Origin of the sequence: Desulfovibrio sp. 86, assembly GCF_902702915.1 — a bacterium.
Taxonomy (GTDB): Bacteria; Desulfobacterota; Desulfovibrionia; order Desulfovibrionales; family Desulfovibrionaceae; genus Desulfovibrio.
Genome location: NZ_LR738849.1, coordinates 173,015 through 288,357 on the forward strand (window position 1 = coordinate 173,015; position 115,343 = coordinate 288,357).

Sequence of the window (115,343 nt, forward strand, 5' to 3'; positions counted from 1 at the left end):
TACTCCGGGCTTTTGCCCAAGGTCATGACCCTGTCCGATGCCGTGGCCTCATGGCGCGCCTTTGACAGTTCCGCACCGCTGCATACGGCCAACACGCTGGATCGTGTGGCATTGCTGCACCAATGCATCAACGCCCTCGCCCGTGAAGACAGCAGCCTGGCGGCCCGCTTTGCCCGTATGGACATGGCGCTCTTTCTGCCCTGGGGGCTGCGCCTGGCGGCCTTGCTGGAGGAAATGTACGGGCAACTGGTGGAAATAACGGACATCAGTCATCTGGAAAATGAAGTGGCCGCTCCGGCGGCGGCCCTGCTGGGCGCGCTGGGCCGTATCAGCAAGGCCTATGAGGCTGCCCTGCTGAGCAACAGCTGGACAACGCCGGGGCTGGACATCTTCACTCTGGCCCGCAGCAACCCGCCAGTTCCGCCCCTGTTTGCTCCTCGCCCGGATCGTCCCGTGCTCATAGCGGGTTTTTCGCTGCTCACAGGCGGAGAAGACCAACTTTTGAAGCGGCTTTGGCAGGATGGAGCCGAAATCTGCCTGCACGGCGATCCGGCCCTTGCTGCAAACACGGGGAACGTCCATTGGGCCTGCGAGGAGCAGGCGGCATGGCTGCGCCGCTGGAACGCGCGGGCAATGGCGGCCATGGCCCTTACCGAGCAGGAAAAAACCCACCAGCCTCGCTACCGTTTTTTTGCCGGCTATGACTGCCATTCCCAGCTTGCCGCCTTGCGCCGCGACCTGGGGCCTGCAGCCGACACCCGCCAGCCCGGCGTTGACCCCGCAGAGGCCGCCTCCACCGCCGTGGTGCTCACGGACAGTTCGCTGCTCATGCCGGTGCTGCACCATTTGCCGGACAAGGACGTCAACATTTCCATGGGCTATCCCCTGGATCGTTCACCGTTGAACCGCCTGCTGGACGGCATGTTGCGGCTTCAGGCGACCAGAAGCGACGACGGGCGCTATTATTGGCGGCAGGTGCTGCAATGCCTGCGACATCCCTATGTGAACATGCTGCGCACCCAGGATAAGGACGGCAATCCCCTGCTCCTGCGCGACGCGCTGCGCTTGCTTGAAACGCACATTCGCGAGGGTGCGCGGTTCGTGGATATGGACGAGGCCATGCGTTCCTGCCGGTCACAGCTTCCGGAAGCTCTGGCCCTGCTGCTGGAGGAAGCGCTGGACGTTCTGCTGCATGCGCCATCCGCAGCCAGCACCACAAAGCACATGGCCGACGTTCTTCAGAACCTGTGCGCCTTTTTACGCAGTCGCGGCGGCGAGATGTGGAAGCACTTTCCCCTGGACGCGGAAGCCATGTACCGCCTTACGCGGCAGGCCGTGCCCGTTCTGCGTGAAAACCTTCTGTCGCAAACAGACTTTCCGCTCATCACGCTTCAGGGCATGGTGCGGGAAGCCCTCGGGCAGGAGCGTATTCCCTTTGAGGCAGAGCCCCTCACGGGCTTGCAGGTGCTTGGCATGCTTGAAACACGCCTGCTGCATTTCGACCGGGTGTTCATTATGGACGCCACCGACGACAAACTGCCCGGCAATCCCGCCCAGGACCCGCTCCTGCCCGACTCTTTGCGGCAAACCCTCGGGCTGCCGGACTCACGTCGTCGTGAACGAGCCGCTGCGCACACCTTGTACCGGCTTTGCGCCGGAGCACATGAGGTGGCCTTTTTCTGGCAGGAGGGCATCAGCCGTTCGGCGCTTTTTGACGGCAAAAAAAACCGCAGCCGTTTTGTGGAGCAACTGCTCTGGCAGGAAGAACAAAGGCGCGGCGCATTGCTCGCCCCCGGCGAAGCGCCTCTTGAAACCGCAAGCTGCGCGGTACAGGCCGCCGCCACTGAAACAAAAATTCTCACGCGCGGGGCTGAACTCAACGCCGCCCTGGAGCGTCTGCTCCGCAAACCGCTCTCCGCCACCCGGCTGGACGTCTACCTTCAGTGCCCCCTGCGCTTTGCCTGGCAGTATCTGTGCGGACTGCACCCGCCGCAGGAAATTAATGAAGGTGATGACCCGGCTGCAGTGGGCACCTGCATTCACAATACGCTCAAGGCCCTTTACGAACCCTATCTTCACAGGCTTGTCCGCTCTGGCGACATCTCTGCGCAAACAGTGCGCGCCCGTTTTTTCGAGCAGCTGGAAGCCGCGGATCTGCGCCGTCTGCTGCCAGCCGACAGTTGCCTGATGCTTGAAGAAGCGGCCCCCATGCGGCTCATGCGTTTTCTGGCAGGCCAGCCGGACAACGTGCTTATCATGGCTCTGGAAAAGGAACTTAAAGCAAGTCTGCACCTTGCCGGGCGCGACTACGACTTTGTCGGCACCGTGGACCGCGTCGATCGCCGGGACGGCCTGCTGTACATCCTTGATTATAAAACCGGCGCCATCAAAAAGCATGACGGCAGCCTGTGGACTGACCTTTCCTACTTTGCCCGTGCCGAAAGCCTTTGCGATTCGCTGATAGCGGACGCCACAGTAGATCCCGCCCGGCTGGAACAGCTTGAAGAGCTTTTTGACGAACTGCGCACCCGTCTGCCCAGCCTGCAGCTACCGTGCTATCTGTCCATGGCGGGAGCCTGCGGCATGGCCCAATTGGGCGACGCTGCCCTGGTTGAACTGCGTGACTCGGGCAAGGAGCACCCCCTGTTCGGCGGTCTTGTGGACGATGACCTGAACGCGGCCCTGGGATTCTGCCGTTCCGCCCTGACCCTGACCCTGATGCATATGGAACACGCCTCCAGTTTTTCGGCCCGACCTGACAAGCATTGCCAGTGGTGCCCGTATTCTGGCCTTTGTTCCATATAGATACCGGGCTGTTGGCGCTGCGTATAAAAGTGTTCACAGGGTTATTGCATCTTGTGAAAATTGCAGCTATTGTCGCCCTAATTTATATATGGGGGATATCTTGACTAGCGCCCGAAATGGTGTTGGACAAGTTCCATACAAGTCAGGACGGAGGTCTTGCAATGTCTTTTCCAGCATTGAAAATAGGACATCTCACCGCCAAAATTCCTGTGGTACAGGGCGGCATGGGTGTTGGCATATCGCTTTCCGGTTTGGCTTCTGCTGTGGCCAATCAGGGCGGCATCGGCGTTATCGCCGGAGCCATGATCGGCATGAAGGAGCCTGACGTAGCCAAGGACCCTCTTACTGCCAACCTGCGCGCCCTACGCACTGAAATTGAAAAAGCCCGCCAGATGACCAACGGCATTGTGGGCGTCAACCTCATGGTTGCGCTGACCACGTTCAGTCAGATGGTGCGCACCACCATAGAAAGCAAGGCCGATATCATCTTTTCCGGCGCGGGCCTGCCGCTGGACATGCCCAAGCATCTCCTCCAGGCGTGCGAAGAAAAAAAAGAAGAATTCAAAACCAAGCTGGTGCCCATCGTCTCCTCGGCGCGCGCGGCTTCCGTCATTGCCAAAAAATGGATTTCCCGCTTCAACTACGTGCCTGACGCCTTTGTGGTCGAAGGCCCCAAGGCTGGCGGCCACCTCGGCTTCAAGCCCGAAGAACTGCAGGATCCCGCGCACGCGCTGGAAGTGCTTGTGCCTCAGGTTGTTGAAACCGTGAAGCCCCTGGAAGACAAGTACGGCAAGGCTGTACCCATCATTGCCGCCGGTGGCGTATACTCCGGCGAAGACATCAAAAAATTCCTCGATCTTGGCGCTTCCGGCGTGCAGATGGGCACCCGTTTTGTGGCCACCCACGAGTGCGACGCCGATGAGCGCTTCAAGCTGTCGTACCTTGCCGCCACGGATGAAGACGTCACCATTATCAAAAGCCCCGTGGGCATGCCCGGGCGCGCCCTGATCAACAGCTTCATCCGGGCCTCGCGCGAAGGCAACAAAAAGCCTTTCAAATGCGTCTTCCACTGTGTGCACACGTGTGAACAGGAAAAGACGCCGTATTGCATCGCCCAGGCGCTCATCAACGCCATGAAGGGCAATCTTGAACGCGGTTTCGCCTTCTGCGGCGCCAACGTGTCGCGGGTAAACAAGATTATCTCTGTCCGGGAACTTATGGACAGCCTACAGCACGAATTCGATGATGCCATGGCCTCATTGAGCAAGAGCGTACAAAATATGTTCAACGGCAAAAACTGATTTGCCATGGACGCGTGATACGAAAAAAGCCGGGCACATGCCCGGCTTTTTTGTTATCCATTGCTGCAATTTCAGTTGCCGAAATCTTCGGTTGCCGAAATTTTCAGTTGTCGAAATTTATTGGCCGCGCAGATAGCGCACGGCATTGACGAAGAGCAGCGTTCCCGGAGGGTCCAGCTCGCCGCGCGTCCAGGCGGGATGATTGGTCACGTGATGGAAGGCTTCGGGGTGCGGCATAAGCCCGAGCACCCTGCCAGTGGGGTCGGTAAGCCCGGCGATGGCCAGGGCCGCGCCGTTGGGATTGAGAGGATATTCCTGCGTTGGCTGCTTTGTTTCGGGATCGGCATACTGCAGCGCAATAAGATTTTCCGATTCAAGGCGGCGCAGGCACTCCGCATCGCGCGGCACAAGTTTGCCTTCGCCGTGGCGCACAGGCATGCACAGCATGGGCATATCCTTGGTGAAGACACAGGGGCTTTTCGCATTGGGCAACAAATGTACCCAGCGGTCTTCATAGCGGGCCGAATCATTGTGCCCAAGCGAAACCTGGCGTTCAAAGCGCATGCCCCCAAGGGCCGGCAGAACGCCAAGCTTGACCAGCAACTGAAAACCATTGCAAATGCCCAAAATGAGCTTGCCCTGCTCCAGAAAGTCGCGCAAGCTTTGCAGCAGTGGAACGCCTTGCGCGTCCTTGAGGTAACGCCAGCGCATTACAGCGGCCTGGGCTGCGCCCAGGTCATCGCCATCGAGGAATCCACCGGGAAAAACCAGCAAGTGATAATCAGCCAGACGAACCTTGGCTGCCACAATGTCTGAAAAGTGAACCACATCGGCTCTGTCTGCACCGGCCAGGCGGGCTGCATGGGCCGTTTCAAGATGAGAATTTGTTCCGTAGCCGGTGATGACCAGTGTATTGACCATGCCCATGCGGGTAAAGCCTCCTTGGCTTGCTAGCAGATCTTCATGCGCAGCGCCTGTGCTGACCAGACGCATAATGCGCGGCCTGTGGGCCGAAAACAGCCCGCACTCCACGAGCCGCAGGCAAAGCCAGGCTTACCGATGCGGGCTGAAGAGGGAATAACACACTACGTACCTTGTTTTCGATAGTCAATGCTAGCCAAAAAATTCATTTTAGGCTAAGGATACAGGGTTGTGCGGAAAAGCGATCACGATATCAAGGTGGAAGGCATGAAAACGAAATTTATCTTTGTGACGGGCGGAGTTCTGTCATCTCTGGGCAAGGGGCTTGCGGCCTCCTCACTGGGCGCGCTGCTGAAAACCCGTGGCCTTACGGTAACCATACAGAAGCTTGATCCCTATATTAACGTTGACCCCGGCACCATGAACCCCTTCCAGCACGGCGAGGTTTTCGTCACTGACGACGGCGCTGAAACCGACCTGGATCTGGGGCATTACGAACGCTACCTCAACGTGCCCATGTCGCGGAAAAACAATACCACCTCAGGGGCCATCTACAATCAGGTCATCGCCAAGGAACGTCGCGGCGACTATCTGGGCGCCACGGTACAGGTTATTCCCCACATTACCGACGAGATCAAAAACGTGGTTCTGTCCCTGGCTGAAGGGGAGGATGCCCCGGATGTGGCCATCATTGAAATCGGCGGCACCGTCGGCGACATTGAAGGACTGCCCTTCCTTGAGGCCATACGTCAGCTGCGTTCCGATCTTGGCCGTGACAACTGCCTCAACATCCATCTTACCCTTGTGCCCTATCTGCGCTCCGCTGGCGAGCACAAGACCAAGCCTACCCAACACAGCGTAAAAGAGCTTCTTTCTATCGGCATTCAACCCGATATCATCCTTTGCCGCTGTGAGCAGAGCATCTCCGAAGAACTGCGCCGCAAGATCGCCCTCTTCTGTAACGTCGATCAGGACGCCGTGTTCTCCTCGGTGGATGTGAACAATATTTACGAAGTGCCCCTGAAGTTTTATGAGGAAGGCTTTGACCAGAAAGTGGCAATCATGCTGCGCCTACCAGCGCGCAACGCCCATCTTGAAGCCTGGAAAAAGCTCGTCAGCGACTGCGCCGACCCCAAGGGCACGGTTACCATCGCCATTGTGGGCAAGTACGTGGACCTGAAAGAAGCGTACAAAAGCCTGCATGAAGCCCTGATCCACGGCGGCGTGGCCAACCGTGTTCAGGTGAACCTGCGCTACGTGAATTCCGAAAACATCGACGCCAGCAATGTGGCGGAACATCTGAAAGGCTGCAACGGCATTCTGGTTCCCGGCGGTTTTGGCTACCGTGGCGTCGAAGGCAAGATTGTGGCCATCCGGTACGCACGTGAAAAAAAGGTGCCCTTCTTTGGCATCTGCCTTGGCATGCAGTGCGCCGTCATCGAATTTGCCCGCCATGTGGCGGAAATGGCTGACGCAAACTCCGAAGAATTCGATCACCGCTCCAAGCACAAGGTCATCTACCTCATGACCGAATGGTACGACTTCCGTACCAAGAATGTTGAAAAACGCGATGCGGGCAGCGACAAGGGCGGCACCATGCGCCTTGGAGCATACCCGTGCAAGGTTCTGCCCAACTCCCGCGCGTTTGAGGCGTACAAGAAAGAACTGGTTGAAGAACGCCACCGCCACCGCTATGAATTCAATAATGAATTCAAGGAAGCTCTGGCGGAAAAGGGCATGGTTTTCAGCGGCACCTCGCCTGACGGAAACCTTGTGGAGATCGTGGAACTGCCCGACCACCCCTGGTTTTTGGGCTGCCAGTTCCACCCCGAATTCAAATCCAGGCCCATGGACGCGCATCCGCTTTTCCGTGAATTTATCACGGCAGCCAAAAAGCACGCCAAGGTGTAAGGCTTGCACGATCACATCATCTTTTGATGACAGGAAGAAGGGAGGGCGACCTCCCTTCTTCCGTTTCAGGGCCAGAAGCCGTTCCTGAAGCCAACACCTTGAAAATAATGGTGCAAAGCTCGCGTCAGTACACGGGTCCCGTTGTTTTTGGTCGCGCAACCTCTGGCTATTGCATAATTTTTGCCACTATGGCACACTACTTGTAAATAAGATATTTTCTGCTGACCTTTCAAGACGGAACAGGCTCATGGCACTGGAACTTCGACAGCAACTAAAACTGACTCAGCAGCTCGTGATGACCCCGCAATTGCAGCAGGCCATCAAGCTGCTCCAGCTCTCACGCATGGAGCTTCTTGAGACTGTGCAGCAGGAAATGCTGGACAATCCTTTTCTTGAAGAATCCCAGGGCGATGACATTTCGACAGATCCTGGGGAAGACAGGCGGGAAAAAGCCGCCGAAGAGGTGTACGACCAAGACCTGGCCAAGGATGCCGACTGGGAGGATTATCTGGGAGAGTTCGCCAGCACTCCCCGCCTTGTACAGCCACGTGAGTACGAGGTTGCCGAAGATATTTCTCCCCTCGAAGCGCGCTATTCGGCCAAGCCCACCCTTGAAGGGCACCTGATGTGGCAATTGCGTCTTTCCTCACTCACCGAAGCGCAAAAAGACATAGGCGAAGTCATCATCGGCAACCTTTCTTCAGCGGGCTATCTGCATGCCAGCCTGGAAGAAATCGCGCAGATGACGGAATCGGAACCGGCAGACGTTCAGACAGTGCTTGAAAAGATACAACTGTTTGATCCCGTTGGCGTAGCCGCCCGCGATGCCCGTGAATGCCTGATCGTACAGATAAAAAGCCTGAAGTATGACCGCGACCCCATATTGCTTGAACTGGTGCGCTCGCACCTGGAGGACCTTGAGGCCAAGCGCTACAAGCCCCTGCTGCGCAAATTCAAGCTGGATATGGAGGAACTGAAAGAATATCTGGACATCATCCAGAGCCTTGATCCCCTGCCTGGGGCCAGTTTTGGCGGTGGCGAGCCGACCTATGTGAGCCCTGATGTTTTTGTGTACAAAATGGGTGATGAGTTCGTCATTCTGCTCAATGAGGACGGCTTGCCGCAGTTGCAGCTTTCCAACATGAGCCAGATGGACTTGAAGGGATCCTCGGATAAGGAAAAGGAATACTGTACAGAAAAAATGCGTTCGGCCAGCTGGCTCATCAAGAGCCTCTATCAGCGCCAGCGCACCCTGTACAAGGTGATGGAGAGCATTGTTCGTCACCAGCAGCCTTTTTTCGAGGATGGCGTGACGCGCCTGGCTCCGCTTATTCTCAAGGACATTGCTGACGACATCAGTATGCATGAATCCACGGTAAGCCGCATCACGACAAACAAGTATGTGGCGACGCCGCACGGAATTTTTGAACTGAAATTTTTCTTCAACAGCGGCCTGGAGCTTGATGACGGCAGCCAGGTCGGCTCCGAGAGCGTCAAGGCTCTCATCAAGAAATTCATTTCTGACGAAGATGCCAGGTCTCCCCTGAGCGATGAGCGCATCGGCGAGATGCTGAAAGAGCACCTCAAGGTCAACATTGCACGGCGCACTGTGGCCAAATACCGCACCGCTCTTGATATTCCGTCATCTTCAAGACGCAAGGAACATTTCTAATCCTGCCCCCGGCGCGGCAGACGCTGCGCTTCGCGTGAGGCGATACATATAAAAAAGATGGTTCATCAAATTTCCACCGTCGCTCAAAAGGCGGGTTCCACAGTTCTCCATGCCGGGAACTGACATCATAAGGAGGATTATATGAACATCTCTTTTGCCTTCAAAAACTTTGAAGCCTCCGACCATCTTAAAAAGTATGCCCGACGCCGCATGGAAAAGCTGGGGCGTTTTTTTGGCAAGTCTTCCGGTCTTGAGGTAAGCGTTGTGCTTACCGTTGACAAATTTCGCCACCGCTGCGAAGTGACAGTTGTCGGCGAAGGATTGCATATAAACGCAACGGAACAGACTTCAGATATGTACGCCGCCATCGACCTTGTGACAGACAAGGTCGAGGCGCAGATCAAGCGCCAGGTTTCACGGGTCAAGACGCAGCGCCGCAAGGCACGCTCCGACGATGTTGACGTCTTTACCTATAACCTCGACGCAGACGCTGAAGTGGCGCAACCGGTTGAAGGCACTGACCGCCTCGCCACCAAGCCGCTGCACCTTGACGAGGCGCTTATGCAGCTTGACTCCATTGGCAGTGAGTTTCTGGTGTTTTTCAACGCCGAAAACGGCCGCATCAACGTGGTGTACCGCACCCGCACGAGCAGCTACGCGCTGATTGACCCCGTCTTATAATTACGCCTGTTTCCGGCCGTCTGCTATCAGGCGGCCGGAAATATAGCAGGGGGAATCATGACTGCCACCACAAAGCAGCCACAAAAAACACCGGCTGCGCACCCCGCAGCCGAACTGCCGGTGGCCGTGTGCATTGTCACCGGCCTTTCCGGCGCGGGCAAAAGTACGGCCCTGAAAGTATTTGAGGATATGGGGCACTTTGTGGTGGACGGGTTGCCGGCAAGCCTGGCCCCCGAAATGGTAAGCATGATGTCTCGCCCTTCCATGAGCCATTTCAAGGGAATAGCCCTTGGCATGGACCTGCGCCAGAGCAACTTTCTGGATGAGATCAATGAAGCGCTGTCAGATCTCACCGCCCAGAACATTCGCCCCATGCTCCTGTTTCTGGAATGCAACGTGCAGGAACTGCTGCGGCGCTATGCCACCACGCGCCGCCCCCACCCTCTTGAACGCGAGGGCATGGGGCTTGAAACAGCGCTGCTTTCCGAGCGCAACAGCCTGCGCCCTTTACGGGAAATGGCTGACCTTGTTGTAGACACTTCCCGCTTCTCCATTCATGATCTGCGCCGGGCCATTCAAAAGCGCTGGAGCGACAGCAAAAGCAAGCTGCGGGCCATCAAGGTCAACATCATCTCCTTTGGCTTCAAATATGGCGTCCCGCGTGAGGCCGACTTCGTGTTTGACCTGCGCTTTCTCAGCAATCCATACTTTGTTGAAGAACTGCGCCCTCTGAGCGGCAAAGACAAGGCCGTGGCGCAATATGTTTTTGACAAGCCCAATGCACGCGAATTTCGGGCAAAACTTATGGACCTGCTGCTGTTCATGCTGCCGCTTATGGAAGCTGAAGGCCGCTACCGCGTCACCATTGCCGTTGGCTGCACCGGCGGCCGCCACCGCTCCGTGGCCATGGCCGAAGAAATCACGCAGGCCCTGAAGCAGGCAGACTACCCCACGACCCTGGAACACCGACATCTTGAACTTGGCTAGAAAAGCTGGCAGGCTCTGAGCCGAGAGGAATGCCATGACGGAAGAAAGCAAGAAGACACAGGTAGGGATTATTATTGTCTCGCATGCCGACTATGGTTCGGCCATGCTGCGCACGGCCGAATTCATCCTTGGCCCGCAAAGCGACTGTAGCTCCATCAGTGTGGACGTTGCCCATGAAGTTTCTGAAACGGTACGCCGCCTTACCGATGCCGCGCAACGGCTGGACAAGGGCGCGGGGGTCATTATTCTTACCGATATGTTTGGCGGCACGCCCACAAACCTCGCCCTCGCGCTGCTGGCCACCCACAAGGTGGAAGTGGTGACGGGCGCAAATCTGCCCATGCTGCTCAAGGTTTTTTCCTCGCGTGAAAAAAGCCTGGAAGAGCTGGCCCAGCTTGCCGGTGAGGCTGGCTCCAAAGGCATCGTTGTCGCAGGAAATATGCTGCGCAATAAAGCACGGGCCAAAAACGACGGCTAACATATGTGGTTTCGTGTGGATAATCGCCTGGTGCATGGCCAAGTCATTGAAGCGTGGTTGCCCTATACGGGCGCCAAGCATCTGATTGTCGCCAATGATGAACTGGCGGCAGACTCATTGCGTCAGCAGATAATCGAGCTCGCCGTGCCACAGCGCATCCTCACGCACTTCATCCCTGTACACGACCTGGCCATAACGCTGGACGCGTGTGGCGAAGACTGTTTTGTGCTCTTTGGCAATTGCCAGGACGCGCGTCGCGCGAGCAATGCGGGCATCATTATGGAAACTCTCAATATCGGCAACCTGCATTACGGCCCTGAAAAAATGCAAATCCTTCCTCATGTGGCGCTATCCGCCGAAGACAGGGAAGACCTGCGTTCCATCCAGCAGCATCTGGTGCTTCTTGATTTTCGCAGCGTCCCCACAGAAACCGTAAGGGGTCCCCATGAGCAGCTTATATGAGATGATGGCAACCGGGGCGCCTTACGCTTTTTTTTTGCCCTGGCTGGCGCGGCCCGCTCATCCTGCATTATCGGCATTGTTGACCGGCCCATCTGCCTTGCGCTCATAGCCGGAGCCGTCACTTCCGACTGGAGCCTGGCCCTGCCCCTGGGCATTATTTTTGAACTTCTGTGGCTGGATGCCCTTGAACTGGGCAGTGTCGTGCCACCCTACGGCAGCCTGAGCTTTTTACTGCTTTTTCCCATCTGCAGGCACTTTGACCTTGTGGAACCGGGCCGCCTGCTCATCCCCCTCATTCTTTGCATGCTGGCTGCTTACGCGGCGGCCTATGGCGAGCATCGCCAACGCATCAGCCAAAATCCCATGGTTGACAGGGTGGAAGCCTGGTGCGCGGGCAAGCCCAAGGGGGTCGCCCCCGGCACGGCACTACTGCTGTCTTCACTGTACAGGGGCCTGTGGCAGATAGTCCTTTACTGCCTCTGCTTCATCCTGATCTTCAGTCTCGTTGACACCCTGCACAACAGGCAAGCCCTGCCCGCCCTGCGCGCGGTGACGTGGTCAGCCCTTTACGTGGCCGCCCTTATGGGAGCGGTGCTTTCCCTGCGCACACGCCAGGCCTATGCGGTTCTTACGGGCAGCTTGGGCGTGTTGGCCATGCTTCTCTGGATCGACAGCTAACGCACTGCAACTTTGAAATGCCTTGTGGGGGAGGGACCCTTTTGCAAAAGGGTCCCTCCCCCACCCCCTAAAACTCCTAAAGCAAAAACCCCGGCGCGCGGGCACCGGGGTTTTTATTTGCTACAGAGAGTCAGTGCTTACTTGAAAGCCTTTTCAAAGTTGGGCACAACCTGCTTTTTGCGGCTCATGACGCCGGGCAGCCACACGGTGGAACCTTCGGCCTTGACGCCGAAAGCTTTTTCCACCACTGAGGGATCATCGGAAACGATGAGCATTTCCGAGCCTTCTTTCATGATGTCGGTCAGCAGCAGGAAGACGCTGTGGCGGCCTTCAGCCTTGACCTTTTCAATTTCGGCCTGCAGACCAGCCTTCACAGGCTCGAGGATGGAGAGGTCAACCACTTCAAGCTGGCCAATGCCAACCTTGTTGCCGTTCATGTCGAAATCTTTGTAGTCACGGAAGACAAGGTCTTTCATGGGGGTACCGTCAACGGCGCTCTTGACCTTGAACATTTCCATGCCCAGAGCCACCACATCGCTCACGCCCGCGATCTTGGCCAGTTCTTCAACGGCCTTTTTATCAGCAGGGGTACAGGTGGGGGACTTGAAGATAACCGTGTCGGACAGGATGGCGCACAGCATCGCGCCAGCAAGGTTCTTGGGAATCGCGATGCCGTAGAAGTCATACATGTTCTTGAGAACAGTGTTGGTGCAGCCCACGGGCCAGATCCAGGCTTCCAGCGGCGAAGAAGTGGTCACGTCACCAAGCTTGTGGTGGTCGACTATGCCGAGCACAGTGGCGGAATCCATGCCCTTGGGGGCCTGGGCCAGATCGGAGTAGTCAACCAGATAGACATCCTTGCCAGCCACGTCGGCGACAACCTGAGGAGCAGCAATGCCGAACTTCTTCAGAACAAATTCGGTTTCGGGAGTGGGCGCGCCCTGGGCAACCGGGGTGACGTCCATACCGCGCTTGCTGTACAGGTCAGCGGCGACAATGGCGGAAACAATGCTATCGGTATCAGGATTCATGTGACCAAGAACTAATGCAGACATGACTGTCTCTCCTTCCGGTATGGTTCAGGTATGCGGTTCAATTTGACCGATTTGTACTCTTTAGCACAAAGTACTGCCCATGCCAAGCGCCTCATGGAAATTTTCCTGACTACGGCGCGCCATGAGGTGCAAAAACTTTTTTATAATATACTTAATTTACAGTTAAAAAATATGCTCGTGATTTTTTTATTTTTTTAAGGCCCTTGGGTGCGCATGGTCATAGGTCTGCATCAAGCTTTCCAGACTCACCTGCGTATAACGCTGCGTTGTCGTAAGGCGCTGATGCCCAAGCAATTCCTGAACACTGCGCATGTCTGCCCCAGCTTCCAGCAGATGGGTGGCAAAGGAGTGACGCAAACTGTGCGGCGACACGGTAAACGTCAGTCCCGCACGCTGGCACAGACGTTCCACAATGCGCGCGGCCTCCCTCCTGTTGAGACGGGCCCCCCGTGTGCCCACAAACAATGCCGGTTCTTCGGGCAGCGCCAGCAGTGGGCGCTCTTCAAGCCAGCGCTTCAGACTTTCGTGTGACGTGTCCGAAAGAGGCGAAAGCCTTTCCTTTGAGCCCTTGCCCATAACACGCAACACGCGCGAAGTGAGCTGCACGTCGTCCACATCCAGCCCCAGAGCTTCGGATATGCGCAACCCTGAGCCGTACAGCAGTTCAGCCAGAGCCAGATCGCGGCAAAGAATCCGCTCTTCCTCCGCACTTCCGGAAACAGGCCCGCTGCCGCCAGCCGGTCCCTTGGTGCTGTCCAGCAGGGCAAAGGTTTCATCCACATTGAGCGTGCGTGGGTGACGTTTTTCCTGGCGAGGATTACGCACCAGGGCGGCCACGTTTTCCGTGACTCTACCACCCCGTTGCTGAAACCGAAAGAAAGATCGCGCTGCCGCCAGTTTGCGCGCCATGGAACTTTTGGCGTCCCCTTTACGAAACAGCCAGGCCAGAAAAGACTGGATATGGCGGCGCGTCACGGTTTGTGGCTGCCCGAGGCTCACCCCCTGGCTGCGCAAAAACTCCGCCAGTTGTCCAAGGTCAACCGCGTAGGCTTTTTGCGTCGCCTCGGAGGCCCCTTTTTGCACAGCCATCCAGGTCAGAAATGCCTGGATAAAAAGTGGGCTGCGGTCAACCGCAGCGGCGTTTGCCCCACCTGCATCCACGCCAGACACATCCTTGCCAACCGCATCCACACCTGGCATCTCCTTGCCAGACACAGAGTTGCCTGAAACAGCCCCGCCTGACGATTCTGCTTTTTTCACTGTAGCTGCCGCGTTACGCGCAGTTCTCCCGGCGGGCCTGCCCTGCCCTGCCGCCAAAGTGCCCTCGGGCTGTCCTGTGGCTCCGTCTTCAACAGGGAGCGCCATTTGCCCCTGACCGGGCACAGAGCTGGCGCGGCGCGCGCCCGTGGTGTTTTTTGCGTTCTTTACCGTCATACTCCGGCCTCATACCGGGCCCCCGGCAGTCTGCGCACCTGCCCGAGCATCTCAAGCCCCACAAGCATGGCATTCATCTCGGACACTGGCATGGCAAGGGTGCAGGCCAAATCGTCGGCCTGCATGGGGCCTTTCTGGCGCAGGCAGTCCAACAGAAGCGCCCTGCGCTCTGAGGGCGCAAGCTGTTCGGCGGCGTCCAGTGACGGCATTTCCCGCTGCGAAGACTGGTCGTCAGCCTTTACGGCTTCGTCCTTTTGTGTACATGCGTCGGCGCGCACGCGTCTGCTGTCCGTGGCGGCCTCTCCCTTGATCACGGCTTGGTCAGCGCCATCATCCTGATCCTGCACGGATTTTTCCTCTTCACTCAGGCTTGCCTGACTGATGCCATACGGCCGCAACTGGTCCGCCAGATCGCGCAACACATCCTCGGCGCTGAACACAGGGCGCGCGCCCTGCCGCACCAGATCCTGACACCCCAGACAGTGTGAATCCAGTGCCGGGCCGGGCACGGCGTAAACCTCACGGTTTTGCTCCAGGGCCAGACGGGCTGTAATGAGGCTGCCAGAACGGCTGGCGGCTTCCACCACCAGAACGCCAAGGGCAAGGCCGCTGATAATCCGGTTGCGCACAGGGAAATGTTCGGGCAGGGGCAGCGCCCCTGGCATAAATTCCGAGATCAGCAGGCCATGCTCCCGCATGGCGTCAAAAACGCCCCTGTTTCCCCTTGGGTATATGACGTCGATGCCTGTGCCGAGCACGCCTATGCTGCGTCCGATGCGGGCCAGGGCTGCCTCATGGGCCACCCGGTCAATGCCCAATGCCATACCCGATACAATGGTCACCCCGCAGGACGACAGACACCGGGCCATATGGGCCGCCACCGTTCTGCCGTGTTCCGTGGATCGACGCGAGCCCACGATGGCAAAGGCCGGAGCCTGCAAGAGCGATATGTCTCCCTGGCAGTACAGCAATACGGGGGCGTCCGGCAGTTGCCGCAACGGGGCCGGGTATTGGGGGTCTGTCCATAACAGGATAGCGGCGTCAATGCCGCGCACGCTGTCCCACTCCTGCCGGGCCGTGACGCGCCATGAGCCGGTGGCCATTTCGGCCGCCTGTTTCTGGGTAAGCCCTGCCTCGCGCCAGCGCTGTCGGGACTGCACCGCAGCGTAGGCTGAACCGAACGTACGCAAAAGCCGCGCGCATGAGCGGGCCCCAAGCCCTGTGCAGTGCCGCAGAGCCAGGCTGGCCCAGTATTCGGTACGGGCCTCTTCACCCATCTCGGCCCAGGATAGCCCTCGGGACATGGCTAGCGGGCCAGTCCGCGTGACCGGGCGGTCCGGGCGGCCTCGGAATTGGGGAAGCGCGCCAGCAACTGTTTGTACGCCTCGGCGGCCGCAGCCTTGTCGCCAAGACGGCTCAGGCACATGCCGGTTTTGAGCAGGGCATCGGCATTCTTGTGGTGCTGCGGATAGGACGCGTCAACCTTGCGGAACTGGTTCAGTGCTTCCTGATATTTGCCCTGCGCATACAAGCCCTCGCCAATCCAGTATTCGGCATTGGCCGCATACACGCCCTGCGGGTATTCCTGAAGGAAACCTTCGAACCGGGTTATGCCCTCGGCAGAGCGCCCGGACGTCATGAATTTAAGGGCCGCGTCATAGGCGGCTTTTTCATTTTTCGCAGGTTTGGCGGCTTGCGGCGCGGCAGCGGCAGAAGGCGAAGGTTTTGCCGGGACCGTCGGGGCTGTGGAGGCCGTCGGAGCAGTCGCCCGTGCTGTGGGAGCAGGTGCGGGCGTTGGCGTGGCAGCACCTGGTGCTTCCACAGGGGGCAGGCCGGGATATTCCGGCGGCAAAGCCAGATCGGAAGGCGGCAAGGAGGGCACGGGCACAGCCGCATTGCCGTCCGCCGGAGCGCCCTTACCAGAGCTGGCGGGGCTGGCGGGGACAGTGGGCTGATTCGCACCTTGACTTGCAAAATTTGTCGGACTGACAGCAGGCGGCACCACGGGTTCCGGGGCTGCCACAGGCGGCAGGCCCACACTGGGCGTTCCCGCCCCGTTGGCAGGCTGAGAAGTTTTGTTTGATGTGCCGACCTGCCCATGGGGACCAGCCGTGGCGGCCTTACCCTGAGAAGGGTTGGCAGCGGCAGGACTGGCAGCGGCAGGACTGGCGGCGGCAGGCGTTGCGGCGACGGTTCCAGGTGCGGTTACCGAAGCAGAGGGGGAGTCCTGGGGAAAAGAACGTGGCGGAGCCGCAGGATCGATAACCCGCCCCTTGGGGGCACCGGCAGTTTCAGGCGCAACGGCGGCGGGCGGTGTTTCCTTGCCCTTGGCGGCGAGCGTTTTTTCACTCGTCTTTGCGGAAGAAGACGTTGGTTCTGCCGCCTGGGGGGCTGCGGCAGAAGATCCCGCCGAAGCTGCGGCAGGCAGGACTGCGGCTGGCGAAGCCGTTTGGGCTGCGACTGGCTGCGCAGTTACTGGCGGGGCGGTCACTGCCGAAGGCCCGTTGTGTCCCAGCGCCACATCAGGCGGGCGTTGGCCAGCCGGAACAGAGGCCGGGGCCGCGCCTGGGGACTCCGGCGACGCGCCCGCTGCCGCCAGCGGCACGGGCTTCGCCGGGGCAGGCGGCAAGATGGGAACGACAGTCATGCTGGTCTTCTGGCCGCCACGGGTGCGCACTTCAAATGTTCTGTTTTTGAGTTGGGCCACCTGGCTGTCCAGAGTGGCCACGCTCTGCTCCAGAGCATTCAAACGCTGATCGGTTTCGCGCAGGGTCTTCTGGTTGGCCGCTTCTTTACCTTCCACATGGCGCAGTTGCGTTGTTGAAGCGCAACCCGTGGACAAAAGCACGCAAGCCAGAGGTACAGCAAAAAATTTCTTCATAATGTCTCCCGCGATAATTTTGCCCCAAGCCCGGGCATATATCAAGAACCCTTGCGGCCCTGGCATTTTTAAGGCAAATACAGGCTTGAACACATTTTATCGACCATAGCGTACTTTCCCAAGCCAGTGCAAGATTATAAGGAGCAACCATGAGTGTTTCTGTTCTGAAGCCACGCCCAGCCACAGGCGGCGCCCGATGAACTTTCTTCAGGATGTCCTGGTTCAGCTATCCGCATGGATGGAGCTGCCGCGTCAATGGATGCAGACCTGCCCCTTTTTGCAGACAGGCATTGATTCCCTGTGCGTAACCCTGGCTCTGGCCGCCTTGCTGGCCTTTGCGGGGCTTGGCTTCATATCGGCCACGGCACGGATATTGTTCATAACCCGCAAGCGCTCCTCTTATGACAAATGCGCGCGCCAACTGGCCCATCTGGCAATGGTTCTGGGCTGGATTCTGCTGGTGGCAGGGCGCGTATGGCTGTTTTTCGCGCAGGGTTCCTACACGCCCGACTCCCTGCCCGACTTTATGGTGGAACTGAGCTGGATTATGCTGGGGATCGCCGTACTGGTCAGCAGCCTGTACTTCGCCTTGTGGAAGTTTCTTGTGAAGGTTCCCATTCTGCATGTGGTCATGGGCATGATCAGCAGCGTGCAAGGCTGCATCGCCGTGGTTGTCGCCCTGAGTTCCGCCCGCATGATAAATGCCTATACCAGCCCCGATGCCACCGCCATTACCTTGGGCGACATTTTCTTTCCCGGCTGGTTTTCGCCTTTCTGGCGCTCCTTATACTGGACCCTGCCCCTGATTCTGGCCATGGCGGCTGCCAGCGGCGCCCTGTGGCTGACCCTGCGCCGCCAGCGCGACGATTTCGGGCGCGACCATTACAATACCATGGTGCCCTGGTGCGCCGTATGGGCCCGCAATGCCTGGGCCGTCTTCTGGCTGATCTTTCTCGCTTCGACAGTGGCTGAAATACAGCAGGCATGGCAGGGCGGCGTTTTCACCACTGAAAATGCCCTGCGGGAAAGCGCCAAGGTGCTGGTGTGGCTTGTTCCCCTGATCCTGTGGACGGTTGTTGCCCGCAGCGCAGCGCCCATGCGCCACAAGTTCACCCTGCTGGTGGCCCTGATCATGGCCGTGGCCTTCATGCTGCCCTATTATTCCCAGGCGACCAGCCTGTCACTCCCGGCGTCCGGAACGATCCAGGAAATGATCATCGCCCCCCTGGAGGAAAGAGAATTGCCGCCTTCGCCGCAAATAGCACCACAAACTGCGCCCGAAGCGGACCAACAGGCAAAACCCCAAACCGCTCCGCAAAAAAGCCCCGAGTAGCTGACGCCTGTTGCCACGCCTGCGCGCAATTCTCTCCAGTTTCGGACGGCTCTGACCGATTCCGGCCGATAATCCCGGGACGTTTATTGCAGCACGTCGTGACACCAAACAGTCTTTTCTGCTTTTTCAAACAAAAACCCCGCATATCGCGGGGTTTTTGTTTGAAGGCCAGAGCAGCAACTTTTGAGTCAGATACCTCATACCAAGAGTTTTAGGGGGTGGGGGCGTGGGGGAGGAGACCCTTTTGCAAAAGGGTCCCTCCCCCACAGAGCATTTCTCCCCAACAAAGCATCCTTCCCCACAAAACATTTCAAACCATAATTACTTATTTTGCGTACTGCTTGCGCCATTCGTCCAAGAACAGCAGGCAGGTTTCCATTTCATCAAGCACGCCGGAGCGGGCCCTCAGCGCTGCGGCAACATGGTCAAAATCCGCATGGGGGCCAAGGCCCAGACGCTCCACGGTATAGGCCATGGCAGCGCTCAGTTCTGCCGACAGTTCCGGCGTCAATCCCTTAGGCAAAGGCCGCTCCGGGGAGCCGGACGTGGCATTTTGTCCGGCCGCGTTTTCGCGCGTTTGCGCTCCGTTCCCCCCATCGGCCCAGGGTCCAAGGCGATCGGCCATGAAGTCCAGCAGGCGCTGCATGCGCTGCTGATAGGTATGCTCACGCAACACCCGTTGCCGCGCCTTTGCGGCATATGCGCTCCGCGCTTCGGGATGCGCGAGAAAATAGTCAAGCTTGGCATAAAACTCTTCAATGGTGGAAAATGTCGCCAGTTCATCGGGGGCAAAAAGGTCAGCCAGCAAACTGCGGTGGTCCACAAGCTGAAAAGCGTTCATGGCTGCCAGTTCGAAGGTACGCGGATTGACAAAATCGCCCTGACTTACAAGTTCTGTCGTCTGCAGGCTGGAATGCAGATTGAGATTCACCTTGGTGGCATTATAGATCTTTACGCTTTCCTCTTCCCCAATGCGCGCGCCGCCACGCTGCACATGAGAGGCCAGCAGGTTTTCGCCTTCCCAGTCAGAACCCCAGATTTTGAAATTGCGGCCCAGCAAGGGCCTGAAGGCCAACCGGCGATTGGGATAGCCTGCACCCAAAAATCCGATATCCGCGCCATACTCCCGTTGTTCTTCAGGGCTGAGGGCCACTGGCTTATGAAAATCGGGCTGTGCGGCCATGGGCAGATAGAGCGCGTTGGCCTGACCTGCCTCAGCCAGCATATCCAGAAAAGGCTGCTTCTGGATAACGGCAAAAACATCGTACAAGGGGGCGTAGGCGCGCCAGTATTGAAAAATAGCATGGTCTTCAACAAACCACATGGCCGTGCGCACGCCGGCGCGCCGCAGTCGCTGAAGGAGGCTGCGCCCCATGGGAGCCTGGGCCATGGCCAGAACCAGATGCGGCTCCTGCGCCTGCACCTGCGCCCACACGGCCTGGGCCACAACCTGAAGAAAGGAATTTTCCAGTTGCGTGGTCTGGGCCGGAGGCAACCCAAGCCCCTGCAATCCCGTAAAGGCCGGATACATGAGCGGGGCTTCGAAAGTCCGCACGCTGTGCCCCATCTCTTCCAAGGCGCGCGCGCAGTACCTTCCTACGGGCAAGGAACCGCCATACATCGGCAAAATCACAAGAATTCTCAGAGAGGCAGGAGGCATGGGCATATTCTCCACATCAGCAGTATCTGCCGGGCGGCAGCATCCAATCCGTATCGCGGCACAACCATTCGTCAAACAGCCAGGCAAGGCCAGAATTGGCCTCCCCAGAAATAGTGATGCTCTCAGCCTCGTCCGCCGACGGCACAAAGGGCACATCCAGGTATGAGGCCAAAAATTCCCGCACCTGCGCACGTCTGGCCGCATGCCTGTCGGCCCCGGCCACGAGATGCAGCACGGCGCCAAGAGAATCCACGCAACTGCGCCATAGCTGCAAACCTTCGGGTAAAGCCGCCCGTTCCGTTCCTTCTGTCAGGGCCAGCGTCAATGAGCGCAGCAGGGCCTGACTGCAAAAAGGCTCAAGACAGGCCGTGTCGTAGGGGCATGGGGCCGACTCCAGGCACGGGACGCAATGCCGCTCGGCCTGCCAGACAAGATGCCCCTGTCCGTACGGCCCTGTTTCATGCGCGAAGGCTGAAGACAGAAAAAAGGCCAGAACAGGCACGCCAAGGTGCGCGGCCAGGTGCATGCTGCCCGTATCCGGCGTTATCAGGGCGTCCAGCCCGCTGACCGCGTCAACAAGGCCCGGCCAGTCGGTTTTGCCGCTGAGGTCTTCCACCCTGTCCAGCATCTTGGGCGGCAACAGCTTCTGCAGTTTGCGCGCCACGTTTTTTTCCGCACTGGAGCCGAGCAGGCGCACCCTGGGGCCGCCCATGGCGGAAAAAGCCGTACGCACCACTTCAGCCAGCAGTGGCACGGGCAGCGAACGGCGGGATTCACGTCCCGCCAGCACCACGCCTATCCCCTGCCCGCCAGGGGCGGCCACGGGATTAACTTCGGCTGGCGGAAGAGGATCATTGGTGAAATGGCCCCAAAAATCCACAAGATTCAGCGATGAAAGCACGCGCTGGCCGCTCAGCTGAAAGGCCATTCTGGCCCACGGGGAGCGCCATATGCCGTCGGCAGCAGGTCTGTAGCCCACAACAGTTTCTGGGGCGAACATACGGCACAGGGCCGCCGTCAGACCGGAAAAATTGCAGTTATATACGGTGGTGAATTCCGTGCTGCGCCAGCCTGACAGAACCCGGATATTTTTTTCCAGAACTTCCTGCTCCTGGCAGCCGTGCAAAGCAAGACCGTGTACTGTGGCAAACGGGTAGATCAGGCGCGCAAGGGCAGACAGGCCAGCATCAACAGCCAGATGCACCTGGCCACGCCGCTCAAGAGTGCGCAGCAAACGCCCGGTTTGCACCACATCGCCAAAGCGTGCTGCCTGAATGACCAAAAATGTCGCCATGCCCCTTCCTGATTTTGCGATTTGTCGCCCGATTTGTCGCCGGGCTGCCCCTGCACTGAACAGCGGCATTGCCGCGCCCGCAGCCAAAATCAATCAATATGGGGAAGGTACGGCAATAGACGAACGGAAGCAAGCGCGGGGGACTTTGCAAAAACCGCCAGCTTCTGTACAATACGGTATTCCGTATATTTGCAGCATGACGCACACCGGATCCCATATGGAAACTTTCGCGCCCAAAACTCCCATGTATCCGCTCTTTCTTAGCCTCAGCGGGCTGGATTGCCTGCTGGTCGGGTTGGGACAGGTCGGGCAGCGGAAACTGGCTGGCCTTCTGGCCTGCGATCCGGCATCGGTTCTGGTGCTGGAGCGCAACGATCCGCCAGCCCAGGACGCTTCCCTGCAAGATATGTTGCGGGATAACCGCGTACGCTTTGAGCGCCGAACCTGCACGACGGACGACATACGCGGTAAAACCCTGGTGTTTGCCGCTACGGGCGATGTGGATGAAAACCGTCGCATTGCAGCATTGTGCCGCAGCCTGGGCGTACTGTGCAATTGCGCCAGCACACCGGAAGAAGGAAATTTTCAGGTTCCGGCTGTGGCCCGGCGCGCTCCCCTTGCTGCGGCCCTGTCCACAGGCGGCGCAAGCCCCGCCCTGGCCAGGCGCTGGAAAGACGAACTGGCCCAATGGCTGGCCCCGCGTGCCCGCATGGCGACCCTCATGGGCAGGTTGCGTCCTCTGGTTCTTGCCTTGGGCGTCGAGACAGGGCAGAATACACAGTTGTTTCGAAGTTTGGCAGTCTCCCCGCTTCAGCAGTGGCTTGAAGCCGGCGATATTGAGAGCTGCCGACAGTGCCTGCTGGCCGAACTGCCGGCGGAATTGCACGTTCATATAGCGGAGTTACTTTATGATCTCCCCTGAGTTTTCCACCGGCGTCACCCTGCTGCTCTACGGGCTGGCAAGTGTGTCCGGCATTGCGGGAATGATGGCGCGCAGCCCTTTCTGGCGGCGTGCCTGCTGCTATTTTGCCGCTGCGGGCTTTATTTTTCAGACTATCGGCCTGGCCATGGGCTTTCACAAAGCCTTGCCTGACGGACTGAGTCTTGGAGCCTATCTGCAGCTCATGGCCTGGTTTGTGGTCTTGTGCGGCCTTGCCTCCTGGGGCAAGTTCAAGCAGGAGGCCTCGCTTATTTTTGCCTCGCCGCTGGGGCTCATGCTCTTTGCCATGTCCGCGCCCTATCTTCAGGCTGTGGTACAGGTGCCGCCCTACCTCAAAGCGCCCTTCTACGCCCTGCATATAGCCACGCTTTTTCTCAGTCTCGCCCTCATGGCCCTGGCTTTTGCGGCCGGATCCCTTTTTCTTTTTCTTGAGGGCCGCATCAAAAGCAAGCAGTACATGAAGGGCTTCTGGCAGGATATGCCCGCCCTTGCCATGCTTGATAAAATCAACGCCTTTGCCACCCTTGTGGCCTATCCCCTGTATACGCTCGGCATCGTTTCCGGCCTCATATGGGCCAAGCCCGTTTTTGGAGCCACGGTGACGGGCGATCCCAAAGAAGTCATCAGCATTGTCATCTGGCTGCTGTTTTCCGTGCTGTTCAACAACAGACTCACCAAGGGCTGGCGCGGCCGAAAACCCGCGCGGCTGGCTGTTTTTATATTTATACTGTGTCTTTTTTCAATCATTGTGGTGAATACCTTTATGGAAACGCACCACGCATTCATCCGGCGCTGACTCGGGCATAATTATGGACTGTGATATCTTTCTTGTGGGCCTGAATCACCGCACCGCCGGAGTGGACGTGCGCGAACGCTTCGCCCTGGCCAATCATTGCGATGAGGAACACTGGGCATTGCCATGTATCGGCGCGGTGAGCGAAAGCGTCATACTTTCTACCTGTAACCGCGTGGAAATCCTGGCCGCTGGCACAGGCGACATGGCCGAGCAGATACTGTGCAGCTGGGCCAGGGCAAGGGGAACTGACGTTGAGGACCTCAGGCCCTACGTCTATGTTCATAAAAACCTTGAAGCCGTCCGGCATCTGTTTTCAGTGGCGTCGAGTCTGGATTCGATGGTGCTGGGCGAGCCGCAGATTCTCGGCCAGTTGAAAACCGCCTACCGCAAGGCCGTCAAAAGCCGCGCCACCGGGGTCATACTCAACAGGCTGCTGCACAAGGCCTTTTCTGTGGCCAAGAGGGTACGCACAGAAACAGCGGTGGCTTCCAGTGCGGTTTCCATCAGCTACGCCGCCGTGGAGCTTGCCAAACGCATCTTTGGCGACATGCGGGAACACAAGGCCATGCTGGTGGGTGCGGGCGAAATGGCGGAGCTGGCGGCCATGCATCTGCTTCAGGCAGGCATCAACGATATCCTTGTGGCCAACCGCACCCATGCCCGCGGGCAGGAACTGGCCAAGCAATTCAATGGCCGCGCCATCCCCTTTGAGCAGATGCCCCACTACCTGCTTGATGTGGACATCATCATCACCTCGACGGGCTCGCAGGAGCCCATCATCCGCGCGCGCGACATCCGCGTCGCGCTCAAAGCCCGTAAAAACAGGCCCATGTTCTTCATCGACATCGCTGTCCCCCGCGACATCGACCCTGACGTCAACGGCCTGGACAACGTTTATCTTTACGACATCGACGATCTCAGGGAAGTGGTGGAAGAAAACCTGGCCACCCGCCGCGATGAAGCGGCCAAGGCTGCGGAAATCGTCAATGAGGAAGTGGCGTATTTTTCAAAATGGCTCGCCAGCCTGGACATGCAGCCCACCATTGTTGACCTTATCAAAAAAAGCCAGGCCATTGCCGAAGATGAGCTGGCCAAGACCCTCAAGCGTCTTGGCCCGGTGGACGACAACACCCGCGACGCGCTGGAGGCCATGGCCAGATCCCTGGTGCGCAAGCTTAATCACGACCCCATCATGTTTCTGAAACACGGCGGCATGTCGCAGGAAGGCAACGGCCCGCGCATCAGCGTTATGCGACGCATCTTCAACCTTGACAAAACAGGCTGTATTTATTCGGAGGAAAACTGATGCGCTGGTATGGCATTGATGACCTCACGCCCGAAGAAATTGCCAAGATAACCGCCACGCTCAAGGATATGGAGCTTGAATCCGGTATGGACGGCCTCTATTGGCTGCCAGCTCCTGTGGAAATGCTTTCCCCTGTTCAGAAAGAACATGTCAAAAGCTGCGGCCCGCACGTTTTTGGCCTTGAAGTTGAAGAAGACTCCCTGCGTATGGAACTGCTCGTAAGAGCCAAGAACCGCATGCGGTGCGATTGCGTGCATTATGCCGGCCCCGAACTGCGCGCCAGCATGATCGCCTGGTTGGAACAGATGCTGACCGACCTTGGCATCACCACCTGAGGAAACGCTGATTTATTCCGTTTGGCGGCCTTGCTTCACTTTTTTTGAAACAGTCGGGGACGGAAGAGTCCACTCCTGCCTTAAAAAAAGTTCGCGCCTTGTCAAACGAAACACCAGCGCGTTTCCAAGAGGCTCTTTAGTCAGTGCTTCCCTAATAACGGCTTGCGCGTCGTTCCAAACCGCCCACGCCGTACCGGGGGCCTGTGAATCCTCCCCGTGGCTTGCGCGCCGTGGGCTACGGCACCGTCGCGCCGCACCCTTCTTGTGAGCAGCCCCGCGCCGCTCGTGCTGACAGGGCAATGAGCCAGCCGCAGCACGCCGCGCACCCGCTCAGACCGTTGCAGCCCGCAACCGGGGCACAGCATGAACCAGATACCCAGTTTGCAAACCCTCCCCCGTGCCTCTGCGCTCCTTTGCCTTGAAGTCGAGCGCTTCTGCCTGCGCCAGTTAGCCCTGCAAAAGGGGGCAAGCCTTGTACTGGCCGTTTCAGGCGGGGCTGACTCCACAGCGCTGGCTCTTGTGCTCTCCCTTTTGGCTCCGCGCCTGGACCTGCGTCTTTCAGCACTGAGCGTCAACCACGGCCTGCGCCCTGAAGCCCATGCGGATGCTGCCCATGCGCACGCGGTCTGCCAGGCCCTTGGCATGCACTGCACCCTGCGCACGGTGGATGTGAAGGGCTTTGCCGCCAGCCGCCATATGGGCGAGGAAGAAGCGGGGCGCGCCCTGCGCTACGCGCTGCTGGAAGAAGAGCGCAAAAGCCGCAACGCGCATTTTATCGCCCTGGGGCATCACCGCCAGGATCTCAGTGAAGACATATTCCTGCGGCTTGTCCGTGGCGCGGGCTGGCCCTCGCTGGGCGGCATGCCCGCCAGAGATGACGCGCGCTGTCTGCTGCGGCCGCTGCTGACCTGCGACCCTGATGACCTCAGGCAACTTTTGCGGCACTGCGGCCTTGGTTGGTGTGAAGACGCCAGCAACCAAAGCATGGACTACCGGCGCAACAGGCTGCGCCTTCAGGTCCTGCCCCTGTTGCGGGCGGAAAACCCCGCCCTGGATCGCACCCTCGGCCACATGTGGCAACTGGCCAACTTGGACAGGGAGTACTGGGAAAAGACTCTGGGCGACGCCCTGGCCGCCCATCCCTGGCAGGAAACGACCACAGAGCGGCAAGACGGCCTCCCATCCCTCGCCACGTTGACGTTGCCCCGCGCTCTGTTACGCCCTCTGCACCCGGCAGCCCGCCTGCGGTTGTATATGCGGGCGCTGCAACACTTGCGCTCCGGCAGCAAGGCAATAAGCACCACAGACGCGCCCGCGCCGCCGCAATCAACGTCCGCCCAGGCCAGGTCAAGCACCCTGCTGGCTCTGGACGAAGCCCTCACGCAAGGGCGCGGCAACACACGCTTCCAGCTGCCCGGCGGCATAGAGGCGCACCTCAAAGGCGGCAGCGTTAGCTTCATTCGTGCGCTGTAACCGCTTTGTGGGGGATGGACCCTTCTGCAAAAGGGTCCTTCCCCCACGCCCCCACCCCCTAAAACCTTTACCACAAGTGCCGTGCGCGTAAAAAAGGGAAAAGAAGCCAGACTTCTTTTCCCTGTAATCCTGTGCATGCTCCGGAATTTTCAGCCAGAGTAATGGTAGGTCGAAATTGCCCTATTTCTGCTTTGACAGATCAATAATGGCCTGAGCAATATTCTTGGTGCGCAGCCCCACAAGCTCACGCAGGCGCAACTGACTGCCATGCTCGACAAAACTGTCGGGCAGCCCCAGCCGCTTGATCCGCTGGCCACGCATGAGCCCGTTGTCCACATAAAACTCCAGCACAGCCGATGCAAACCCACCGGCCAGCACGCCCTCCTCCACAAAAAGAATACGGTCAAAGCGGCCCGCAATGGTGGCAAGCTGTTCCTGCGGCAAGGGTTTGAGCCATATGGGGTCAAAAACCAGAGGCCGAAAGCCAAGAACCTCTTCAACCTGCGCCGCAGCCTCAAGGGCGGGATGGGCGCGGCTGCCCGCTGCAACGATGGCGATGCCTTCGCCGTCCTGCAGCACCTCTCCCCTGCCGGGGGGCAGCAGACGTGGCAGCCCGTCCAGGGGAACGCCAAAGCCCGCGCCTCTGGGATACCGCAAGGCACAGGGGCCGTCGTGGTTGAGCGATGTGAAAAGACAGTGGCGCAGCATATCTTCATCACGGGGCGCCAGCAGGCTTATTTGAGGAATATGCCGCAAATAGGCGATGTCAAAGGCTCCGTGGTGTGTGGCTCCGTCTTCGCCCACAAGACCGGCACGATCCACGCACAAGGTAACGGGCAGGTTCTGAATACAGACGTCGTGCACCACCTGATCATAAGAGCGCTGAAGAAAGGTGGAATAAATGGCCAGCGCCGGACGGTACCCCTGGCTGGCAAGACCAGCGGCAAAGGTTACAGCATGCTGCTCACAGATGCCCACATCCACAAAGCGATCGGGGAATCGCTCCCTGAAACTGTCCGTGCCGGTTCCTTCCGGCATGGCAGCCGTAATGGCGATGATTCTTTTATCCTTTTCAGCCAGCTCCACCAGCGTCTTGCTGAAGATTCCGGTAAAAGACGGCACCTTGGCCGTTGAGGGTATGGGCTGGCCTGTTTCAGGCGTAAACAGCCCGACGCCATGATAGAGAGTCGGATTTTTTTCCGCAGGGGCATAGCCCTTGCCCTTTTGTGTGCGCACATGCAGCAGTACGGGGCCGTCCTCCACAGCGGCCGCCATTTGCAGATGGCGGCGCAGGCTTGTGAGGTCATGGCCGTCAACCGGGCCTATGTAGTTGAAACGAAAAGCCTCAAACAGCATGCCGGGCGTAAAAAAAGACTTGAAACTCCCCTCGCCCCGAAGGGCATACAAGGCCAATTTCTGACCAATGCGCGGGATGGAGCGCAGGAAGTTGAGCACTTCCTTACGGGCCTGCCGCACCCAGCGCCGGGACATGGTACGGCTTAAAAACAGTGAAAGCGCGCCGACATTGGGTGAAATGGACATTTCATTGTCATTGAGCACCACAATGAGCCGCCGCCCCATATGCCCGGCCAGATTAAGCCCTTCAAAAGCTTCGCCCGCAGTCAGGGAACCGTCGCCGATAACGGCCAGCACGTGGTGCTTGAGGCCCGAAAGGTCGCGGGCCAAAGCCATGCCAAGGGCGGCGGAAACGGATGTTGAGGAATGCCCGACGCCAAAATGGTCATAGGGGCTTTCGGCCATGCGCGGAAAGCCCGAAATGCCGCCAAAGGTGCGCAGGGTGTCAAACTGATGCGCCCGCCCCGTGAGCAGTTTGTGCGCATAAGCCTGATGGCCCACATCCCACACGAGCTTGTCTTTTTCAATATTAAACGTGGAAAGGAGCGCAAGCGTCAGTTCCACAACCCCCAGCGAAGGGGCGAGGTGACCGCCGTTGCGCGAAACCACTTCAATAATGCGCTGCCGCACTTCTCCGGCCAACTGCTGCAGTTGGGCTTCGCTCATGCCCCCCAACTGCGAAGGGCGCTCAATACTGTCCAAAAGCGAACCGTGCGGTTCTGCCTGCGGCGATTTAAGAGAAAAATCCCGCCCGGCATGACCTGCTTCAGCCACATTTACCCCCTGCGTATTCCCAGAGAGGTCGATCGGCATTGCTGTTTTTTGCGCATCAAGCATATCAGGCCGCCCTGTTGACCGTGTATTCGGCCAAAGCACGTAAAAATTCCGCTTCCTGCCCGCTGAAGGCCGCCAGGGCGGCCTTGGCGGTCTCGGCTTGCTCCTGCGCAAGCGCCCGGCTTGTATCGAGTCCCAGCAAGGCGGGATAGGTTTTTTTGCCCTGGGCCACATCACTGCCAGCGGGCTTGCCCAGCGTGGCCGTGTCCGCCACCACATCAAGAATATCATCGGCTATCTGAAAGGCAACACCCAGAGACGCGCCATAGGTGCCAATGGCCGCAAGATCCCCGTCAGAAGCCCCGGCCAGCATGGCCCCGCACACACAGGAAGCCCGAAGCAGCGCTCCCGTCTTCATAGCGTGTATGCCGCGCAACTCATCAAGCGAGATCTCCGCCTTGCCGGTAAATATCATGTCCCATTCCTGCCCGCCCACCATGCCGGACGAGCCAGCGGCCAGGGCCAGTTCACCCACGGCGCGCAAAACTCGGGGAGGAGCCACGGGGCTGCGGCACATCAGCAAAAAGGCATCAGTAAGCAGGCCGTCACCGGCAAGAATGGCGGTGGGTTCGTCAAAAGCCTTGTGGTTTGAGGGCTTGCCGCGCCGTAAGTCATCATTGTCCATGGCTGGAAGGTCGTCATGCACGAGAGAATAGGTGTGCACCATCTCAATGGCCGAAGCAAAAGGCAGAGCATCCTGAATGGGCAGCCCGCACAGGGCCGCAGCGCTCAGACAAAGTACGGGACGCAGGCGTTTGCCCCCGGCCTGAAGGCTGTACTGCATCGAATCCTTGAGGCGTTGCGGTATGGGCCGACCATCAAAAGCGACCGCAAGGCAGGCCTCCACCATGTGCCCACGTTCGCGCAAAAGCTCCTTCATCCGGGATACTGGCATCATCACCTGTCAAGCCTCCTACGCTTCTTCGGCTTCTTCAGCTTCATCGTCAGAGTACGAACCGGGCCCTTCCCCTCCCTGGACGCCCTGACCTGTCATGGGCCGGGCCTGGCCGTCCTGCCAGACTTCCAGTTCGTGTCGCGCCTTGTCGAGCTGCTGCCGGCAATACCGCGCGCATCCGGCGCCTTCTTTATACAGGGCCATGCCTTTTTCCAGAGGCAAGTCTCCGGATTCCAGCGCGGCAACAATTTCCTGGAGACGGGCCAGTTTTTTTTCAAAAAGATTTTCGGTCTTGGCGCTCATACAGTCTACTTTCCCTTTTGAGGGGCTTGTGAGGGCTGGCTCACTGCATTGGGGCAAAATACCTTTCAAATGGCTCTGACGGCTGCGTAAGCAGACGTTCGCTACAGAGGCGTAAGCGCAGCTTGGCTGCGCGGGTAAACGCCGAAGTGAGCGCGCCTTAAACTTTGAGAATGTGTATTCTCAAAGTTACTCTGCTCTAGGGGCGGCCCCGCCATCGGCACGAGGGGCCTGAAGAAGCGGCTGCGGATCCACCGACACACCCTGCACCAGGAGCGAGAGGTGCAAATGCGGCCCTGTGACGCGGCCCGTGGCCCCCACAAGACCTATGACCTCGCCCTTGCGCACGGCCTGGTCCTTTGCGACCAGAATTTTGGACATATGCAGGTATGCCGTAAAGACCCCTTCGCCGTGATTGATGTACACCACATTGCCCGAGAAGTACAAATCACCCGTCAGGGCCACCCGCCCATCGGCGCAGGCCACAATGGGGGTTCCCTCTGTGCCGCGCAGGTCCAGACCACGGTGCAAACCGCGCGGCTGCCCGTTGAATACCCGCTTGAGCCCAAAAAGACTTGATACGTCACCGGGAACGGGCCGCTCAAAAGGCAGCGTCCAGAGACGTTCTGGCGTGTATGCAGCCAGGGTTTTGCGCACCAGCTCCCTGTCGGCCTTGATGCGCTCCATTTGCGCCGCTGGCGGATCCACAAACTTTTTGTCCACAGTGAGCTTCTGAACCGGACGGTCTTTATCGTACACGCCAATGCCCAGTGTAGCCGCCTGCTGGACAGCGGCAGGCTTTTTGCCGCCCACATGGCCTGCCATGGGGGTCACTGAGAGTGTGAAATCATTTTCCTTGGCATCAAGGGGCACTGGCAGCAGCATGACGGCCTGCCATTTTTGCGTTCCGTCCGGAGCCTGCGCAACGGCGACGGCCGTGGCGGCGTAACTCTTGCCCATCCACTTAAAGTTGAAGGCGGTTACGGGTTCATCACTGACAGCCAGAGCCACAAAAGCGTCACCCCTGGCCACTGTGGCGGGCGCTTCAAGCTTTACCTGAGGGGTGGCAAAAGCAGAAATGTTCCCAAAGGGAGACAAGAACAGCAATGAAAAAAACGCCAGAATCAACGGCCACATGAAGGTTGACCTCTGCACGGATTCTGCCGCACGTCTATCATGACGCCGTAGTATGGTACATAACCGTTGTATCATGATTCCTCCACCTTGCGACTTTGGCGGCGTCGCACACCGTTTACCACAGCAGACAGACTGCCGTCGGACAGACGCACTTCTATGCTGGTTCCGGAAGGAACCTGGTCAACCGAGCGCACAAGGCCCTCAGACGTGCTGACCAGGGCATAGCCGCGTGTAAGCGGCATGAGAGGGTCGCGCGCTTCAAGGGCCATGGTCAGGGTTTCAAGACGTCGCAACTGCTCTGTGACGTAGCCCCGTGCCGTGCTTTGCCAATGCTGGACGCCGTGCTGCAAGGCACGTTCCTTGTCGGCCACAAGTCGCGGCAAAGCCGCATGCAGCCGGGCGGCAAGCTGTTCCAGTCGCGCATCAAGGGTATCCAGTTTTTCTGTGCCAAGGGCGTTGCGCAGGGCACGCTCCAGAAAATCGGCTTTCCGCGCCTTGTCATCCAGCCAGTACCGGCCGGAGCGCACCAAGCCCGCCTCCAGGCTGGCAAGACGTTCATAAAGGCGTTCGTGGTGACGTTGCGGCGAAAACCAGGACAAGGCTTTTTCGCATTCGCGCAGGGCCTGTCCGGCTCCTTCGAGTCGCCGCTCCATGGCGCGGCGCAGGGCTGCCCAGGTTTCATCCACACGCTGGTGCAGTTCCATCCGCAAAGGCCAGAGCAACTGGGCGGCGTGGCTTGGCGTTGCCGCACGCATGTCGGCGGTCATGTCCGCCAGGGTAACGTCCACCTCATGCCCTATGCCAGCCAGCACGGGCAGGCGGGACGCAAATATGGCCTGTGCCACTGACTCTTCGTTGAAGGCCCACAGGTCTTCCAAAGAGCCGCCGCCGCGCACGAGCACGATGGCCTGCGCCCAATCCTGGGCATTGGCCTCGGCCAGAGCCCGCACAATGGCCGGAGCGGCCTCCGCCCCCTGCACCAGTGCCGGAAACAGGCGGATGCGCGAACCGCTGCCCCGCGTGCGCGCCAGTTCAAGAAAATCGTGAATGGCCGCCCCTGTGGGGGATGTGATGAGCGCGATGCGTTGCGGATCACGAGGGAGCGGGCGTTTGCGCTGGCTGCTGAAATACCCCAGGGCCGCCAGCTTGCGCTTGCTTTCTTCAAATGCCAGGGCCAGCAGCCCCTCTCCCGCAGGCTGCACCAGTTCCACGGCAAGCTGATATTGCCCGCGTGGAGCGTATACGCTGATGCGCCCCGCGCAAAGCACGTCCAGGCCATTACGCAAAAGTTCAAGGGGGGACGGCCTTGGTTTGTCGAAAACCTCGCCCGTAAGCGGATCAAAAGGCTGTTCAGCCTGCCGCTGCATGTGCCGGAACCAGACGCACTGCAATTGCGCATCCTGATCTTTAAGGCTGAAATAGACATGCCCGGAGCCGGGGCGGGAAAAATTGGTCACCTCGCCCCGCACCCAGACAAAGGGAAAGCGCCCCTCAAGGCTCTTGCGCAATTGCTCCGTAAGCTCGCGGACTGTCAGTATGGTTTCCTGCATGGTACCCCGTGGCCCCTTGCGCGGCGAAGAAAAGAAGGCGGCTCACTGACGAACTGCGCCATGAGCCGCCCGGACACTGCAATGTGGCTGCCCGGCACGGTTTCAGAAAAACCGAGTCTGGCAACCACATAAAGCGCAAATGCCTAGCGGCTGATCCAACCCTGCCGGACTTTTTCAATCCAGACGGCAAAATCCTGCTCAAGGTTGTCAACGGAAAGCTCGCCCTTTTCACCCGTGCGGCGGTCTTTGCATTCCACGATGCCACGGGCAAGCCCCTTACCGCCGACCACAAGCTGCGCTGGGATGCCAAGCAGGTCGGCGTCCTTGAACTTGACGCCGGGGCGCTCTTCGCGGTCGTCCATCAGCACTTCCACGCTCATGCCCTGCAACAAGGCATATATTTCTTCAACCTTTGCATTAACTTCTTCACTGCGGGGATCCAGGTTGAGCAACATGCACTCAAAAGGAGCCACCGGCGGGGGAAAGACAATGCCGTGTTCGTCATGATTCTGCTCAATGGCGGCAGCGGCCACGCGGGACACGCCGATGCCGTAGCAGCCCATAATCATGATCTGTTCCTTGCCGTTTTCATCCAGGAACACGGCGTGCATGGCTTCACTATACTTCAAGCCCAACATGAAGATGTGCCCCACCTCAATGCCCCTGGTAAGCTCCATGCGACCGCCGCAACGCGGGCACTGGTCTTCGGGGGTGATGGTGCGCAAATCGCCCCAGGCGGCCACAGTGGCATCCCGCTTGAGGTCCATATGCCTGATATGGGCATCGGCCGCGTTGGCTCCAACCACATAGTCCGTGCCGCCCTGAAGCTCTGCATCGGCATAAATGGGCACACCAAGCCCCACAGGGCCGGCAAAGCCGACGGGCGCTCCGGTTGCCGCCTGCACTGTGGCGGCGTCGGCCAATTCCACTTCCTGCGCCTTCATCAGGTTCTTGAGCTTGATATCATTCACTTCGCGGTCACCGCGCACAAGCACGGCCACGGTCTTGCCGTCAACCTTGAACAGCATGGTTTTGACAACGCTGCTCGCGGGCACGCCAAGCATGGCAGCCACTTCTTCCACGCTGTGGGCTCCGGGCGTGGCGACGGTTTCCATGGCTGGGCAGGCAGCCGTGGCAGGCTGGCCCTTCCAGACGACCTCCGCCCTTTCCACGTTGGCGGCGTATTCGCAGTCGTGGCAGAAAGCGATGGTGTCTTCGCCGGTATCGGCCAGCACCATGAATTCATGGGAAAAATTGCCGCCGATGGAGCCGGTGTCGGCCTCAACGGCACGAAAGCGCAAGCCGAGACGCTTGAAGACGCGCATATAGGCGTCGTACATGGCCTTGTAGCTTTTTTCCGCGCCCTCGGTGGTGGCGTCAAAGGAATAGCCATCCTTCATGACAAATTCGCGCCCGCGCATGAGGCCGAAGCGGGGGCGGATTTCGTCACGAAACTTGGTCTGTATCTGATACAGGCGCACAGGCAGCTGGCGGTAGGAGCGCACCTCGCCGCGCACAAGATCAGTAATGACTTCTTCATGCGTGGGGCCGAGGCAATACTCGCGCTCATTGCGGTCTTTGAAGCGCAGGAGCTCCTTGCCGTAATGCTCCCAGCGGCCAGTTTCTTTCCACAGGTCGGCGGGCTGCACCATGGGCATGAGCAATTCGCGAAAATCGGCCTTTTCCATTTCTTCACGCACGATGCGGCCGATTTTTTCGATGACCCGCAGGCCAAGGGGCAGGTAGATATACAGCCCCGATGTAAGCCGACGAACCATGCCCGCCCGCAGCAGAAGCTTGTGGCTGACCACTTCCGCATCGGCCGGGGATTCCTTGAGTGTGGGAATATAGCAGGAGCTGAAGCGCATTAGATGTTTTCCTTTTCGTTAAGCAGTGATTGCAGTTCTTCCATAAACGCAGCCAGCAGGGCTTCCTGCCCCTTGACGGAGCGAACGATCTCGCCCTTGCGGAAAATAATGCCCTTGTCACGCCCTCCGGCCACGCCCAGATCGGCTTCGCGGGCTTCACCGGGGCCATTGACCACGCAGCCCATAACCGCCACCTTTACATCGGCGGTGGAGGTTGCCAGCCGCTCTTCAACGGCGCGCGCCAGTGAAAAAAGGTCAATTTCCGTCCGTCCGCAGGTCGGGCAGGAAATGATTTCCGGCCCGCGCGAGCGCAGACCAAGGGCGCGCAGAATCTCCCAGGCCACGGTGACCTCTTCGGCGGGATCGGCCGTGAGGGATACGCGCAGCGTGTCGCCAATGCCTTCGTGCAGCAATATGCCCAGCCCCACGGCAGACTTGACCGTGCCGCGCATGAGGCCCCCGGCTTCGGTAATGCCGATGTGGACGGGATAATCACAGGCCTCGGCAAGCAGGCGGTAGGCCGTGATGGTGTCCATCACGGATGAGGACTTGAGGGAAATCTTGGTATCGTAAAATCCGCGCGCCTCCAGCAAACGCACGTGCCCAAGGGCGCTTTCCACCAGGGCTTGCGGGCAGGGCCCGCCGTATTTTCGCAGCAGGTCTTTTTCCACGGATCCGGAATTGACGCCAACGCGAATGACCGCGCCGTGCGCCTTGGCCGCATCAACCACACTGTCCACATGGGCCTTGGGGCCTATGTTGCCGGGGTTGATGCGCAGGCCCTCAAAGCCCGCCTCCAAAGCGCCCATGGCAAGACGGTGATCAAAATGGATGTCGGCAATGAGGGGCAGGGATGTGCCCGCGCGAATGGCAGGCAGCGCCGCCACTGCGGCTTCATCAGGCACAGCCAGACGCACCACCTCGCAGCCCCGTTCCGCCAGTCTGGCTATCTGCGCCAGCGTGGCCGCAGGGTCGCGGGTGTCTGTGTTGGTCATGCTTTGAACCACAACGGGCGCGCCCCCGCCCACAGTCACGCTGCCGAGGCGTATGGCCCTGGTGCTTTTGCGCATGCCTTTTCTCCAATAAAAAGCCTGGCGACGCTGCGCCGCCACATCCTGTTAAGGGCGTCTTGTAAGCTATTTCCGGCCGCAAGCCAAGCATGAAGCCAATTATGCCGCTGGAACATGTTTTGCATGTTTTTCGAAAAAAACAGGCTCGGCCTGACTTCTGTTTTATTCCGGCACTGAAGTTTATCGCGCAGGGGCCGATAAGTACAACAGAACACTATTGAGGTTGCCATGCACAACTTGTTACGCCTTATCCTTATTTGTTCCCTTGCGCTGTCCTTGATGCCGGGCTGCTCTAAAGCTCCGGCCACTGCCAATGATCCTGGCTACATAGATGCCGTTGAACTGAAACTGAAATTTCGCGAACTGACGGACCAGATGCTTGCCACCATGCCCAATGACGCCCTGCAAGGGGTCGTGGCCATGCCCACATCCTTTGTGGACGAAAACAATACGTCACGCAGTTCACCCCTGGGCAGACTCATGGGCGAAGCCATGTTTTACGAATTCAACCAGCGCGGCTTTCCCGCGCGCGAATATCGCCTGACCGGCAATATCGCCGTTGTGGGCGGCCGCGATGACCTGGCTCTCATCGAAAACGCCGTCATCCCGGCCGGGCAAAAATGGGCGGCCCTGGTCGTGGGCACCTATTATGTGGACAAAGACGCCACCTTCGTCAACGCGCGTCTGGTTCGCGCCACGGACGGCCTGGTCATGCGCACTGGGCAGCTTGTGCTTGTGAACACCCCCATTGTGGCCCGCATGGGCAAAACTGACCCCCCTGCCGTCAAACCCGCGCCCGCGCAGACCAGCAGTTCAAGTGTGGCCTCAGCGTCGAAATCCTCCGGCCAGCGTGGCGGTTTGTACCCTTCGCTCTATACCCCGGCCAGTTCCATCACCAGCGGCAGCATTAACATCAAACAGGGCAAATAATGCCGGAAGCAGCCATGCGCGTCATCCCACGCATCATAACAGTCATTTTTCTCGCTTTTGCGGCGGGACCGGTTCTGACCGTAAGTTCGGACGGCCCGCAGGCAACAGGTCAGAACCTTTCTGCCTATGAAGCGGGCCCGACCCAAACGGCACGCACTGGCGGGTCAGCGGGCCAGGGGCCGAACATCAGCGCCAAGTATCTCAAGCAGGCCCGGCAGTACCGGGACCAGGGCCGCTATGAACTGGCCCGTCAGTCATACACGCAAGCGCTTTCCACCTGCCGTTCCGCCGAGGATCTGGCCATTATCGAAAAAGAACTGGGCGGCATTGAACTTTTGCTGCGCACCATGCGTTGAGGATTATCATGAGCCGTTATATTGCCGTTATACTCCTGCTGGCGGCCCTGCTTCTGCCCCTCACGGCCGCAGCCGCAGGCAATGTGCCCGCCGCAGCCACCACCATAGCGCGCCAGTTGGATGAGCAACTGATGATGCGCTACGCGGGCTCCGACCCCGAGGTCAGCAAAAAAGAGCAGCAGGCCCTGGCGCGCGCCCATATCATTATCATGGGCACCACCCCTGCCAACCTCAATGACCTCAATGAGGCTTCGCCGTTGGCCCGCCAGATGATGGAAGAGGTCACACGCTGGCTCATGAACGCAGGATACCGCTTTCAGGAACTGCGCAAGGGGAGCGACATCTATTTTGACAAAAGAAAGGGCGAGTTCATCCTTACCCGCGACGTCAAGCGTCTGGCCAGCAGGGTTGGCACAAGCCAGGCCATCATGGCGGGAACCTACGTTGTCAGTGGGGAACAGGTGCGCTTCAACATCCGGCTGATCCACACCAACAGCAACGAAGTGCTGGCCATGGGTTCGGGCACGGTGCCCATTACCGACGACCTCATGCCGCTCCTGCGTGATCCTTCTCCGGGAGGCAAGGGGGGTGTTACGCCCACGGTGAATACGCGCTTGCAGTAAGTTTTCTTGCCTCCGCCACGCTTTCTGTCTATAACAGGCCCGGCCCAGTACATGTGCCGGGCCTTCAAACCTGAAAACTTTTCGCTGCGCGGGTCTGCAACAACCCGCGCGGCTTCGTTATTCCTTTCAATGCAAGAGCACTTGCCGCGATTCAGGAGAAAGCATGGCCCTCAGCATAGGTATCGTCGGTCTGCCCAACGTGGGCAAGTCTACCCTTTTCAACGCCCTTACCAAGGCCCAGAACGCCCAGGCCGCCAACTATCCCTTCTGCACCATTGAGCCCAACAAGGCCACTGTTGCCGTGCCTGACAAGCGCCTGCAGGAACTGACAAACAAGGCCAAGCCACAAAAAACCATCAACGCCAGCGTGGATTTTATCGACATTGCCGGTCTTGTGCGCGGCGCCAGCAAGGGTGAAGGGCTCGGCAACCAGTTTTTGGGCAACATCCGCGAATGCGCGGCCATTGTGCATGTGGTGCGCTGTTTTGAAGACGAAAACATCACGCACGTGGACGGCGGCGTAGACCCTTTGCGCGATGTGGACACCATTGAGACCGAACTGCTGCTGGCCGATCTGCAAGGCGTCGAAAAGCGCCTGGAACGTCTGCAAAAGATGGCCAAAACCAACAAGGACGCCAAGGCAGTGGCCGACATAATGCAGACATTGCTGGCCCACCTCAATGACGGCAAGTCCGCCCGCGATTTCCCCCTGCCCGAAACCAATGAAGCCTTCATGACTTCATGGCGCGAACTGGGCCTGCTAACGGCCAAACCCGTCATTTACTGCGCCAATGTGGACGAAGCCGCAGTGGCCGGGGGCAATGCCTTTGTGGAAACCCTCAAGGCTTTTGCCGTTGATCGCCAATCGGGCTTTGCCTGCATTTGCGCCAAACTGGAAGAAGAACTGCAAGGCCTGTCCGACGCGGAACAGGCAGAAATGCTGTCTTCATACGGCATTGATGAAAGCGGCCTCGTGCGCATCATTCGCACGGGCTACGAAACGCTCGGCCTGTGCAGCTACTTCACCGTAGGCCCCCAGGAAGTGCGCGCCTGGACCATACACAAGGGCTGGAAGGCCCCTCAGGCGGCCGGGGTCATACACACGGACTTTGAGCGCGGCTTTATCCGCGCCGAGGTCATTTCCTACAATGACTACATGAGCCATGACAATGAGGCGGCCTGCCGCGCCAGCGGCGTGCTGCGCGTGGAAGGCAAGGAATATGTGGTCAAGGACGGGGATGTGATGCATTTCCTGTTCAACGTATAACGTATTTTACTGTCATTCTGCCGGAAAAACGTATTTTCCCATCGAATCCACACCACGCCAAAAGGCCCTCCCGCTGAACCGGGAGGGCCTTTTTCGTGTTCAGGTCTTTATGGGAACTACGCTTTCTTCATGTGCTCTATGAGTTCAATAAGGCTATGGGCCTGCTTGCGCAGGGCTTCCAGCTCGCTCATGGCCACCTGCATGGATTCGGCTGTGGTGGCGGCAATATGGTTCACTTCAGCGATGGATTTGTTGATTTCTTCGCTGGTGGCCGACTGCTGCTCACTGGCCGTGGCAATGGCGCGCACTTCATCGGCTGTCTGATCCACCATCACCACGATTTCCTGCAGCGCTTCACCGGATTTGTTGGAAAAATCCGTCGCCGAGGCGATATTGCGCACAGCCATATCCACTTCCTGGATGCTCTGTGAGGCGCTCTGCTGGATGGCCTTAATGGCATTGCCCACGTCAGTGGTGGAGGTCATGGTTTTTTCGGCCAGCTTGCGCACCTCGTCGGCCACTACTGCAAAGCCGCGTCCAGCGTCGCCGGCCCTGGCGGCTTCAATGGCCGCGTTCAGCGCCAAGAGGTTGGTCTGGTCAGCAATGTCAGAAATGACGCCCATGATCTGGCTGATGGCCTTTGCATGCTCATCGAGCTTCGTCATGCCGTCCTTGAGGGCCATCGACTGCCGCTGCACTTCCTGAATGCCGCCCACAGCCTTGGACACGACCTCAGAACCAGCTTGGGCCTTCATTTTGGCAGAAGCGGAAACGTCCGCCGCTCCACCGGCATTTCGGGCCACCTCAAGCACTGTGGAGTTCATTTCTTCCATGGCTGTGGCGGTTTCGGACAGTCTGGACACCGCGTGGTTCAACGCGCCGCCGGTATTGTCCACCTGTTCGGCAATATCGTTGATGGAGGAATTAAGTTTTTCAACCACGCCCTCAATTTGGGCGGCGGCGCTTATCATGCCATCGCGCTTGGCGATTTCGGCCTGAGCCTGGGCCTGTTTGGCCTCTTCCATTGCGCGCTGCGCCTCTTCACCCATCAAGCGGGCCTGCTCGGCCTGCTTGCCTGCGTCTTGAACCAGCTTACGCAAATTCTCTTCCATATGCCGCAGCGCGTCGGCCAGTTGCCCCATGTCATCCTTGCTATAAACATCAAGCGTCAAATCCTGCTGCCCTTCAGCCACCCCAAGGGCGTACCGGGTGATTTTACCCACGGGCGCGCTGACGCGAAGCCCAATAATGACTGACATGGTAAGCTGCACAACCAACAGGGCAATGCCAACCATGACGGCCTTGTTAATAGCCTCACGCTCGAGCTGCTGCAGCACGTTTATGGGCATACCCACAAACCACATGCCGATAATTTTGTCGTTCACATCCCTGACGGGCCAGTACGCGGAGTTGTACTCCACGCCTAAAATATTGTTGTGGGTAAAACGTGTTTCACCTTTATTCAGCACTGCTTCAACGATCTCAGGAGATTGAAGTTTGGTACCCACAGCTCGCTGCCCATTGTTCATAATGGTGGTCATTATGCGCGTGTCGCCCCTGAAAATGGTGACATTCAGGCCGGACAGCTGCTTGAGCCAGTCAAGGTAGGCAGGCGTCACAAGGGACTTGCCAATGGAAACGGAACCCACCAGCCTGCCTTCATACAATATGGGCTGGCTTGCCCGAATGGTAAAGGGCACTATGGTGCCTTCAACCATAGCCGCAGCGGGTTGCCCCTTGAGGGCCAGCACCACGGTTTCCTGGTTGATGACGCTGTCGTTGTATTTGTCGGAATGGCCGCGGGCGATGACCTTGCCGGTTTCGTCCGTAATGGTCATGAAATCAGACTCAGCCATTTTCATGAGCTTTTGCCCGATTTCTCTGGATTGAACATGATCTTTTTCGGCAATGGCGCGGGCAAAGTTGCTATCCTCGGCAATCAGGGCTGCGCTATGGATAAACTGGCTGCGAGTTATCTCGGTAGCTTCCGTAATGACGTTCTGCATGCGGCGTATGCCCGTGTCCAGCTCAACTTCAATTGGCACCTTCATGAAGTAGATGGAAACAAAAAGCACTACTCCACAGCAGGTGATCAGCGCAGCAAAGAGCGAACCCACATATTTGTGTGTGAGCGTTATACGCATGCTCCCTCCTTAAAACAAAAAGTTACAGTCCCAACATATATTGCCAGTAGTAAATCTTACGCCGGAAGGTAGGTTACTGCCGCAGATATATGGCAAACGGCACAAAGGTCCCCGCCCTATGATCGCTCGTGTGTCTCCGATACCCTGTCGCCAGTCACCCGATGCCGACCAAAGCAGACAGAAGTTTGTGCTCTATAGTATTCTTCGGTGTAAACTTAAAAATAAATAGACTCGAATGCAAACCAAGTTTTCACAATTCTGAAACACTTGAGACATTAAAACCATGCTATCATAATAATTTCATAACGTTAAAATAAAAAAACAACTTCAGAAATATATTATTTTAAATTCCTTAGTTAAATCAGTAATGACAAACAATTACAAAGAGCTGTTTTGTCCCGATCGGGCTAACTGTTTAAATATTGTTGGAAAAACGGCATGTTGTGAGAATGGAATGCAGCGCAGCAACCGGTGTAAGGCCGCTGAAAACCCTTAATGAATATTATACGTAATATCAGTGTATTGCACAGTTCACTTTCACCTCACGCATCAAGGCGCAGCATTGATTGTGAATAAATTCTTAATCAACAAAAATGGCCTCTTGATCACTGCGCTATGAGGGTAACCCACGATTACGCCCTTGTGCGGTCATCGCCTATTGAGGCAGCCGCCAGAGCCTCTACACCATGCAGCTGTCCAGGCCCGAATCATTCACATCAGGCTCTGAATCATTTGCTTACTCGTCATAAAAAATGGGGAATCGCTCGCCAGGCTGCAAACCGCCGGCCGATGGCCTTGGACATCTCAAAGTCCGTTCCGGTACCTTGGATTCAGGGATGGCCTTGCGGATCAGGATAGAAAAGCAGCAGGGAATATACTGCAACAGGGCTGCCATGCAGCCTTTTGGGCGAAAACTCGCCCAAACTGGAGCATGTTAACGCTGAAAAAGCTCACATGTGCTAGCGCTGCACGCTGTTGTTTCTTAAAAAACGTACAGGAGATAGGATGACGCCTTTGGAATGTGCAGCATTCCAAAGGCAATCTGGTCTAGATCTGCATGGATTTAGGTCTGCAGGAATTTCATGTTGTGCCGGGCAAGACCGTACACGGGCCATTTTGCGGTGGGCAGTTCGCGCGGGCAGCTATGCGCAGGCTTTTTTACACGGGTCGCTTGCCGTAACTCAGCCCAATTTGTGGCGAACCTGCCTGCAAAGTCCCATCAGGGCATCATACTCATGCCTGCGCAGCCCGGCCCTGGTGAAAAGGCGTCGCCAGGGCATAAGAAAGTAGTCCGGGTTATCACCGTGCAGATAGTCGAGTCGCAACAGCATATCCTTCACGGATTCCATCAGGCGTTCCTGTTCCGCCGCTGTGACCAGTTTGCCCCCTCCACTCTCGCCCGGAGCACGTCCGCCTTCTTTCTTTTGGCAATTACGTACGGCATTGGCGCATTCATACAAAAGCAGCAAAACGGCCTGAGCCAGATTGAGCGAGCTTGCAGCCGGGTCTGTGGGTATGGTCGTCAGTTTATGACAATGGGTAATCTCTTCATTATTAAGCCCCCTGTCTTCAGGGCCAAAAACCAGAGCAACCCGTTCGCCCCGCGCCAGCACCTCGGCCACCGCTGCCGCAGCCTGCGTGGGAGCAAGCAATGACTGCCGCCAGCCGCCCACACGGGCGGTTGTGCCAACCACCAGAGCTGTGGGCGCCACGGCTTCCGACAAGTCGGGGCAGACTGTCACGCCGTCCAGCAAATCCTGCCCCTTGGGCGTGGCCAGCGGACGCGCTTTTTCCCTGTCCCAACGCTCAGGATCAACCAGACGCAGGGATGAACAGCCCATATTCACGCAAGCCCTTGCGGCCATACCAATGTTTTCGGGAAAACGGGTCTTGACCAGAACCACATCAAGACCATCAAGCAAAGAAGCCATGTCAGCACAATCCTCCGAACAGAGCCATAACCAGTTGAAGCGGTTCGTCAGGCGTCAGGCCACCCCCCGCAGGGGGCTTAGGCCAGATGCGGCTGGCAGCCAAAGCCAGCATGGCTCCGCCAATACCGCATTTGCAGACCGTTCCCAGAAAGCGCCCCACCATGGCTCCAAACGCGGCATCCAACGATTCCCGAAGTGGGCGGCCCTTGGCCATTTCCATCACAAAACAGCCTGTCCACGCGCCAGCCACCGCGCCGATAAGCGCGCCCAGACCGAAAAAAAGCGGCGCCAGCAAAATGGCTCCGGCGATGGCCCCAATCATGCCCGCGAAAGTTCCCGATGAACTTGACCCGTAGCGCTTGGCCTTGATGATCTGCATGCCCAGTTCCAGCGCCTCGCCCACAAGGGCCAGACCCACCATCATGACCCAGAACCAGGCCGTCATGGACTCCGAAGCAGGATGCGCCATCTTCCAAAGCGCCACCAGCCCCAGCATCACCCAGTTGGCGGGCAGGCCGAAAACGTTGAGCATGAGCACAAAGCACAGCAGTGTGATAAACGCGCCCGCCAACAGGCTCGCCAAGGGAAAGGGCAGAAAATCCATACAGCTCTCAACCTATTTTTTGGAGCGCAAATCCTGTAAGCGCACAGCCTTGCCCTCGGTGCGCGGCAGGCTGTTGCTCTGCACGATTTCTACCCTGGGGGTGATAAGAATTTCATCACGCAAGCGCTGGGCAATGTTTTTTTGCAGGTTTTGCAGCACGCGCATGTCTTCGACAAAGAACTCGTCACGTACTTCAATCTGCACGCGCATGACATCGCCAATGCCGTCATTTTCAAGCAGAATGAGGTAGCTCTGCCCTACTTCGGGGAAGGTCATGATAACCTGCTCCACCTGCATGGGGTAGATGTTTACGCCCTTGATGATAAACATGTCGTCCGAACGGCCAAGGATGCGATCCATACGGCGGTGCTTGCGGCCACAGCCGCATTCACCCGGTATGAAGCGTGTGAGATCGCGGGTGCGGTACCGCAGGATCGGCATGCCCTGGCGGCAAAGGCAGGTCATGACCAGTTCGCCCACTTCGCCGTCAGGCATGGGCTGGCCGGTTTCAGGATCGACAATTTCGGGAATATAGGCGTCCTCCCACAGATGCATGCCACTCTGTTCAAGACATTCAAAGGCCACCCCGGGGCCGTTCATTTCTGACAGCCCGTAGGAATTATAGGCCTTCATGTCGAAAAGGGCTTCGATACGGCGGCGGAATTCCTCGGTATACGGCTCAGCGCCCACAAGGGCAATGCGCAGAGGAAATTCGCGCGGATCTTCACCCATATTGCGCAGATGCTCACCAAGAATGAGCGCGTAGGATGGCAGGATGTGGGCCACCGTGGTGCGAAAATCTTTAGCCAGCTTGATTTGACGGCGGGAGTTGCCCGCGCCTGCGGGAATGGTCAGACAGCCCAGCCGTTCCGCGCCAAAGTGGATGCCAAGGCCGCCCGTGAACAGACCGTACCCGGACATGTTCTGAAACACATCTTCGCGGCGCACGCCGACCATGTGCATACACCGGGCCATAAGGTCAGCCCAGGAGTTGATGTCGTTCTGCGTATGGCAAATGGCCACCGGCGAACCTGTGGTTCCGCTGGAACAATGCATGCGGACAATTTCCGCCTGGGGCACGCAGAGCATACCCGTGGGATACTGTGTGCGCAGATCTTCCTTGGTGGTGAAAGGAATGCGACGCAAATCATCCAGGCTGTGCAATGAGTCCGGGCCGATCCCGGCTTCGTCCAGCCGCTGCCGGTAAAAGTCGCACTTGCGGGCCTGCCCTACCGTGTTTTTCAGCCTGACGAGCTGCGTTTCCTCAATGCGTTCCCGGCTCCACAATTCTGCGGGATCAAAAACTTCCATGCCTTTCCTCACCTTAGCAAGCATTAACATCGCCACACTGGGGGATCTCCAGCCAAATCAATCCGTAAAGCAGATTAAGGAAACACTGACTTATTCCGTTTGGCGGCGTTGCTTCACTTTTTTTGAAACAGTCGAGGACGGAAGAGTCCACTCCTGCTTCAAAAAAAGATCGCGCCTTCCCAAACGAAACAACTGCGCGTTTCCAAGAGGCTCTTTAATCAGTATTTTCTTAACGTTGAGAATGTACATCCTCAAAGTTTAAGATACGCTCGCTTCGGCCCTAAACCGCGCAAGTAAATAGCGATTGCGCCTTTGCGATGGGCGTCTGCTCGCGCAGTCACCAGAGCAATTTTAAAGTGAAATTGCTCCAGGCACCAGAATCAGTTAGTGTGCAGCCGTGCCCAGCCCCAGATCAGCCCCAGGCTGCCAGCCAGCATCATATCGCCATGCGGAGCCAAAAAGCGCCCGTGGCCCTGTAATATGGCCCGTTTGGGGCCAGTAATATAGGTAGGTTCGTAACCCCCGGCCTCTTCGCAATAAGGCCCGAAAGCGGTTCCGTGCCCCCCCGTGGACTGTACCTCTTCGGCAGGCAACCAGTGTTTACGGAATTGTTCCAGATCGTGCAACAACTGCTCCAGATCACGCATGCCCGTGTGGTGTTCGTAGATGCCGCGCACCTGCCCCCTGTAAACAAGGGCCGCCACAGTGTGTCCGTTGCCCACGTTTATCACGGTTATTCCCTCACGGAAACTGCGATCCATAACCTCACTGTCGCACAGCGCTCCTAGCAGTGCGCTGGTGCCTGTATCAGCCACGGGCCCGCCCGTTTTTTCGTGCAGTTGCGCCAGGCGTGTCTGGGCCGGAGGCGGCACGGAATATATCCACTCGGCCGGATCGGCGGAAGACGCCAAAAGCTGGCTCCACATGCGCATTCTGGCCTGACGGTTGCCCCCCACGTGATAGCCGTGATCCTGGGCTGCGGCCAGAACCATGTGGGGCTGCGGCAGACCGGCCATACGCAGCAGGCCAGCCCAAAAATCCGGCGCATAGTCTGCAAGAAAAATGGGCACGCTGCCTTCAGGGCAGTTGGCGAAAAATTCAACCCCCATGGCGCGCACCACGTCTTCACTGTCGTGAATTCCACGCGAAGCGGCGGGAGTTGACCCGACCTTAAAACCTGCGGCCAGGTGCTCCTTGATGGCCTGACTGAAACCACCACCCATATTCCCGCCATAAAGCCAGATGTCGCGGCGCAGCAACGTCAGTTCACGTATGCGCTGCGCCACCATGCGGGCGGGGGTGGGAAGCACGAAACGCGGCCAGTTTTCGCATTCAAGCCCTGGACGGGCCAAAAGGACATCCTGCGTACCGCTGCCGATATCAAGACACAAGACAGGCCCTGTACGCTTCAAAAACTTGTGTACAAATTCGTCCATTGGTTGTCTCCAGTAAGTGCCAGAAGTTACCCGCAACACCCAGCAAGCGCAAGTCCCGGGAATTTTATTTAAAAAAACACTTGCCAAGAGCAGGCCAATACGATAGTTCATTGCTTCGCGCCGAGGTGGTGGAACTGGTAGACACGCTATCTTGAGGGGGTAGTGAGAATTCTCGTGCGGGTTCGAGTCCCGCCCTCGGCACCACAAAAACATTAAGGATTACAGCTAGCTAGTTGTAATCCTTTTTTGCTTTCCCATAGCTTGAAATGCGCCTTTCCGGCCTTTTGACTCCCCGAATACACCCCCTCCCCCAAAGGGTCACAAACAGGGTCACAAGCGAGTCGATTTATGGTGCAGATTGCTTCCCCTAATGCTACCTGCCCAGGGAAATTGACCCTGCCCCCTAAAAGTATGCCATTGAAAAGTTAGTGTTCCTGACATAGGAGCACAAGAATGAAGCGTAGCCGATTCTCCGAGGAACAAATTATTGCGATCTTGCGGCAAGCCGAGGCTGGTGTGCGCGTTGTCGATCTGTGCCGCCAGCATGGCATTTCGGATGCGACCTTTTACAAATGGCGCAGCAAGTTCGGTGGGATGAACATTTCTGATGCAAGCGGCTGCGCCAGTCGGCGGATGAGAACGCCCGGCTGAAAAGACTCGTAGGCGAGCAGGCTCTTGATGTTGTCGTCCTGAAGGATGCGCTCTCAATAAACTTTTGAAGCCCGCAGCCAACAGGGAAGCCGTGCATTACATTCGTATTGGGCATGGCTACTCTGAGCGGCGGGCTTGCCAAGCGATTCAGTTTAATCGCTGTTCAGCCAGGCGGCCACCTTCTGAAGACCGAGATCTGCTTTTGCGGGCTCGGATGCTGGAACTGGCAGAAGATCGGCGGCGTTTCGGTTCTCCGCGTCTGCATGAACCATTGCGTGTGAAGGGTTGGTACAGAACCACAAGCGGACAGAAAAGGTTTATAAGGAAAAAAACCTTTCATTACGTACCCGCAAACGCGTGAAGCGTCCAAGCCATACCCATACTGTCCAGGCTGGCCCTGCTGGCCCAAATGAGCAATGGGCGATGGATTTTGTGAGCGATGCCCTTATGGGGAGACGGCGCATCCGGATCTTAACGATTGTCGATCTGTGGGATCGTTCAAGCCCGGCGCTCGAAGTAAATATGTCGTTGCCTGGATTTCGAGTTGTGCGCGTCCTTGAAAAACTACGCCTTCAAGGAAGATTGCCTCAGCGCATCAAGGTTGATAACGGTCCAGAATTCAGCGGAACGGCCTTGGATGCGTGGGCTTTTGAGCATAGTGTGCAGATAGTGTTTACTCGTCCGGGAAAGCCCACGGATAATGGGCACATTGAAAGCTTTAATGGGTAATTCCGGGATGAGTGTTTACATCAGAACGTGTTTCTGTCCCTGCATGATGCCCGAAAAACGGTTGAGACCTGGCGGAAGGATTACAACCAGCGGGACCGCACAGCGCATTGGGCTGGCTAACGCCGGAAGAGTTCCGTGAAAAAAATACAACCTGCAACCCATTGGGAATCGCCAACTTACAAATGGTATACACAGTGGGGTAAGGTCACAAATAACCTATTGGAACAGTACAACCAGGCCGGTTTGACGCCGGTGGCTTACCAATCGTTTTTATTTCAACATCAACCGGGGTTGGAAGAAAACTACTTTAACAGTGCAGTTTTGTTAATAATTAGTCTGCGGGTGATTGATACCAGGGATTTGTTGACTAACACTTGTCTTATTTATATTCTACTCAAATGCATAGAGATAGTAGCAAGACCAATCAAATCACTACCATCACGGATAGCGGATTTACCTGAATGCCTTTTCTGGGACTCAGGGAGACCTCTATGCGCTAAACTCGTTTGAAATATCGTCTGCATTATTGAGCAGACAACCTCAGACATAGCACTGTATTCCTGGTGTTCCATAAAGCGGAAAAGCGTAAGCTTTTCCGCTTTATTATTAACATGTACTCTTGTTTCTTGCCCACTATGCTGTCAGCCGACAAGCATCTGGTGATTTAGCTTGAAATAGTCGCTTGACAGCAAGCAACACTTGTCTGTTTTATTTTATGTCGATGATTTATAGGAAAATCCTTGCAGAAAAAATGAATCATTTCACCTGTTAATTTATTCAGCATGGCGTTCGTAAAATAACAATAAAGTGTTTTAGAGAATATTTTTGGAATATAAAACAGTAAAAATTTACTTTTTTCTGTTCAAACGTCGAAGACTATGGGCTCTGTACAAAGTATGCAGTGTGTAATTTTTTCTGTGATTGTAAATAATCATTTATAAACGTAACACTAGATATATTTACAAACAAATATAGAAATTTTCTCCAAAATTAACAATGCGTTGCTAGCATACCTACAGCGCAACAAACAAGGAGTCAGTATGAAAATGCGTAGCTTTTTTTTATCAACAATTTTTATTGCCCTGGTAATGTTTTCTGGTTGCAGCAAGGATAAGGAACCAGAATTTAACTATATTTCTGCAAACAACGTAGCAGATATTATCAATAAAGGAGACACTGGATACGTCTTCCTCGATATACAGGTACAGAGTGATTTCGATAAACACCATCTCAAGTCAGCTGTTTCAACATGCGCATATCCAGTCAAAACAGACGAAGAAAAGGCTCTTTTGAAAAAGCATCTTGCAGCAATTAAACCAGAGCAAAAAATCATCATAGTGTGCCCGCGAGGCAAAGGTGGAGCAGAAAATTCTGTAAAATATCTTAGAGAACAGGGTATCGACAACTCCCGCCTGCTGATTCTGGAGAATGGGCAGCAAGGTTGGCCGGGGAACCTGAACGACCTTATTGAAGGCAAATAATGCGTAAACTTATCGTTGTACTAGTCTGCCTGGGCATACTGGCTCTGCCGCCAGTATGGCGACTAGTCAAAGACGTTGCACTGCTGCTATCTTCCATGGATGTAGAAAGCGTTAAAGAATACATCCTTTCGTTTGGTTATTGGGCACCTGCAGTGTCCTTTCTCCTTATGCTATTCCAGGCGGTCCTCGCTCCACTGCCCGCTTTCCTTATCACCTTTGCCAATGCGGCATTATTCGGCTGGGTTTTCGGTGCGATTCTTTCATGGTCCAGCGCAATGGCAGGAGCTCTTTTGTGCTTTTGGATTGCCAAGTATCTGGGTAGAGATGCCGTTATGCGGCTCACGTCACGAACGGGCCTGGAGCAAATAGATGCGTTTTTTGCAAGGCACGGCAAATACGCCATTCTTATCGCTCGACTCCTGCCCTTTGTCTCTTTCGACATAGTCAGCTATGCCGCAGGGCTCACCTCTATGCGGCTCGTTCCTTTTCTTGTAGCAACCGGGATAGGACAACTTCCAGCGACTGTCATATATTCATATGTTGGCAGTATGCTCACAGGAAAAGCCCAATTGGTTGTTACTGGTCTTTTGTGCCTGTTCGCTCTCAGTGTACTCGCGTATGCTTTAAAACAATATTACAAGCGCAAAATCGCAGTAAAAAATGACCAGTAACACCCCAGAAGTTCCACAGGCAGTCTGCCTGGACTGCCACCGCTGTGAACGGGGGTGCCCAATGCTTATGGCAGAAGGGCGCTCCCCTCACAGTCTCCTGCAAGAACAAAGCACTCTTGATCCGCAGGCGGCGGTCGCCTGCACAGAGTGCGGGTATTGTGAAGCTGTCTGCCCGGCAGGTTTAAGTTTGCAAAAAGCTGTCCAGCAGCACGCCGGGAAAAAAACCACATCTCAACTGGCCAAGTTACGCATTTTCACCCATCAATGGCTGTCATTTTCATCACTGTTGCGGCTACAAAAAACTGGCAACGGCTCCTACAGTCATTACGCCTTCATGCCGGGGTGCAGTCTGGCCGGAGGATCTCCGCAAACTGTACAGGAAGTCTACAGGCAACTTGCAGAATTTTTCCCCGGCATCGGCCTTGTGATGGATTGCTGCGCCAGGCCATCGGCCTATCTTTTGAGCGAAAAGACAACGACTACTTTTTTGAGCAAACTGGAACAAGGGTTGAAAAACAGCAAGATACAAAAACTCATTGTGGCCTGCCCCAATTGCTTTTCGTTTTTGAGCAACAAATTTCCACAATTGGAAATTATTTCATTATATCCAATACTCGCATCAATGCCGTTGCCTGTATGCTCTTACAGCGAAAAGCTAGCGTTGCACGACCCCTGCCAGACAAGGAACGAGCCGGGCGTGCATTCTTCAGTGCGGCAGATACTTGCCGCATGCCATATTTCGTATGAAGAATTTGCTGACAACAGGCAAAATACACAATGCTGCGGGCATGGTAACATGCTGGCGGTTACGATGCCCAAACTTGCCCAGAAACAACGGCTGCACAGGGCTGGACAAACCAGCTGTCATAAAATTGTTACCTATTGTCGTAGCTGTAGCGAGGCTTTCGATTTGGCGGGGAAAAAGGGGATACACCTCCTGGATCTCATTTTCGATCCGCAATCTATAACTGAACCGCACGACTTTCAGAATCATAGCCAGAGCACACAGGAGGCGAATAAAACGTGGATGAACAAGAAGCAACCTTCTGCGAAACGCTTTAAATGGTACGCCAATTCCTGGATTAATCGTATATTGTTAAAATTGAGAAATTGCGCAAAGTAACAAAAACTCTTTGCCATACGGGGAGAAATGCTTATTTCTTGCTGTTTGCACGACTCAAACGAGAGCCACTGTGAAAAAAATCTTGCTGCTGCTTCTTTTACTTATCGCCACCGGGTACGCTTTTTGGCACCGGGACAGTATTCATCCACAACAGATTCAAACCATGATCCAGGCCACAGGGCCCTGGGCTCCATTATCTTTTTTGGCATTATTTTCACTGGCCCCTTTTGCGCCTTTTTTAAGCGGGGTGCTTGCTGTTGGCGGAGGCATGGCCTTTGGGTTGTGGTACGGCAGTTTGCTTGTGTTGCTTGGGGCAAGTTTGAGTGCAACAGTAGGATATTATCTGGGGCGCTTTCTGGGACATGGATTGGCGGAAAAAAAACGTTTCCTTTCTACTTGGTCTACGTTGCAGCAGACACTGTCACGCCATGATTTTTATTGTATTTTACTTTTGCGACTGTTACCACTGGTCCCTTTTGACGTAATAAGCTACGGTGCAGGGTTTTCACGTATCCCATACAAAAAATATATTGTGGCCACTATATTCGGGATGTCACCTGGAATAATTATTTTCACAAATATTGGCTCCAGTGCCCTGCACCCTGCTTCATGGGAATTTTTTTTCGCTCTGGCTATGCTGGTGCTGTTGTGCGTAGGAGCCTTTATGCTGAAAAAAAAGGTCGAGCGACGTCTTGGCGCAGGCACCTTCACAGATAAATAAGGAGGCAATGCCCTTAAACGGCGTTGCCTGGGAAGCCCTTGGGAGTGGAATTCTCCATAACCAGCTCTTGCGCCAAAGTTAATAAGGCAGGCGGCAAAAGTCCTTGTGTTGCGCAACGATGGATATCTTCCATCGTGTCCATATCATCTAGCCGAGGTAGCAACGCCACAGTATTGTGTTGCAAGCGAAGCATTGTTTCAAAAAAAACCGTGTCGGAGCTCCATTTGATATCCTGAAAACAGTCGATAAAACTTTCTTTTCGAAATCCAATGAGATAGTAGCCACCATCGGTACACGGACCAATTACGGCGTCAGATGTATCAAGAGCTTCAAAAGCCTTTTGCAGTAATGTCTGGGTAATACCTGGGATATCACTCCCAATAATCACAGCCCTGTCGTGGTTGATAAATGCCCTCTGCAGAGCATCATGCATACGGCGTCCCAAATCGGCGCCTTCTTGTACGTACACGGGAAGCTTTCCATATTTTGTAAAAAAGCTCCCCTCAGCAGGGGGAGCGAGAAAAAGTAAAACCTGAAAAGAGGATTGCCGTAGCCAGTCAAAAAGATGGTCGAGACAAGCCGTGTAAAAGCTCATGGCAAATTCCAGTGTGCTCTCGGCGGCAACACGAGTTTTGACACGACCAAGCTGTGGATCTTTGGCAAAGACTATCACGGCAGAGGTAGTATTCATGATTTCTGTAATCCTTCCCGTCTATAAGGAACAAAAACGTATAGTATCCGCCCTTGAGGATCTTCGCACCTTGGATTCCCAGCATCTGTTGCAGGAAATTTTAGTTGTACGGGCCGTGGGGGATATCTATCCCCTACCCACTCTTACGAGCCCAGAGCGTGGCAGAGCAGCGCAGATGAACTACGGGGCGTCACTAGCAACAGGAGACATTTTGGCCTTTGTGCATTGTGATACGCGTCTTCCGGCTTCTGCTTTAGAGGTTATCGCGGAAAATCAATGCGGAGCTTTTTCACTCCGATTTGACAGCCCTGCACTTGCGTACCGGGCTCTTGCCGCCATAACAACGTGGCGCTCAAAACTGCTGCACCTTCCCTACGGAGATCAGGTGCTTTTCTTGCCACGGGTTCTTTTTGAAAATATTGGGGGGTTTGCCAATGTGCCAATTCTTGAAGATGTATTATTGGCAGAACGGATACGGCCTGAGGTAGTACGGGAATGTGTAGTAACAAGCACACGCAAATACCAGAAATATGGCTTCTGGAGAACACTTTTGCTGCATAGAGCCATTATGCTTGGGTACATGGCTGGAGTAGGGATACCGCACCTCGCCCGACTGCAACGCAGGTTTTTGGCCCAATCCCTTAACCAACATTCAGATTGTTTTTAAAAAAATTGCCTCGGCGATCAAATGGCATAATGCCGTTTTGGAACGAGGCTTAGGAAACCATACAACTGCCGTTGTTTCAAAGTAAAAGTGATCTAATAAGTCTGATTCTATTTCACATACACCCCAATAGCAACAGGATGTACATATGAATGAAACATGCATTGGTATCATAGGAGGGTCTGGGCTGGAAAACCCGGACCTGTTTCAGATAGAACATGAATGGCAGCCACAAACAGCCTATGGCATGCCTTCAAGCTCCCTGCGCAGAGGAAAACTTCAGGGAAAAAATGTGGTCTTTCTCTCCCGGCATGGCAAAGACCACTCCATTTTGCCCAGTGCAGTCAATTACCGAGCCAACATTGCCGCCTTGCACGAAGCCGGATGCACTCATATCCTGGCCAGTGCTGCATGCGGCTCACTTAACCGCGCCTATGCTCCAGGTGATCTTGTTCTTATCAACCAATTCATTGACTGGACACGGCACCGCATCAGCACTTTTTACGGAATGCAGCAAGACAGCAATGCGCGTTTTTTTCACACTGCCATGCCCGACCCTTTTGATGCGACCCTGCAACAAATTCTTCGCGCAACAGCGGTTGAGCAAAACATTCGCCTGCATGACGGAGCGACTCTTATCACTATTGAGGGGCCACGGTTTTCCACTCGGGCAGAATCCCGCATGTTTCAGTCCTGGGGAGCCGATTTGGTCAATATGACTATTGCTACAGAAGCCGCACTGGCTGCCGAAAAGCACCTTCCCTATGCAGTCGTAGGCATAGTTACGGATTACGACAGCTGGAATGAAGAAGCCCCCCCCTTGCAAGTCGAGACTCTTTTAGCGACTTTTGTTGCAAACGCTGCCAAATTGACAGCCCTTTTTCTTGCTGCGATTTGTCACTTTTCTGCCAGGTCCGAAAGTTGCCCCTAGACAACCTTATGTGGCTTGTGATAAATTTTTAGTATTACCTTATTATAAACATGTCTTTTATTGAAAAGACACCGCTAATCAAAGAGTTTTTCCAATGGTTCGCGTTGTGGATATAGCATATCAACGAGTTGGTGCAGGGTCATGAAAGCCCTGCATCTTCCAGGTTGGAAGACTTACAGTTCACTGCACACCCCGCCTGCCTTAGCGGTTCAAGCTTATTGCAATGAAAAATCCTGCACTGACAGACCTTGCCAGTGCCTCTTTTTTTCACAGTTCATCACAATACTTCCTATCCTTCCCATCTGTCAGGTGCTGAAGGCGGCTTTTTTGCGCCTTTTTATTGCTGCTCGCCTTGTCTCGTTTTCCTCTACCTTTCACATGGATTAATCTCGGAGAGATTATGTCAGTATCGCACAAAGAATCACGACGGAAATTTCTTAAAGGTGTTGCCTGCGCCACTGCCGCAAGTAGCTTAACTATAGACTGCGCCTCTGCTCAGACAACCCAGCAAAAATGGACGTTAGTCATTGACCTGAATCGATGCATGGGGTGCCAGTCATGCACTATTGCCTGTAAAGCCGAACAAAACCCTATGCCAGGAACTTTTTTTTCACAGATGCGTATTGAAGAAACCTCCCCAACAGGGAGGTTGGAATTTTTGCCACAGATGTGCATGCACTGTGACGCCCCAGCGTGCCAATCCGCCTGCCCTACGAACGCCATAATAAAGCAGCCAGACGGCATTGTGCTTACCGACTGGAATGTCTGCATTGGGGATGGGGCATGCATAAATGCATGCCCGTATATGGCTCGCAGCCTTGACACCACACAGGGCAACAAGGCTGCCAGTTGTGACCTGTGCGCAGAACGCTTGGCCCGTGGCAGGATACCTGCTTGTGTTGAAAGCTGCGCATCAGGGGCCAGGATTTTCGGTGACGCGGCATCCCCATCGCAAGAGTTGGCAAACTATTTGCCTATAATCAAGACACTCCGTTCTCAGGAGCAAAAACTGCCTAAAGGACGTGTCGTTATTGTTCCTCTTTGTGACAGGAGAGCGTCATGAAAAATTTTTTCTTTCAAAAAAAAACCAAGCTTGACAGACGAAACCTCTTAAAGAGGGGTGCGTTTATATTGGCAGGATTAACGCTGGCACCCGTTACACGCACAGCATTTGCCAAAAAAAATAGTCCAGTGAAACGCAATGCCAAGGATCGATATACCCCCGGGCAGGCAGGGTATAAAGTCGTACATACAACCTGCCTCGGCTGCAACGCTCGTTGCGGCATGCGCGCTGTAGTACATGATAACCACCTGATAGAAGTCTCTGGCAACCCTTTTCATCCATACAACCATGCGTTTAATCCGGTACCATTCACAACTCCGGTATCCGACACAACGACCTTAAGTTCCCCTGTCTGTTGGCGCGCGTGCAAAAGTGACCCACCTGCGAGCATAATGAGCACGCAAAAGTGGCCCACCCTGGACAACGGTTTTCCGAAGAGGAAAAGTTCCCTTCGGAGGACGCCAGGAGATGTTGGGAATGGAGACAATCAGGAAGATTCGGTTGGCATTGAGCAAGGGCATGAGTATTCGGGAAGCATCCAGGAAGTTTAACAAATCACGTAAAACGATTCGCAAGATTATCCGGACGGAAGCAACGAGTTTTTCGTACCATCGGAAGAAAGAGCATTACCCCGCGCTTGAAGGGTATCGAGAGGCGCTTGAGGCGTTGTTGGAAGCGGAAACGGCTGTAGCGGCATCCAAGCGGCGAACAATTCTTTCGTTGTACGAGGAGTTGCAAGGCAAAGGGTATGCGGGAAGCTACAGTTCGGTGCGCCGCTATGCGCGTAAATGGCAGGGCAATCAAGCGCCTTTGTCTACAGTGTATATTCCGTTGAGTTTTGGTAAGGGTGAAGCCTTTCAATTCGACTGGAGCAGCGAAGAAGTTGCGATTGATGGAGTGGTTCTTCGTGCTGGCGTCGCCCATTTTCGCCTTTGCTACAGCCGGATGAGTTTCATCGTTGCCTATCCTTTGCAAAAGATGGAGATGGTTCTGGATGCGCATGTACGAGCGCATGATTTTTTTGGCGGTCTGTGTGGTCGGGGCATCTACGACAACCTCAAGACGGTTGTGACGAAAATCTTCAGAGGCAAAGAGCGCGAATTCAATGCGCGATTTCTGGAGTGCAGCTCTCATTATCTTTTTGATGTTGAAGCCTGCACGCCGGCAGCAGGATGGGAAAAAGGCCAGGTCGAGCGTCAGGTGCAGACGCTACGAAAGGGTTTTTTTCTTCCACGTCTGAGTTTTGAGTCTTTTGCCGCATTAAATGTGTATCTGCATGATCGTCTGATAGCGTACGCCAAAACGAAAATGCACCCTGAGAAGCGTGATTGCAGCATTTATGCTGTATTTGAAGAAGAGCGCGAATTTTTGAGGAAGACGGCTCTTCCTTTTGATGCATGCCTGGCGCAGGAAGTCCGTGTCAGCCCGCAATGCCTGGTCAGCTATGAGCGCAACCGCTACAGCGCCCCATGCGCCTATGCCAACAGGAGTGTGCAGTTGCGCGTCTATGCCGGGCATATACGTTTTTATGCGGACAGTCATTGCATTGCCGAACATACGCGTGTTTTCGGGCGGGACAAGACCATTTGCGATCCTCTGCATTATCTGCCTGTGCTGGAACGCAAACCCGGAGCCCTGCGCAATGGTCTGCCTTTCCGTGAATGGCGCCTTGCCCCGGGTCTGCAAACGCTTCGTGACACCCTTGAAAAGACGAAGGGCGGCGACAGGCAGCTTGCGGGTATCCTGGCGGCGATTCCGCAATACGGCGAGGACGCCGTCAATGTGGCTTGTGAACTGGCCCTGGAAGCGGGTCTGACCAGCAAGGACGCTGTCTTGAATATCCTGTGCCGGACAACGGAAGATATCCCTGCCCGTGATATGGCGCCCCCCGAGCATTTACGCCTGCGCCTTGCGCCACAGGCCAACTGCACGGGCTATGAGCGCCTCCTGGGGGGATACCATGCGTGAAATGATCTTCTCCCATCTGCGCGACCTTAAGCTGCCCGGGATGCTTGCCGTGTATGACGAAGTGCTGGAGGAAGGCCGCCGCACCCGCTGCACAACGGACAAAACCTTGCTTCGCCTCCTTACCGCCGAAGTTACGGAACGCCAAACCCGCACCCGCAATTACCGCCTCGGCCAGGCCCGGTTTCCTTCTGTCAAGGAACTGGATTCTTTCGACTTTGCCGATACCCCTCTTAACGAAGCGCAAATCCGTCATCTGCATGAAGGTGATTTTCTTGCGGATCACGGCAATGTCCTGCTCGTGGGCGGCTCGGGAACCGGCAAAACGCATCTGGCGCTCTCGCTGGGCATGGCCCTGATCCGTCTGGAAAAACGAGTCCGTTTTTACAATGTCGTGGATCTTGCCAACGCGCTTGAGCAAGAAAAGCAATCCGGAAAGACCGGCCGACTCGTCCGGCATCTGCTGCGTCACGACTGCCTCATCCTGGATGAATTAGGCTATCTTCCTTTCTCACGCAACGGCGGACAACTGCTGTTTCACGCAATATCCAAACTGTACGAACAGGTTTCGCTCATCATCACAACAAACTTGAGCTTTGGGGAATGGCCGCAGGTCTTTGGTGACGCTAAAATGACCACGGCTCTGCTGGATCGCGTGACACATCATTGTGAAATTATTGAAACAGGAAACGAAAGCCGCCGCTTACACAGCCGTCTTTCACAAAAGGCCGGGCACGAATAGTGGACGCGCGAGGGGGGGAAGAGAGGCTCCGCTACGCTACGCCTCTCTTCCCCCCCTCGTTAAAACCCCACTTTGTGTCCTTGCACATAACCCCCAGAGGTGGGTCACTTTTGCGTGCACATGGTGGGTCCCTTTGCAATGCGCATTGACACGCTTGAAAGCACTCGCCTTATGCTGAACTTTTTGACCAACCTTTTCGGTTGATCTTTTCACTTCACCTGTTCCTTGAGGACAGCCCCCTGCACGCACTCAGGGGCGTACGCATGATGCGCTCAAAGGCGAATAGATACCGCGACACCATGAGACAAAAACAGCATGATGTCCAAACGGCATGAGACAATCCTTCCTCCAAATAAACCCCTGCCCGCTTTTGGTCTGCACCCCGTCAAGTAGACAGTTAAAAAGGCCCCAGGGACGATAATTAAGCGGCCAGCTTTTCCAGGTACTCCACCGGGGAAAGCTGGCCGAGTCTTTTTTGAAATCGTTCGGTGTTGTAGAAACGTATGTACTCTTCAATCAGAGCGCTCGTTTCTTCTTTGCCTTGCACTGAATTTTTGAGAAAAACTTCTGTCTTCAAATGTGAAAAGAACGATTCAACGCATGCATTGCCCAAGCAATTGCCTTTGCGCGGATGACTTCCCTGAATTTGTAATTTTTCAAGCTGGTTACAATACAATTTGTGAGTGTATTGAAACCCTTGATCTGAATGCACTACCGCTCCTGGCATTGCCGGAAGTTTGTCGAATATGTCGAGCACAAGAGCAAGGTCATTTCGGGATGAGAGGGCGTGAGCGACGATTTCGTTGGTACACAAGTCTTGCACCACAGACAGATAAATGAAGCCACTAGTTGTGGGTAACTAGGTTATATCTGTCACAAGTTTCTTGTTGGGGAGTTAAACTTTGAAGTAACACCCAAGCAGATTAGGAAACACTGTGCTGCCAGATTTACCAAAGTAACGACGCTTTTTACGAATAACAGACTGGATGCCGAGCTTGCGCATAAGCCGATAAACACGTTTGTGGTTCACGGCAAAACCTTCACGGCGTAGCCACCGTTATGCGGCGATAACCATAAAATGGCCACATGGAGTGGAGAGCTTTAATATGGGTTGTAATGTCGGCCTCACTATTCATCTTGGAACTTGCCATTTTCCATTTGTAATAGCCGGATCTGGATAATCCAGAAAAGTGTAATAATGTTTCCAAAGATGAATGAGCACGCAGCGCATCGACTATTTTGAAAAAACTCTTTTGGGTGCGCTCCCCATTCGTGCCCGGATCGGGAGCGATACAACTTTTTTAAATAGTCTCGCTCTGCTTTTACATAAGCAAGTTCTTCTTCAACAGATGAAAAATTCGTTTTTAATCGTCCACGATGCTCCGCATGGCTACTTTTACCGCGGCCATCTTCCAACGATTCACCCGAGTTAATCTTGGCAACCCATTCGCGAAGAGTCTTTTTATCCTTGATTCCCAATTCATCACAAAGTTGTCGATAGCTACGTCCACCCTTAAGAAAAAGCTGTACGGCTTCTTCCTTGAACGAAGGTGAATATGTAGTCTTCCTACCGTCGGCCATAAAAGACCCCCATCATGTTTTCAAAGTTTAAGCCTAGTGGGGCTTTTTTACTTTGTCTACCTGATGGGTGTCATAGCAATAGCGGGTGGTGCTGATTTCAGTCTATCTCCTCCTAAACGCCCGCCGCGCTGGGCCGGAACATACGTACTTTCCGTTCGTGGCATAAACTGATATCTGCTGCCTGGTGTAAAAGCCATTTCCCGTTGAAATTGTTCTGGCGGCTCCACGAGCAAACGTTTGCCGTGACGACGCAAGCGCAGGATATCTGCGCAGATAAACGGCAACGCGGGTGTGCCGTATCCTTGGGAAGCTTCCCAAAGGTACTTTGTTCTGATGCATGTGGGGCAGTGATGCCTTCCCCCGGTATGGCGACAACGACCCAACTGTTACAGGTGGAAATATGGGTTTCATTTCATTGGATGACGCACGCGACCTCGGCCAGCGCGCCCTCATGAAGCACAAGGTCAGTTCTGAAAACGCTGCCGTGACCATTGACGCCCTGCTCCGTGCGGAGATGCAGGGGATTCCCTCACACGGCTTTTCGCGGATTCCCTATTATGCGGCCCAGGCAGCCGCGGGCAAGATAGACGGTCTTGCAAAGCCGCAGATATCGCGTCCAAGACCAGGTGCAGTTCTTACGGACGCCAAGTGCGGCTTTGCCTTTCGGGCCATTGCCGACAGCCTGCCCGTGGCGGCCCAGGCGGCAAGAGAAAACGGCGTGGCCCTGCTGGCAATAAAGAATTCACACCACGCAGGCGTGTTGGGCCTTCCTGTCGCGGACTTTGCGGAGCAGGGGCTTCTGGCCATGGCATTTGCCAACAGCCCCGCCGCGCTCGCGCCTTATGGGGGCAGCAAAGCCGTTTTTGGCACCAATCCCATGGCCATGGGATGTCCCAGAAAAAACGCGCCGCCTCTGGTCATTGATATATCCATGGGTGTCATGGCGCGCGGCAAGGTTTTGCAGGCGGCCGAGAAGGGAGAACTCCTCCCTGAAGGCGTAGCTGTTGATGCGGAGGGCAAGCCCACACGCGATGCGGCCAAGGCTTTTGCTGGCTCGCTGCTGCCTTTTGGCGGCCCCAAGGGCTATGCGCTGGCGCTGATGGTGGAAATCATGGCTGCTGTGTTGCCGGGCGCGGCTCTGGCGGTGGAGGCAAGCTCGCTGTTTGCGCCGGAAGGGCCTTCGCCGCGCATTGGGCAAAGCTTTTTGGTCATGGACCCGGTGGCCACAGCGGGAGACGGCTTTACTGACCGCATTGACGCTCTGCTGCGTGTCATCACAGAACAGGAAGGCGTGCGCCTGCCCGGCGACAGGCGGCTGTCGCTGGAGGCAGTTGCGCGGGCAAAAGAAACGGTTGCTTTGCCAGACCCGCTGCTTGAACAGCTTTACGGCCTCTGCAAAGAATAGCCGAATGCCCAAGCAAAACCGTTCTGGCCACTGCTGCGCGCGCAGCAGTGGCCAGAACATTGTAACGTTTAAAACGGATAGGCAGGCTGATACTACTGCAACGTGCCGTGGATTCAGCCGCAAATCGCATTTTTGACTGACGGAGCATCTTTAAAATTCTTCGTATTTCAAAGATGCTCCGGTTCAGAGCAAATAAACTTTGCGACAGATAAACTTTGTGATGGCATGATGCCTGAAAAAAGCTGACTCGGCCTCCTTCGTTCCGAAAACCTTTTGTACTACAGCAAAATACAATAAGAGTTTTGGGGGGTGGGGGCGTGGGGGAGGAGACCCTTTTGCAAAAGGGTCCCTCCCCCACCAAGCATTTCGGTGGTTCGGGCTATACCGTAAAAATTTCCGGTTCTTTCCTGTCCCTGCATTTTTCTTCCAGCATGGCAATAATCTTCAACACGGGCTCCTGGTCGAAAAACTTGGCCTGCTCCGGGCATGCCTTCACACAGGCGCAGCAGCGTATACAGCCTTGATTCACAAGGGCTGGATCGTCCTCACTGATGACCTGCACAGGGCACTGGCTTGCGCAGAGCATGCATTGGGTACATGCCTCTGAAGTTTTCGGGCGAATATCCACCGCAGGGGGCAGTTCCTTGTAAGGATGGTTGCCCGGAACAGCCACCGGCCCGGCATGGCCCGAAAGTATGGCCTGGGCCGTATGGCGGGCGAATTCCCCGGCGAGTTCCATATCCCGGTCGTCGGGTCTGCCCGTGCCAATGGCCGACGCCAGGCTGTGTTCCGCGATAAAGGCCGCAGCCGCCACCACGTCGCAGTTGCGCTTCTGCAACGCATCCACAGCTTCCAGCAAGGCGTCGTCGTAGTGGCGGTTGCCGTAAACGGCCATAACCGCAGCCCGCGCTCCCTTGCCATCAAGTACAGACAGAAAGCCGTCAAGCAGTCGGGGCACACGCCCGGCGTACACAGGAAAAGCCAGAAGCAGCACATCGTCCGGCCCACAGCACAATTTTTTGGCACGCCCTGGAGGGTATGTCAGGTCATGCTCGCAAAGTTCTTTGCCAAGCGCTTGCGCCAGGGGCCATGCCACGGCCAAAGCAAGTTTTTTGCTGCCGTGCGTGGGACTGAAAAAAACAGCGTGCAGTATACCGCTCATGTATGCCTCTCTTGGGTTGCATGACAGCGAATATGGGGCAATTCATGTTCAGATTGCTCTGGCGACGGCCTGGGCAGGCGCCCAACTTGAAGATCAGGCGCAGCGCTTTGCGTCGGTAAACTCCGGAGCGGGCGTCTTCAGCCTTTGGAATATGTATTCCCAAAGGCAAGCGGAGATATGTTCACAGGGGCAGTCCGCTCTGGACTGACCATGGTAAAAGGGCCGGAATATACGTATCCGGCCCTTTTAAAGTGTTGCGAAAAGCTCGGGACGTTACTGTTACCAGCTTTTACCCTTGCTCTGCTCATGACCCACAATACCGCCGGCCAGAGCGCCTACGCCAGCGCCGGCAAGGGCTCCCCAACCAGCCGCGCCGCCGGAAATGGCGGCAATACCGGCACCGCCAAGAGCGCCAAGAGCCGCGCCGCTGGCAACACCCTGCTGGGTCTTGTTCATATTGGTGCAACCAACGCCACTGGCAAGCAAGGCGGCCAGCAGACCTATAATTAAAACTTTTTTCATGGCAATTCTCCTGAAAAGTCCAGTCGTGGCTTGAAAGGCATTGGCCCTATTTCGCGGCAAGACGCGGGGCGATCAGTTCATACCAGATAACACCCATAACCGGACGGTCAAGCTTGTCAGGGTTGGTAGCATACCAGCTGTCCACCAGTTTGCTGATGTCAGCGCGGTTGACGTTGTCAAATGCCTTCATCCAGCCCTTTTCAAAGGGTGACAGGGTGCTGGTAGGCTTTTTGCCCGTTTTGGCGGCTTTTTCCATTATCTTGCCGTTAACAAAGTATTCCACGGTAATGGCCGATTCCACCCCAAGCAGAAAAGCAGCCTTATCGGTTTCAGTCGTTTTTTGCCATACGACGCCTGTAAGCTGTTCAACGGGATTATTATGTGGCACAGCGCTGGCGGCTGTTTCGGCCGCACGCACGGGAGCGCAGGCCAAAACCAGAGCCAGAACCAGCCCAAGGCTCAAAACTGACTTTTTCACTTGAAGCTCCTTGCAGGTTACAGAACAGGCGGGATTAACCGCCGGAAAAAGCACTCATACCAACAGACCAAAAGCGCCAATCGCTATCAGTGCTAGTTCCAGTCTAGTCACAAGAAGACTCTCATATCAAGTCTTTTCCGTCTTATCAGGCTCCGACGGACTCGCCGATGACCTGTCTGAACCGGTTGAACAGGTATTCGCCGTCGTGCGGCCCGGCGGCGGCTTCAGGGTGATACTGCAGGCTCATGACAGGCAGCGTTTTGTGGCGCAAGCCCTCGAGCGTATTGTCGTTAAGATTGATGTGGGTCGCCTCCACATCCTCCACTCCGTCAAGAACCACGTGGAACCCGTGGTTTTGCGAAGAGATTTCGATACGGCCCGTGGTCAGATCCTTGACCGGGTGGTTGCAGCCGTGGTGACCGAACTTGAGTTTGTCGGTGCTGCCGCCGAGCGCATGTCCGATAAGCTGGTGACCAAGGCAAATGCCCGTAACCGGGAACATGCCGATAAGCTCCCGCACCAGGGCTATCTCGTTGGTCAGCGTGGCCGGGTCGCCGGGGCCGTTGGACAGAAACGCCCCCTTGGCGCCGCTGGCCTTGGCCTGAGCCGCGCTGAAACTGGGCGGCACCACCAGAGGTTCAAAACCCGCTTCACACAGACGGCGCAAGATATTCCACTTGATGCCGAAGTCATAAACCAGCAGGGGCAGCCCCGTTCCACGCCAGGCATAACTGCCGTCTTCGGCCAGGGGGGCCTCCTGTACAGCGTTGTCATACCAGGCATAGGGCTTCTGGGCCGCCACAAAGGGCACAAGGTTGCGCCCCTTCATGGGGGGCAGGGCCCTGGCGCGTTCCTGAAGCACGCGCGGGTCCATTTCCTTGGTGGAAATGATGCCGCGCATGGCCCCGTTGATGCGCAAATGCAGGGTCAGGGCACGGGTATCAAGCCCTTCCATGCCAGGCGTTTCATAGCGCTTCAGGAAGGCAGGCAGAGACATTATGGAGCGCCAGTTGGAGGGCTTTTTGCAGCACTCCTTGACCAGCAGGGCCGAGCAATGCACGCCTGCGGATTCCATATCTTCACGGTTGGTGCCGTAGTTGCCAATGAGGGGATAGGTCATGCAGACCATCTGCCCGTAATAGGAGGGATCTGTAAGAACCTCCTGATATCCGGTCATGCCGGTGGTGAAAATAACCTCGCCGCCGGTTTCAAATTCGCCGGTAAAGGACTTGCCTTCCAGCGTAAATCCATCTTCCAGCACCAGTAATGCTTTCATAGCTTACCCCTGCGCGTCCCGCGCATAGTATTCCTGCAAACTTTCCACATGGATTTCGTCCCGCCGCGAACCTATGGCTGTGGCAGTGGCACGGGCCGCGGCAATGGTGGTGCAATACGGCACCTTATAGTTCAGGGCCGCATGACGGATGGCCTTGGAATCCTTGGCCGTGTGCTTGCCCGAAGCTGTATTCACGACCAGGGCCACCTCGTGATTGATGAGCAGGTCCACAATGTTGGGACGTCCTTCATAGACCTTGCGCACTTCTTCGACCTTGAGCCCGTGGTCGCGCAGTACGGTCGCAGTGCCCTTGGTGGCCAGCAGGTCAAAGCCCATATCGGCAAACTTTTCGGCCACTTCTGGCAGGAAGGGCTTGTCGCGGTCATTGACGGAGAGAAAAAGCTTGCCCCCCTGCGGCAACACCTGGCCAGCGCCGAGCTGACTTTTAAGGAAGGCCTCGCCAAAGCTGGAACCCATGCCCATAACTTCGCCGGTGGAGTGCATTTCAGGGCCGAGTATCACGTCCACTCCGGGGAAGCGCTGGAAGGGCATGACCGCTTCCTTCACGCAGGTAAAGCCGCCCTTGCGCATGCTCCAGGGGTCCAGTTCGTCCAGGGTTTTGCCCAGCATGACCTGGGTGGCCAGGTACGGCAGGGGAACCCCTGTGGCCTTGGACACAAAGGGCGCGGTGCGCGAGGCGCGCGGGTTGACTTCAAGAATATAAAGATCGTCGCCCTTGATGGCGAACTGGATATTCATGAGGCCCACCACCTTGAGCTCACGGGCCAACGCCTCGGCCTGGGAAGCGATAAGGGCCACATGGTCGTAGGACAGTGAATAGGAGGGCAGCACGCAGGCCGAGTCGCCGGAGTGGATGCCAGCTTCCTCGATATGCTCCATGATGCCTGCCACATACACGTCCTTGCCGTCCGACAGGGCGTCCACGTCCACTTCCACCGCATGCTCGAGGAATTTGTCCACAAGGATGGGATGCTCCGGCTTTTCGGGCACCTGGGCGTGAAAGTACGCCGTCAGTTCCGCCACGTCATACACCACGGCCATGGCCCGGCCGCCAAGCACGTAGCTTGGCCGCACAACCACGGGATAGGTGATGCGCTCGGCCACTTCCAGAGCGTCTTCAAGGCTCATGGCCGTGCCGTTGGGCGGTTGCAGCAGGCCCAGCTTCTGGATGAGCGCCTGGAAGCGCTCACGGTCTTCGGCACGGTCAATGGCGTCGGGGCTGGTTCCGAGGATCGGCACCCCGGCGCGCATGAGGGGCACGGCCAGGTTCAGCGGCGTCTGCCCGCCAAACTGCACGATGACGCCCTCAGGCTTTTCTTTTTCCACAATGTTCATGACATCTTCGAAGGTCAGCGGTTCAAAGTAGAGACGGTCCGAAGTGTCGTAGTCCGTGGAAACCGTTTCGGGGTTGGAGTTGGCCATGATGGCCATGACCCCGGCATCGCGCAGGGCGAAGGAGGCGTGGCAGCAGCAGTAGTCAAACTCGATGCCCTGGCCGATACGGTTGGGGCCTCCACCGAGGATGAGCACCTTGCGGCGGTTTTCCAGCTTGAGCTCTTCGCCTTTTTCATAGGTCGAGTAAAAATAGGGGGTATAGGCTTCAAACTCGCCAGCGCAGGTATCCACAAGATAATATGTGGGCAGGATGTGCATTTCCTGACGCAGACGGCGAATGTCCGCTTCGGGGCGCTTCCACATTTCGGCAAGCTGCCTGTCGGAAAAACCGTATTCCTTGGCTTCGCGCAAAATTACCGCCAGGTCGGCGTTGCTGGCGGTCATGTCATTGGCCATGCCAAAGTTGCGGATGTGCTGCTCCATCTCCACAATGTCCTGCACCTGACGCACAAACCAGGGATCAATGGCGGACACGGCGAAGATTTCTTCTTCCGTAATGCCCGCGAGCAAAGCCTGACGCAGCGTAAAAATGCGACGTGAATTGGGCCGTTGCAGAGATTCAAGGATATCCTCACGGGCGGGCAGCTCGGCGTTGAAGTTGAAACCAAGGCCCGTGGCCCCGATTTCCATTGACCGCAATCCTTTTTGCAGGGCTTCCTTGAAGGTACGCCCGATGCTCATGGCCTCGCCCACGCTCTTCATGGAGGTGGTCAGCTCGTCCTTGGCCCCGGGGAACTTTTCAAAGGTAAAACGCGGAATCTTCACCACGCAGTAGTCGATGGCAGGCTCAAAGCTGGCCACAGTTTCACGCGTGATATCGTTGCGCAGTTCGTCCAGCGTGTAGCCGACCGCCAGCTTGGCCGCAATCTTTGCAATGGGAAAACCCGTCGCCTTGGAGGCCAGCGCTGAAGAACGCGACACGCGCGGATTCATTTCAATGACCACAACTTCGCCATTGGCGGGGTTGATGCCGAACTGCACGTTACTGCCGCCGGTTTCAACGCCGATTTCACGCATGATGGCAATGGAGAAATCGCGGATCTGCTGGTATTCGGAATCCGTAAGCGTCTGCACCGGGGCCACGGTTATGGAGTCGCCCGTGTGCACGCCCATGGGATCAAGATTTTCAATGGAGCAGATGATGACACAGTTATCCTTGGTGTCGCGCATCACTTCCATTTCAATTTCTTTCCAGCCGAGCACGCTCTGCTCTATCATGACTTCGGTGGTGGGGCTCGCGGCCAGACCGTTGCTTGCCACCTCTTCAAGGTCGGCAAGATTATAGGCCACGCCGCCGCCCGTACCGCCAAGGGTAAAGGCCGGGCGCACAATCAGCGGGAAAGGCAGCACGTTGCCAAGCCGGCGCACTTCGTCAAGGTTGCGGGCAATGCCGCTGGCGGGCATCTTGAGCCCGATGCGTTCCATGGCCTCACGGAAAAGCTCGCGGCTTTCGGCCTTCTCGATAACTTCGGCCCGTGCGCCGATAAGTTCAACGCCGTACTCCGCCAAAACGCCGCCCTTGGCAAGCCCAAGAGCGGCGTTCAAAGCCGTCTGTCCGCCAAGGGTCGGCAACAGCGCATCAGGGCGTTCTTTACGAATAATGGCAGTCAGGGTGTCGAGTTCGATGGGTTCCACATACGTGGCGTCCGCCAGTTGTGGGTCGGTCATGATGGTAGCGGGATTGGAGTTGACCAGCACCACTTCATAGCCCTCTTCTTTGAGGGCTTTGACGGCCTGTGAACCGGAGTAGTCAAACTCGCAGCCCTGGCCTATGATGATGGGTCCCGCGCCGATGACAAGAATCTTGTGTAAATCCGTACGCTTAGGCATTGGACATTCCTGCGGCTTTGGAGATCGGTACGAAAGGGGCGGCTCTGGAGGCCACCGTTTGCTCAAACTGCAGAACAATACATGCACTTCATGGCAAGGTCAACATTTTCTCTGACCAGGCAAACAGGGGGGCCCACCCCATTAAGCCCTTGCGCACCATCCAGATTTACGCAATACTTCTTGTCCTGAATACACAAGGGGGCATTGATAATGCAAAATATTAAAAAAGTTGTTCTCGCCTACTCCGGCGGGCTTGATACATCCGTCATCCTGAAATGGCTTATTGAGACGTACAAGTGTGAGGTCATCGCCGTCACCGCCAACCTCGGCCAGCCTGAAGACCTTTCGGGCGTTGAAGAAAAAGCGCTCAAGACCGGCGCTTCCAAGGCCTATGTGCTTGATCTGCGCGAAGAAATGGCCAAAGACTTCGTATTTCCCATGATGCGCGGCGCGGCCATCTACGAAGGCCGCTACCTGCTCGGCACTTCCATCGCCCGGCCCCTCATTGCCAAGGCTCTGGTGGATATCGCCCGCAAGGAAGGCGCCGACGCCATCTCGCACGGCGCCACCGGCAAGGGCAACGACCAGGTGCGCTTTGAACTCGCCGCCGCCGCTCTGGCCCCCGAGATCAAGGTCATTGCTCCCTGGCGCGAATGGGAGCTCATGTCCCGCACAGCGCTCACCGCTTTTGCCGAAAAGCACGGCATTCCCATTTCCAGCGCCGCAAAGCGTTACAGCATGGACGCCAACATGCTGCACACAAGCTTTGAAGGCAGCGAACTTGAAAACCCCGGCAACGAGCCGCACGAATCCTGCCACGAGCGTTGCGTGCCTGTGGAACTGGCCCCGGATACGCCGGAAATCGTCAGTGTGGACTTTGAGCGCGGCAATCCCGTTGCCGTCAACGGCAAGGCCCTTTCGCCCGCCACCATCATCAGCACTCTGGCCGAAATCGCCGGACGCAACGGCATTGGCCGCGATGACATGGTGGAAAACCGCTTTGTGGGCATGAAGTGTCGCGGCGTATATGAAAATCCCGCTGGCACCCTGCTCTACAAACTGCACCGCGACCTTGAAGGCATCTGCCTTGACCGCGAACTGCTCGGCATCCGCGACATGCTGGCCGTGCGCTACGCCCAGTGCGTATACAATGGCTTCTGGTACTCGCCCGAACGCGAAGCCATGCAGGCTTTTATGGACAAGTCGCAGGAAACCGTCACCGGCACTGTGCGCGCCAAACTGTACAAGGGCGGCGTCTGGCCCCTGGCCCGCACTTCTCCCAACTCGCTCTTTTCCGAAGACCTGGCCACCTTTGAGGGCGGCGACTATGACCACAAGGACGCAGCGGGCTTCATCCGCCTCAACAGCCTGCGCCTGCGCCTGCACGCGGCCGTTAGAGGCAAGCTGAAGGACTAGACCTGTTTGCCATTGAAACACGTCACGCTCTAAAGTTGTCACTCAGCCAAAGAATGTGATTTTTATCTGAATCCACGCCACGTTGCGGCGCGCTGCACTCGGGTGCAGCAGAAGAGCATGCAGGCTTTTCAAAGGCGCAATGCTCTAGCCCGGCTGGCCAGCAAAAGCCTCCGCCGGGCAGGCGGCGGTCCACGGACCAGCCTGTCCGGCAAAGCCTCCCGCAGTGGAGCACGGCTCCACCCTGCACCGCTCAGGCGTACTGGAACTTCGGGGGCAGAGGCGTTTTATGAAGCGCCCCTGCCCCCGAATCATTACTTTAAAAAGCAATGGACACTGCTATGAAAACCAACCAGAGCTGGGGCGGGCGTTTTGCCGAAGGTCCCAAAGAAGCCGTGGCCCAGTATACGGACTCCCAATCTTACGACAGGGCCCTGTATGCCCAGGATATCCGCGCCTCGCAAGCCCATGCGCGCATGCTGGGCCGTCAGGGCATTATCCCGCCCGGTGAAGCTCAGTTGCTGGTTGAAGGACTTGACCGCGTTCGTGAAGAAATCCGCTCCGGCAACTTTGTCTGGAAGCCGGAACTTGAAGACGTGCACATGAACATTGAGGCGCGCCTTACGGAAATTATGGGCAACGTGGGCAAAAAACTGCACACTGGCCGCAGCCGCAATGACCAGGTGGGGTTAAGTTTTCGCCTCTTTGTGGCGGACCGACTTGAGACGTGGCGTCAGCGCGCCGCCGGCCTGTGCGCCGTGCTGTTGCAGCGCGCCACGGAGCACACCGCCGACATCCTGCCCGGTTATACCCACATGCAACCGGCGCAGCCCGTGAGCCTTGCGCACCACTTGCTGGCCTACGCATGGATGTTCAGGCGTGACGCCATGCGCATGGCCGACTGCCTTGACCGTGTCCGCATATCCCCCCTGGGCGCGGCCGCCCTGGCGGGCACAACCTACCCACTTGACCCGCAAAGCGTGGCTGAGGACGTGGGTTTTTCCAGCGTCTACACCAATTCGATGGACGCGGTTTCCGACAGAGATTTCGTGCTGGAAGCGCTTTTTTGCGGTTCCACCATCATGATGCACCTCTCGCGCCTGTGTGAAGAAATCATCCTGTGGGCCAACCCGGGTTTTGGCTTTGTGCGTCTGCCAGACAGCTATTCCACCGGCTCCTCCATCATGCCGCAAAAAAAGAACCCCGACGTGGCCGAACTTATGCGCGGCAAGACAGGGCGCGTCTACGGATCGCTCATGAGCCTGCTCACCATCATGAAAGGCTTGCCCCTGGCCTATAACCGCGACATGCAGGAAGACAAGGAAGGCTTTCTTGACGCCGACAACACGGTTGAAGCCTCACTGCGTCTTATGGCGGGCATGATGGAAGAACTGAGGTTTCGTACGGATCGCATGCGCGAAGCCTGCAAGGCCGGTTTTCTTAACGCCACGGAACTGGCCGACTATCTGGTGGGCAAAGGCCTGCCCTTCCGCGAGGCCCATCACGTCACCGGACAATGCGTGGCGGCGGCCGAAAGCCAGGGCAAGGGGCTTGAAGACCTCACCCTGGCTGAAATGCAGGCGCTTGAGCCACGCATTGAGGAAGACGTGTACGCCATACTGGACTATGCGGCCGCCGTTCGTCGGCGCGAGACTCCCGGCGGCACTGGCCCGCAGTCCATTGCCGCGCAGGTGGCCCAACTCAGGACGTGGCTTGCCGGTATGGGCGGCAAGGCCATTTAGACCGGGACAGGCTGCCATGCCCTTTTTTACGGATCAGAACTCCGAAGCTCCGCAGGCCGCTTCCTGGCCCCAATGGCTTGAAGAGGCCCGTCTGGACGACGGCCTTGCGGCCCAGGCCTATGAGGACACCCCCGCGCAATGGCGGGCGGCCATCAAGACAGGGCTTGCCCTGGCCCATATGCACTTTGGTTCTGATCCCGGCCGGATGTGGGACATGCGCAGCGACGGGCATCTGGGTTTCTGGCGGCGCGACGAAAGCCATGCCGCCCCGTGGGCCATCGTCGCCTTTACCCCGGCCTACGCGGCGGCCGCCAGGCTTGCCGCCGCCTGCATTCCGGCCATTCTGGCCGGGGTCCCGCTGATAGGGGCCGTCTGTGTGGGCGGGCAGCCCCACCGCTCTGCCCTGGTCAGCCTTGAACTGAGCGGCGTTGAAGATATTTTTGTGCTGGACGCCCCTGGACTTCACAAACTGCTTGAAGAAAATCGCCCCGGCCCCGGAAGGCTGGTGCTGCTGCACACGGGCGGGCTGGCCCCCAACGTGGAACTGGCCCGGAGCATGGGCCTGCCCTGCTGGCAGGAGTATCATTCACCGAAGCTTGCCCTGGTTGAAGCCGATACTCCCGTCAATGGCCAGAACCCAGCGGACAATGGCAGCCGCATTGATCTTGAGGCATTGTATTTTGCCCAGGCAGAAGCTCTGGACACGGCCACAAGCATCACGGCCCGGATGTCCGCTGGCGGCACGAACGCCACGCCCACGCCGCTTGCGTGGGATGCGCAACCGCCGGACGCTCTTTATCTGGCCTCCGGCGACCACGAGCGGGCAGATATTCTGCATGGCAAAGCCTTTTCCGCCAGCGGCCCCGGTTTGACCCTGACGCCGGGCTGCGAGGGCTTTTGGCTGCACCCCGGCCTTACGCCGGATTTTTTCCGCGTGCGTTGCCTGACCTTTGGCATGCTGTGATAACCCTGTGTTCTGGAGCCCTCATGTCCAACATCAGCCGCATTCGCAACATTGGCATTATTGCCCATATTGATGCCGGCAAGACCACGCTGTCTGAGCGCATGCTTTTCTACAGCCGCAAAATTCACCGCATGGGCGAAGTACACGACGGCGCAGCCACCATGGACTACATGCCCGAAGAACAGGAACGCGGCATTACCATCATGTCGGCCTGCACCACCTGTCAGTGGAACGACCACACCATCAACCTCATAGACACTCCCGGCCACGTGGACTTCACCATTGAGGTCGAGCGTTCCCTGCGCGTGCTGGACGGAGCCGTGGGCGTTTTTTGCGCCGTGGGCGGCGTGGAGCCGCAGTCTGAAACCGTGTGGCGGCAATCGGAAGACTTCGGCGTGCCCAAGATCGCCTTCATCAACAAGATGGACAGGATGGGAGCGAACTTTGAATCCGTTCTTGAAGCCATGCGCCAGCGGCTCCAGGCCAACGCCGTGGCCGTTACAGTCCCCCTCGGGCAGGGTGAGGACTTCAGCGCTGTCCTTGACCTTATTCATGAAGAATGCCTGACTTTTGATGAAAACGATCAGGGCCTGACCATGGGCCGCACCCCCTTCACTGCGGAGCAGGCCGCGCTGGCCGCTCCCTGGCGTGAGCTGCTGCTGGAAAAACTGGCCGAAGCCGATGAGGATTTTCTTGAGCCCTACCTTGAAGGCGTTTACGGCATCAATGACATCCACGCGGCCCTTCGGCGGGCTACGCTGGCACGTCACATCACGCCTGTGCTCTGCGGCTCAGCCCTGCGCAACGCGGGCGTGCAGCCCGTGCTGGACGCCGTGTGCCGCTGGCTGCCCTCGCCACTGGACGTGCCCGCGCCTGTGGGCGTGGACCCCCAGGGAAAAGAAATCACCGTTCCCCCTGATCCCGATGCCCCGGCCGTTGCCCTGGTTTTTAAAGTCCTGCTCGAAGAAAACCGCAAGCATTCCTTTATCCGCGTGTACGCGGGGCGCATTCATGAAGGGGACAATTTGCGCAATGCAACGCAGCACAAGGACGACCGCCTGGGCCGCCTGTACCGGCCCCACGCCGACAGGCGCGAGCAGCTTGAAGAGGCTGGCGCGGGTGAAATAGTGGTCGCCGTGGGCTTACGGTCTGCCCATACGGGAGAAACCTATACCGCGCGCGAGCGGCCTCTGATCCTTGAAAGCATCGAGGCCAACGCGCCGGTCATCACGCTTGCCCTTGAGCCGCGCAATGCCGATGAAGGCAAGGTTCTTGACGAGGCGCTCGCCCGTTACGTTGAGGAAGACCCGACGCTCAGGGCGCAACTGGATGACGACACGGGCGCGCGCATGGTTTCCGGCATGGGCGAACTGCACCTGGATGTGTTGTTGGAACGCATGCGGCGGGAATACGGCATCAGCCCTCGCGCGGGAAATCCCCAGGTGGTCCTGCGAGAAACCATACGCAAGTCCGCTGACGCCAGTGTGGTTTTTGACCGCGAACTGGGCAAGGAGCACCACCAGGGGGCGGTTGCGCTTCGTGTGTCGCCGCGTCCGCGCGGCAGCGGCAACCTCGTGACGGTGGGCGATTTTCTGCCTGCGGACCCCGCCGAGGCCCGCAAACTGCTGCCCCAGATATATCTTGAGGCAGCCCTTGAGGGCGTGCGCGATGCCATGCAGAGCGGCGAAGTCACAGGCTATCCCGTGGAAGATGTGGAGGTGGTTCTCACCAGTGTAGAACGACGCGAAGGCCTGACCACCCTGCCCGGCTCCCGCATGGCGGCGGGCCAGGCCTTGCGCGAGGCTTTGGCCGCAGCTTCTCCCGTCGTCATGGAGCCTGTCATGCGCGTGGAAATCGTTGTTCCTGATGATTTTCTAGGCTCTTCGATCAGCCTGTTCAACACTTGCGGCGGCAAGGTTGAAAATCTTGAGGACAAAGGTGCACGCAAAATCCTGAGCGGCACAGCCCCGCTGCGCCGCCTGTTCGGCTTTTCCACCTCCCTTCGCTCGGCCACACAGGGCCGGGCCGGGCTGGTATTGACCTTTGACCGCTTTGACCTGCCCTGAGGCTGTGAACCCGTGACGCTCCGCACTACAGAAACCAGCGGCAAGGGGCATGCCCCCCGCGCCAAAAAAAGTCTTGGGCAGCATTTTCTGCGCCGTGAAGATATCTGCCACCGCATTGCGGCCCTTATCGCCCCATGCGCCCAGGATCGCATCGTTGAAATTGGCCCTGGCCCCGGCGCGCTGACCCGCGCCATTGAGGCAGCCCCGCATTCCCGACTGCTGCTGATTGAAAAAGACCGCCACTGGGCCGCCGAGCGCCAACGCCTGGGTGGCGTCAACACGCAGGCGGTGCTTGCCGACGCCCTGCGGTTTGACTGGCGGCGCATCAGCGTGCAGGAACCGTGGAAGGTCATAGGCAACCTGCCCTACAATGTGGCCTCTCCGCTTATCTGGGACATCGTATCCCGGTCCGAAGGCTGGCAGATGGCGGCGTTTATGGTACAGAAAGAAGTGGGCCAACGCCTTGCGGCACAGCCGGACACCGGGCATTACGGGGCGCTTTCTGTCTGGGTGCAGAGCTATTCCCGTCCGCGCATGGAGTTTGTGGTGGGCCCGGGGGCCTTCAGCCCGCCTCCAAAGGTGGACTCAGCCGTCCTGAGTTTCACCCCCTTACCGCTCAGTGAACGTCCTGCGCACCCCGCGCTTTTGTCCCGCCTGTTGCGCATCTGTTTTCAGCAAAGGCGCAAGCAACTTGGCGGCATATTCCGCCGCGCGGCGCAACCAGGTCTTGAAGATGCATTCAAAAGTGCCCAAATTGCACCCAATTTGCGCCCAGAAGTGCTTTCTCATCACGATTTTCAGCGTATTTCCGCTTTTTGGGCGTCACAGCTTGACAACATGGCGTAAAAAGTTTTCTGTTTATCCATAATCTTGCTGCGTTGTGCGACATTAGCGTATTTCAAGCAAGTGGCCCTGCAAAAGGGCACTTGAAAACAATGCCGGGGAACTTTTCAGGAGGACATGCTGATGACTAAGGCTGATCTGGTTGAAAAAATCGCTGCCAAGGCCAATCTGACCAAGGCTGCTGCTGAGCGGGCCCTCAACGCTTTTCTCGCTTCCGTCGAAGACGCTCTCGTCAAGGAATCCAAACTCACGCTTACTGGCTTTGGCACCTTTGCGGTCGAACACCGTAAAGCACGGCAGGGGCGCAACCCCCGTACCGGTGATACGCTTACCATTCCAGCGTGCAAAATTCTCAAATTTCGCCCCGGCAAGATGCTCAAAGATTCTTTGAATTGATCTTCCGCCGCTCTGCCGCATGGCATGGCGGCCAAAACCGTACATGCCCGTCACGGCTGTGGCCGATGCTGGACACGTTCGGAAAAACCTCAGATAACATGTATGCTGGAAGCCACTGGGAGCCGAAGACATACATGTTATCTCGGGTTTTCAGCCTCCGGCCTCTGCGTCGCATCGACGTCCCCCCGCCTTCTGCCCACACCGTTTCCCTGAAAAAAGACTTGCCCTTTTACGGCATGCGGGCTATATAACCCACTCATTTGGCGACTCTGTCGCTGTCCGTGTACGGGTAAGACCGTTGACGGTTATTTTTGGGGCTGTCAAGAGCCAGCCCTGCCGCCGAAGGGGGTGATTTTCTTGCCCGGAGTTTTTCTTAACGAAGACGATTATAACTTTGACATTGCGCTGCGTCGCTTTAAGAAGCAGGTAGAAAAGGCCGGTGTTCTTTCAGAAATGAAAAAGCGCCAGCACTACGAAAAGCCCAGCGTTATGCGCAAAAAGAAAAAGGCCGCCGCCCGGAAGCGGCTGATGAAAAAAATCAGGAAGATGAACATGGCTTAACCGGCCGCGCATTTATGCGCCCGGGGCCTTCATCCGGCCAGTCATGCGGGAAGCCCCTTGGGGTTTCCCGCATTTTCTGCATTACTCCACACTCCACCCCCACTACTGTTATGACCGTCACCACCACGCTTTTTGAGCAGATCGAAAAAGACTACATCCTGGCCTACAAAGCTAAAGACAGCGTGCGGCTCACTGTGCTGCGCCTGCTGAAAACAGCGGTCAAAAACCGCCTGGTGGACATGCGGCGGCCTGGCGGCAGCCTTTCTGATGAAGAGATGCTTGACGTCATCGTCAAGGAAGGCAAGCAGCGCCAGGATTCCATTGAACAGTACACTGCGGCGCAGCGCCCTGATCTGGCGGACAAAGAAGCGGCTGAACTGGTCGTTCTCAAGGAATATCTGCCCAAGGCCCTCAGCCAGGAAGAGCTGCAGGCTCTTATCGAGTCCACGGTGGCTGAACTTGGCGCAACATCCCCCAAGGACATGGGCCGGGTTATTTCCGCCATCATGGCCGGGCACAAGGGGCAGGTGGACGGCAAGGCTTTGTCCGAGGCCGTCAAGAAGCGCCTGCAGTCCTGACCATACCGCACGGCCGAAGGATATTTTGCGACATCCTTCGGCGCACAGCGTCACGCGCCATTTTTACGCCGCATTCCCGCAGGTGGGCATGCCGCAGCATTCCAGCGTCAATCGCCATGGCCAGATATACCGTCCAGCCGGGAGTTGCCTCGCAAATGGAAAGACTGTGCGCCTGGCGAAGAAGCGCCCTCCATACTATCCGGGCTGCAAGGCCTGGCATTTCGTGCGCCCTTTTTTCTGCGGTTCGCCGTACCAGCGCTTTTGAGGCATCAGCATGATCCACACCCGCACGCTCCAGGCCCTTGAATACCATCACATTACCAGCCATCTTTCCTCGCTGTGCATTTCAGGCGTCGGACGTGAACGTGCCCTGAACCTTACCCCGCTGGACTCGGCGGAGGACGTGAACCTTGCCGCGCGCGTTTATGAGGAAGCTGCGGACTGGTCCTCGCGCCCGGCCCCTGGTGGCGCGGTCTTTACGCTTAACGCCTTTCCCGACGTATCGGGCTTTCTGCACGCGGCGCAAACCTCGCGCGCCCACGCCTTTCAGCCCGACGTGGACGCTTTCTGGGCGCTGCGGGAAGTGCTGCGCCTGGCGCGCGACGCCCATGCCGCCATCGCTGTGCCCGATGCGCCACGGCAGTGGCCGCACCTTCTGGCCATGGCCGACGGCGCTCCCCTGCCGGTGCAGCTTACAGCCGCCCTTTTGCGCTGCATTTCTGACGACGGCCTCCTCAGGGATGAAAGCTCGCCCGAACTCTATCGCCTGCGCGGCGAACTGCGCCGCCTGCACCAGAGCTGCATGCGCAAGGTCAAGGACTTTGCCCTGCAGTACAACATGCTGGCCTACCTGCAGGACGAGTTCATGACCCTTTCGTCAGACCGCTACGTGCTGCCCCTCAAGGCCAACTTCAAGGGGCGCATGCAGGGCATCATCCACGACTGGTCGCAAACCGGCGAAACCTGCTATTTCGAGCCCATGTTCCTGGTGGAGATCAACAACCGCCTTCAGGAACTCAAGCGTGAGGAGCGCGAAGAAGAGCGCAAGGTGCTGCTCTACCTGCGCGGCCTGCTGGAAGCCGAACTGCCGGGAGCTCAGGCGGCGCTTGAGCTTCTTGCCCAGCTTGACCTGTTGCAGGCCAAACGCCGTCTGGCCGCGTTGCTGGACGGGCGCTGCCTGCCGCTCACTCCCGTGGCCGAGGGCATACAGCTGCTTGAGGCCCGGCATCCCCTGCTCGTGCTCAACAGGGCAAAGGCGGCCAACAGCGCCGCTGCTCAGGGCGCAAAAGGCGCGGCCGCTGCGTCCGTGCGTCCGCTGGACATCATCCTGCGCCCCGGCGAGCGCGCCCTGGTCATTACCGGCGGCAACGCGGGCGGCAAGACCGTCTGCCTGAAAACCCTCGGCCTTATCGCGGCCATGACGCTGAGCGGGCTGCCCGTGCCTGTGGGGGCTGGTTCGCATGTGCCGTGGTTTAGCCGCGTGGATGCTTTCATCGGTGACGAACAGAGCCTTGCGGACAACGTGTCCACCTTCACGGCCCAGATAGAACACCTGGCCAAAGCCTGGAAGCATCTTGACGCCAGCGGCATTGTGCTGCTGGACGAGTTTGGCGCAGGGACTGATCCGGCCCAGGGCGCGGCATTGGCGCAGGCGGTACTTGACGAATTGCTGGACAAACATACCTTTGTTCTGGCGGCCACACATTTTCCCGCGCTCAAGAGCTACGCCCTCACCAGGGAAGGAGCCAGGGCGGCTTCGATGCTCTTTGATCCCCAGAGTAAAAAGCCTTTGTTCAAGCTGGCTTACGACCAGGTTGGAGCCAGTCAGGCTCTGGACGTGGCGCGCGAACACGGCCTGCCGGAGAGCATAGTGCGCCGGGCCGAGCACTATTTGCTGCAAGACGGCCAGGACGCCACAACCCTGCTTGGCCGCCTGAACGATCTGGCCGCCCGGCGCGAAGAAGAGCTTGTTGTCCTCAGGCAGGAACAGGACAAGGCGCGCTCGGCCACAAAGCTTGAGCGCGAAAAGATGGAAAAAGAGCGCCTGCGCCTGCATGACGAGGTGCGCGCCAAGGCCACCGAGCTTATGCGCGCCTGGAAAGAAGGGCGCGCCACACACAAGCAGGCCCTGAAAGAGATGTCCCGGTTGCGCGCGTCGCTGGCAACGGAAAGCGAAGTCACGCAGAGCCGATCTATATTGCCCAGCCCGGAACATTTTGTTGTGGGCCAGCACGTGTTGCATACCATTTTCAACAAACGCGGCGTTGTCACCGATGTGGACGAACGCCGCAGACGCGTGCGTCTGGACATGAACGGCGTGAACCTCTGGGCCGACATGAAGGCCTTGCGCATTCCGGGGCGACAGGCTGCCCAAAGCCCCACGGGCAAATCTTCCATTCTGGACAGCACACCGCGACAGCCCGTTGCGCCTGAAAGCGGAGGATCAGCCAGACCTGCCGGAGCGGCCGACGGGGCGTCACTACGTCTTGACATGCGGGGTCTTCGTGCCGATGTAGCGCTTGCGGAACTGGAGCGCTTCATGGACAAAGCGCTGCTGGCGGGCTTCAGGGAAGTGGAAGTTGTGCATGGACGCGGCACGGGAGCCTTGCGCAGACAGGTTCACGAATTTTTGCGGGCCTTTCCGGCAGTGGAGAATTTCAGCCTCGCCCCAGAAGACCAGGGGGGCGACGGCATGACAGTTGTAACCCTGCGTTAGCCGATGCGCCCAAAACAGGTTATTGGGATTGCGAAAATTTGCGTTGGAAGCAGCCGTGCAGCATTCTGACGAAACACGTTTTGTTACTGCCGGAGAACAGGATTTTGCGTAGCAGGCTGTCACCGCTGACGGCAACAGAGTCCAAACACACGCACGCCGCTCTCTGGCCAAGGAAAAGAATCTGCAATGCAATCCAAGGACGCCATACGCGCCATCAAGGAGCGCATGAATATTGTGGACATCGTGCGCCGCTATGTGGAGCTCAGGCGCAACGGCCCACGTTGGGTGGCGCCCTGCCCCTTTCATCAGGAAACCAAGCCTTCCTTTTCCGTCAACGAAGACCAGGGATTGTTTTACTGTTTCGGGTGCCACGCCTCGGGCGACATCTTTGATTTTTACAGCCGCATTAACGGTCTGGATTTTAAGGAAACCCTTGAACAACTTGCCGCTGAGGCAGGCATAACCATTGAGCGCGGCCCCAACAGCGCCCGCCAGCAGGGCGAAGAACGCGAACGCCGCTCCTCGCGGCAGCAGATGCTGCGCATGTATGAACTGGCCGCCGGGCACTTTGCCGCCACCCTCAACGGCCCTGACGGCGAAGAATGCCGGGCGTATATAGACAAGCGCGGCCTGAGCCAGGAAATAGTGCAGCGCTTTGGCCTTGGCTGGGCCAAGAGAGAGTGGCAGTCCCTGGCCGATGCGCTGCGGCGCGCGGGCTTTGATGGGCGCATGGCGGTTGAATCCGGCCTGCTGGGGCAGTCCGGCAACGGGCGGGCCTATGACCGCTTCAGGGGGCGGCTCATCTTTCCCATCAAGAGCCTGTCCAACCAGATTATAGCTTTCGGCGGCCGCATCATCGGCGATGAGGACGAAGCAAAGTACATAAACAGCGCCGACACGCCCATCTATAAAAAAGGCGAACATCTTTACGGTCTGGCGCAGGCCCGCAAGGGTCTGGTCACCAAGGGGCGGGTACTGCTGACCGAAGGGTATATGGACGTGCTGACCCTGCACCAGTTCGGCTATGACAATGCCGTGGGGGTGCTTGGCACGGCGCTCACGCCGGAACAGATCAAACGGCTTTCTGGTTTTGTTTCGCAGATGACCCTGCTTTTTGACGGCGACCGCGCCGGGCGCAAGGCGGCCCTGCGTTCGTGCGAAATGCTGCTTACGCGCGGCTTGTCCTGCTCTGTGGTGCTGATGCCCGATGGAGAAGACATCGACAGCCTGCTGCGCGGCGCGGGCCCGGAAGCGTTTGAGGAACTGCAGGCCCAGGCCCCGGACGGCCTCAGATTTTGCGTCGATGTGCTCAAGGCGCTTGCCCCACGGGAAACCGTGGAATGGGCGCGAAACTTTCTGCGTCAGGTGGAGATTCCCGAACTGGTCAGCCCCTACGTTTCACGGCTGGCCAATCATCTTCAACTGTCAGAGACCGACCTGCGCGAAGGGCTTGTCCAGTCGCGCGGTTCACGGTCAGACAGAACGCGCGCCGAAACTGGCGGAACTTCGGCCGGGCGCGCGCGACAGAGTATACGCGATCGTGAAGTCATGATGTTTGCCGTGCGCTACCCGCACCGGCTGACGGACATGCAGGAAATGGGGGCTGATCTTGTTCTGCAATCCCCCGTGGCCCGCCAGCTGTGGGACAAGATCGAAACGCACGGTTCGGAAGCGGTTTTTCATCAACTGGACCAGAGAGAAAAAAATTTCTGGTGCAAATGTTGCGGCCCGGAGGCCGCACCGCGTGACGACGGCGACAGGGAACTGGAATCACTGCGGCATTATCTGAACAATTACTACGCCTCAGCGCAAAAATCATCTCTATCCGCAGCCTTGAGAGCCAATACCGGCACAGGTGACTTTGAGGCTGATTTGGACTATCTTCGCGCACTTAAGGAAACCTTGGAGAAAGGGCATGAGCAATCTTAAAGATATCCAGCAGATTCAATCGCTTATTGCTAAAGGCAAGGGCGCGGGCTTTTTGACTTTTGAAGAGGTCAACAAGGCTCTGCCCGTTGAAATGAGCACGCCCGAGCAATTTGAAGAAATTATCGGCATCTTTGAACAGCTGGAAATCGTTATTGTGGATTCGGAAAAGGACGGCAAAAAGATTTCCGCCGCCGCTACCGAATCGGATGAAGAAATTACCGACAGCTCGCTGGATCTGTCCGAAGACGAAGAGTCCGCCGACTATTCGTCGCGCAGCACCGACCCCGTGCGCATGTATTTGCGCGAAATGGGCGCCGTTCCCCTGCTGGACCGTGACGGCGAAGTGGTCATCGCCAAAAAAATCGAAATGGGCGAGCAGGACGTGCTCTACGCCCTGGTTGAAGTTCCTGTGGCGGTTGAAGAACTCATCAATGTCGGCGAAGACCTGCGCCAAAACCGCATCAAACTTAAGGATGTGGTCAAAACCATTGAAGAGGACGACCCCAGCGAAGACGAAATGAACCAGCGCTCGCGCGTTATTCTGCTGCTTGACGAAATCAAGCAGACCTTCAAGAAAAAGCGCAAGATTTACAAAAAGCTGGATACATGCGCCTGCATGGATCGCCGCGTCACCGCCGTGCAGAAAGAAATTATCTGCTTCAAGGAAGAAATCGTCACGCGCCTGCGCGACATCAAGCTGGAAAAAACCCTCATCGACCGCATCATTGAAACGGTTGAAGACTACGTGCGCCAGATGCACAACTGCCAGCGCGACCTTTCGGCCTACATTCTTTCCACCGGCCGCACCCAGGCAGAAATCCAGGCCATGTTCGACGGGCTTGAAAAGCGTGAGGTGAATCCCGTTGACGCTGCCCGCGATCTCAAGCTCAGCGTGGACGAGCTTTTTTCCTTCAAGGAAATGATCATCGGCAAGATCGAAATTCTCAGCCGCCTTCAGGAAAAATGCTGCCACAACGTGACGGACCTTGAAGAAGTGCTGTGGCGCATCAAGCGCGGCAACACCGCCGCCATGCGCGCCAAGCAGGAGCTTATCCGCTCGAACTTGCGCCTCGTGGTGTCCATTGCCAAAAAATACACCAACCGCGGGCTTCAGTTCCTTGACCTCATCCAGGAAGGCAACATCGGCCTCATGAAGGCTGTGGACAAGTTTGAATACCAGCGCGGCTACAAGTTCTCCACCTACGCCACGTGGTGGATACGTCAGGCCATCACCCGCGCCATTGCCGACCAGGCCCGCACCATACGCATACCCGTGCACATGATTGAGACCATCAACAAGCTCATCCGCACGTCGCGCTATCTTGTGCAGGAACTGGGCCGCGACCCCACCCCGGAAGAAATCGCCGAACGTATGGAATATCCGGTGGAAAAGGTCAAAAAGGTGCTCAAGATCGCCAAGGAACCCATTTCGCTGGAAACGCCCATTGGTGATGAAGAAGATTCGAGCCTCGGCGACTTCATTGAAGACAAAAAGGCTGTGGCCCCGGCTGAAGAAGTCATCAACACCAAGCTGTCCGAGCAGCTGGCCGCCGTATTGGCCGACCTCACCCCGCGTGAGGAGCAAGTGCTGCGCAAGCGCTTCGGCATTGCTGAAAAGAGCGACCATACCCTTGAAGAAGTGGGCAAGCTCTTTAACGTTACCCGTGAACGCATCCGGCAGATCGAAGCCAAGGCCCTGCGCAAACTGCGCCACCCGGTTCGCAGTCAGCCCCTGCGCTCGTACTACGAAAATTGATTCATGCGGGGCGGTCTGGCAGTATGCGCCAGGCCGCCCCGGCTTCATGGCCGCGCAGAACAGCAGGGTTTACGGTACTCACAATTTTGAAGGGGTGGCATGACGCCGCCACTTTTTCACACATGCAGCAGGATACCATAGTGATTGTATCAGCTTTGCGCAGGTTCGGGCGGCTGTACAGCGCGCCCAGGTTTTTTGGCCTTCTTTGTCTGCTGGCTCTCCTGCCCTTGTTGAGCCTTTCACCCGTCGCCTGTGCCTGGGCCCAGACGCAACAGCAGGCCGCCGCCCCCACTCCCGCAGATGCGGCTTTGGACACTGCGGGCACTGCTGCCAGCACCATCCCGAACAACGCCGATGGCCCCCGTGACGCCACAGCAGCAGTCACGAACGCCGCTGAAGTTGAAGTTTCGCCCGTTGAACCGGCTGCCGCCGCAGAGCCTGACAGCACTGCTCCCGCCGCCGCCGATGCGGCGCCTGCGCCTCAGACGGCTCCCACGACTCAGGCGGCCAGTCCTGGCCCCGAGGCCCCGCCTCTGCCCCAGCCGCTTGGGCTTGTGGCTACCTGTTTTGACGGCGACACCCTCAAGCTCACGGACAGGCGCGTCGTGCGTCTGGCGGGCATTGACGCGCCCGAACTGGCCAAGGGAGACCGCAAGGGCCAGCTTTTTGCGCGTGAAGCCAGGGGCCAGCTCACCACGCTGACCCAGGGCCAGCAGGTGAAGCTCCTTCAGGCGGGCGTCAAGCATCGCGATCTGTATGGCCGCATCCTGGCTGAAGTTCTGCTGCCTGACGGCAGATCCCTCAACGAAATCATGGTGCGCAATGGCGCTGCCTATTTCTATCCGCACCGCGACCTGAACCCGCAGTTGCAGGAACGCCTGCGCAACCTGCAACACGAGGCCATCGCCGAACGCCGGGGCATGTGGGGCTTTCTGCTTTCGCAGCCTGTGGCCAAAAACACCTACCTTGGCAACAAGGAGTCCCTGCGTTTCTTCCCCTCAGACTGTGCCGAAGCCCAGAAAATCCGCCCAAGAAACCGCGTCTATTTCGGCAACCTGATGGATGCCTTCATGGCGGGCTACGCCCCTGCGCGGATTTGCCCCTTCTGGCCGGTGACGCCATGAGCGAACGCCTTGGACAGGATGCCGCCGCCCACGGGCCGCTGGCGGATCAGACGGCTCTGGTCATCTTTTCCGGCGGTCAGGATTCCGCCACCTGCCTGGCCTGGGCTTTGGAGCGCTTCGGCCATGTCCGCACCCTTGGCTTTGATTACGGGCAGCGCCATTCCGTTGAATTGGCCTGCCGCCAGAACCTGCGGCAAGGCATGGCCGCGCTGAACCCCCAATGGGGGCAGCGCCTTGGACCCGATTGCCTTCTGGATATTGATCTCTTTCGCCAGCTGGCCAATACGGCCCTCACATCCTCCGCGCCCATTGAAGAGCACGGCCCTGACGGTCTGCCAACCACCTTTGTGCCGGGCCGGAACCTCATTTTTATTCTGCACGCGGCAGCCTGGGCTTACGGCCTGGACATACGCCACATGGTGCTGGGCGTGTGCCAGAGCGACTATTCCGGTTACCCCGATTGCCGCGATGACAGCATCAAGGCCATGCAGGTGGCCCTGAACACGGGCATGGGCGCGAACTACGTTTTGCACACGCCGCTCATGTGGCGCAGCAAAAAAGACGCCTGGACCCTGGCGCGCAGTCTGGGCGGCTCCGCCCTGGTGGACCTGATTGTTGAGGAAAGTCATACATGCTACGCGGGCCAGCGCGGCAAGCGCCACCCCTGGGGCTATGGCTGCGGCCAATGCCCGGCCTGCCGTTTGCGGGCAGCGGGGTATGCCGAGTATGTGGCCGCCTGCCAGACAGAAAGTGAAAAACCATGTCCAAAAAACAGTTGACTGCCGCACAGGGCATTGAAGCGGCCTGCATTCTTTTTGCCATCAATACGGATGTGGAAGGCATGGTGCGCCTGGCGCACAGCGCCCAGTTGCCGTCCAGCTATCTTGACGGCCCGGGCGCCATCAGCTTTTGCTCAGAATGGCGCGCCTTTACCCATGCGGTGGTCACGTCGGGCCTTATGCAGTACGCCCCCAACAGCGTGCTTATGGGCTATCTGCGCCAGACAGGCAACCTTTTGCAGCACGCTGACCAAAATCAGCCTGCGCAGCACGGCCAGGGCGCAGACCAGCCCGAAGGCTCCGGCAAGCACACAGAGGACGTGGGCACGAAGCTGGAAGCCTTTGTGGACGGCCCCTTTGCCCAATACATGCCGCTGCTGGCCCAGGGGCAGCAGTCACAGTGCCCCGAACTTTTCTGCCAGCGCCTTGCCGTGGAAACGGCGCGGATTCGTGGCGAAGCCACGCCTCTGGACAATCAGTCCATGGCCCGCCTGGCGGCCATCATGGCCATGCTGATCAGCGCCGTGTGGGACAAGCTGGAACAATATGAAATCCTGGCGGACTGACACGCTCACTGCGTAAAGAAGAACCGCCCGTATCAACGGGCGGTTCTTCTTTTATTTGTTACACATCGTCGTCATTATCCAGGAACGCCCAGTGCAGCATGCGCTTGTGCATGCGCAGCCGGTATTCGGACTGTTGCGCCAGCATGGACGTTTTGCCATTACGCATGATGTTGCTGCTCACCATGATGGCATCGGCTGGCGCTGCGCCAAGCATGACCCTGGCGTGCGGCTTTGCCTTGGCCAACAGATCTTCGCTCACGCTCCAGTCATCATATTCTTCAGCGGTAAGACCGCCCCGGCAGCCGACCGAGATGTAATCCGCGCCTTGCACAGCTTGTTCAGGCGTATCCACAAATTCGATCTTGCTCCCCATCCGCGCGGCTTCTTCTTTGAGAGATGTTGCGTTCACATGCGGCGGCAGGGCTATACGCAGGTTGAAGCGGAACCACTCCGTGGCCGTCACCAGGGAATGCAGGGTGCCATTGTGGCAACCGATCCAGGCGCAGGTCACATTGCGAAGATCCTTGGAATTGCGGAGCATGCTGGCGATATCAGCCAGGGCGTGCGCGGGGTGGGCGTCGGGGCTGCCCGCGTTGATGATGGGAAAGCGCAAGGCAAGCCTGTCCGGATTCCAAGAGGCTACAGGCAAGCCATAGGTATAGAGACAATCCACATAATAACTGAAGATCGGCATAAGCTGCTCACGAAAGGCAGCCAGTTCCCTTCGCCAGACATTCCGGTTGCCTTCATACACCACAGCCCCGCCCATTTGCCGCACCGCAGCCGAAACACAGAGCCGTTCCGGCAGGGAATAGTCGGTAAACATGAGCATCGCCACACGTTCATTCATAAAATTGGTGCGGGTTTTGGCGTCCGGCATGCCCATGGCCTGTTGCACCAGGAGCCAGGATGCCTTCTCGCCCAGATTCTTGAGAGTTAAAATATGTCGTGCCATAAATCCTCCGTGACGAGGGTCACATACGTTAATTCAGCATGGTGCTAAGACTCTAACAAGGCGCCGTGCCTATGTCCAGAAGCGCCGCGCAAGCATTTGACACCATACGCAAAGCCCTTGTACAAAAAATAGCCCGACACTGTGGGACCAGCAGTCAATCCTGTGTGTAAAATTCACCTTGATGCTTTTTTGCACGGGTGCAGACTTGTGATTTGCACTGCTTTTCCGCTACACTGTTTTTACAACGCCATTGTGGGACTTCTACTGTTACCAAGGACCAACGGGAGTTTTGATGAAAGCCTTTTTCTTTGACCTTGACGGAACCCTGCTCAATTCTCTTGCTGACATTGGCGGCGCCTGCAACGCCATCCTTGAAAAATACGGCTACCCCGCCCACCCACTGTCAAGTTACAAGCAGTTTGTGGGAAACGGCTTCGGCAAACTTGTGCGCAGTACCCTGCCCGCAGACGTCAAACTTGACGAACAGACCATAGCGCAGATCGAGAAAGAAGCCCGCCACTACTACGGGCAGCACATGTGTGAGCACAGCCGCCCCTACGACGGCGTTATTGCAGCCCTGGAAAACCTGCAGGCCGCTGGGCACCCTTTGGCGGTTCTTTCCAACAAACCCGATGAACATACCCTGGAAATCGTCCGGCACTACTTTTCCGGCATTCCCTTTGCCCTGGTTCGCGGCGCCCGAAAGGACGCGCCCCTGAAGCCACACCCCCGTGCCCTTCTGGACATGATGGAATCAATGCATATTTCAGTCCCACAAACTCTGTATGTGGGCGACAGCGATGTAGATGTGCTGACCGCACATAATGCGGGCGTGGTTTCTGTAGGCGTGGCCTGGGGATTCCGTGGCGCAGAAGAACTGCGCAGTGCCGGAGCCGACCATATTATTGACACTCCTTCCCAACTGCCGACACTGGCGGACGAGAAATAGCATATGAAACGTCTTATCATTCAGATTGATGAAGAAAAGTGCACCGGCTGCGGCCAGTGTATACTGGACTGCGCCGAGGGCGCGCTGGCCATTGTTGACGGCAAGGCCAAACTCATAAAAGACTCTTACTGCGACGGTCTGGGCGCCTGCCTGAACTGTCCCGAGGGCGCTTTACAGCTTATTGAGCGTGAGGCGGATGATTTTGACGAAGAAGAAGCCCTCGCCGCCAAAGCTGAACGCGATGGGCTGCCAGGCAAACCTGCCGGGCACGGCCAGCACGGACCTGCACACGGCATGCCGCATAAACCCGGCGGATGCCCAGGAAGCATGGCACGCGCCCTCAAACCCTTGAGCCCCGGCACTGTGGCCGCCAACCCCGGTCTTGCCACAGATTTGCCCTCGTGGCCCATACAATTGCGCCTTGTGCCGCCCTCTGCCGCCTTTCTCAAGGGCGCGCATGTGCTGCTGGCCGCCCACTGCGCCGGTTTTGCCCTGCCCAACCTGCACAAGGACTGGATAGCGGGCCGCATTCCCATTATCGCCTGTCCCAAGCTTGAAGACAACGCGGCTTTGCTGGAAAAACTCACGGCCATTATATCGTCGGGGCAGATTGCCAGCCTCACGGTGTTGCGCATGAGCGTGCCGTGCTGTGGCGGACTTGAGCGACTGGTGCAGCAAGCCCTGAAGGATGCGCAAAGCGATATTCCTGTGGAGAGCCATATAGTTGCGGTGTAACATGAACAGCGATTTTTTTACTGTCTGTACAAACAAATAGCTTTTATAGCGTCTTGACAAAACATATCAAATCGCTATGTTTTAAGCAGGGTCCCCGCAAGAGCAAAAAGCGGGGACCCCACGTTAGGAACAAATTCGGCCCGGCAAGATAATCACTGCCTTTGTAATAACTTCAGGGTCAAGGAAGAGGCCATGCCCATCAAGATTCCCGCGGATTTACCCGCCTGCGCAGATCTCGAAAACGAAAATATCTTCGTCATGACCGAAGACCGCGCTGTGGCGCAGGACATCCGCCCGCTGGAAATAGCCATCGTCAATCTGATGCCCACCAAGATTGCCACGGAAACGCAGATGCTGCGGCTTTTGAGCAACTCTCCTCTTCAGGTCAATATCACCCTGTTGCGCACAGAGGCTCACGAATCCAAGAACACCCCGGCCCAGCATCTCGAACGTTTTTACAAGACGTTCAGCGAAATACGGCACGGCAGCTTTGACGGCATGATAGTCACCGGCGCGCCAGTGGAACACCTGCCCTTTGAGGATGTGGACTACTGGCACGAACTGCTTGACATCATGAACTATGCCTCCAGCCACGTTTACTCGACCCTGTATATTTGCTGGGCGGCCCAGGCGGCCTTATACCATTTTTACGGCATCCCCAAATTCAATCTGCCGCGCAAACTTTCGGGCATTTACAATCATGACATACTGCATCCGGACTGCCGCCTTTTCAGGGGATTTGACGATACTTTTACCGCGCCGCATTCACGCAATACCGAAGTACGGGCGCAGAACATCCTTGACCAACCGCGTCTGCGCCTTTTGGCCCAGTCGGATGAAGCGGGAGTCACCCTTGCGGAACGCACGGATCACTCTCAAGTTTTCATGACCGGACATCTGGAGTATGATAGGGGAACACTTGATGCAGAGTATCGCCGCGATGTTGACAGGGGCCTCAACCCCGATGTGCCGCAGCACTACTACCCCAATGACGACGCTTCCGCCATGCCGCACATGAACTGGCGGGCGCACGCGCATTTGTTTTATTGTAACTGGCTCAACTATTACGTGTATCAGGAAACTCCGTTCAGTCTTACAGCCATTGCCCAGAACCGCGAATCGCGGTCCCTGTAATACCCAAACCGACCGCTTGCCGGAGACGAGGAGCCTATGCGATTTTCTACCAGAACCCGTTACGGACTGCGTTTTCTATTGCGACTGGCAGCCCAGCCCCAAGGCAGCCTTTTGCAGTTGGGGCAGGTAGCCCGCGAAGAAAACATTTCTTCGGGCTACCTGGAACAGATTGTCCGGGCATTACGCCCCATGGGCGTACTGCGGGCAGTACGCGGTTCCGGCGGCGGCTACGCTTTGGCTAAAGCTCCGGCTGATATTAATATGGAAGAAGTTTTTCAGCATCTTGAAGGCGAGATATCTCCAGTGCGCTGCCTGAGCAAGGGCCGTTCCTGCCAACGGGAAAAGCACTGCTCCACACGCGGCTTCTGGAGTGAACTGGACGCACACATGCGCAGCTTTTTGCAACAGCGAACGCTGCAAGAAATCATAGACACAGAGAAACACTCCGCGTTGGGAGGTAATTATGTGGAATTACACTGAAGCCGTACATGACCATTTCCTGCGCCCCCACAATGTGGGCCCGCTGGAAGGGGCCAACGCCGTTGGTGAAGTAGGCAGTCTGGCCTGCGGCGACGCTCTTAAGCTCTATCTCAAGATCAACGAACAGGGCATAATCGAGGACGCAACCTTTGAGACCTTTGGTTGCGCCAGCGCCATTGCCTCCAGTTCCGTTCTGACTGACATGGTCAAGGGCATGTCTGTGGAAGACGCCCTCAAGATCAGCAATAAGGATATCGCCAATGCTCTTGGCGGGCTGCCCAAACAAAAGATGCACTGCTCGGTCATGGGCCAGGAAGCGCTTGAGGCCGCCATCCGGCAGTGGAAGGGCGAACCCCCCGTGCCGCACGCCCATGAGGAAGGCAAGCTTGTCTGTAAGTGTTTCGGCGTGACCGATGCCCAGATCATCCGCGCCATTCGCGAAAACGGGCTCAAGACCGTTGAAGAGGTCACAAACTACACCAAGGCTGGCGGCGCGTGCGGCGAATGCCTGGATGAAATCGGCGAGATTCTCGCGGCCGAACTCAAGCAGAAGCCTCTGGTGGAGTTGAAGCCCAAGCAGCGGATGACCAATGTGCAGCGCATGCAACTGGTGCTCAAAACCATTGAGGAAGAAATCAAGCCTCTCCTTGCGGCCGACGGCGGCGACATTGAACTCGTTGATGTGGACGGACTGCGCGTGGTGGTCTCGCTGCGCGGACGTTGCGCGCAATGCCGCTCCAGCGATGTGACCATCCGCGACCTGGTGCAGCGCCTTTTGCGTGAACATGTGGAATCCGACCTAGTGGTTGAGGAGGCGTAAGGCCATGAGAACCATCTATCTGGACAACAATGCCACGACGGCGGTGGCGCCCGAAGTTCTGGACGCCATGCTGCCCTACCTTTCCGACCTCTATGGCAACCCCTCCAGCATGCACACCTTCGGTGGGCAGGTAGCCGACGCCGTGGACGCCGCCCGTGAAAGTCTGGCCAACCTTCTTGGAGCCAGCGCGGACGAAATCCTGTTCACCTCCTGCGGCTCTGAAAGCGACAACTCCGCCATCTGGACGGCCGTTCAGACGCAGCCGGAAAAACGCCACCTCATCACCACCCGAGTGGAACACCCTGCCGTACTCAACGTCATGCAGCACTGGGAACGTCACGGCTATCACGTCACCTATCTTGCCGTTGACAACAAGGGCAGGCTTGATATGGACGAGTATGCGCAGGCCCTGTCTGAAGACACGGCGCTTGTGTCCATCATGTTTGCCAACAATGAGGTGGGCAATATCTACCCCATACAGCGCATGGCCGAGATGGCCCACGAAAAGGGCATACTTTTTCATACCGACGCGGTGCAGGCTGTGGGCAAGACCCCCATTGACCTCAGCCATCTGCCTGCGGACATGCTGTCCCTTTCCGGGCACAAGCTGCACGCGCCCAAAGGCATTGGCGTCCTGTACATCCGCAAGGGCGTGCGCTTCCGCCCCTTCCTGCGCGGCGGCCATCAGGAACGGGGACGCCGGGCCGGCACGGAAAACGTGCCCTACATAGTGGGCATGGGCGTTGCCGCGCAACTGGCCCTGGATCATATGCAGGAAGAACGCCTACAGGTGGCCATGCTGCGCGACAAGCTGGAAGCAGGCATCCTTGAGAGCATCTCCGATTGCAGGGTCAATGGCGATGTGGAAAACCGCCTGCCCAACACCTCCAACATTTCCTTCAAGAATGTGGAGGGCGAGGCCATCCTGCTCATGCTGGACAGGCTGGGCATTTGCGCCAGTTCCGGATCGGCCTGCACGTCCGGCAGTCTGGAACCTTCACATGTGCTGCGCGCCATGGGCGTTCCTTTCAACTACGCGCACGGCTCAATCCGCCTCTCCCTGTCGCGCTATACCACTGAAGACGATGTGAATTTTGTGATTGAGCATTTTCCGCAGGTCATTGAAACGCTCAGAGCCATTTCGCCCTTCAAGAACTAGAGCGTGTTACTTTTGAAAAAAGGCAAAATGCTCTAACGCGGCGCGAGAGTGCGGTTCGCCACAACGTGGCATGGATTCTCCCGCAAACCGCATCTTAGGGCAGAATGACAAACTGATGAGAGCTCATATCCTCATCGATATTCTGTAAAAGATTGTACCAACCGGATTCGCCCGGCAGGTCTCTTTCCACTCCCGCCGTGGCCAGTGAGGTTTCACTGGCCACGGCGGGAAGCCCCAAAGCCAAAGCCTGGAACAACAGGGCATCCCGGCCGCTACACAACGGGGCTGGCTGCTTTTTTGGAGCCATTGCCAGAAATGCCTTCTAAAATTCCTTCACAGCCAAAAACCGCCATGACTCAAGGATAGAGCATGCCTGCTTTTTTTATTCTTTTAGCTGTTTCGCCAGCCATCAGCGCGCTGGGACTGCTCCTCTCCCCTCCCCTGTCATATGCCGCAGGCACGGCAGGGCTTGTTTGTGGTTTTGGCGGGCTTTTTCTTCTCTACCAGGACCTGCTCAAACCTTTTAAAACCATTTGCAGCAGCCTCAGAAAACCAGGCACACTCAACCTTCCCCCTGTCACTGATTGCGGCGCGTTGTGCCACATGGCCGAGCTTATGGCCGCACACGATGAAGCCCATACCCGGGAGGTCGCGTCCGCCCGACGCGACCTGGACAAAATGCGGCAGGACGCCGCTGAATGCCATGAAAAATACACGATCGCCATGTCCGGTCAGGTCATGACCAAGGACAGCCTGCACGAGGCTGCGCGCAAACTGCGCCTGCTGGCGGCCGATCAGGCAGAGCAGGAACGTAAGCTTGCCGGTATTTGCCCGGAACTTGCGGAAACGGCTTTTTTTGGCGGGCTCACCACCCAATGGATGGACAAGGTTGCGGCAGAACTGGAATATTGCGAAAACTACCTGGCCCAGATGAACGCCTTTCTTGGCGATACGCCAGCCTCCTCCATGCAGACGGAAACGGCGCGGGAGGAAGAGTTCTTTCAGTGGACGCCCAGCTATTCCACCGGGGTCCCCGTTATTGACGGTCAACACAAATTGCTGCTTTCATACGTAAACAAGTTGCACAATGGCCTTCGGCAAGGCAGCGATTCCGTCCTTCTTCTGGAAATTCTCGATGCACTGGCCGGATACGCCTTTACGCACTTTACTACCGAAGAAATCTTCTTTACCTACACCGACTACCCTTTGTGCCATAAGCATATTGAGGAACATCAGTCCTTTAAAAATAAAATCATGCTCTTTCGCGAAGCGCTGCTGCAAGGCAAGGCTGATGTGGATCTGACCCTGCTGGAATTTTTGAAGACATGGCTCATTGAGCATATCCAGGGCATGGATGTGTCCTTTGCCCCTTATGTGGCGCAGCATCACAGCATTGCGCTGAAAACGGACGACAGCGCAGCAGGCGGCGCAGAGCGCAAGGACCGAACAGTGCCGCATCTGCCGGATCATGAATAAAGCCCGCCAATGGCGGGCTTTATTCATGGTCAGACAATGAAACCGAAACGCTGGTACTCTCTGATGCTACAGGGGAGGTTTATCAGGCTTTTCAAGCTCGGCCGCAATATTTTCACGATCTTTTTTGCTCAAAAGACGCTGATTGGAGCTCCCTCGAAAAAGCAACTCCAGATCGCGCAACTCTTCCATATACGGGCCGTCGATCAAAAGGTCGGTGAGATCCAGCAGGCGTGCTGTCCAGATGTCATCCTGGGCGCGCCGCCACAAATCCTCAAAAGTATACCCTGTGTAGGTAATCACGGTCTTGCCCTTGCCGCGCACCCCCTGTGCCACTGAGCACAAGGGGGGCGCCTGAGCAAACGGTTCGCCTCCGGAAAGGGTCACTCCCGCAAGCAGGGGATTTTCGTCAAATTGCTTGAGCGCCTCTTCCACTGTAAAGAGAAAGCCGCCCTCAAAGCTGTGCGTCTGCGGATTGTGGCACCCCTTACAGCGGTGCGGGCAACCCTGAGTAAACAGAACGTATCGCAACCCCGGCCCGTCCACTATGGATTCATCCACAATGCCGGACAGGCGCATGGGTTGCGAAGACGCCTCATTAGGCATGCTTGACCCTGTCATGTTCTTCAGCGCGTTTGGCATTGTTAAAGCGATCCAGCGTACCCACAAGATAGCCGGTGATACGGCGGGTACGTTCAAAGGTCATGCCCTGGCCCACCAATTTCTGCGCGGGCTTCACTTCGTCAAACAAACGCGATTTCATCAACATAGACTTTCTCCTTGCACGTAATAAATAATAAGTATGGGGTTCAGGCAGTCCGCCGGAGCGGCCGCCACAACAGCAAGCAACATGAATTTTTCGTTTTGAGAATTTGCATTCTCAAATTTTTTACCACCGTGCCGGTCTGGCATTCCAGTGGCGGACGCTCACCCGCGCCGCGCGGAGCGGTTCTAGGGCGAACAGCCCTAGCTCCATTGGGGAATATGGGGATACTTTTTGCGCAGTTCGTCAAGAAGCTCGGCACTGACACCCTCGCCTTCCTTGCGGCCGCACCGTGGGCAGCAGTCATTAATGACGCCCACATATCCGCACAGGGGATCACGATCAAGCGGATGGTTGACCGAGCCGTAACCCACGCCATGGTCGTGCATGAAACGGATAATGCGCTCAAAAGCTTCAGGATTTTTGCAGGTATCGCCATCAAGCTCCACATAGGTGATATGGCCCGCGTTGGTCAGCGCATGGTATGGAGCCTCAATCTCGATTTTTTTAAATGCCTTGATATGGCAGTACACGGGCACATGGAAGGAGTTGGTATAGTAATCCCTGTCCGTAATGCCGGGAATGCTGCCGAACTTGCCCTTGTCCAGAGAGACAAAGCGGCCACTGAGGCTTTCCGCCGGAGTCGCGATGAGCGAGAAGTTCAGCCCTGTCTTTTCCGACTCGTCATCGCAGCGCTTGCGCATATGGCTGATGATTTCAAGGCCGAGCTTCTGTGCCTCTTCACTTTCGCCATGGTGCTTGCCAAGCAGGGACATGAGGGCTTCAGCCAGGCCGATGAAGCCCATGCTGAGCGTACCGTGCTTCAGGACCTCTTCAATGCTGTCGTCCCAGCCCAGCTTATCGGAGTCAAGCCAGATGCCCTCGCCCATGAGGAAGGGGTAGTTGCGCACCTTTTTGGAGCTCTGAATTTTGAGCCTGTGCATAAGCTGGCGAAAAACCAAATCAATCCTGTCGTCCAGCAGAGCAAAGAACTTTTTGACGTCGCCTTGGGCTTCAAGGCCCAACCGGGGAAGATTGACCGAGGTAAAGCTCAGGTTGCCGCGTCCGCAGGTCACCTGCCTGTCCTTGTCATAGACATTGCCGAGAACCCGCGTGCGGCAGCCCATATAGGCCACTTCGCTGTTGTAGTCGCCCGGCTTGTAGTACTGCAGGTTGAACGGAGCATCCAGAAAACTGAAGTTCGGGAACAGCCGCATGGCTGAAACCTCGATGGCCAACTGAAAAAGGTCGTAATTGGGATCTTCTTTGTTGTAATTGACCCCGGACTTCACCTTGAAAATCTGCACGGGAAAGATGGATGTTTCCCCGTTGCCGAGGCCCGCCTTGGTGGCCTTGAGCAGGTTCTTGGTCACCATGCGCCCTTCGGCGGAGGTGTCAGTGCCATAGTTGATGGAACTGAAAGGCACCTGGGCCCCTGCGCGCGAATTCATGGTGTTCAGGTTGTGGATAAGGGCTTCCATGGCCTGATAGGTGCGCCGCTCGGTATACTTCAGGGCTTCCTCAGCGGCATAGGCATGGGCTTCACCCAACATGGCCTTCTGTTCCGCTGCGACGGCCTGATCAAGTTTGCGGCCAAATTCTTCCATATTGCCAAGGCGCGGGCACAGTTCAACGCTGGCCAGCAGTTTTTCGGTAAAAGCCGCCGAGTCCTGGGCTTTCATATGCATGGCAATACGTACAAAGGAGCTAAAGGCCCTTTCGTATTCCTTGCGATACGTTTTAATGACGCCTTCGCTCATGGCGAAGTCGAAATGCGGCACACTCTGACCGCCGTGCATTTCATTCTGGTTGGCCTGGATGGCTATGCAGGCCAGAGCCGAATAGCTTTCAATGGCGTTGGGTTCGCGCAGATAACCGTGCCCGGTGGAAAAACCGTTTTTAAACAGCGGGATAAGGTCTATCTGGCAGCACGTTTCCGTGAGCATGTAGAAATCTTTGTCATGAATATGGATGTCGCCATTGATGTGCGCGGCCGAGGCATCCTTGGGCAGAATGTAGTTGTCGATAAAGTACTTGGACCCCTCGGATCCGTACTTGAGCATGGTGCCCATGGCGGTATCGCCGTCAATATTGGCGTTTTCGCGCTTGATGTCTTCGTGAAGGGCAGGAGAATACGTAAGCTTTTTATAGATATCCATGAGATACGATTCCGCATTACGGATTTTCGTATGCTCGGCGCGGTACAGGATGTATGCCTTGGCCGTCTTGGCGTAGTCGTACTGGATCAGCGTTTCTTCAACAAGATCCTGAATTTCTTCAACGTGCTTGAGGCTGCGGGCATCCAGCTTTTTGCAAACTTTTTCAGTTACGAACAAAAGGTCTGTAGGGGACATATCCTCACCGCCAACGGCCTGATTGGCCTTGGTAATGGCGTTGAGAATCTTGACAGAATCAAAAGGCACTGCCGTGCCATCGCGCTTAGTGATGCTGGCGGGCATGGAGGAAGACTCCCATAACAACTGTGAAAAAAACTGTGAAAAAAGTTCGTTCGCATAACGAACGAAGGGGACACCAGTAACGTATGGGGCGGTAAAGTAAACCCAGGGGCAAGCCTGTAGCCGGGAACAGGTCGTTCCCGCAAAGGATTGGCCGGCAAAGGCCCCGTGCCGACAATCCATAGTATGACTGTTAGGGATTATACCCGACAGCCGTTGGGTATTGTTGAAAGCAGGTCTTCCGGCTTGCCAACCGCCTTTCGGCCTTCCCAGGGCATTGCCCCAGTGGCGCATGAAGAAAGGCGGCGTTTGTGCGGCTTACGGCGGCGGGTCCGCTCCCGTTTTTCACGGGATTCTCTATTAAGCCCATAGGGCGCTTTCAATGTCTAGAAAATCTCAAAAGAACTGCATCCTGTCAATTGGGGTAAGCAAAAAAGGCTTCCTAGTCACGTAGGAACAGTGCAGTTTTTATTGATAAATTTTATTATAAAGCGTTCATTCAAACCTGAAAAAAGGCCGCAAAAAAGTACTGGGCGCGAGCTATACCCTGCCCGAAAATACACTGCCGGAACCGCCATTGAAAGTTCCGCAGCCTTTTATATGTTTGGCTGATGACTCCCTTGGTGCGAGCAACAATCTAGCGCACTGCCCTGACGATTTCAAGGCTGTTCAAACCCTTGGCTACTGCGGCTTTGCAGATGCGGCCTCTGGAAAACCGCACCATTTGCCATTTTTACAGGGGCATATTTTTTTAAGAAATATTACCAAGAAGCGTGAAGACAATTCATAATATACAATAAATTCAGTTAAATATACGTAATTAACTGGCAAAATGATCTTGTCCCGGCCGTATAAACATGGGCATGCCGCACGTATCGGTGATGCCTGCACTCCCCCCTGTCCCGTGACGCAGGCATGCTCCTCTGCGCAAGCCCACGTGCCCTCCCGCGAACCCCCGCGCGCAAGGCGTTCTGACTGAAAGACGCGGCCCTTGGCCTCCTTTTTCACCATACCAACATACAGATACAGTAAGAGTTTTAGGGGGTGGGGGCGTGGGGGAGGAGACCCTTTTGCAAAAGGGTCCCTCCCCCACAAAAAAACTTCAAACGGTTGCTCCCAGCCATCAGACAAAAACCTCCGGCCCTGGGGCCGGAGGTTTTTTGTCAGTGTGTGTCACAGGGCTCGTGTGTACTCTCAACCCTGCCCGGGTTGCTGTCAGGGCAACAGTACAAGGTTGTAGACATCGGCCTCGTCCAGGTACTTTTTCGCCACTGCCTGCACCTGGGCCGGGGTCAGCTTTGCGGCTTTTTCTATGAGCTGCCGCTCAAAATCATAGGGCCGCCCCAGCAAGGCGTCGCTGGCAGCATCCGCCGCCCGTGATCCAAGGCTCTGCCGGTCACGGTAGTACGCGCCCAGCAGCCGGTTGGCCCCGGCTTCCAGCAGCGCCGCAGACAAAGGTTTTTCCCTGATGTCGCCAATTATCTTGGCAAAGCCTTTTTGGGCCTGCTCCACCTTGTCCGGCGTGGTGCCAATATAAAAAGCCATCATACCCGCCTCAGGCATACTGCGGTAAAACGCCGTCACCGTGTAGCCCAGTCCCTCCACATCACGCAACTGGCTGAACAGCAGCCCGCTCTGGCCCGAAAGGACAGACTGGAGCAGCATGAGGGCAGGCGCGTCCTCATGGGTCGGCGGCACGGCCTTGAACGTCTGCAACACATGGGCCTGGTTGCGGCCGGGCAAATGCAGATCAAGCTTTTTGTCCTGTCCCCATACGGGAGCGCCGGGCGCGGCAATATGCGTTTTCGGTACGGGCAGGGAGCGTGCAAAGGCCAGCACAGCTTCGCGGTCAAAATCGCCCGCAACGGAAAGAACCCACGGCTGCCCCAGCTGTTCCTGCCAGAAAGCGCGTACTTCCTTGCCGGTCAGACGATCCAGAATTTCCGTGCTGCCGAGGCCGTCATAGCCGTAGGGCTGCCCCCCTGGGAAAAGAAAACCGTTGAGTCGTGAAAACAGGTATGACGTGGGCCTGTCGGCACGTTGCCGGATGGCGGCTTTCATGCTGTCGGCCTCACGGCGAATTTCTTTTTCTTCAAAGCGCGGGCTGTGCAGCACTTCTGTCAGCATGGAAAAATAGTCCGCGTTGAAACGCGCCGGGCCGGTGATGGACAGGGTGAAGCTTTGCAGCCCGGCGCTGGCGTCGATGGCTGCCGCCCGGTCAGCAAAGAAGCGTTCCATGGCCTGGGCATCCAGCTTGCCGCTGCCCGTTGTCAGGGCGCGGGCCGTGAGACCGGCGAGTCCTTGCTGGTTGGGCTTGAGGAGCGCGTTTCCGCCGGGCAGCATCATATCCATGGCCACATAGGGCACGGTTGCGTCGGGCAGAAGAATAAGGGTGCGGCCTTCGCCCAGTTGCACCACTTCGCGCTCGCCCGCCTTCATGGCGCGGGGCTTTTGCGCATGGTCGCCATCGGATCCTGGCCAGTTTTGCTGTAAAATGGCCTCAAGGTCAGGCAGCTTCGCGCCCTCTGGGGCCAACACGCGCACACGGGCCTGCCGTGGATTGATCCACTGTTGCAGCGCTTGCGCCAACTGGGCCGTATCTACATTGCGCTGGGCAAAACGCTGGTTCATTTCTGCCTGTTCGCCGCCCAGTTCAAACTGCACGGTGCCCAGCCACGAAGCCAGGCCGTTGAGCGTTTCACCGGCGCGGTCCATGTTGTCTTCAAGGTTGAACCTGGCGCGCGCGATGGCTTCGGGCTTGAAGCTTTCAGCCTTGAGCGCCGCCATATCCTTGGTCAGTTCGCGCCAGAAAGGCTCCACCTTTTCCACATCGAGCTGCGCGCTCAGATACACAAGCCCGGCCCGCGCAAGGCTCATGTTGCCCATGCCGATGCTGTCCACCATCTGCTTTTCATACTTGAACTTGCGGTACAGTTCCGAGGTGCCGTCGCCGCCCAAAAGATAGCAAAGCACGTCGAGATCGACAGACCGCAGGTCGCGCAGTCCGGGCGCCGGAAAGGCCATTCCCATATACACCTTGTTCCAGGGGCCGTGGACAACCTCCACGCGGGGGCCGCCCGAAGCGTCGGCCAGGCTTATGGGCTGCGTTTCGGCGAGATCGCCGCTGTTGGTCAGCCCGCCAAAAAGTTTCTGGCTATAGGCCAGCACCGCTTCCGGTTCAATATCGCCCGCCACAAGGAGCAGCATGTTCTGCGGCTGATACCAGTGCCGCACATAGGCGCGCAGGTCTTCCGCCGTCACGGCGCGGATGGTGTCCTTGAAACCGATGATGGGGCGGCCATAAACCGTGTTTTGCAGCGCCGACGTTTGCAGGCTTTCAAACAGCCTGCTCATGGGCGAATCCTGATCGCGCTCCAGTTCGGAAATAACCACCTCTTTTTCCGATTCCAGCTCCTTGGGATCAAGGGAAGGCTGGAAGGCCATTTCCTTGACCACATCCATGCCTGTGCGCCAGTGCGCGGCAGGCATGTCGGTCATATACCAGGTCTTGTCAAAGCTGGTCGCAGCGTTGAGGTAACCGCCAAGAGCCTCAACATCGCGGGCAACCTGGCCTTTGGGCCTGTGCTCGGTTCCCTTGAAAACCATATGCTCCAACATATGGCTTATGCCCGCCTGCTCAGGCTTTTCATTGGCCGATCCGGTACGGACATAAAGGCGCGTGGCCACCAGGGGGAAACGCGCATCCTTGACAATATAGACTGTAAGCCCGTTGGGCAGACGTGTGAGCATCCGGTCGTCTTTGCGAACCGTCTCGCCACTGGCCGCCTGGGCCGTTGATGACAGAACCAGCACGAGAGCCAGAACCACCAATGAGAAAAAGCGCCGCATGAAACCTCCTGCGCTGCGGCCGCAGCCGCTTGTTGATGTCAGGCTTTTCAGCATCATGCTGTCCGGTGTGGACGGCATGAAGTAACAGCCTTGCAGGGATGAAAAAAAACGGGACTTCATAGCCCCGTTTTTTATATTAGTTCTCAACGCGCCATGAAGCAAGCGCCGGGGCCTGTCTGCGCGCATCAGGGACGACCGCATTTTATTGAGGGGAGTATTTACAAAAACCTGCGCCGAGCAGAGGAACATTTTCGTGATTGGCCTGCATGACGTGCCATATGGAAGGCGCAGCCCTCCTCTTCAAGCAAAAAAATCTTTGAATTACATGAGAATATAATAAACGTTTTAGGGGGTGGGGGCGTGGGGGAGGGACCCTTTTACAAAAGGGTCTCTTCCCCCACAAAATATTTCTGCTTCGCAAATGTCCCTCCCCCACAAAGCTTCAACGTAAAACCGCTCTAGCGATTGGCCGCCTGAAGTTTGGGCAGGGTATTGGCTCCGTGGGGCAGCAGTGTCACGCGCATCTCCTTGCCGCCGTTAAGTTTTTTTGCCAAGGCAAGGGCGTCGTCCAGGGTTGTGACTGTGTGGATCTTTGTTTTGGCAAAGTCCGCCGCAGCCATGGAGCACACCATGATGAGATTGTGCTTTTCCGCCGATTCCGCGAACAGAAAACCCACATAGCTGCCGATGGAAAAATTCTCGCGAAGGTCTTTTTCGCGCGCCTCCATAGTGTCAAAATCGCGAATCTGGCGCTCGGTGTCCGGGCTGCCGAAACCTTCGGTGCAGGCTGACAGGATGATGATGGTGCCGCCGTCGCTTACTACCGCAAGGGCGTTGGCCAGGGTTTTGATGGTCTGGTAAAAATTGATGTCCTTGGGTGCACCGCCCGCGCTGGCAATGACCAGAGGCGTACGCTCGGCCACATTGACGCCGTCGATGGCGTCAACCAGGGAGCAAGCCTCGCGGTGGGCCTGCACCATGTCGCCAGCCACGGCCTTGATGATGTTATAGTTGTCGTCCACCACCACGTTGAGCAAAAAACTGGGGTTGGCCAGCAGCGCGGCTTCTTCAAGATCGGTGTGGAAAATATTGCTGTTTTCCATATTGGCGCTGCGCACGGCGGCATTGGAGCCGCTGCCAAATCCCTTGTTCAGGGCCAGATTGTGGTGCCTCTGGATGGTCTCATAGCTGGCTATGCCGGGCAGCAGGTATTTGGGGCCGCCGCCGTAACCGGCCAGAAAGTGGTACACCACGCCGCCGGTCAGAATGATATGGTCGCATTCCATAGCAAGGCGATTGAACCACACCTCGGTGCCATGGCTGGTGACGCCAGCCTTGACCATATCCGCCGACTCCCGGCATTTATGGTCAATAACGCCAATACGGTTGTAAATATCTTCGGACACAATGGCGATGTGTTCCTCGCGGGACATGGGACGGTGCGTGCCGGTGGCCGTAAGGATACGGATGTCCGCATCACGGATGCCGCACTTGTTCAGGCGGGCCACCACGGCGGGAACATAGACGTTGGGCGACTGCCACAGACGCGTTGAATCAGGCACGACAACGCATACGGTCTGGCCGGGTTTGAGCATTTCCTCAAGCCTGGGGGAGCCAATGGGGTTATCCAGAGCATCGTTGATATGCTCAAGTGCACTTTTTGTAGGCAGCGCAACCGTATTGGAATGCAGTTCAGCCGCTATAAGGCCGCTGCCAAGCTCCACAGAAAATTCCCTGTCGCCATATTTCATGTAATGCTGTGCCATGAGTCGTGTCCTGTTTGTTGCTGTAGGCAAATACAGCGCATGGCCTATTCGGGATGATTATGCCATCGCGCCAGTTCGCTAGGAACTGTTATGCCTCATGCAAGGTTTTGTGAAGTGGCAAAAAGTCCGGTTAGGCGCGACATCAGTGCTGCGCAAACAGCGCGTTGCCCGTCATCACAAGGCCTGCGCAGGCCAGCATGATATCGATAAGAAGCTGAAAGGTCGCTTCGGAGAGGCCGAGCACAAAGCGTTTACCCAGAAAGGTACCCACCGCCAGCGCCGCCCCCACGGCAAGGCCATGGCACAATATGGGCAGGGGCAACCCGCCCACAGCCCCAAAAGCCAGAGCCTTGGCAAGGTACACGGCTATGGAGGCGGCCGCTTCAGTGGCGAGCAGCGCGCCCTTCACCAGCCCGAAACCGGCAAAAATGGGAATGGTCAGCGGACCTGTGGAATACACAACTCCCGTGAGATAACCCACAAAGCCGCCAGCCAGCGCCATTTGTCCAAGCCCCAGTCGCATGCCGCGCGTACGACTGACCCTTCGCAAACCAATGAGTACAAAAAAGAAAAGACCAATGCACAGGTTGGAAATATCCGCAGGCATAATCCAGAGCGTTCGCACGCCCAACACCGCCGCAGGCACGGCCGTCAGCGAATAGCAGACAAAGGCCTTGAGGTTTATCTGGCGACGCCAAGCGACCACCCGCGAGGCATTGCCCGCAATTGAAGCAACGGCCATAATGGGGATGGCTGCCTTGGGGCCAAAAGCCAAGCTCAGTATTGGCAGCAGGATTATGGATGACCCGGTTCCCACAACCCCGCTCACAGTCCCGGCCGCGACGCCGCATAAGACAATAAGCGCGTATATCACGGCTGCCCCAGGTTCTGCGTTAAATTAGAGGGATGTAGCCTGCCCCATCCGGTGCAGACAAACTTTGGGATGGTGCGGCGTCAGGAAGCGCGGTCTCAGGAACTCCCGCGTCAAATCAGGAAACTTTTTGTGTTAAACTAAAAGATCATAAAGGTTTTTTTGGAGGGCGCGCTGGGGGGGGCCCTTTTGCAAGAGGCCCCCCACAAAACATTTCAAAGTGGCGTTATTCTAGCCGCCCAGGTAGGCATCCTTGACCTTGGGGTTTTCCAGCAGATCCTTGCCCGGTCCTTCCAGCACCACCCGCCCCACTTCCAGAATGTAGGCATAGTGCGCTACGGAAAGTGCCGCATAGGCATTCTGTTCAACCAGAAGCACAGTTTTGCCATCGGCATTGATGCGCCTGATGATTTCAAAAATCTCGCGCACCAGCAGAGGAGCCAGCCCAAGCGAAGGTTCATCAAGCATCAGCAGATCAGGACGGCTCATGAGCGCCCGCCCCACTGCCAGCATCTGCTGTTCGCCGCCGGAAAGGGTGCCGCCCTTCTGCCAGCTGCGTTCTTTAAGCCGGGGAAAGAGCGTGTACACCCACTCGATGTCGTCCGCGATTTCCTTGCGGTCATTGCGGGAGTATGCGCCGAGCATCAGGTTTTCCTCCACCGTCAAATGCGGCAGGATGCGCCGCCCTTCGGGTGAGAGCGAGATGCCCCGCCGTACCATGTCCTCGGGCTTGAGGCCCATAAGAGAAGCCGGGGCTTCGCCTTCGTGCCTGGTGAGCAGGATCTCGCCGGTCACGTTTTTGTTCAGCCCCGCAATGGAACGGATAATACTGCTCTTGCCCGCGCCGTTGGCTCCGATGAGCGTCACTATACTGCCGCGCGGAATTTTGAGGCTCACACCCTGCACGGCCTGAATGCCGCCATAGCGCACATGAAGGTCACGAATTTCAAGCATACTGCACCATATCCATTATATCTCCAACCCGTGTGGCAACTTTTGCGCCGCACATCAGAACATGCCGCCCGCGCCCATATCCTCGCCAAGATAGGCGCGAATCACCACCGGATTGTTGCGAATTTCTTCCGGGGCGCCTTCAGCGATAAGGGCGCCGTATTCCATAACCCAGATATACTGGCACACGCCCATGACAACCTTCATGTCGTGCTCGATAAGCAGAATGGTCAGGCCAAATTCGTCACGAATATGACCAATGAAGTGCATGAGATCGAGGCTTTCCTGCGGGTTCATGCCTGCGGCGGGTTCGTCCAGCAGCAAGAGGCGCGGCTCCGTAGCCAGGGCCCGCGCTATTTCAAGACGGCGTTGCGCTCCGTAGGGCAGACTGCCCGCAAGGTCATCAAGGTGCGCGCCAAGGTTGACCCTGTCGGCCAGCTGACGGCTTTTTTCCCTGATTTCAGCTTCCTCGCGGTAAAAGGACGGCAGTCCCAGGGGGGCCATCCACCAGGGGCAATGCCGCCGCACATGGCAGCCTACCATGATGTTTTCGAGCACGGTCATATGCTGCGAAAGACGGATATTCTGAAAGGTACGGGCCATACCGCGCCGACAGATATCATAGGGCTTCAAGCCCTTGATGCTCTGTCCGTCAAGGATGACCTCGCCTTCCTGAGGCGTGTAAAAACCGCTCAACACGTTGAACGCCGTGGTTTTTCCCGCACCGTTGGGACCGATGATTCCCGCAATGCCCCCATGGGGCAGGGCCAGAGAAAGTTCGCTCACCGCAGTGACGCCGCCAAAACGCATGGTAACGCCTTTGGCGATGAGCAGCGCTCCTTCATAATGAGGGGGACGGGGCAGATGGAATTCGCTCATGCCTTTTGCCTCCTCAAAAATGCGCCTATGCGCTTCCAGGTCAATTCCCTAGTGCCCATGATGCCTTCCCGCCTGAACAGAATGATGCCCAGCAGCACAAGCGAAAAGACCACCATTCGCATGCCGGGGATGCCCGGTATTTCAAACAGGCCAAAGATGTCCATGGGTTCTTCAATGGCGCGCAGCCATTCCAGCAGGATGGTAATGATGGTAGCGCCAAGGAGGCTGCCCGTCAGCGAGCCAAGGCCGCCGGCGACCACAAACATGAGCACGTTGAAGGTCAGAAGGAAATTGAACATCTTGGGGTCAATGGTGGAAAGATGGCTGCCAAGAAGCGCCCCGCCCACTCCGGCGAAAAACGCGCCGATGCAGAACGAAAGCACCTTGTTCCAGAACACGTTGATGCCCATGACGCTGGCGGCGATTTCATTGTCTCGTATACAGCGCAATACGTTGCCGTAATTGCTGAACACAAGCCGCACCAGCACAATGAGCGTAAGGAGCATCCATCCGTAGCACACAAGAAGCGTGGCATGCGAGGGTATGCCCTTGATGCCCAGAGAGCCGTTGGTGATGGGGGTGGCGTTGACGATGAGCACCCGGATGATCTCGGCAAAACCGAGCGTGGCTATGCCGAGGTAGTCGTCGCCAAGGCGCAGCACGGGAACGGCGATAAAAAAGGCAAATATGGTGGCGACCACTCCGCCGGCCAGCACCGATGCCCAAAAGGGCGTGAACAGCTCGGAGAAGGGCCAGATTATGGGTTCAAGAATCCACATCATTTCCTTCTGTTCCGGCGGCAGAATGCACAAAGCCGAAACATAGGCCCCCACGGCAATGAAACCGGCATGCCCCAGGGAGAAAAGACCTGTGAACCCATAGATGAGATTGAGCGAAAGCGCCAGGATGGCGTTGATGAAAATGAGCTTGGCGATGTAAATCTGGTAGTCGCCAAGAAAAAATTCCGCCTGCCATACCGCGCAGCCCACCAGGGCCATGGCCAGTATGCTCAAGATCGTGCTGCTGTTCAGGCGCATCAGATTTTCTCCTCCGTGCGATCGCCAAGCAGGCCCGTGGGCTTGTAGAAGAGCACAAGCACAAGCAGCACAAAGGCGAAGGCGTCACGGTAACCAGAAAGCTCCGGCATGAAAGCCACGGTCATGATTTCCACAAAACCCAGAGCGACACCGCCGATAACCGCCCCCTGGATGGAGCCGATACCCCCGAAAACGGCGGCGATAAAGGCTTTGAGGCCAGGCATGATGCCCATGTAAGGATGCACCTGGGGATACCGCAAGGCCCACATGATGCCCGAAGCAGCAGCCAGCGCCGAGCCGATGCAGAAGGTCAGGGCAATGATGTTGTCCACCTTGACCCCGAGCAGGCGCGTAGTTTCGATGTCCTTTGATATGGCGCGCATGGCCAGGCCCGGCTTGGTGCGGTAGACCACATACAGCAGAATGCCCACAAGCACGATGGTCATACAGGGCACAAACGCGGTGAGCGGCAGGATGCGCAAACCGCCGATCTGCCATTCAGACACGAGCCAGTCGGGTTGCAGCACGGGACGCGGCTGGCCGGTAAAAATCACCACAGCCAGGCTTTCGATAAAAAAGGACACGGCAATGGCGCTGATAAGCGCCGAAATTCGTGGTGCGTCACGCAGGGGCCGGTAGGCCACCCTTTCAATGATGACACCCAGCAGGCTCGCGCCTGCGACGGAAACCACCGCAGCCACAGCCCAGGGCCAGCCGAAGGCAAAGGTGCCAAAAAACACAAAATAGGCGCCAACCATCAGAATGTCGCCGTGGGCAAAGTTAATAAGTCGTAAAATGCCGTATACCATGGTGTAGCCAATGGCTATCAACGCGTAGAGCGATCCCAGGGTAAGGGCGTTAAAACAATGCTGCAAAAACATGTCAAGGCTCATGTAGCCACCTCGGCAGCCGTTCACGGTAGCGGCGGATCAAAGGCCGCAAAACCCCCTCCGCGAACGGCAGCAAAAAAGAGGAAAAGCGCCCCGCGGCGTTTGCGCCGCGGGGCCGAAAAAAACAACCAGCTTACTTGGGCGTTACTTCACCCACGTAAACGCGCTTGCCATCTTTGTATTCAATGATGCCCACGGGCATTTCAGCGTCGTGGGTGGCATTGATGGAAAGCAGTCCAAGAGCGGTGGGCAGATCCTTGGTTTCGGCCAGAGCCTTGGCAATGGCCTGGGGCTCGGCGGAATTGGCACGCTTGATGGCGTCAAGGATAAGGAAGTAGGTGTTGTAGCCAAGAGCGCCGTTAACGTTGGTTTCTTTGTTAGGATAGGTGGCCTTCCAGGCTTCGGTGAAGCGTTTGGCGGCTTCGCTCATGTTGGGCATGGCGGGGTCGTAAGGGAAGGTGGTGTGCAGGAAGCCCTCGGCAGCCTTGCCGCCGAGCTTGAGCGTGTCGGGGTTGTCCATGGCGTCCGCGCCCATAAGGCGGAACTTGGCGCCCAGTTCACGGGCCTGCTTCATGATGATGGCGCCTTCAGCAAAGTAGGCGGGCATGAACACGATGTCGGGGTTTTTGGAAATCAGCTCGGTCAACTGGGCAGTGAAGTCCTGGTCGCCGGAACTGTACTTGAGGGTAGCGACCACATCGCCGCCCTGCTTTTTGAAGGACTTGGAGAAGAAACTGGACAGGCCCACGGCATAGTCGTTGGTCATGTCCATAAGAACGGCGGCCTTCTTGAAGCCCAGGTTCTCGCGGGCATAGGTGGCCGCAGCGGCGCCCTGATAGGGGTCAATGAAGCAGGCGCGGAAGTAGTACTTCTTGCCCTGGGTCACGAGAGGATTGGTGCAGGAGGTGCCCACGCCGGGGACCTTGGCCTTTTCGGCGACTTCAGCGCCAGCCATGGCAAGGGAAGAACCATAGGTGCCGATGAGGGCCACGACCTTGTCACGTTCCACAAGGCGCTTCACGGCATTGGCCGCCTCAACCTTGTCGGACTTGTTGTCCACAACAACCAGGTCCACGGGGCGACCGAGAACGGTAGGCATTTCTTTGTGCGCCAGGCGGACGCCTTCAAGTTCAAGCTGACCGCCAAAGGCGTTCTGCCCGGTCAGGGGAAGGTAAACGCCGATTTTGATAGGAGCGGCATCAGCGGCAGGCGCCTGGCCGGCAAAACCAAGGGTGAGCGCCAGCCCGGCCAGCGCTGCAAAAAGTTTTCCCAGTTTCATCCTTTCCCTCCAGGTTTTTTGTGTTCGCAGGGCGACGCCAAAGGGCGGGCCACTAGACCCGTATACTAAACAATTTGGACGCAGCCTGCAATTCAGAAATCCTATGAACCCATAAAAATCAGGTAAAAAGACTAGCATAGCGCGCAAAAAGCCGCTTGCCGGGGCGCGAGAAACGGTCCCACTCGCCCGTAAGTGCCAGACCGGGAACAATGGCCCGCACCACAGGCAGGTCAAAATCCTTCCGGCTGATGTCCACGTAAAGCGGAGTTCTGCCATGCTCAGCCAGCACGGCTTCAAGCAGACGGCAGTTGTCAACGGGCGATGCAAGGCTGTAGTCCGGCAGATCTTCAAGAAAGCGCACAGGCAGGCCCGCAAGGCCGGGGCCGGAAGGCCGGGGCCGCGTGCTTTGAGACGTCGAATACGGCCAGGGCGTTTCGGTCAGCGCCGCCAGGGCCGCCCGCTGCCCATTGAGGTTGGCTCCCGTGGCGCGGGCGATGCCGCCGTCACGTCCCATGACAAAGCACTGGTACACGGGAAGGCCGAATTCGGTGGTGATATCCTGAAACTGCACGCTGATGCCGCAGGCCGCATAGTCGTCCAGCAGGGACTGCATGCGGGCATCACGGCTTTTAAGGCGGAAGCACTGCAAACGGCTGAAGGGCGTGGTGGCTTCGGCGTCGCGCTCAAAAATCTCCGTCAGGGCAGCCTGCCTGGCCTCATCCAGAGTATTGCCCGAAGCGAGCCCCGTTGAGCCGCCAGCCAGAAACAGGGCCGGTTCATCCAGATTACAGAACAGAAACACGGCCTGAGCCGGAACAAGCACCGGGCGGCCATCGGCCCCCACGGCGGTGAGCCAGTGCAGGGGCGCATCCATATACGGCGCTTCAACCGGCAGAAGATTGGGATCAAGGGCCGCCCTGCCCTGCGCCTGCAATTCAGAAAAACGGGCCTTGTAGAGAGGCATGGCATGCTTGCGGCCAACTACCTGCCCTGCTTCGCCCTTTGCGCCAGCCCTGGCCGGGCCAACGCTCACATAGGCACTGGCCCTTTCAACAATTTCCATCGCATAGGAAGCCCTGGCCGCTGCCAGGGACATTCCCCGTCCGTAGGCAGTGGCCTGACCGCGCAGCCGGTGGCGCACAGCATTGCTGCACACCTCGATGTCCACCAGCCAGGAACGCAGCAGGGCTATGGGCGAAAGCGAAGCTTCGTGCCGCATTTCTGCCCCGGCGATGGTTCCCGACTCCATAAGGGCATCCAGCGCGCGCAAAAAGGTCTGCTGCGCTGGCGGACGCTCCCAGGCGGGCGCGGGATCGGCGCGCAGACGCGCATGCTGTTCCGCCATCTTGCCCGCATGGGCGGCCATGGCCATGGCTGTTTTTTCAATTTCTTCATTCGGGAACAGCGGGGCGATGCCAGCCTCGGATGGGCGCGGCAAGGCATGATGTTCGCAAATATTGTCGCGAAACAGTTCGCTCCAGGCGGCGCTGGCTTCCGCATCGGGCTGGCTGGCTGCACGCAGGTACAACGCCGGACTGGCGTGAGCCAGGCGCCTGCCCGCATCAGCGGGAAAACCGGCGCAGGCCTGCGCATGCCGGGGCAGCAAAATACCGCATTCCAGCAGCAAGGCCGCCAGAACCGGTCGTATGAAGGCGTCATTGGCCGCATCGTAGCAGGTGGCCGCCAGACGTGTCAGTTCCTCGGTTTTTTCAGCGCTCAGCAAACGCAAAAGATGCTGATGTAAAAAATCGTCCATGGGCGCGGCTTCAAGGCGCGCCAAAGCGGCGGCAAAGTCGAGATCAGACGGCGGCACACAGGAAAAATATCCCGTGGTGGCCTGAGTCTCTTCATGCGTGTAGGCGTAGTCGAGTATTGGCAACTGGTCGGTTGAAGGAGCATCGTCCCTGATCATGTCAACTCTCTCAAAGTTTTTTCGCATTGAGAATATCTATTCTAAATGCTTCCAAGACGCCCGCTCCGGCGTTTAACAGCGCAGATAAACTGCGCTTACGCCTCTGCGGCGGGCGTCTGCTCCCGCATCCGCCAGAGCAATTTCAAAGAGAACTTGCTCTAGGCTGGTTGGACAGAATATGCCCAGAACAACCTACACTTTTGCTGGGAAAATGCCAGACCAAAAGCAGCGCCGCTGTGATGCACAAAAAAAGCGGGCCGCAAGCGGCCCGCCATAAAAAACGAAAGCCCTGACATGCAGGGCTTTCGCAAAGCGATTAACGCTTGGAGTACTGGTACCGTGCGCGGGCAGCGCGCAGGCCGTACTTTTTACGTTCTTTCTTGCGGGCATCCCGGGTGAGGAAACCGGCTTTCTTGAGCATGGGGCGCAGGGCCGGGTCAACCATCAGCAGGGCACGGGAAATACCGTGGCGCACAGCTTCGGCCTGACCGGTCACACCGCCGCCAGCCACGTTGATGCGCACATCAAGCTTGTCGGCAAGCTTGGAGAGCACCAGGGGCTGACGAATGATCATCTGCAGGGTCTTACGGGGAAAATACTCCTCGAAAGAACGCCCGTTGACCGTGATGCCGCCGGAACCGGCATAGATGCGGGTACGCGCCGTGGCGGTCTTGCGACGGCCGGTGCCGTATTCAAATTTCTCGCTCATGGCATTCTACTCCTTAATGCGGCAGCGTCAGCGGCTGGGGATTCTGGGCCGTATGGGGATGTTCGGTCCCGGCGTAAATCTTGAGTTTCTTCAGCATGGCGCGACCCAGGCGATTCTTGGGCAGCATGCCCTTCACGGCAGTCATCAGGACGCGGGAGGGCTTGTCGGCCAGCACGTCGCCGAGAACGGAGGTCTTGAGACCGCCGACCCAGCCGGAGTGCCGGTAATATTTTTTATCGGTCATTTTTTTGCCGGTAACTTTGATCTTTTCGCAGTTAACTACCACGATAAAGTCCCCGTTATCCATATGCGGGGCGAATTCAGGCTTGTGCTTGCCGCGCAGGCGGTGGGCGATCTGGCTGGCCAGACGACCGAGCACCTGATCCTGAGCGTCAACCACGAACCATTCGCGATTGATGTCTTTGGGGGTGGGGCTGAACGTCTTCATCGGAGTGACTCCTCACATCTGCAAATATCAGCAGCCCTCAGGCTGCAAAAAAGTTCATTGCGCGATGCGCCGTCGAACGGGGGTGACGACATTTATCGCAGTAAAGATGGCTTCAATACGGCAAACTCCAGAAACTGTCAAGAGCAGCCGTGCCATTATCCACCCACAGGCCATAACCCAGGGGCAGTGACATGAAGCCCTTGAGCTTTACCCCATCTGCCCCTATACTGCCAACTGTTTTTCCGACCCGTACCCGGAGAAAGTATGGCGGATATTCGCAAGAGCTTGCTTCAACTAATTTTTTCAGGCGCATATCTTTTGCGCTGGAACGATAAGCTCCGTCCCGTGGAACTGCTTGAAATCGACAAGCAGGCACACAAGATGCTGCTGGCCTGCGTGCTGTGGCATGAAAATTCTCTCGGCATGTCTGAAGAAAAACGGGTGCGCCTTGCCAACGACATCATTGAAGGCGGGCTGTTTGACTATTTTTACCGCCTCATCATCACCGACATCAAGCCCCCCATCTTTTATAAAATCAAAGAAAATCCCGACCAGCACCGCCAGTTGACCGAACACGTGCTGGAGCGGCTGCAACCGGCCCTGTCGCCCCTTGGCGACTTCTGGCAGCGCATGTGCCGCTGGCACCGCAGCCCCGACGAAGGCAGCCTGTCCCGCCGCATACTCACCGCCGCCCACCTCTACGCATCCCAATGGGAATTCAACCTCATCAAGCCGCTCAACAGCCCTTTTGACGAAGAGATGGACGATATCGGCCAGTCCTTTGTGGACAGGTTGGACAGCTTCAGCGACCTTAACGGCCTTGACCAGATGCGCCAACAGGGTACGGCGCTTATCCGCCTGGCCAACCTCTGCGGGCAGTTGCGCTTTCAGATACGCTGGACGCAAGCGCCGCGCATTCCGGCCACCTCCGTTCTTGGACACATGTTCATCGTGGCCAGCTTCGCCTATTTTTTCAGCCTGTCTGTAAACGCCTGCCCCGCACGGGCCAACAATAATTTTTTCTGCGGTCTTTTTCATGACCTGCCCGAGGTGCTCACCCGCGACATTATCTCGCCGGTCAAGAGATCCGTGGCAGACTTGCCCAAGATTATTAAAGAATATGAAGAAAAAGAGCTGGAGCGCCGCATTTTCTCCCCTCTTCGCCAGCAGGGCTTCACCGCGCTGGTGGAACGCATATCCTATTATCTTGGACTTGAGGTACAGTCAGAATTTCAGGAATGCGTACGGCGCAACGGCACCATTGAAAAAATACATGACTTCGCCGCATTGCAGCACGACTGCAACTTCGATGCGCTGGACCCCAAGGATGGCCGCCTCATCAAGGATTGCGACAACCTCGCGGCCTTTCTTGAGGCCCACAGTTCCATCCGCAACGGCGTTTCATCACCACACCTGCTCGAAGCCCGCGTCCGCCTGCTGACCCTGCTGCGCCAAAGCCCCCTCACCTGCCTCAAGCTGGACTCTCTTCTGGCAGACTTTGACTAGCCGCCAGGCACATTACCGCCATGCACACCATCACCCGCCTTTCTACCGTTCTGCCCACCCCGCTTCCCGGCGCTGCAACGCGCGGCCGGGCAGCCCTGCTCGCCCTGTTTCTCGCACTGGCGGCATGGCTTGCGCCCCCCACTGAGGCCCTGGCCCTCACCGCCTCCAAGGGACTTTCTTTTTACGCCCGGGATATGGAGTACTATTACAAGGAAAAACGGCCCGAAACACTGCCGGGCATCCTCCGCACCTTTGACGCGCAAAACGTCCTCTATGACCGGCAAAAGCAGCTCACCCTGGCCGCCTTTCTTGCCGAGGCCCTCAAGTCGGAGCCCACAGCCCGCCAGACCCTGCTGGCGCAGGTTCCCACACTGAGCAGGGACGGCAAGCGCACCCTGGCCTGGGCCGTACACCTGGCCCAACTGACGGACGAAGCCGCCCTCATGAACCAGTTGCTGGACAAACAGGACGCCATACTCCTGCAGCAGATCCACCAGAATCCCACGCCCCTGCTGCAATGGGACATCACCAGCGAAAAAACCGTTTTGCAAATGTACTGGGCCGCATATACAGCTTCAGGCAATGTGGCCTATCTGGACGCCATCATTGACGCGGCCCTTCGCTACGCCGACCTCAACTCCAGCGGCAGGCAGAACGATCCGGCTTTTTCCGTAAGTCAGACGGCCGCCGCCTCACTGTACGAAATGAGTCCGCGCCACGAAGCCGTCCAAGACCGCGTGCAGCAAAGACTCAAGGGACTTTCCGGCCCAAGGGCCGAGACCCTGCGAACCATTTTGCGAAAATAGGGCAATAGTACTGCGAAGCGCTTTATGGGGGAGGAAATGCTCTGTGGGGGAGGAGACCCTCTTTAGATCAGATTAACTTTGAAATGCTTCACATTTCAAAGTCGTCATTCTGCCGAAAATGCGATTTGCGGCAGAATCCACGCCACGTTGTGGCGCGCTGCACTCTCGTGCAGCGTTAGGGCATTTAACTTTTTTCAAAGTTTAAATGCCCTAAAAAGGGGTCTCCTCCCCCCACGCCCTCACCCCCTAAAAATCTTGCTGTAGTTACATAACGCACCAAGGGTTTTCTGATATGGAGCGGGCTGCGGCGTTACCGCCGTGCGGGATTTGTGGAATCCTTACCGCAGCGCATGCCTGATGGGGCACTGCTGCCAGAGCTTTCACGCATGCGTCGCTCACAGCAAGGGTACGGCCACAAGCAGGCCCGCCATTATCATGAGGCAGGCCCCGGCCAGAGTTTCAATGAGCGTCAGACGCCTGCTCAACAGGCCCCGCACCACTGGGTGCCCAATGGCTGCGGCAAGCCCGGCGTCCCAGGCAAAAACGAGTCCCGCCATCCACGCGCCCGCAAAAAGCTGCTGTTTCAGGCTGGCGGCTGTTCCCATTATGGTGGTCATGAGCGTAAGATAGAAAATGGCATTCTTGGGATTGAGCAGGGCCGACGCCAGCCCTGTAAGCAGTTGCCTGCCCGCCGCAAGGGGCGCGGCCGCATTAAGGTGAAAATTCGCCGGCTGCCGCCCTGAACGCACAAGCGCCCAGCCCACCCACAGCAGATACCCCGCGCCAGCCAGTTCCAAGCAGCGATAAAGCAACGGCCACTGCCGGATGAGCGACCAGCCTGAAACGGCCAGGGCAATATACAGGGCATTGCCCAGCGCGATGCCAAGGCAGATGAACACGGCCCCGCGCAAACCACGCCGTGCCGCGTGCCCCACCACCAGAAAAAAATCCGGGCCAGGGCTGAGCAAAGCCATAAAGTGCGCCAGCGCCAGTGCGGGAAATGTGGGAGCGATGAACTCCGCAAGAATCTGTGCCATGAGATGAAGCCTCCTGCACAGACCCTACTCCCCTGTCGGATTATTTCTTGTACGAATGTGACGCGCCTTTGCGATAGCAGCCTGGCGTCACAGAATAGAACTTCACGAACATGCGGTGCAGGTGGCTCTGATCTGCGTATCCGGCAGCAGCGGCGGCTTCCGCGATGCTTTTGCCCTGGCGCAGCAGACGGCGGGCCTTTTCAAGGCGCAGACAGTGCAGATAGCTTGCCGGCGGCAGGCCTGTACCACGCCTGAAAGCGCGGGAATAGCTTTCGCGACGCAGACCGGACATTTCAGCCAGTTGGGACACCGCGTGACGCTCCGTGCACAGGCTGCCCTCCTCCCCGGCTGGCAAAAACCGCGCCATGCTGGTGCAGTCCTCGGCGGCAGGCCTGAAGCAGCCGTAGGCAAGCTGCAATCGAACCAGCAAATCCAGCAGCGCCTGCTCGCTGCGTGCCTGACCAGCCAGCATTGCCTGTATGACTTCAAGGGCGCCCGCATAGAGCGCTTTGTCCCGAATCAGGGGAAGCACCGCTTCACAGTTTTCCGGCAGGCCCAAAACCGGGCAGACGCGCTGCGCGAACCAGCGGCAATCCACGTGCGCCATGTGGTAGCTTCTGGACTGCCCGTCCACAGGGTTGCAGCTGTGTGCGACGCCAGGCCCGATAAGCACAATGTCACCCTTTTGCGCTTCGTGCATCTGGCCGTGAAGCCGAAACCGCGTGCGTCCTTCAAGAATGGCCCCGAGTGACCAACTGGAATGAAAATGTTCCGCGTAGGGTTGCACGCTGTCCAGGGTTGTCCGCACCTCCACAAAGGGCAAGGCTTGCGGAGCGGCAAACTTCTGTACGGCAAGATGGGATTCATGCGCCATGATTGCACCAGCAATAAAAAAACTGACCAATTTTTTGCTGAAACGCCCTGTCAGGCTCCACCGCCCTTTACAGACGCTTGCGCCCTGACGCTGACGCCTGGAACGGCTGCGCCAAATAACAGCGCAGCGCGAAGCCACAGCCGAAAAGCTGGAAAGGCTGCGTCAATACGAGTTGTGTGGCGTCTCAGGCAGATAATTTTTGGAGGGGTATGATGCCTGAAAGACGCCTTCTCTGGAACCTCGTCTCAGATCAGAAAGCTCCTTGCACTCGTCACACACAATAAAAGTTGGGTCATGACTAGCTGAGAGGCCAACAAAAGGCTAAAAGCTAAGTATGGCAACAAAAAACAAGTATGCTTATCGTTCGAGAATTTCCGAGGACAAAATCCGTCAAATCGTAAGGCTGTTTGCCGTTGATTTGGACGCCTCTCAAATTGCCGAGGTCACGAGCCTCAACCGCAATACCATTAATAGGTATCTCGCTGCGTTCCGGGAAAGAATCGCCCAGTACTGTGAGGCGGAATCGCCTGTCAGCGGTGAGGTTGAGGTTGATGAAAGCTACTTTGGAGCGCGCCGGGTCAGAGGTATCAGAGGTCGGGGTGCTCGTGGCAAAACTATCGTTTTCGGCCTGTTTAAACGCAATGGGCACGTCTACACCGAAATTGTGCCCGACTGTTCAAAAGCCACTCTCCAGGGCATCATCAGAGGTCGCGTTGAACTTGAGAGCGTTATTCACTCTGACGGATGGCGTGGCTATGATGGTCTTGTAGACCTTGGCTATCAAAAGCATTTTCGTGTTCAGCACGGCAATAACGAATTTGCAAACAACCATTCCCACATTAACGGGATTGAAAGCTTTTGGGCCTTTGCAAAAACTCGGCTCGTCCGATTTAGAGGCTTGCACCAGCACACTTTTTATTTTCATTTGAAAGAATGCGAGTTTAGATTTAACCATCGGCGAGAGGACATATACAAATTGGTGCTCAAAATGCTCCGCAATTTTCCTCTCAGCTAGTCATGACCCTAAAAGTTTTAGGGGGTGGGGGCGTGGAGGA

Annotated in this window: 101 protein-coding genes, 1 tRNA gene, 1 pseudogene and 1 riboswitch (1 of these 104 cut by a window edge); of the genes and pseudogenes, 57 read left to right on the plus strand and 46 right to left on the minus strand. The window is 57.0% G+C overall.

Features of this window, described 5'->3' with window-relative positions; translation table 11 throughout:
- Both DESU86_RS00690 and DESU86_RS00695 read left to right on the plus strand, forming a co-directional pair.
- Positions 1–2,805, plus strand: partial view of a PD-(D/E)XK nuclease family protein gene (locus DESU86_RS00690; protein ID WP_179979288.1) — the 3' portion only. Its footprint begins 165 nt before the window's first position; 2,805 of the gene's 2,970 nt are visible here — the last part of the coding sequence; its start codon lies off the left edge, out of view; it ends in the stop codon at positions 2,803–2,805.
- Between the two features lie 161 nt (positions 2,806–2,966).
- Positions 2,967–4,106 (plus strand): NAD(P)H-dependent flavin oxidoreductase, encoded by a 1,140-nt coding sequence (locus tag DESU86_RS00695; RefSeq protein WP_179979289.1) that lies wholly within the window; start codon positions 2,967–2,969, stop codon positions 4,104–4,106.
- 117 nt (positions 4,107–4,223) lie between these two features.
- On the opposite strand, the gene DESU86_RS00700 is transcribed toward DESU86_RS00695, so the two are convergent.
- On the minus strand, positions 4,224–5,033 hold the full coding sequence (locus DESU86_RS00700) for a phosphoribosylformylglycinamidine synthase subunit PurQ (RefSeq protein ID WP_179979290.1): 810 nt from the start codon (positions 5,031–5,033) through the stop codon (positions 4,224–4,226).
- A gap of 261 nt (positions 5,034–5,294) precedes the next feature.
- On the opposite strand from DESU86_RS00700, the gene DESU86_RS00705 reads away from it, so the two are divergent.
- The 7 genes from DESU86_RS00705 to DESU86_RS00735 all read left to right on the plus strand — a co-directional run bounded on the left by DESU86_RS00705 (position 5,295) and on the right by DESU86_RS00735 (position 11,896).
- The gene (locus DESU86_RS00705) at positions 5,295–6,938 is read left to right on the plus strand and encodes a CTP synthase (protein WP_179979291.1); all 1,644 of its coding nucleotides are present in this window, start codon (positions 5,295–5,297) and stop codon (positions 6,936–6,938) included.
- Positions 6,939–7,185: 247 nt separating this feature from the next.
- Entirely contained in the window at positions 7,186–8,610 is a 1,425-nt protein-coding gene (gene rpoN / locus DESU86_RS00710) for an RNA polymerase factor sigma-54 (protein WP_179979292.1), read from the plus strand.
- 141 nt (positions 8,611–8,751) lie between these two features.
- Entirely contained in the window at positions 8,752–9,291 is a 540-nt protein-coding gene (gene hpf / locus DESU86_RS00715) for a ribosome hibernation-promoting factor, HPF/YfiA family (RefSeq protein ID WP_179979293.1), read from the plus strand.
- A 57-nt stretch (positions 9,292–9,348) separates the two neighbouring features.
- Positions 9,349–10,278 (plus strand): RNase adapter RapZ, encoded by a 930-nt coding sequence (gene rapZ, locus DESU86_RS00720; RefSeq protein WP_179979294.1) that lies wholly within the window; start codon positions 9,349–9,351, stop codon positions 10,276–10,278.
- Positions 10,279–10,312: 34 nt separating this feature from the next.
- The gene (locus DESU86_RS00725) at positions 10,313–10,756 is read left to right on the plus strand and encodes a PTS sugar transporter subunit IIA (RefSeq protein ID WP_179979295.1); all 444 of its coding nucleotides are present in this window, start codon (positions 10,313–10,315) and stop codon (positions 10,754–10,756) included.
- 3 nt (positions 10,757–10,759) lie between these two features.
- Complete coding sequence (locus DESU86_RS00730) at positions 10,760–11,218, plus strand: PTS sugar transporter subunit IIB (protein WP_179979296.1); 459 nt, start codon at positions 10,760–10,762, stop codon at positions 11,216–11,218.
- Positions 11,219–11,419: 201 nt separating this feature from the next.
- Complete coding sequence (locus DESU86_RS00735; RefSeq protein ID WP_232088208.1) at positions 11,420–11,896, plus strand: hypothetical protein; 477 nt, start codon at positions 11,420–11,422, stop codon at positions 11,894–11,896.
- Between the two features lie 137 nt (positions 11,897–12,033).
- On the opposite strand, the gene DESU86_RS00740 is transcribed toward DESU86_RS00735, so the two are convergent.
- The 4 genes from DESU86_RS00740 to ybgF form a co-directional block, all read right to left on the minus strand.
- Positions 12,034–12,951: a manganese-dependent inorganic pyrophosphatase gene (locus DESU86_RS00740; protein ID WP_179979297.1), complete on the minus strand. Its 918-nt coding sequence runs from the start codon at positions 12,949–12,951 to the stop codon at positions 12,034–12,036.
- 186 nt (positions 12,952–13,137) lie between these two features.
- Entirely contained in the window at positions 13,138–14,151 is a 1,014-nt protein-coding gene (locus DESU86_RS00745; RefSeq protein WP_179981659.1) for a tyrosine recombinase XerC, read from the minus strand.
- 230 nt (positions 14,152–14,381) lie between these two features.
- Positions 14,382–15,689 (minus strand): DNA-processing protein DprA, encoded by a 1,308-nt coding sequence (gene dprA, locus DESU86_RS00750; RefSeq protein WP_179979298.1) that lies wholly within the window; start codon positions 15,687–15,689, stop codon positions 14,382–14,384.
- A gap of 2 nt (positions 15,690–15,691) precedes the next feature.
- Positions 15,692–17,266 (minus strand): tol-pal system protein YbgF, encoded by a 1,575-nt coding sequence (gene ybgF, locus DESU86_RS00755; protein WP_232088209.1) that lies wholly within the window; start codon positions 17,264–17,266, stop codon positions 15,692–15,694.
- Between the two features lie 196 nt (positions 17,267–17,462).
- Here ybgF and DESU86_RS00760 point away from each other — a divergent pair, with 196 nt between their 5' ends.
- Positions 17,463–18,599 (plus strand): hypothetical protein, encoded by a 1,137-nt coding sequence (locus DESU86_RS00760; protein ID WP_232088210.1) that lies wholly within the window; start codon positions 17,463–17,465, stop codon positions 18,597–18,599.
- 325 nt (positions 18,600–18,924) lie between these two features.
- Here DESU86_RS00760 and DESU86_RS00765 read toward each other — a convergent pair whose 3' ends face one another.
- The gene (locus DESU86_RS00765) at positions 18,925–20,259 is read right to left on the minus strand and encodes a CgeB family protein (RefSeq protein WP_179979299.1); all 1,335 of its coding nucleotides are present in this window, start codon (positions 20,257–20,259) and stop codon (positions 18,925–18,927) included.
- 16 nt (positions 20,260–20,275) lie between these two features.
- The gene (locus DESU86_RS00770; RefSeq protein WP_179979300.1) at positions 20,276–21,553 is read right to left on the minus strand and encodes a glycosyltransferase family 9 protein; all 1,278 of its coding nucleotides are present in this window, start codon (positions 21,551–21,553) and stop codon (positions 20,276–20,278) included.
- Positions 21,554–21,770: 217 nt separating this feature from the next.
- On the opposite strand from DESU86_RS00770, the gene DESU86_RS00775 reads away from it, so the two are divergent.
- The 5 genes from DESU86_RS00775 (at position 21,771) to tilS (ending at position 26,403) form a co-directional block, all read left to right on the plus strand.
- Positions 21,771–22,475, plus strand: a complete 705-nt coding sequence (locus tag DESU86_RS00775; RefSeq protein ID WP_179979301.1) for a precorrin-2 dehydrogenase/sirohydrochlorin ferrochelatase family protein — start codon at positions 21,771–21,773, stop codon at positions 22,473–22,475.
- Entirely contained in the window at positions 22,462–23,289 is an 828-nt protein-coding gene (locus DESU86_RS00780; RefSeq protein WP_179979302.1) for a cytochrome C assembly family protein, read from the plus strand. The genes DESU86_RS00775 and DESU86_RS00780 overlap by 14 nt, the downstream gene beginning before the upstream one ends.
- Positions 23,290–23,302: 13 nt before the next feature.
- A complete protein-coding gene (gene hemA, locus DESU86_RS00785) occupies positions 23,303–24,595 on the plus strand; it encodes a glutamyl-tRNA reductase (RefSeq protein ID WP_179979303.1) in 1,293 nt (430 codons plus the stop codon).
- Complete coding sequence (locus DESU86_RS00790; protein WP_179979304.1) at positions 24,595–24,930, plus strand: hypothetical protein; 336 nt, start codon at positions 24,595–24,597, stop codon at positions 24,928–24,930. The genes hemA and DESU86_RS00790 overlap by 1 nt, the downstream gene beginning before the upstream one ends.
- 363 nt (positions 24,931–25,293) lie before the next feature.
- Positions 25,294–26,403, plus strand: a complete 1,110-nt coding sequence (gene tilS / locus DESU86_RS00795; RefSeq protein ID WP_179979305.1) for a tRNA lysidine(34) synthetase TilS — start codon at positions 25,294–25,296, stop codon at positions 26,401–26,403.
- A 180-nt stretch (positions 26,404–26,583) separates the two neighbouring features.
- On the opposite strand, the gene dxs is transcribed toward tilS, so the two are convergent.
- The 7 genes from dxs to ispG all read right to left on the minus strand — a co-directional run bounded on the left by dxs (position 26,584) and on the right by ispG (position 35,455).
- Positions 26,584–28,533, minus strand: coding sequence for a 1-deoxy-D-xylulose-5-phosphate synthase (gene dxs / locus DESU86_RS00800; protein ID WP_442873470.1), 1,950 nt, complete (start codon positions 28,531–28,533; stop codon positions 26,584–26,586).
- Between the two features lie 64 nt (positions 28,534–28,597).
- Positions 28,598–29,491, minus strand: a complete 894-nt coding sequence (locus tag DESU86_RS00805; RefSeq protein WP_179979306.1) for a polyprenyl synthetase family protein — start codon at positions 29,489–29,491, stop codon at positions 28,598–28,600.
- 15 nt (positions 29,492–29,506) lie between these two features.
- Entirely contained in the window at positions 29,507–29,791 is a 285-nt protein-coding gene (xseB, locus tag DESU86_RS00810; protein ID WP_179979307.1) for an exodeoxyribonuclease VII small subunit, read from the minus strand.
- Between the two features lie 186 nt (positions 29,792–29,977).
- Positions 29,978–30,943 carry a M23 family metallopeptidase gene (locus DESU86_RS00815; protein ID WP_232088211.1) on the minus strand — a complete coding sequence of 322 codons (966 nt, stop codon included), beginning with the start codon at positions 30,941–30,943 and terminating at the stop codon, positions 29,978–29,980.
- A 53-nt stretch (positions 30,944–30,996) separates the two neighbouring features.
- Positions 30,997–32,475 carry an exodeoxyribonuclease VII large subunit gene (gene xseA / locus DESU86_RS00820; RefSeq protein ID WP_179979308.1) on the minus strand — a complete coding sequence of 493 codons (1,479 nt, stop codon included), beginning with the start codon at positions 32,473–32,475 and terminating at the stop codon, positions 30,997–30,999.
- Positions 32,476–32,618: 143 nt separating this feature from the next.
- Entirely contained in the window at positions 32,619–34,343 is a 1,725-nt protein-coding gene (locus tag DESU86_RS00825) for a proline--tRNA ligase (RefSeq protein ID WP_179979309.1), read from the minus strand.
- Positions 34,343–35,455: a flavodoxin-dependent (E)-4-hydroxy-3-methylbut-2-enyl-diphosphate synthase gene (gene ispG / locus DESU86_RS00830; RefSeq protein WP_269474297.1), complete on the minus strand. Its 1,113-nt coding sequence runs from the start codon at positions 35,453–35,455 to the stop codon at positions 34,343–34,345. Before ispG ends, DESU86_RS00825 begins: the two co-directional genes overlap by 1 nt.
- A 186-nt stretch (positions 35,456–35,641) precedes the next feature.
- Here ispG and DESU86_RS00835 point away from each other — a divergent pair, with 186 nt between their 5' ends.
- From DESU86_RS00835 to ychF, 4 genes are all read left to right on the plus strand, one after another.
- A complete protein-coding gene (locus tag DESU86_RS00835; RefSeq protein ID WP_179979311.1) occupies positions 35,642–36,343 on the plus strand; it encodes a FlgO family outer membrane protein in 702 nt (233 codons plus the stop codon).
- A 14-nt stretch (positions 36,344–36,357) separates the two neighbouring features.
- Complete coding sequence (locus DESU86_RS00840; RefSeq protein ID WP_232088212.1) at positions 36,358–36,699, plus strand: hypothetical protein; 342 nt, start codon at positions 36,358–36,360, stop codon at positions 36,697–36,699.
- A gap of 8 nt (positions 36,700–36,707) precedes the next feature.
- A complete protein-coding gene (locus DESU86_RS00845; RefSeq protein WP_179979312.1) occupies positions 36,708–37,322 on the plus strand; it encodes a FlgO family outer membrane protein in 615 nt (204 codons plus the stop codon).
- A 163-nt stretch (positions 37,323–37,485) separates the two neighbouring features.
- Positions 37,486–38,589 (plus strand): redox-regulated ATPase YchF, encoded by a 1,104-nt coding sequence (ychF, locus tag DESU86_RS00850; protein WP_179979313.1) that lies wholly within the window; start codon positions 37,486–37,488, stop codon positions 38,587–38,589.
- Between the two features lie 116 nt (positions 38,590–38,705).
- On the opposite strand, the gene DESU86_RS00855 is transcribed toward ychF, so the two are convergent.
- From DESU86_RS00855 to DESU86_RS00875, 5 genes are all read right to left on the minus strand, one after another.
- On the minus strand, positions 38,706–40,733 hold the full coding sequence (locus DESU86_RS00855; protein WP_179979314.1) for a methyl-accepting chemotaxis protein: 2,028 nt from the start codon (positions 40,731–40,733) through the stop codon (positions 38,706–38,708).
- Between the two features lie 1,181 nt (positions 40,734–41,914).
- Positions 41,915–42,664 (minus strand): RNA methyltransferase, encoded by a 750-nt coding sequence (locus DESU86_RS00860; protein WP_179979315.1) that lies wholly within the window; start codon positions 42,662–42,664, stop codon positions 41,915–41,917.
- 1 nt (position 42,665) lies between these two features.
- Complete coding sequence (locus tag DESU86_RS00865; protein WP_179979316.1) at positions 42,666–43,268, minus strand: DUF456 domain-containing protein; 603 nt, start codon at positions 43,266–43,268, stop codon at positions 42,666–42,668.
- Between the two features lie 12 nt (positions 43,269–43,280).
- On the minus strand, positions 43,281–44,579 hold the full coding sequence (locus tag DESU86_RS00870; RefSeq protein ID WP_179979317.1) for a phenylacetate--CoA ligase family protein: 1,299 nt from the start codon (positions 44,577–44,579) through the stop codon (positions 43,281–43,283).
- 380 nt (positions 44,580–44,959) lie between these two features.
- The gene (locus tag DESU86_RS00875) at positions 44,960–46,015 is read right to left on the minus strand and encodes a DUF1786 domain-containing protein (protein ID WP_179979318.1); all 1,056 of its coding nucleotides are present in this window, start codon (positions 46,013–46,015) and stop codon (positions 44,960–44,962) included.
- A 119-nt stretch (positions 46,016–46,134) separates the two neighbouring features.
- Between DESU86_RS00875 and DESU86_RS00880 the strand changes: the two genes are divergently transcribed.
- From DESU86_RS00880 to DESU86_RS00905, 6 genes and pseudogenes are all read left to right on the plus strand, one after another.
- Positions 46,135–46,219 (plus strand) — tRNA-Leu (locus DESU86_RS00880).
- Positions 46,220–46,468: 249 nt separating this feature from the next.
- Positions 46,469–47,598, plus strand: a pseudogene (locus tag DESU86_RS00885) (IS3 family transposase).
- A gap of 837 nt (positions 47,599–48,435) precedes the next feature.
- Positions 48,436–48,876, plus strand: coding sequence for a rhodanese-like domain-containing protein (locus DESU86_RS00890; protein WP_179979319.1), 441 nt, complete (start codon positions 48,436–48,438; stop codon positions 48,874–48,876).
- Positions 48,876–49,547 carry a TVP38/TMEM64 family protein gene (locus DESU86_RS00895; RefSeq protein ID WP_179979320.1) on the plus strand — a complete coding sequence of 224 codons (672 nt, stop codon included), beginning with the start codon at positions 48,876–48,878 and terminating at the stop codon, positions 49,545–49,547. Before DESU86_RS00890 ends, DESU86_RS00895 begins: the two co-directional genes overlap by 1 nt.
- On the plus strand, positions 49,537–50,670 hold the full coding sequence (locus tag DESU86_RS00900) for a (Fe-S)-binding protein (protein ID WP_269474298.1): 1,134 nt from the start codon (positions 49,537–49,539) through the stop codon (positions 50,668–50,670). The genes DESU86_RS00895 and DESU86_RS00900 overlap by 11 nt, the downstream gene beginning before the upstream one ends.
- A 70-nt stretch (positions 50,671–50,740) precedes the next feature.
- A complete protein-coding gene (locus DESU86_RS00905) occupies positions 50,741–51,391 on the plus strand; it encodes a TVP38/TMEM64 family protein (protein WP_179979322.1) in 651 nt (216 codons plus the stop codon).
- Positions 51,392–51,404: 13 nt separating this feature from the next.
- On the opposite strand, the gene DESU86_RS00910 is transcribed toward DESU86_RS00905, so the two are convergent.
- Positions 51,405–52,082, minus strand: a complete 678-nt coding sequence (locus tag DESU86_RS00910; protein ID WP_179979323.1) for a TIGR04282 family arsenosugar biosynthesis glycosyltransferase — start codon at positions 52,080–52,082, stop codon at positions 51,405–51,407.
- Here DESU86_RS00910 and DESU86_RS00915 point away from each other — a divergent pair.
- From DESU86_RS00915 to istB, 6 genes are all read left to right on the plus strand, one after another.
- Positions 52,081–52,749 carry a TIGR04283 family arsenosugar biosynthesis glycosyltransferase gene (locus tag DESU86_RS00915; protein WP_179979324.1) on the plus strand — a complete coding sequence of 223 codons (669 nt, stop codon included), beginning with the start codon at positions 52,081–52,083 and terminating at the stop codon, positions 52,747–52,749. The two genes, DESU86_RS00910 and DESU86_RS00915, sit on opposite strands and share 2 nt — an antisense overlap.
- 145 nt (positions 52,750–52,894) lie before the next feature.
- The gene (locus DESU86_RS00920; protein ID WP_179979325.1) at positions 52,895–53,677 is read left to right on the plus strand and encodes an MTAP family purine nucleoside phosphorylase; all 783 of its coding nucleotides are present in this window, start codon (positions 52,895–52,897) and stop codon (positions 53,675–53,677) included.
- Between the two features lie 400 nt (positions 53,678–54,077).
- Complete coding sequence (locus DESU86_RS14660; protein WP_179979326.1) at positions 54,078–54,740, plus strand: 4Fe-4S dicluster domain-containing protein; 663 nt, start codon at positions 54,078–54,080, stop codon at positions 54,738–54,740.
- Positions 54,737–55,291, plus strand: coding sequence for a hypothetical protein (locus DESU86_RS14665; protein WP_179979327.1), 555 nt, complete (start codon positions 54,737–54,739; stop codon positions 55,289–55,291). The genes DESU86_RS14660 and DESU86_RS14665 overlap by 4 nt, the downstream gene beginning before the upstream one ends.
- Entirely contained in the window at positions 55,218–56,708 is a 1,491-nt protein-coding gene (gene istA / locus DESU86_RS00935) for an IS21 family transposase (RefSeq protein WP_179979328.1), read from the plus strand. Before DESU86_RS14665 ends, istA begins: the two co-directional genes overlap by 74 nt.
- Positions 56,701–57,447, plus strand: a complete 747-nt coding sequence (istB, locus tag DESU86_RS00940) for an IS21-like element helper ATPase IstB (RefSeq protein ID WP_179979329.1) — start codon at positions 56,701–56,703, stop codon at positions 57,445–57,447. Before istA ends, istB begins: the two co-directional genes overlap by 8 nt.
- Before the next feature lie 421 nt (positions 57,448–57,868).
- Here the strand turns inward: istB and DESU86_RS14670 are convergent, their stop codons facing one another.
- From DESU86_RS14670 to DESU86_RS14680, 3 genes are all read right to left on the minus strand, one after another.
- The gene (locus DESU86_RS14670) at positions 57,869–58,273 is read right to left on the minus strand and encodes a transposase (protein WP_442873471.1); all 405 of its coding nucleotides are present in this window, start codon (positions 58,271–58,273) and stop codon (positions 57,869–57,871) included.
- Between the two features lie 69 nt (positions 58,274–58,342).
- Positions 58,343–58,477, minus strand: a complete 135-nt coding sequence (locus DESU86_RS14675; RefSeq protein ID WP_442873472.1) for an IS3 family transposase — start codon at positions 58,475–58,477, stop codon at positions 58,343–58,345.
- A gap of 98 nt (positions 58,478–58,575) precedes the next feature.
- On the minus strand, positions 58,576–59,028 hold the full coding sequence (locus DESU86_RS14680) for a transposase (protein WP_442873473.1): 453 nt from the start codon (positions 59,026–59,028) through the stop codon (positions 58,576–58,578).
- 400 nt (positions 59,029–59,428) lie between these two features.
- Here DESU86_RS14680 and DESU86_RS00950 point away from each other — a divergent pair, with 400 nt between their 5' ends.
- Positions 59,429–60,433, plus strand: a complete 1,005-nt coding sequence (locus DESU86_RS00950; protein ID WP_179979330.1) for an Ldh family oxidoreductase — start codon at positions 59,429–59,431, stop codon at positions 60,431–60,433.
- A 379-nt stretch (positions 60,434–60,812) separates the two neighbouring features.
- Here DESU86_RS00950 and DESU86_RS00955 read toward each other — a convergent pair whose 3' ends face one another.
- From DESU86_RS00955 to carB, 5 genes are all read right to left on the minus strand, one after another.
- Positions 60,813–61,595: a 4Fe-4S binding protein gene (locus DESU86_RS00955; protein WP_179979331.1), complete on the minus strand. Its 783-nt coding sequence runs from the start codon at positions 61,593–61,595 to the stop codon at positions 60,813–60,815.
- Between the two features lie 279 nt (positions 61,596–61,874).
- Positions 61,875–62,117 carry a glycine zipper domain-containing protein gene (locus tag DESU86_RS00960; RefSeq protein WP_179979332.1) on the minus strand — a complete coding sequence of 81 codons (243 nt, stop codon included), beginning with the start codon at positions 62,115–62,117 and terminating at the stop codon, positions 61,875–61,877.
- A 46-nt stretch (positions 62,118–62,163) separates the two neighbouring features.
- Positions 62,164–62,595: a hypothetical protein gene (locus tag DESU86_RS00965; RefSeq protein ID WP_179979333.1), complete on the minus strand. Its 432-nt coding sequence runs from the start codon at positions 62,593–62,595 to the stop codon at positions 62,164–62,166.
- A 145-nt stretch (positions 62,596–62,740) separates the two neighbouring features.
- Positions 62,741–63,871: a glutamine-hydrolyzing carbamoyl-phosphate synthase small subunit gene (carA, locus tag DESU86_RS00970; RefSeq protein ID WP_179979334.1), complete on the minus strand. Its 1,131-nt coding sequence runs from the start codon at positions 63,869–63,871 to the stop codon at positions 62,741–62,743.
- Between the two features lie 3 nt (positions 63,872–63,874).
- Positions 63,875–67,117, minus strand: coding sequence for a carbamoyl-phosphate synthase large subunit (carB, locus tag DESU86_RS00975; protein ID WP_179979335.1), 3,243 nt, complete (start codon positions 67,115–67,117; stop codon positions 63,875–63,877).
- A gap of 210 nt (positions 67,118–67,327) precedes the next feature.
- Here carB and DESU86_RS00980 point away from each other — a divergent pair, with 210 nt between their 5' ends.
- From DESU86_RS00980 to DESU86_RS01045, 14 genes are all read left to right on the plus strand, one after another.
- On the plus strand, positions 67,328–68,533 hold the full coding sequence (locus DESU86_RS00980; protein ID WP_179979336.1) for an argininosuccinate synthase: 1,206 nt from the start codon (positions 67,328–67,330) through the stop codon (positions 68,531–68,533).
- A gap of 338 nt (positions 68,534–68,871) precedes the next feature.
- On the plus strand, positions 68,872–70,272 hold the full coding sequence (gene argH / locus DESU86_RS00985; RefSeq protein ID WP_179979337.1) for an argininosuccinate lyase: 1,401 nt from the start codon (positions 68,872–68,874) through the stop codon (positions 70,270–70,272).
- A gap of 16 nt (positions 70,273–70,288) precedes the next feature.
- Positions 70,289–71,236, plus strand: a complete 948-nt coding sequence (locus DESU86_RS00990; RefSeq protein WP_179979338.1) for a hypothetical protein — start codon at positions 70,289–70,291, stop codon at positions 71,234–71,236.
- Positions 71,237–71,259: 23 nt separating this feature from the next.
- Positions 71,260–73,302, plus strand: coding sequence for an elongation factor G (fusA, locus tag DESU86_RS00995; RefSeq protein WP_179979339.1), 2,043 nt, complete (start codon positions 71,260–71,262; stop codon positions 73,300–73,302).
- Between the two features lie 12 nt (positions 73,303–73,314).
- On the plus strand, positions 73,315–74,148 hold the full coding sequence (gene rsmA / locus DESU86_RS01000) for a 16S rRNA (adenine(1518)-N(6)/adenine(1519)-N(6))-dimethyltransferase RsmA (RefSeq protein ID WP_179979340.1): 834 nt from the start codon (positions 73,315–73,317) through the stop codon (positions 74,146–74,148).
- A gap of 120 nt (positions 74,149–74,268) precedes the next feature.
- Positions 74,269–74,541 carry an HU family DNA-binding protein gene (locus DESU86_RS01005; RefSeq protein WP_179981664.1) on the plus strand — a complete coding sequence of 91 codons (273 nt, stop codon included), beginning with the start codon at positions 74,269–74,271 and terminating at the stop codon, positions 74,539–74,541.
- Between the two features lie 357 nt (positions 74,542–74,898).
- Complete coding sequence (gene rpsU, locus DESU86_RS01010) at positions 74,899–75,102, plus strand: 30S ribosomal protein S21 (protein ID WP_040368982.1); 204 nt, start codon at positions 74,899–74,901, stop codon at positions 75,100–75,102.
- Positions 75,103–75,212: 110 nt separating this feature from the next.
- The gene (locus DESU86_RS01015) at positions 75,213–75,680 is read left to right on the plus strand and encodes a GatB/YqeY domain-containing protein (protein WP_179979341.1); all 468 of its coding nucleotides are present in this window, start codon (positions 75,213–75,215) and stop codon (positions 75,678–75,680) included.
- Between the two features lie 274 nt (positions 75,681–75,954).
- On the plus strand, positions 75,955–78,396 hold the full coding sequence (locus tag DESU86_RS01020) for an endonuclease MutS2 (protein WP_179979342.1): 2,442 nt from the start codon (positions 75,955–75,957) through the stop codon (positions 78,394–78,396).
- Between the two features lie 186 nt (positions 78,397–78,582).
- Complete coding sequence (dnaG, locus tag DESU86_RS01025) at positions 78,583–80,325, plus strand: DNA primase (protein WP_179979343.1); 1,743 nt, start codon at positions 78,583–78,585, stop codon at positions 80,323–80,325.
- Positions 80,312–82,081: an RNA polymerase sigma factor RpoD gene (gene rpoD / locus DESU86_RS01030; protein WP_179979344.1), complete on the plus strand. Its 1,770-nt coding sequence runs from the start codon at positions 80,312–80,314 to the stop codon at positions 82,079–82,081. Before dnaG ends, rpoD begins: the two co-directional genes overlap by 14 nt.
- 140 nt (positions 82,082–82,221) lie before the next feature.
- Positions 82,222–83,205 (plus strand): thermonuclease family protein, encoded by a 984-nt coding sequence (locus DESU86_RS01035; RefSeq protein WP_232088213.1) that lies wholly within the window; start codon positions 82,222–82,224, stop codon positions 83,203–83,205.
- The gene (gene queC, locus DESU86_RS01040) at positions 83,202–83,984 is read left to right on the plus strand and encodes a 7-cyano-7-deazaguanine synthase QueC (RefSeq protein ID WP_179979346.1); all 783 of its coding nucleotides are present in this window, start codon (positions 83,202–83,204) and stop codon (positions 83,982–83,984) included. Before DESU86_RS01035 ends, queC begins: the two co-directional genes overlap by 4 nt.
- A complete protein-coding gene (locus tag DESU86_RS01045; protein ID WP_179979347.1) occupies positions 83,966–84,550 on the plus strand; it encodes a serine/threonine protein kinase in 585 nt (194 codons plus the stop codon). The genes queC and DESU86_RS01045 overlap by 19 nt, the downstream gene beginning before the upstream one ends.
- A 58-nt stretch (positions 84,551–84,608) precedes the next feature.
- On the opposite strand, the gene DESU86_RS01050 is transcribed toward DESU86_RS01045, so the two are convergent.
- The gene (locus DESU86_RS01050) at positions 84,609–85,505 is read right to left on the minus strand and encodes an ornithine carbamoyltransferase (protein WP_179979348.1); all 897 of its coding nucleotides are present in this window, start codon (positions 85,503–85,505) and stop codon (positions 84,609–84,611) included.
- Positions 85,506–85,797: 292 nt separating this feature from the next.
- Here DESU86_RS01050 and DESU86_RS01055 point away from each other — a divergent pair, with 292 nt between their 5' ends.
- From DESU86_RS01055 to nifS, 6 genes are all read left to right on the plus strand, one after another.
- Positions 85,798–86,454 (plus strand): HAD family hydrolase, encoded by a 657-nt coding sequence (locus DESU86_RS01055; RefSeq protein ID WP_179979349.1) that lies wholly within the window; start codon positions 85,798–85,800, stop codon positions 86,452–86,454.
- A gap of 3 nt (positions 86,455–86,457) precedes the next feature.
- Positions 86,458–87,189 carry an ATP-binding protein gene (locus DESU86_RS01060; RefSeq protein ID WP_179979350.1) on the plus strand — a complete coding sequence of 244 codons (732 nt, stop codon included), beginning with the start codon at positions 86,458–86,460 and terminating at the stop codon, positions 87,187–87,189.
- Between the two features lie 192 nt (positions 87,190–87,381).
- Complete coding sequence (metA, locus tag DESU86_RS01065; protein ID WP_179979351.1) at positions 87,382–88,323, plus strand: homoserine O-acetyltransferase MetA; 942 nt, start codon at positions 87,382–87,384, stop codon at positions 88,321–88,323.
- A gap of 36 nt (positions 88,324–88,359) precedes the next feature.
- Positions 88,360–88,803 carry an RrF2 family transcriptional regulator gene (locus DESU86_RS01070; protein ID WP_179979352.1) on the plus strand — a complete coding sequence of 148 codons (444 nt, stop codon included), beginning with the start codon at positions 88,360–88,362 and terminating at the stop codon, positions 88,801–88,803.
- Positions 88,787–89,623: a Fe-S cluster assembly protein NifU gene (gene nifU / locus DESU86_RS01075; protein WP_179979353.1), complete on the plus strand. Its 837-nt coding sequence runs from the start codon at positions 88,787–88,789 to the stop codon at positions 89,621–89,623. Before DESU86_RS01070 ends, nifU begins: the two co-directional genes overlap by 17 nt.
- 4 nt (positions 89,624–89,627) lie before the next feature.
- Complete coding sequence (nifS, locus tag DESU86_RS01080; protein ID WP_179979354.1) at positions 89,628–90,782, plus strand: cysteine desulfurase NifS; 1,155 nt, start codon at positions 89,628–89,630, stop codon at positions 90,780–90,782.
- A gap of 94 nt (positions 90,783–90,876) precedes the next feature.
- Here the strand turns inward: nifS and DESU86_RS01085 are convergent, their stop codons facing one another.
- Positions 90,877–91,089, minus strand: coding sequence for a hypothetical protein (locus DESU86_RS01085; protein ID WP_179979355.1), 213 nt, complete (start codon positions 91,087–91,089; stop codon positions 90,877–90,879).
- A 62-nt stretch (positions 91,090–91,151) separates the two neighbouring features.
- Between DESU86_RS01085 and DESU86_RS01090 the strand changes: the two genes are divergently transcribed.
- Positions 91,152–92,258 carry a bacteriohemerythrin gene (locus tag DESU86_RS01090; RefSeq protein ID WP_179979356.1) on the plus strand — a complete coding sequence of 369 codons (1,107 nt, stop codon included), beginning with the start codon at positions 91,152–91,154 and terminating at the stop codon, positions 92,256–92,258.
- 66 nt (positions 92,259–92,324) lie between these two features.
- On the opposite strand, the gene nrdG is transcribed toward DESU86_RS01090, so the two are convergent.
- The 3 genes from nrdG to DESU86_RS01105 form a co-directional block, all read right to left on the minus strand.
- Complete coding sequence (nrdG, locus tag DESU86_RS01095; RefSeq protein ID WP_232088214.1) at positions 92,325–92,861, minus strand: anaerobic ribonucleoside-triphosphate reductase activating protein; 537 nt, start codon at positions 92,859–92,861, stop codon at positions 92,325–92,327.
- Positions 92,854–93,024, minus strand: coding sequence for an anaerobic ribonucleoside-triphosphate reductase (nrdD, locus tag DESU86_RS01100; protein WP_179979357.1), 171 nt, complete (start codon positions 93,022–93,024; stop codon positions 92,854–92,856). The genes nrdG and nrdD overlap by 8 nt, the downstream gene beginning before the upstream one ends.
- A gap of 197 nt (positions 93,025–93,221) precedes the next feature.
- Positions 93,222–95,477, minus strand: a complete 2,256-nt coding sequence (locus tag DESU86_RS01105) for an anaerobic ribonucleoside triphosphate reductase (RefSeq protein ID WP_179979358.1) — start codon at positions 95,475–95,477, stop codon at positions 93,222–93,224.
- Positions 95,478–95,688: 211 nt separating this feature from the next.
- A riboswitch (cobalamin riboswitch) is annotated at positions 95,689–95,870 on the minus strand.
- 181 nt (positions 95,871–96,051) lie between these two features.
- On the opposite strand from DESU86_RS01105, the gene DESU86_RS01110 reads away from it, so the two are divergent.
- A complete protein-coding gene (locus DESU86_RS01110; protein WP_179979359.1) occupies positions 96,052–96,264 on the plus strand; it encodes a hypothetical protein in 213 nt (70 codons plus the stop codon).
- A gap of 425 nt (positions 96,265–96,689) precedes the next feature.
- On the opposite strand, the gene DESU86_RS01115 is transcribed toward DESU86_RS01110, so the two are convergent.
- The 11 genes from DESU86_RS01115 to rplM form a co-directional block, all read right to left on the minus strand.
- Entirely contained in the window at positions 96,690–99,323 is a 2,634-nt protein-coding gene (locus tag DESU86_RS01115) for a M16 family metallopeptidase (protein ID WP_179979360.1), read from the minus strand.
- A gap of 458 nt (positions 99,324–99,781) precedes the next feature.
- Positions 99,782–101,089 (minus strand): nickel-dependent lactate racemase, encoded by a 1,308-nt coding sequence (gene larA, locus DESU86_RS01120; RefSeq protein ID WP_179979361.1) that lies wholly within the window; start codon positions 101,087–101,089, stop codon positions 99,782–99,784.
- A gap of 142 nt (positions 101,090–101,231) precedes the next feature.
- Entirely contained in the window at positions 101,232–101,963 is a 732-nt protein-coding gene (locus DESU86_RS01125) for a sulfite exporter TauE/SafE family protein (protein WP_179979362.1), read from the minus strand.
- A gap of 228 nt (positions 101,964–102,191) precedes the next feature.
- A complete protein-coding gene (locus tag DESU86_RS01130) occupies positions 102,192–102,914 on the minus strand; it encodes an ABC transporter ATP-binding protein (protein ID WP_179979363.1) in 723 nt (240 codons plus the stop codon).
- A gap of 54 nt (positions 102,915–102,968) precedes the next feature.
- The gene (locus tag DESU86_RS01135; protein WP_179979364.1) at positions 102,969–103,790 is read right to left on the minus strand and encodes an ABC transporter ATP-binding protein; all 822 of its coding nucleotides are present in this window, start codon (positions 103,788–103,790) and stop codon (positions 102,969–102,971) included.
- Complete coding sequence (locus DESU86_RS01140; RefSeq protein WP_179979365.1) at positions 103,787–104,827, minus strand: branched-chain amino acid ABC transporter permease; 1,041 nt, start codon at positions 104,825–104,827, stop codon at positions 103,787–103,789. The genes DESU86_RS01135 and DESU86_RS01140 overlap by 4 nt, the downstream gene beginning before the upstream one ends.
- Positions 104,827–105,720, minus strand: coding sequence for a branched-chain amino acid ABC transporter permease (locus tag DESU86_RS01145; protein ID WP_179979366.1), 894 nt, complete (start codon positions 105,718–105,720; stop codon positions 104,827–104,829). Before DESU86_RS01145 ends, DESU86_RS01140 begins: the two co-directional genes overlap by 1 nt.
- Before the next feature lie 130 nt (positions 105,721–105,850).
- The gene (locus DESU86_RS01150; RefSeq protein WP_179979367.1) at positions 105,851–106,996 is read right to left on the minus strand and encodes an ABC transporter substrate-binding protein; all 1,146 of its coding nucleotides are present in this window, start codon (positions 106,994–106,996) and stop codon (positions 105,851–105,853) included.
- Positions 106,997–107,114: 118 nt separating this feature from the next.
- Positions 107,115–108,908 (minus strand): YcaO-like family protein, encoded by a 1,794-nt coding sequence (locus DESU86_RS01155; RefSeq protein WP_179979368.1) that lies wholly within the window; start codon positions 108,906–108,908, stop codon positions 107,115–107,117.
- A 316-nt stretch (positions 108,909–109,224) separates the two neighbouring features.
- A complete protein-coding gene (rpsI, locus tag DESU86_RS01160; protein ID WP_179979369.1) occupies positions 109,225–109,617 on the minus strand; it encodes a 30S ribosomal protein S9 in 393 nt (130 codons plus the stop codon).
- A gap of 13 nt (positions 109,618–109,630) precedes the next feature.
- Entirely contained in the window at positions 109,631–110,065 is a 435-nt protein-coding gene (gene rplM / locus DESU86_RS01165; RefSeq protein WP_179979370.1) for a 50S ribosomal protein L13, read from the minus strand.
- Between the two features lie 264 nt (positions 110,066–110,329).
- Here rplM and DESU86_RS01170 point away from each other — a divergent pair, with 264 nt between their 5' ends.
- Together DESU86_RS01170 and DESU86_RS01175 are read left to right on the plus strand one after the other, a co-directional pair.
- On the plus strand, positions 110,330–111,571 hold the full coding sequence (locus DESU86_RS01170) for an HD domain-containing protein (protein WP_179979371.1): 1,242 nt from the start codon (positions 110,330–110,332) through the stop codon (positions 111,569–111,571).
- Between the two features lie 20 nt (positions 111,572–111,591).
- Positions 111,592–112,377, plus strand: a complete 786-nt coding sequence (locus DESU86_RS01175; RefSeq protein ID WP_179979372.1) for a translation initiation factor 2 — start codon at positions 111,592–111,594, stop codon at positions 112,375–112,377.
- Between the two features lie 395 nt (positions 112,378–112,772).
- Here the strand turns inward: DESU86_RS01175 and DESU86_RS01180 are convergent, their stop codons facing one another.
- Together DESU86_RS01180 and DESU86_RS01185 are read right to left on the minus strand one after the other, a co-directional pair.
- Positions 112,773–113,414, minus strand: coding sequence for a LysE family translocator (locus DESU86_RS01180; protein WP_179979373.1), 642 nt, complete (start codon positions 113,412–113,414; stop codon positions 112,773–112,775).
- Positions 113,415–113,454: 40 nt separating this feature from the next.
- Positions 113,455–114,288 carry an AraC family transcriptional regulator gene (locus tag DESU86_RS01185; protein WP_179979374.1) on the minus strand — a complete coding sequence of 278 codons (834 nt, stop codon included), beginning with the start codon at positions 114,286–114,288 and terminating at the stop codon, positions 113,455–113,457.
- A 334-nt stretch (positions 114,289–114,622) separates the two neighbouring features.
- On the opposite strand from DESU86_RS01185, the gene DESU86_RS01190 reads away from it, so the two are divergent.
- Entirely contained in the window at positions 114,623–115,303 is a 681-nt protein-coding gene (locus DESU86_RS01190) for an IS1595 family transposase (RefSeq protein ID WP_179979375.1), read from the plus strand.
- The last annotated feature ends 40 nt before the right edge of the window (positions 115,304–115,343 follow it).

What these genes read in the sequence shown, in the direction of transcription:
- DESU86_RS01055 (WP_179979349.1), top strand. Translation starts at nt 85,798, where the DNA reads ATGAAAGCCTTTTTCTTTGACCTTGACGGAACCCTGCTCAATTCTCTT.
- dnaG (WP_179979343.1), top strand. Translation starts at nt 78,583, where the DNA reads ATGCAATCCAAGGACGCCATACGCGCCATCAAGGAGCGCATGAATATT.
- DESU86_RS01190 (WP_179979375.1), top strand. Translation starts at nt 114,623, where the DNA reads ATGGCAACAAAAAACAAGTATGCTTATCGTTCGAGAATTTCCGAGGAC.
- DESU86_RS00780 (WP_179979302.1), top strand. Translation starts at nt 22,462, where the DNA reads ATGATCTCCCCTGAGTTTTCCACCGGCGTCACCCTGCTGCTCTACGGG.
- DESU86_RS00865 (WP_179979316.1), bottom strand. Translation starts at nt 43,268, where the DNA reads ATGGATTTTCTGCCCTTTCCCTTGGCGAGCCTGTTGGCGGGCGCGTTT.
- DESU86_RS00860 (WP_179979315.1), bottom strand. Translation starts at nt 42,664, where the DNA reads ATGGCTTCTTTGCTTGATGGTCTTGATGTGGTTCTGGTCAAGACCCGT.
- DESU86_RS00960 (WP_179979332.1), bottom strand. Translation starts at nt 62,117, where the DNA reads ATGAAAAAAGTTTTAATTATAGGTCTGCTGGCCGCCTTGCTTGCCAGT.
- rpsI (WP_179979369.1), bottom strand. Translation starts at nt 109,617, where the DNA reads ATGAGCGAGAAATTTGAATACGGCACCGGCCGTCGCAAGACCGCCACG.
- DESU86_RS00955 (WP_179979331.1), bottom strand. Translation starts at nt 61,595, where the DNA reads ATGAGCGGTATACTGCACGCTGTTTTTTTCAGTCCCACGCACGGCAGC.
- DESU86_RS01060 (WP_179979350.1), top strand. Translation starts at nt 86,458, where the DNA reads ATGAAACGTCTTATCATTCAGATTGATGAAGAAAAGTGCACCGGCTGC.
- DESU86_RS00915 (WP_179979324.1), top strand. Translation starts at nt 52,081, where the DNA reads ATGATTTCTGTAATCCTTCCCGTCTATAAGGAACAAAAACGTATAGTA.
- DESU86_RS01070 (WP_179979352.1), top strand. Translation starts at nt 88,360, where the DNA reads ATGCGATTTTCTACCAGAACCCGTTACGGACTGCGTTTTCTATTGCGA.
- carB (WP_179979335.1), bottom strand. Translation starts at nt 67,117, where the DNA reads ATGCCTAAGCGTACGGATTTACACAAGATTCTTGTCATCGGCGCGGGA.
- DESU86_RS00835 (WP_179979311.1), top strand. Translation starts at nt 35,642, where the DNA reads ATGCACAACTTGTTACGCCTTATCCTTATTTGTTCCCTTGCGCTGTCC.
- DESU86_RS01005 (WP_179981664.1), top strand. Translation starts at nt 74,269, where the DNA reads ATGACTAAGGCTGATCTGGTTGAAAAAATCGCTGCCAAGGCCAATCTG.
- dprA (WP_179979298.1), bottom strand. Translation starts at nt 15,689, where the DNA reads ATGTCCCGAGGGCTATCCTGGGCCGAGATGGGTGAAGAGGCCCGTACC.
- DESU86_RS00900 (WP_269474298.1), top strand. Translation starts at nt 49,537, where the DNA reads ATGACCAGTAACACCCCAGAAGTTCCACAGGCAGTCTGCCTGGACTGC.
- ybgF (WP_232088209.1), bottom strand. Translation starts at nt 17,266, where the DNA reads ATGAAGAAATTTTTTGCTGTACCTCTGGCTTGCGTGCTTTTGTCCACG.
- DESU86_RS00840 (WP_232088212.1), top strand. Translation starts at nt 36,358, where the DNA reads ATGCGCGTCATCCCACGCATCATAACAGTCATTTTTCTCGCTTTTGCG.
- xseA (WP_179979308.1), bottom strand. Translation starts at nt 32,475, where the DNA reads ATGCAGGAAACCATACTGACAGTCCGCGAGCTTACGGAGCAATTGCGC.
- DESU86_RS01150 (WP_179979367.1), bottom strand. Translation starts at nt 106,996, where the DNA reads ATGAAACTGGGAAAACTTTTTGCAGCGCTGGCCGGGCTGGCGCTCACC.
- DESU86_RS00695 (WP_179979289.1), top strand. Translation starts at nt 2,967, where the DNA reads ATGTCTTTTCCAGCATTGAAAATAGGACATCTCACCGCCAAAATTCCT.
- metA (WP_179979351.1), top strand. Translation starts at nt 87,382, where the DNA reads ATGCCCATCAAGATTCCCGCGGATTTACCCGCCTGCGCAGATCTCGAA.
- DESU86_RS00950 (WP_179979330.1), top strand. Translation starts at nt 59,429, where the DNA reads ATGGGTTTCATTTCATTGGATGACGCACGCGACCTCGGCCAGCGCGCC.
- DESU86_RS01015 (WP_179979341.1), top strand. Translation starts at nt 75,213, where the DNA reads ATGACCGTCACCACCACGCTTTTTGAGCAGATCGAAAAAGACTACATC.
- DESU86_RS14680 (WP_442873473.1), bottom strand. Translation starts at nt 59,028, where the DNA reads ATGGCCGACGGTAGGAAGACTACATATTCACCTTCGTTCAAGGAAGAA.
- DESU86_RS00910 (WP_179979323.1), bottom strand. Translation starts at nt 52,082, where the DNA reads ATGAATACTACCTCTGCCGTGATAGTCTTTGCCAAAGATCCACAGCTT.
- DESU86_RS01090 (WP_179979356.1), top strand. Translation starts at nt 91,152, where the DNA reads ATGCCTGCTTTTTTTATTCTTTTAGCTGTTTCGCCAGCCATCAGCGCG.
- DESU86_RS00740 (WP_179979297.1), bottom strand. Translation starts at nt 12,951, where the DNA reads ATGTCTGCATTAGTTCTTGGTCACATGAATCCTGATACCGATAGCATT.
- DESU86_RS00825 (WP_179979309.1), bottom strand. Translation starts at nt 34,343, where the DNA reads ATGCGCTTCAGCTCCTGCTATATTCCCACACTCAAGGAATCCCCGGCC.
- ychF (WP_179979313.1), top strand. Translation starts at nt 37,486, where the DNA reads ATGGCCCTCAGCATAGGTATCGTCGGTCTGCCCAACGTGGGCAAGTCT.
- DESU86_RS01045 (WP_179979347.1), top strand. Translation starts at nt 83,966, where the DNA reads ATGTCCAAAAAACAGTTGACTGCCGCACAGGGCATTGAAGCGGCCTGC.
- DESU86_RS00770 (WP_179979300.1), bottom strand. Translation starts at nt 21,553, where the DNA reads ATGGCGACATTTTTGGTCATTCAGGCAGCACGCTTTGGCGATGTGGTG.
- xseB (WP_179979307.1), bottom strand. Translation starts at nt 29,791, where the DNA reads ATGAGCGCCAAGACCGAAAATCTTTTTGAAAAAAAACTGGCCCGTCTC.
- DESU86_RS01115 (WP_179979360.1), bottom strand. Translation starts at nt 99,323, where the DNA reads ATGCGGCGCTTTTTCTCATTGGTGGTTCTGGCTCTCGTGCTGGTTCTG.
- rpoD (WP_179979344.1), top strand. Translation starts at nt 80,312, where the DNA reads ATGAGCAATCTTAAAGATATCCAGCAGATTCAATCGCTTATTGCTAAA.
- argH (WP_179979337.1), top strand. Translation starts at nt 68,872, where the DNA reads ATGAAAACCAACCAGAGCTGGGGCGGGCGTTTTGCCGAAGGTCCCAAA.
- DESU86_RS01140 (WP_179979365.1), bottom strand. Translation starts at nt 104,827, where the DNA reads ATGCGCCTGAACAGCAGCACGATCTTGAGCATACTGGCCATGGCCCTG.
- rplM (WP_179979370.1), bottom strand. Translation starts at nt 110,065, where the DNA reads ATGAAGACGTTCAGCCCCACCCCCAAAGACATCAATCGCGAATGGTTC.
- DESU86_RS00760 (WP_232088210.1), top strand. Translation starts at nt 17,463, where the DNA reads ATGAACTTTCTTCAGGATGTCCTGGTTCAGCTATCCGCATGGATGGAG.
- hpf (WP_179979293.1), top strand. Translation starts at nt 8,752, where the DNA reads ATGAACATCTCTTTTGCCTTCAAAAACTTTGAAGCCTCCGACCATCTT.
- queC (WP_179979346.1), top strand. Translation starts at nt 83,202, where the DNA reads ATGAGCGAACGCCTTGGACAGGATGCCGCCGCCCACGGGCCGCTGGCG.
- DESU86_RS00765 (WP_179979299.1), bottom strand. Translation starts at nt 20,259, where the DNA reads ATGCCTCCTGCCTCTCTGAGAATTCTTGTGATTTTGCCGATGTATGGC.
- DESU86_RS00990 (WP_179979338.1), top strand. Translation starts at nt 70,289, where the DNA reads ATGCCCTTTTTTACGGATCAGAACTCCGAAGCTCCGCAGGCCGCTTCC.
- DESU86_RS01185 (WP_179979374.1), bottom strand. Translation starts at nt 114,288, where the DNA reads ATGGCGCATGAATCCCATCTTGCCGTACAGAAGTTTGCCGCTCCGCAA.
- DESU86_RS00920 (WP_179979325.1), top strand. Translation starts at nt 52,895, where the DNA reads ATGAATGAAACATGCATTGGTATCATAGGAGGGTCTGGGCTGGAAAAC.
- DESU86_RS00845 (WP_179979312.1), top strand. Translation starts at nt 36,708, where the DNA reads ATGAGCCGTTATATTGCCGTTATACTCCTGCTGGCGGCCCTGCTTCTG.
- DESU86_RS00875 (WP_179979318.1), bottom strand. Translation starts at nt 46,015, where the DNA reads ATGGACGAATTTGTACACAAGTTTTTGAAGCGTACAGGGCCTGTCTTG.
- DESU86_RS00775 (WP_179979301.1), top strand. Translation starts at nt 21,771, where the DNA reads ATGGAAACTTTCGCGCCCAAAACTCCCATGTATCCGCTCTTTCTTAGC.
- DESU86_RS00705 (WP_179979291.1), top strand. Translation starts at nt 5,295, where the DNA reads ATGAAAACGAAATTTATCTTTGTGACGGGCGGAGTTCTGTCATCTCTG.
- DESU86_RS00805 (WP_179979306.1), bottom strand. Translation starts at nt 29,491, where the DNA reads ATGATGCCAGTATCCCGGATGAAGGAGCTTTTGCGCGAACGTGGGCAC.
- DESU86_RS14665 (WP_179979327.1), top strand. Translation starts at nt 54,737, where the DNA reads ATGAAAAATTTTTTCTTTCAAAAAAAAACCAAGCTTGACAGACGAAAC.
- DESU86_RS00700 (WP_179979290.1), bottom strand. Translation starts at nt 5,033, where the DNA reads ATGGGCATGGTCAATACACTGGTCATCACCGGCTACGGAACAAATTCT.
- DESU86_RS01105 (WP_179979358.1), bottom strand. Translation starts at nt 95,477, where the DNA reads ATGCCCGCCAGCATCACTAAGCGCGATGGCACGGCAGTGCCTTTTGAT.
- nifU (WP_179979353.1), top strand. Translation starts at nt 88,787, where the DNA reads ATGTGGAATTACACTGAAGCCGTACATGACCATTTCCTGCGCCCCCAC.
- nrdD (WP_179979357.1), bottom strand. Translation starts at nt 93,024, where the DNA reads ATGTTGATGAAATCGCGTTTGTTTGACGAAGTGAAGCCCGCGCAGAAA.
- DESU86_RS14660 (WP_179979326.1), top strand. Translation starts at nt 54,078, where the DNA reads ATGTCAGTATCGCACAAAGAATCACGACGGAAATTTCTTAAAGGTGTT.
- DESU86_RS01050 (WP_179979348.1), bottom strand. Translation starts at nt 85,505, where the DNA reads ATGGCACGACATATTTTAACTCTCAAGAATCTGGGCGAGAAGGCATCC.
- DESU86_RS00855 (WP_179979314.1), bottom strand. Translation starts at nt 40,733, where the DNA reads ATGCGTATAACGCTCACACACAAATATGTGGGTTCGCTCTTTGCTGCG.
- DESU86_RS00890 (WP_179979319.1), top strand. Translation starts at nt 48,436, where the DNA reads ATGAAAATGCGTAGCTTTTTTTTATCAACAATTTTTATTGCCCTGGTA.
- DESU86_RS00745 (WP_179981659.1), bottom strand. Translation starts at nt 14,151, where the DNA reads ATGCCAGGTGTGGATGCGGTTGGCAAGGATGTGTCTGGCGTGGATGCA.
- DESU86_RS01180 (WP_179979373.1), bottom strand. Translation starts at nt 113,414, where the DNA reads ATGGCACAGATTCTTGCGGAGTTCATCGCTCCCACATTTCCCGCACTG.
- carA (WP_179979334.1), bottom strand. Translation starts at nt 63,871, where the DNA reads ATGAAAGCATTACTGGTGCTGGAAGATGGATTTACGCTGGAAGGCAAG.
- nifS (WP_179979354.1), top strand. Translation starts at nt 89,628, where the DNA reads ATGAGAACCATCTATCTGGACAACAATGCCACGACGGCGGTGGCGCCC.
- DESU86_RS01135 (WP_179979364.1), bottom strand. Translation starts at nt 103,790, where the DNA reads ATGAGCGAATTCCATCTGCCCCGTCCCCCTCATTATGAAGGAGCGCTG.
- DESU86_RS00725 (WP_179979295.1), top strand. Translation starts at nt 10,313, where the DNA reads ATGACGGAAGAAAGCAAGAAGACACAGGTAGGGATTATTATTGTCTCG.
- DESU86_RS00980 (WP_179979336.1), top strand. Translation starts at nt 67,328, where the DNA reads ATGCAAAATATTAAAAAAGTTGTTCTCGCCTACTCCGGCGGGCTTGAT.
- DESU86_RS01145 (WP_179979366.1), bottom strand. Translation starts at nt 105,720, where the DNA reads ATGAGCCTTGACATGTTTTTGCAGCATTGTTTTAACGCCCTTACCCTG.
- istA (WP_179979328.1), top strand. Translation starts at nt 55,218, where the DNA reads ATGGAGACAATCAGGAAGATTCGGTTGGCATTGAGCAAGGGCATGAGT.
- istB (WP_179979329.1), top strand. Translation starts at nt 56,701, where the DNA reads ATGCGTGAAATGATCTTCTCCCATCTGCGCGACCTTAAGCTGCCCGGG.
- tilS (WP_179979305.1), top strand. Translation starts at nt 25,294, where the DNA reads ATGAACCAGATACCCAGTTTGCAAACCCTCCCCCGTGCCTCTGCGCTC.
- DESU86_RS00895 (WP_179979320.1), top strand. Translation starts at nt 48,876, where the DNA reads ATGCGTAAACTTATCGTTGTACTAGTCTGCCTGGGCATACTGGCTCTG.
- DESU86_RS01130 (WP_179979363.1), bottom strand. Translation starts at nt 102,914, where the DNA reads ATGCTTGAAATTCGTGACCTTCATGTGCGCTATGGCGGCATTCAGGCC.
- DESU86_RS00730 (WP_179979296.1), top strand. Translation starts at nt 10,760, where the DNA reads ATGTGGTTTCGTGTGGATAATCGCCTGGTGCATGGCCAAGTCATTGAA.
- DESU86_RS01020 (WP_179979342.1), top strand. Translation starts at nt 75,955, where the DNA reads ATGATCCACACCCGCACGCTCCAGGCCCTTGAATACCATCACATTACC.
- fusA (WP_179979339.1), top strand. Translation starts at nt 71,260, where the DNA reads ATGTCCAACATCAGCCGCATTCGCAACATTGGCATTATTGCCCATATT.
- hemA (WP_179979303.1), top strand. Translation starts at nt 23,303, where the DNA reads ATGGACTGTGATATCTTTCTTGTGGGCCTGAATCACCGCACCGCCGGA.
- DESU86_RS01170 (WP_179979371.1), top strand. Translation starts at nt 110,330, where the DNA reads ATGGCGGATATTCGCAAGAGCTTGCTTCAACTAATTTTTTCAGGCGCA.
- DESU86_RS01155 (WP_179979368.1), bottom strand. Translation starts at nt 108,908, where the DNA reads ATGATCAGGGACGATGCTCCTTCAACCGACCAGTTGCCAATACTCGAC.
- nrdG (WP_232088214.1), bottom strand. Translation starts at nt 92,861, where the DNA reads ATGCCTAATGAGGCGTCTTCGCAACCCATGCGCCTGTCCGGCATTGTG.
- DESU86_RS00870 (WP_179979317.1), bottom strand. Translation starts at nt 44,579, where the DNA reads ATGGAAGTTTTTGATCCCGCAGAATTGTGGAGCCGGGAACGCATTGAG.
- DESU86_RS00790 (WP_179979304.1), top strand. Translation starts at nt 24,595, where the DNA reads ATGCGCTGGTATGGCATTGATGACCTCACGCCCGAAGAAATTGCCAAG.
- rapZ (WP_179979294.1), top strand. Translation starts at nt 9,349, where the DNA reads ATGACTGCCACCACAAAGCAGCCACAAAAAACACCGGCTGCGCACCCC.
- larA (WP_179979361.1), bottom strand. Translation starts at nt 101,089, where the DNA reads ATGGCACAGCATTACATGAAATATGGCGACAGGGAATTTTCTGTGGAG.
- DESU86_RS01085 (WP_179979355.1), bottom strand. Translation starts at nt 91,089, where the DNA reads ATGGCTCCAAAAAAGCAGCCAGCCCCGTTGTGTAGCGGCCGGGATGCC.
- DESU86_RS01175 (WP_179979372.1), top strand. Translation starts at nt 111,592, where the DNA reads ATGCACACCATCACCCGCCTTTCTACCGTTCTGCCCACCCCGCTTCCC.
- rpoN (WP_179979292.1), top strand. Translation starts at nt 7,186, where the DNA reads ATGGCACTGGAACTTCGACAGCAACTAAAACTGACTCAGCAGCTCGTG.